This window comes from Variovorax paradoxus, from assembly GCA_016806145.1.
Taxonomy (GTDB): domain Bacteria; phylum Pseudomonadota; class Gammaproteobacteria; order Burkholderiales; family Burkholderiaceae_C; genus Variovorax.
The window spans coordinates 1,816,527-1,931,869 of the sequence record CP063166.1; the positions used below are offsets into that span (position 1 = coordinate 1,816,527).

Sequence of the window (115,343 nt, forward strand, 5' to 3'; positions counted from 1 at the left end):
TCCTCGAGGTCGAGCTTCCACTCGAAGGCGCCGGATTCGATCTCGTCGCGGATCTGCGCCATCCCACGCTCGATCTCGGCGTGGTCCTGCATGCTGATGATCCCCTGCGCGGCCAGCATGCCCGCATGGGCGAGCGAGCCCTGGATGTCGGCCTGCCACAGGCGCTTGTCGAAGAAGACGCTGGCGGTGTAGCGCTTCACGAGGTCGCTCATGGGTTCCGAGAACAGGGCGGACCAGGCTTCGGATTTCTTGTCGAGTTGGTTTTGGGTCATGGGAGCCGTTCGGGAGGCAATAATGGGCTGGTTACCCAATGTATCTGCGAATGCGCAAGCCGGCGATTTTATCGGCCACCCCACATGCCGCGTCCTCCGACCGCACGCGCACGTCCGCGCACGCGCAGGCGGTGCTGTTCGACGCCTGCCAGATCGGCGTGGTGCTGCGCACCGTGGTCTTCGTCGAGGCGGTGGTGGGCGTGGCCGCGATGTTCGTCTCGGGCTCGCCCGGCGAGTGGCTGGTGCAGGCCGCCACGGTCACGGGCGGCGCGCTGCCGGCCACCCTGCTGTGGCTGGTCGCGGCCTGCGGGCTCAAGAAGCCGCTGCGGCGGCTGCCGGTGCCGTGGCAGTACGCGGTGGGCGCGCTGCTGGGCGCCGTCTCGGCGCTCTATGGCTGCGGGCTGCTGCGGCTCACCGGCGTGCTGGGCAGCGCGCCCTGGTTCGCGAGCGCGCTGGCCGGTGCCTTCTTCGCGGGCATGGTGATGGCGGCGATGGTGTTGCGCGCGCGCGGCCAGACGCCGGCGGCCACCACCGCGCGGCTCGAGGAGCTGCAGTCGCGGATCCGGCCGCACTTCCTGTTCAACACGCTCAACAGCGCCATCGCGCTGGTGCGCGAGGAGCCCGCCAAGGCCGAGACCATGCTGGAGGACCTGAGCGAGTTGTTCCGCCAGGCGCTGGCCGATCCCGGCGAATCGGGCACCCTGGCCGACGAGATCGCGCTGGCCGAGCGCTACCTCGCGATCGAGCAGGTGCGCTTCGGCGAGCGGCTGCGCATCCGCTGGGACCTCGATGCCGCGGCCAGCGACGCGCGGCTGCCGCCACTGCTGCTGCAGCCCCTGGTCGAGAATGCGATCAAGCACGGCGTGGAGCCGAGCCCGGACGGTGCCAGGCTGCGCATCCGCACCGAGCGGCGCGGCTCCATGGTGGTGATCGAGGTGGTCAACAGCCTGCCGCCGCTGCGCTGGGCCGACGAACCGCTGCCGCGCGGCCATGGCATCGCGCTGGCGAACGTGAGGGACCGGCTGCGGCTGCTGCACGACATGCGCATGCAGTTCAGCGCCGGCATGGATCAGAAGAGCTACCGGGTGCGCATCGCGATACCCGCCGAATCATGAACGCATGCGATTGCGTGGGGGGACATGAATGAGCCTGAGGACATTGATCGTCGACGATGAAGCGCTGGCCCGCTCGCGGCTGCGCACCCTGCTGCGCGACTGCAGCGCGCCCGCGGCCGAGGTGGTGGCCGAGGCCGCGCAGGGCGCCGAGGCGCAGGCGCAGCTGGCGTCGATGAAGCTCGACGTGGTGCTGCTCGACGTGCACATGCCCGGCATCGACGGCATCGAGGTGGCGCGTGCGCTGCGCGAGCGCGCCGACGCGCCGGCCGTGGTGTTCGTGACCGCGCATGCCGCACATGCGGTCACCGCCTTCGAGCTCGACGCGGTCGACTACCTCACCAAGCCCGTGCGCGCCGAGCGGCTGCAGCAGGCGCTGCAGAAGGCCGAGCGCTATCTCAAGGAGCGCGCCAGCGACAAGGCGGCGCAGGAGAGCGTGCTGATCCAGGACCGCGGCCGCGCCGAGCGCGTGCCGCTGGCGGAGATCGTCTACCTGAAGTCCGAATACAAGTACCTCACGGTGCGCACGGCCGCGCGCAGCCACATCCTCGACGGCTCGCTCAACGATTTCGAGGAGCGCTATCCCGAGCGTTTCCTGCGCGTGCACCGCAACGCGCTGGTGGCGCGCAGCGCGATCCGCGCGCTCGAGCGCTACGACGACGGCGAGGACGCCGAGGGCTGGGCGCTGCGCCTGTCGACCGTGCCCGAGCTGGTCGCGGTGTCGCGCCGGCAGCTGGCGGCGGTGCGCGAAGTCATCAAGGACGCACGATGAACGACAAGGCGCGCGACGACGACGCCCCGCGGCCGCCGGCCGCGCAGCAGGAGGCGCCCGCGCCCGAGCCTGCCCCGCCCGAGGAGGTGGTGGCGGCCGCCTCCGTTCCCGCGCCCGCGCTGCAGCCCGAGCCGCCGCCCGTGCCGAAGTCCGAGGCCGACGCCGAGCGCGACCTGCCGGTGCTGCGCGTGCCGGTCGACGTGCGCAGCTTCTCGCTGGTGGTGCTCGCGGTGCTGGCCAGCGTGTTCGCGCTGCAGTGGGCGCAGTCGGTGTTCATCCCGCTGATGCTGAGCCTGCTGCTGAGCTATGCGCTGTCGCCGCTGGTCGACCGGCTCGAGCGCTGGCGGCTGCCGCGCTGGATCGGCGCCGCCGTCATCCTGCTCGGCCTGTGCGGCGCCATCGGCTGGACCGGCTATTCGCTCTCGGGCAGCGCCTCGTCCCTGCTCGACTCGCTGCCCGCCGCGGCGCAGAAGCTGCGCCAGGCCACGCGCACCGACAAGGGCAGCAGCGGCACGCTCGACAGCGTGCAGCAGGCCGCCTCGCAGCTCGAGCGCGCGGCCGAGGAGAACTCGCGCGCGCTGGCACGCCGCGGCGTCGCGCGCGTGGTGATCGAGCGGCCGCCGTTCAACGTGCGCGACTACCTCTGGACCGGCACCGTCGGCCTGCTCGGCGCGGCCGGGCAGCTCACGCTGGTGGCCTTCCTCACCTACTTCGCGCTGTGTTCGGGCTCCACCTTCCGGCGCAAGCTGATCAAGATCTCGGGCTCGAGCCTCGAGAAGAAGAAGATCACCGTGCACGTGCTCGACGACATCACGCGCAACATCGAGCGCTACCTGCTGGTGCAGATCTTCACCAGCGTGCTCGTGGGCGTGGCCACCGGCCTGGCCTTCTGGGCGCTCGGGCTGCAGAACGCGGCCGTCTGGGGCATCGTGGCCGGCGTCACCAACCTCATTCCCTACATCGGTTCGGTGATCGTGCTCTCGGCCGCAGGGCTGGTGGCCTTCCTGCAGTTCAACACCCTCGAGATGGGCATCGCGGTGGCCGGCACCTCGCTGCTGATCCACACCTTGGTCGGCAACCTGCTGATGCCCTGGCTCACCAGCCGCACCAGCCGCATCAACCCGGTCGCGGTGTTCGTCGGCGTGATCTTCTGGGGCTGGCTCTGGGGCGTCTGGGGGCTGCTGCTGGGCATCCCGATCACCATGGTGATCAAGGCCATCTGCGACCGGGTCGAGGACCTGCAGCCGATCGGCGAGCTGCTGGGCGAATAGGGCCGCTCAGCGCGCCGGCCGGGCCAGCCGCGCGAAGCGCGCGATCATCAGCGGCCCGAGCAGCGCGCCGAGGCCGACCGTGGTCCACGCCGCCACCCAGCCGTGCGTGCTGCCCGTGCCAAAGCGCGCCTGCCCCCAGTCGAGCGCGAGGCCGAACACCCAGGGGCTGATCGCGCCCGCGCCGAAGCCCATCACCGAGCGCACCGAATAGGCCACGCCCAGGCGATGCGGCGCCACCACGTCGGCCAGCGCGGTCGAGTAGACCGAGGAATCGGCGATGGCGAACAGGTTGTAGAGCGCGGCCGCCACCGCCAGCAGCCACAGCGGCCAGCTCCACAGCCAGCCGAAGGCGAAGGACATGCACAGGCTCGCGAGGGTGGCGACCATCATCACGCGCGCGCGGCCCCAGCGGTCGGAAGCGGCGCCGCCCGCGATGCTGCCGAACACGCTGACCAGGTGCGCCAGCGCCGCGAGCGCGATGCCCGCGCCCTTCCACGCCGCGGGCACATCGCCCGACGCGGCCACGAGGTAGGCGGGCAGCCAGGCCCACAGTGCCATCAGCTCCCAGCAGTGGAAGGCATAGGCCCAGTTGCCGGCCATCGCGGGCTTGTCGCGCACCGTCTCGATCAGCGCGCGCAGCGTGCCTTCGCGCGCGGCCGGCGGCGGTGCCGCGGGCAGCCGCATGCGGCGCAGCGCGGGCACGGTGAGCAGCGCGCCCACCGCGGTGCACAGCGCCGCCGCGATCAGGCCGTGGCGCCAGTGCGCGACGCTCGCGAGCGCGGCCACCACCGCGAGCGAGAGCGCATAGCCGAGCGACGAGGCGCCGAGGAACAGCCCCATCGCGCGGCCGCGCACGGCGGGTTCGGCATTGCGCGCGAGCAGCTGCAGCCCCGGCGTGTACGAGGCACCGGCGCACAGCCCCGCGAGCCCGTACAGCAGCAGCGCCGAGCGGTGGCCGCTCGCGAACAGCGCGAAGCCCAGCGCCGCGATCGCGCTGACCGCGCTGCCGAGCAGGAACACGCGGTGCGCGCCGAAGCGGTCCGCGAGCAGGCCGACGGCGAACAGCGAGCTCATGTAGCCCACGTGCCAGGCGCTCTGGATCGAGCCCGCCTGCGCGGCGCTCATCCGCCAGTCGACCAGGGTGAAGGGCAGCACGCCGGCATAGGCCGTGACGATCATGGCCTGCAGCAGCCGGCTCGTGCAGAGCATCGCGAGCCAGCCCGGCGCGGGCAGGGATGGCTGTGCCGCCATCAGGCCAGCGCGCGCTGCATCAGCACGGTGTCGACCCAGCGGCCGAACTTGAAGCCCACGTCGCGCAGCACGCCGACCCGTTCGAAACCCAGGCTCTCGTGCAGCCGCGTCGAGCCCGCGTTGCCGCTGTGTCCGACCACCGCGACCATCTGGCGCAGGCCCCGCGCGGCGCAGCGTTCGATCAGCGCCGCGAGCAGCGCCTTGCCGATGCCGCGGCCGTGCTCGCCCTGCGCGACGTAGATCGAATCCTCGACCGTGTGGCGGTAGGCGGAGCGCGCGCGGTAGGCGCCGGCATAGGCATAGCCGACCACGCGGCCCTCGCGCAGCGCGACCAGGTAGGGCAGGCCGAGGCGCAGCACCTCCAGGCGGCGCGACAGCATCTGCGCCACCGTTGGCACCTGCTCCTCGAAGGAGCAGAGGTCGTGCAGCACGTAGTGGCTGTAGATGGCCTGGATCTCGTCCAGATGCTGGGGCTCGGCGTCGGCGATCGCGAGCGCGGCGAAGGAAGAAGGCAGGTCGGAAGAGGGCATGGCGCGATCTTGACGCGCGGCAATCGATAAATGAAGCTTGGGTCAACTATGCAAGCCATGAGAAAAACTTTGGACAAGCCTGTGCAGCGCTCGCTCAACCTCGACCAGCTGCGCGCCTTCGGCCTGGTGGTCGAGACCGGCAGCTTCTCGGCCGCGGCCGAGCGCCTGGGCCTGACCCAGCCCGCGGTGAGCCTGCAGGTGCGCCAGCTCGAGCGCCGCCTCGCGGTGCGGCTGGTGGAGCGCGTGGGCCGGCGCGCGCGGGCCACGGCGGCCGGCAGCGAGCTGCTGCGGCATGCGCGGCACATCGATGCCGCGGTCGAGAACGCGATCGAGGCGCTGGCCGACCATGCGAGCGCGGTCGCGGGCCGCGTGCGGCTGGGCACCGGCGCCACCGCCTGCCTGCACCTGCTGCCGCCGCTGCTGCGCGCGCTGCGCGAGCAGTACCCGGCGCTCAGCGTGGTGGTGAGCACCGGCAACACCGACGACTGCGTGCGCAAGGTGGAGGAGAACAGCATCGATCTCGCGCTCGTCACCTTGCCGGCGACCGGGCGTTCGCTCGAGGTGACGCCGGTACTCGACGACGAATTCGTGGCCATCGGCCGCGCCGACCTCGCGCCGCTGAAGGCACGCGTGGGACCGGCCGACCTGGCGCCGTTGCCGCTGGTGCTGTTCGAGCCCGCGGCCAACACGCGCCGGCTGGTCGACCGCTGGTTCGCGGCCGAGGGGCTGCAGCCGCAGCCGGTGATGGAGCTCGGCAGCGTCGAGGCGATGAAGGAGATGGTGGCCGCGGGGCTGGGCTACGCCATCGTGCCGGGCATGGCGATGCGCGGGCGCGGCGCCCATCCCGAACTCAAGATCAGCCGGCTGGTGCCGCCCCTGTCGCGCAGCCTGGCGATCGTGCTGCGGCGCGACAAGCCGGTGGGCAAGGGCCTGCGCGTGGTGCTCGATGCGATCGCGCGGGCCGGGGCCGAAAGCAGACGGCCGGGCGCGCCACGCGGGCGCCCCGGCCGTTGAGGGAGAAGCTGGCGCTCAGGCCGCCACGGCGGCGCCGCGCGCGCGGCCCAGCGTGACCACGATCAGCGCCGCGACCAGCACCAGTCCGCCGCTCATCACCATGGTGCTCGAGATGCCCCAGCCGTCGACCACGCGGCCGCCGAGCAGCGCGCCCGAGGCGATCGCCACCTGGAAGCCGCTGACCAGCAGCGCCTGGCCGGCCTCGGGCGCATCGGGCACGGCCTCGAGCATCCAGCCGGTGAGCGCCACCGGGATCAGGCCGAAGGCCACGCCCCAGATCACGACCACCACCGCGCCGGCCACCATGCCGGTGCCGAGCAGCGTCGACAGGATCAGCGCCGTGGCCAGGAGCAGCGCGGCCAGCAGGGTGGTGCCGCGCACGCTGCGCGCCACCATGCTGCCGCCGAGGAAGGTGCCGAAGAAGCCCACGGCGCCGTAGACCAGCAGCAGCGTGGTCACGCCGTTGGGGTCGAGGCCGAAGACCTGCTGCAGCAGCGGCTTGAGGTAGGTGTAGGCGGCGAAGTGGCCGGCGATGAAGAACAGCACCGCGAGCAGCCCGACCTGCGCCATGCGCCGCGTCAGCGGGATCAGCAGGTCGCGCGCGCCGATGGCGCGTGCCGAGGGCAGCGGCGGCAGCAGCCACAGCTGCACCAGCAGCACGGCCCCGGCCAGCGCACCGGTGGCGGCGAAGGAGGCGCGCCAGCCGAAGGTGGTGCCGAGGAAGGCACCGGCCGGCACGCCGAGCACGGTGGCGGCCGACACGCCGGCCAGCACCAGCGACATCGCGCGCGCCTGCTGGGCCGGCGGCACCAGCTGCGTGGCGGCCGGCGGCGCGAAGGTCCAGAAGCCGCCCACGCACAGTCCGAGGATCAGCCGCGCGATCAGCATGGTGGCGAAGTTGGGCGCGAAGGCCGCGAGCAGGTTCGAGGCGATCAGCGCCACGGTGAGGCCGATCAGCAGGGTGCGGCGGTCGAGCCGGCCCGAGGCCACGATCAGGCCCGGTCCCGCGAAGGCCGCGAGGATGCCGGGCATGGTGATCATCAGGCCCGCGGTGCCGTTCGAGACGTTGAGGGTGCTGGCGATGTCGGTGAGCAGGCCGATCGGCATGAACTCGGTCGAGACCATGGCGAAGGAACCGACCGAGAGCGAACCGACCGCGAGCCAGGTCGAGCGCGAGGTCTTCGCGGAATCGGGCGGCAGCGCGTCGATGCAGGGGGCGCCGCTGGGTGCGTTCATCATGAGGAGGAAGTCCGGTGGGCATCGGCCGGCACGGCGGTCGATGCTTGTTGCAAGGGGCTTCGCAGTGTGGTCGCGCGGACGCCCGCGACAAAGGGGGCGCGCGGCAGTTGTCAGTTTCCCCAGGGCGAACAATCGAGGGGTTCGCGTGCTTTCGGCTGCACGCAGGCGCCCGGGAGCGGCACCTTGCCGTCCATCGACGGCAGGGCGCGCTCAGGGCTTGGGCGGCGCGGCCTCGGCGAACGAGGGCAGGTCCTCGCCGCAGGCCATCCACGGCACGTCGTGCGAGCGCCAGATGTGCTGGCTCGGCCGCACGCCGGGATCGTCGTCGAGCGAGCCCACGCGCAGGATCACCTGCGGCTGCGCGACCCATTCCGCCACGAGATGGCTGCCGCAGCGGCGGCAGAAATGGCGCAGCTTGCCGGGCGTCGATTCGAAGGCCGCGAGCGCGTCGTCCTGGCCGCGCAGCCAGCGGAAGTCGGCGCGGTCCACGCGCGCTGTGCTCGCGAAGGCGGCCGCATGCGCCTTGCGGCAGGTCCGGCAATGGCAGTGGCCGATCGGGCCCGCGAGCTTCGCGGCCTCGTAGGCCACGGCGCCGCAGAGACAGGAGCCTTGCATGCGCGCCTCCTCAGCCGGTGTTGCGCAGGCCCGCGGCCACGCCGTTGATCGAGATGTGGATGCCGCGCTGCAGCCGCTCGCCGCCGTCGCCCGCGCGGTAGCGCCGCATCAGCTCGACCTGCAGGTGGTGCAGCGGGTCGATGTAGGGGAAGCGGTGGCGCACCGAGCGCTGCATTTCTGCATTGCCCTCGAGCCGTTGCTTGGCGCCGGTGATCAGCGTGAGCGCGTCCGAGGTGCGGTGCCATTCGGCATCGATCATCGAGAACACCTTCTGGCGCAGCTTGCGGTCGCTCACCAGTTCGGCATAGCGCGAGGCCAGCGCGAGGTCGCTCTTGGCGAGCACCATGTCCATGTTCGACAGCAGCGTGCGGAAGAAGGGCCACTGCGCGTACATGCGCTGCAGCAGCGCCTGGCGCTCCTTGCGGCCCGCGGCATTGCCGGCGGCCGCGAGGAACTGCTCCACGCCCGCGCCGAAGCCGAACCAGCCGGGAATAGTGAGGCGGCACTGGCCCCAGCTGAAGCTCCAGGGCACGGCACGCAGGTCGTCGATCTTGTGGCTCGGGTTGCGCGAGGCGGGGCGCGAGCCGATGTTGAGCTCGGCGATCTCGCGGATCGGCGTGGCGCTGAAGAAGTACTCGCCGAAGCCCGGGGTCTCGTAGACCAGCTTGCGGTAGGCGGCCATGCTCGCGGTGGAGAGCTCGCCGGCCGCCGACAGGAAGGTGGCGGGCGCCGACTTGCCCTGCGGCAGCAGCGTGGCCTCGAGCGTGGCGGCCACCAGGGTTTCGAGGTTGCGCCGGCCGATCTCGCGGTTGGCGTACTTCGAGCCGATGACCTCGCCCTGCTCGGTCAGGCGGATCTGGCCGCGCACCGTGCCGGGCGGCTGCGCGAGGATCGCCTGGTAGCTCGGGCCGCCGCCGCGTCCCACCGTGCCGCCGCGGCCATGGAACATGCGCAGCCGGATGGGGTTGGCCTTCTTCTTGTTGAGCTCGTCGAACAGCGCCACCAGTGCGATGCCGGCGCGGTAGAGCTCCCAGTTGCTGGTGAAGATGCCGCCGTCCTTGTTGCTGTCGCTGTAGCCGAGCATCACGTCCTGCTCGGCGCCCGAGCGCTCGATCAGCGCCTGGATGTTCGGCAGCGCGTAGAAGGCGCGCACGATCGGCGCGGCATTGCGCAGGTCCTCGATGGTCTCGAACAGCGGCACCACGATCAGGTCGCAGGTGGCGTCCTTGTCCATCGCGCCGCGCAGCAGGCCCACTTCCTTCTGCAGCAGCAGCGCCTCGAGCAGGTCGCTCACGGTCTCGGTGTGGCTGATGATGTAGTGGCGGATCGCCGCGTTGCCGTAGCGCGCGCGGGCCACGCGCGCGGCCGCGAAGATCGCGAGCTCGCTCTTCGCGAGCGGCGAATAGGCTGCATCGGGCACGCGCAGCGGGCGCGCGTCGTCGAGCAGCTTGAGCAGCAGCGTCTGCTTGGCTTCCTCGGCCAGCGAAGCGTAGGCGGGCTCGATGCGCGCGGTGGCCAGCAGCTCGGCGATCACGGCCTCGTGCTTGTCGGAGCTCTGGCGCAGGTCGACCGTGGCGAGGTGGAAGCCGAACACCTCGACCGCGCGGATCAGCGGCTTGAGGCGCGGCGCGGCCAGCAGGCTGCCGTGCTTCTCGCCGAGCGAGTCCTCGATGGTGCGCAGGTCGGCGAGGAACTCCTCGGCCGTGGCGTAGGGGTTCTGCGGCGCCACCGCGTGGCGCGCGGCCTCGCCGCCCGTGAGCTCGCGCAGCGTGGCCGCGAGCCGCGAATAGACGCCGGTCAGCGCGCGGCGATAGGGCTCGTCCTTGCGGTGCTCGCTGGTGTCGGGCGAGCGCTCGGCCAGCGCCTGCATCTCGACCGACACGTCGATCAGGGTGGCCGACAGCGAGAGCTCGCCGCCCAGGTAGTGCACCTCGGTGAGGTAGTGGCGCAGCGCCAGTTCGGCCTGCCGGCGCAGCGCGTACTCGAGGGTCTCGGCCGTGACGTTGGGGTTGCCGTCGCGGTCGCCGCCGATCCACTGGCCCATGCGCAGGAAGGTCGCGACCGAGGGCGTCTGGCCGCCCTGCGCCAGCGCCTTCTCGAGGTCGGCATAGACGCGCGGGATCTCGCGCAGGAAGGTGGCCTCGTAGTAGCTCAGCGCGTTCTCGATCTCGTCGGCCACGGTGAGCTTGGAGAAGCGCAGCAGGCGCGTCTGCCACAGCTGCGTGACGCGGATGCGGATCTGCGCCTCGTTGTCGGCGAATTCGAGCGGCGATAGCGCGTCGGTGCCGCCGGCATAGGCCTGCTGGCGCAGGCGGATCTCGTCGCGCGTGGTCAGCAGCAGCGCGATCGCGCGCTCGGCGTCGAGGATGCTCTTGCGCTGCACCTCGGTCGGGTGCGCGGTGAGCACCGGCGACAGGTAGCTGTGGGCCAGCGTGGCCACGATCTCGTCGGGCTTCACGCCGGCCTTGCGGATGCGCGCCAGCGCGGTCTGCAGGTCGCCGTCGGCGCTCTCGCCGGCGCGCTCGGCCTCGGTGCGGCGGCGGATCAGGTGGCGGTCTTCGGCCAGGTTGGCCAGGTGGCTGAAGTAGCTGAAGGCGCGGATCACGCGCACCGTCTCGGCCGCGGTCAGGCTCTTGAGCAGGTTCTTCAGCGCGCGGTCGGCGGTCTGGTCGGCATCGCGGCGGAAAGCCACCGACAGCGTGCGGATCTTCTCCACCAGTTCATAGCTCTCCTTGCCCTCCTGCTCCCGGATCACGTCGCCGAGGATGCGGCCCAGCAGGCGGATGTCGTCGATCAGCGGCTGGTCTTCGGCTTGCCTGCGCTTCGGTGGGGCGACAGGGGTCTTGCTGGCTTTCATTCGATGGTGTTCCTGGAGACTTGGAGTGCTGTTGGAATGGAGCGTCGCCGCCGTTGCTGCGGCGCAACATGCTAGCATCCCGCCGGTTTCTGTTCATGTACTTTTCGGGGGCGGTTTTGAGCAATATCGTGATTGCCACGCGCGAAAGCCGGCTGGCCTTGTGGCAAGCCGAGCACGTGCAAGCGCTGTTGCAAGACAAGGGCCACACGGTCCGCCTGCTGGGCATGACCACGCGTGGCGACCAGATCCTCGATCGCACCCTGAGCAAGGTCGGCGGCAAGGGCCTGTTCGTGAAGGAGCTCGAGCTCGCGCTCGAGGAAGGGCGCGCCGACATCGCGGTCCACTCGCTCAAGGACGTGCCGATGGAGCTGCCCGAGGGCTTCGTGCTGGCCTGCGTGCTCGAGCGCGAAGACCCGCGCGACGCGCTGGTGTCGCCGCGCTACGCCTCGCTCGACGAACTGCCGCAGGGTGCCGTGGTCGGCACCTCGAGCCTGCGCCGCGTGATGCTGTTGCGCGCGCGCCGGCCCGACCTGCGCATCGAACCGCTGCGCGGCAACCTCGACACCCGGCTGCGCAAGCTCGACGAGGGCCAGTACGACGCCATCGTGCTGGCCGCCGCGGGCCTCAAGCGCCTGGGCCTCGGGGACCGCATCCGCATCGCCTTCGAACCCGAGACCATGCTGCCGGCCGCGGGCCAGGGCGCATTGGGCATCGAGGTGCGCGCCGACCGCGCCGACCTGATCGCATTGCTGGCACCGCTGTCGCACCGCGGCGACTGGCTCGCCACCGCCGCCGAGCGCGCCGTGAGCCGCGCGATGGGCGGCAGCTGCTCGATGCCGCTGGCCGCGCATGCGCGCTGGCAGCCCGACGGCAGCCTGCGCATCGACGCCGCCTGGGGCGACCCCGAGGGCGCCGAGCCGATGCTGCAGGTGAGCGCGCGCGCCGAGGCCGGCGATCACGCGCAGGCCGATGCGCTCGGGTTGCACGCGGCCTCGCTGCTGCGCGACGCGGGCGCCCACTGAAACGCGTGGGGACCGTGGCGACGACCGCAGCGCCGACCGTCCTCGTGACGCGACCGGCGCGCGAGGCGCCGCCGTGGATCGATGCACTGCGTGACGCGGGCTTCGATGCGCGCGCGTTGCCCTTGATCGAGATCGCGCCGGTCGCCGATGCCGCGCCGCTGCGCGCGGCCTGGAACGAACACCACGCGGCGCGGATGTTCGTGAGCGCCGCCGCGGTCGACCGCTTCTTCGAAGCCAACGCCGGCACCGCGCTGCAAGCAGGTTGCCGCTTCTGGGCCACCGGCCCCGGCACCGCGCGCGCGCTGCAACGCAACGGCGTTCCGCCCGAGGCCATCGACACGCCAGCCGCCGACGAAGGCCGCTTCGATTCCGAAGCCCTGTGGGCGATCGTGGGGCTGCGGGTCGTGCCCGGACTGCGCGTGCTGATCGTGCGCGGCGGCGATGCGCAGGGCCAGCCCGCGGGCCGCGACTGGCTCGCGCAGGCGCTCGACGATGCGGGCGCGCGGCGCGAGACCGTGGTGGCCTACCGCCGGCTCGCGCCCGTGCTCGATGACGCGCAGCGCCGGCTGGCAGAGGAGGGCGCCGCGGGCCGCGCGCTCTGGCTCTTCAGCAGTTCGGAGGCGATCGCCAACCTGCGCGCCGCGCTGCCGGCCATCGATTGGCGGGCCGCGCGCGCCATCGCCACCCACCCGCGCATCGCGCAAGCCGCGCGTGGCGCGGGTTTCGGCACGGTGCGCGAGAGCGCGCCGCTGCTGGAAGCGCTGGTCGCGTCGATAGAATCCCTCGCATGAGCGCCGTGCCTCCGTCCGACGAGTCTTCTTCCGCCTCCGCCGCACCCCAGGCACCCGTGCCGGCTCCGCTGACGACTTCTTCCCAATCTCCCGCCGCCCTCGCCGCGGCCGCCACCACCCTGACGCGCATCGGTCTCGGCCTGCTGGCGCTGGTCTCGCTGGGCGCGCTGCTGACGTCGATCGCGCTGTGGCAGAAGGTCGGCAACATGAAGGAACAGCTCGCGCGCCAGAGCAGCGAGGCGCTGATGCAGTCGCTCGAGGCGCGCACGCTGGCGCGCGAGGCCAAGGACACGGTGCGCGACACCGCCGCGCGCGTGGCGCTCACCGAGACCCGCGTCGCCGAGGTCGCGCTGCAGCGCTCGCAGCTCGAGGAACTGATGCAGAGCCTCTCGCGTTCGCGCGACGAGAACCTGGTGGTCGACATCGAATCCACGCTGCGGCTCGCGCTGCAGCAGGCGCAGGTCACGGGCAGCGTCGAGCCGCTGCTGGCCGCGCTGAAGGCCGGCGACCTGCGCATCGCGCGCGCCGCCCAGCCGCGGCTGGCGCCGCTGCAGCGCGCGATGCAGCGCGACGCCGACCGGCTGCGCAGCACCGCCAGCGCCGACGGTGGCGAGGCGCTGCAGAAGCTCGACGAACTGATGCGCGGCGTGGACGACCTGCCGCCGCTCAACGCGGTCGCGATGCGCGGCACCGGCCTCAATGCCTGGCAGGCCGACCCGGTGCCGGCCGACGCGCCCTGGTGGGAGCGCGCGCTGCTCACGGTGCGCAACGAGGCGCGCTCGCTGGTGCGCGTGGGCCGCATCGAGCGGCCCGAGGCGATCCTGCTGGCGCCCGACCAGACCTACTTCCTGCGCGAGAACCTCAAGCTCAAGCTGCTCAACGCGCGCCTGTCGCTGCTGTCGCGCCAGGTCGACGTCACGCGCACCGAGCTCGCCAACGTGGCGGCCTCGCTCAACCGCTATTTCGATCCCGCGTCGCGCCGCACGCAGACGGCCGCAACGCAGTTGCAGCAGCTGCAGGCGCTGGTGAAGACCACCGAGCCGCCGCGCATCGACGACACGCTCGCCGCCCTGGCCACCGCCGCGGCCGGCCGCTGAGAAGGCAGGGCTCTTCATGCGCGCCGCACTCTGGCTCCTCGCGCTGTTCGCCGTCGCCGCGGCGGTCGCGCTGTTCGCCGGCAACAACCAGGGCACGATCACCGTGTTCTGGCCGCCGTGGCGGGTCGACCTCTCGCTCAACCTCGTGCTGGTGATCCTGCTGACGCTGTTCGTGCTGCTGCACGCGGCGCTGCGTGCGCTGGCCGCGCTGTTCTCGCTGCCGACCCAGGCGCGCCAGTGGCGCATGCAGCAGAAGGAACGCATGCTGCATTCGGCGCTGCTCGATGCGATGGTGCAGCTGATCTCGGGCCGCTTCTCGCGCGCGCGCAAGGCCGCGCAGGCCGCGCTCACGCAGGAGAAGACCCTGGCCGCGCTCGGCGCCAGCCTGCCGCAGGCGCAGCAGGTGCGCGTGCTGTCGCACCTGCTCGCGGCCGAGAGCGCGCAGGCGCTGCAGGACCGCCCGGCGCGCGACGCCCATCTGCAGCAGGCGCTCAACGAGAGCGCCGACCGCAACCTGCTGGCCAGTCCCGAGACCCGCGAGGGCGTGCAGCTGCGCGCCGCGCGCTGGGCGCTCGAGGACCGCGATCCGGCGGCAGCGCTGGCGCGGTTGGAGGAACTGCCGCAGGGCGCGCAGCGCCGCACGCTGGCCCTGCGGCTGCGGCTGAAGGCCGCGCGCCAGGACCGCCGCACGCTCGAGGCGCTCGAGACCGCGCGGCTGCTGGCCAAGCACCGCGCCTTCTCGGAGGCCGCCGCGCAGAGCATCGTGCGCGGGCTCGCGACCGAGCTGCTGTCGGGCGCGCACGATCCGGCGCAGCTGCTGCGCGCCTGGTCCGAACTCGAGACGGCCGAGCGCGAGATGCCCGAGGTCGCGATCCACGCCGCGCAGCGCATGGTGCTGCTCAAGGGCGACCTGCCGGTGGCGCGCGGCTGGCTGCTGCCGGCCTGGGAGCGCATGGTGTCGGTGCCGCGCGGCCTCGGCGACGCGCTGCGCGTCAAGCTCGCGCTGGCGCTCGAGGCCGGGCTCGATTCGGTCGATGCCGACTGGCTCGCGCGCATCGAGAGCGCGCAGCGCAACAACCCGCGCGATGCCAACCTGCAGTACCTCGCGGGCATGGCCTGCATGAAGCGCCAGCTCTGGGGCAAGGCGCAGCAGCTGCTGTCGCAGGCCGGCATGGGGCTGCAGGACCCCGAGCTCTACCGCCGCGCCTGGCTCGCGCTCGCGCAGCTGGCCGAGGACCGCGGCGATGCCGAGCAGGCCGCGGTGGCCTGGCGCAACGCGGCGCAGATCGAGAACCACCCGGTCTCGCTGCGCTAGCTCAGGGGCGAGAGGCGCAAGCGACCGGGGGCCGCCTGCCCCCGCCGTGGAAGGCCAGCGCGCTCAGTGCCGCGAGCACCCACACGCCGAGCGCGCCGTAGAGCATCACCCCGCCGAAGCCCTGCAGCAGCGCGCCGTGGGCGATCGCACCCGAGGGATCGAGCGCGGCGAGCGCCGGGAACTCCCGGTGCAGCGTCGCGAGATGGCCGGCCGCGATCCGCTCGGCGAGCGCGGGCAGCGACGGCGCCAGTTCCGGCAGCGCGCCGCGCAGCGCGGCGACGATGCCCGCGAGCAGCAGGAAGCCCATCAGCGCGATGTTGATCGCCAGCGTGATGAGCCGCGCGCTCATGTCGATGCCCGAGGCCATGCCGGCGCGGCTCGCGGGCACCGAGCCGGTGGTGGTGTTGGTCACCGGCGTGTTGATCACGCCCAGGCCGAGGCCCGCCAGCAGGCAGCCCGGCAGCAGCGTGAGCCAGCTCGCCTCGGCGACGCCGCTGCCCCAGCGCATCAGCAAAAAGCCCGCGCCGATGGCGAACAGGCCCGCCGGGATCACGGCGCCGGCGCGAAAGCGCGCAGCGAGCCGCTCGCCCAGCGGCGGCGCGAGCAGGGTCGGCAGCGTGTAGGCCAGCAGCGCCGTGCCGGCCTGCACCGCGTCGTAGCCCAGGCCGGCCTGGAAGTAGATCGGCAGGTAGATCATGAAGGGCCAGAAGCTGAAATTCATGCCGACCGAGCCGAGGATCGCGCCCGAGAACGCGCGGATGCGGAACACCGAGAAGTCGAACATCGGATGGGCGCGGCTGCGCTCGATCGCCACGAAGGCCGCGAAGCTCGCGGCCGCGGCGCCGATGAGGCCCAGTCCCGCCGCGCTCGCGAAGCCGAGCCCGGGCCCCTGCGTGATGTAGCCCGTGAGGCCGAGCACCGCGAGCGACAGCGTGACGATGCCCGCGAGGTCGAGCCGCTTCGCCTCGGGGTCGCGCGACTCGCCGATGCTCGCGGCCGCCAGCAGCCAGGCGATGGCGGCCAGCGGTGCATGGACCAGGAACACCCATTCCCAGCGCCACAGCGCGGCGATCGCGCCGCCGACGATCGGCCCGAAGCCCAGGCCGACGCCGAACACCACGCCCCAGATCGCGAAGGCCCGGCTGCGTTCGCGGCCTTCCTGGAATTGATGCGACAGGATGGCGATCTGGCAGATCAGCATGGTGCCGCCGCTCAGGCCCTGCAGGAAGCGCGCGCCGATCAGCAGCGGCGCGCTCGGCGCCAGGCCGCAGGCCAGCGAGGTGAGGCCGAACAGCAGCAGGCTGATCGCCAGCACGCGCTTGCGGCCATAGCGGTCGGCCAGCGTGCCGGCCGCCATCAGCACCGTGGTGCAGGCGATGGTGTAGGCGTTCATGATCCATTGCATGGCCTCGAAGTCGGCGTGCAGCGTCTTCTCGAGCGTGGGCAGGATCACGGGAATGCTGGAGATCTCGAGGCCGAACATCGCGGCGACGAGGCAGAGGGCGACCAGCGCGAGCCGGTTGCGTGCGGTGGATGAAAGGGTCATGGGGCGTCCGGTTGAAGCGGCGCGGCGAGCAGGCCGGCCGTGAGGAGCGCGATTCTGGGCAAAGGGTCTTCATGAGGGAAATGATTTAATTTCGTGAGATTCATTAATCTCCATCACTACTCAAACGACCCGCCCACCTCCGCCATGGACTTCGATCCCACCCTGCTGCGCGCCTTCGTCGCCGTGAAGGAGACCGGCAGCTTCACGCGCGCCGCGCAGCGCCTGCACCTGACGCAATCGGCCATCAGCCACCAGATCCGCCGGCTCGAGGAGCAGGTGGGCCGCGCGCTGCTGCACCGGACGACGCGCCGCCTCACGGTGACCGAGGACGGCGAGGATTTCCTGCGCTATGCCGAGCAGATCCTGACGACGCTCGACGCCATGACGCAGCGCTTCCAGCCCTCGCCGATCTCGGGCGTGGTGCGCTTCGGCGCGCCCGACAACTTCCTGGGCGAGCGCCTGGCGCCGCTGCTGTCGCAGTTCGCGCGCGCTTTCCCGTCGGTGCGCCTGGAGGTCTGCGTGAGCATGCATGTCGACCTGCGCGCGGCGATCAGGGCGGGCGAGCTCGACCTCGCGGTCGTGATGTCGCCGCCCGAGGTGGAGGAGGGCACGCGGCTGCGGCGCACGCAACTGGTCTGGGCTGCGGCCGAGACCTTCGAGCCGCCCCGGGGCGGCTCGCTGCCGCTGGCCTTCTTTCCGAAGCCCTGCGTCTACCGGCAGGTGGCCGGCTCGGCGCTCGACCTCGCGCCGATCGACTGGCACGTGGTGTTCACCTCGGCCAGCCCGCAGGGCATTCGCGCGGCGGTGCTCGCGGGGCTCGCTGCGACGGTGATCACGCGCGATGACGTGGAGCCGGGCATGAAGATCGTCGACGGCCGCTATGGGCTGCGGCCCTTGCCGAGCGTGGACTTCTCGCTGATCTGGAGCGAGAACGGCCGCACGCCCTGTGCCTGCCGCTTCGGGGAGCTGATCCTCGAGATGCCGGCCCCATGAAAAACGGCGCCCGAGGGCGCCGTCTTCATTGCAGTCGAGCGGATGCTGAGAGCGTGCGCTGCTCCGGCTGCGCCTCGCCAGCCGGTTGCTCGAACGGCAGCGTCATCGCGGCCAGTTCGCGGCGGGTTTCGACCAGCACCAGCGGGCCTTCGTCGAGCACGATCACCGGCGGGCGTTCGCGCGGCACGTGGACCGGCTTCGGCTCGGCGGCGATCGCGGCGCGCGCCTGCGCGATGCGTTCGGCGTCGGAGTTGACCCACTGCAGGCCCGAGCTCTGCGCGATCTGCGCGAGCTCGTCGAGCGGCAGCTCGAAGGACTGGACCTTCGGCAGCGCACGGCCGTTGGCGGCCGGCTGGGGCGCGCTCGCGCGTTCGACCACGATCGGGGCCACGGGCGCCGCGGGTTGCTGCGGCTGCTCGAAGCGCGCCTGCGGCGCGGGCTCGCGCACCTGCGGCGCGGCGGCCGGTGCTTCGGCGACGACCGCGACGCTGTCGGCGGCTTCGGCGACCGGGGCCACCGCTTGCTCCGCGAACGGCTGCGGCTGGCGCGCGACGGGTGCGTCCTGCAGGTTCTGCGCTTCGGCGGGCGCACCGTCGAAGGCGGCCACGGGTTGCGCTTCGCCTTCTTCGCGCGGTGCGCGTTCGCGGCGGTCACGGCCGTAGCGGTCGCGCGAACGGCCGCGGCGCTCTTCGCCGTCGCGGCGCGGTGCCTGCTCGGCGCCGTCCTGCGGTGCGGCTTCGCGGCCGGCTTCGGCGTCGGCCGATGCAGTGGTGGCGGCTTCGCCTTCCTCGTTGAAACGCGGCTGGCCGTCGTTGCGGCGCTCGCGGCGGCCGTCGTTGCGTTCGCCACGCGGGCCACGCTCCTCGCGGCCGTTGCGCGGTGCACGCTCGGTGCGTTCGCCCTGCGCGGCGTTGCCGTCCTCGCCGGCGGCGGCTTCGCCGCGCGGCGCGTCGCCGTTCAGGTTGCGTTCGCCGCGTTCGCCGTTGCGCTCGCCACGCTCACCGCGCTCGCCGCGTTCACCCCGTTCGCGGCGGGCGCGCGTTGCGCGTTCGCCGCCGGCCGTGCCTTCCTCGCCCGGCACCGCGTTCGGTGCGAGCTGCTGGGCTTCGAGGCTGACGCCTTCGAGCGCTTCGGCCGGCACGTTGCGGCCTTCGCCCTCGCGGCGTTCGCCACGGCCACGGCGCTGGTCGCCTTCGCGCGGCGGACGGCCTTCGCGGTTGTTCTCGCGCGGCTGGCCATCGGCGCGCAGCTCGGCGCTGCGGTTGTCGCGGCCTTCGCGACCTTCACGGCCCTCGCGGCCGCCTTCGCGGCGCTCGCCATTGCGGCCGCCGCCACGGCGTTCGCCGTCGCGGTTGCCCGAACGGGCGCCGTTCTCGCCACGGCCTTCGGCATTGCGGCCTTCGCCGCCGCGGCCGCCACGGCGTTGTTCGCCGTCGCGTCCACCGCGCGATTCGCCATCGCGGCCCGGACGGCCGTCACGGCCTTCGCGGCGCGTCGGCTTCGGCGGCTCGACCGGAATCGCCGAGGGTGCGGGTGCCGGCGCGGCCGCCGGCGTACCGCCGCCGAACCAGCTCTTGATGCGGGCGAAGAAGCCCAGCTCGGCCGGCGCGGGCGCCACCGCCACGGGCGGCGCGACCGGCGCGGGTGCGGCGACGGGCGCGCGCACCGGCTCGGGCTTGACCGGCACCACGGGCGCCGGCGCGTCGGGCAGCACGCCCTTGATGACCGGCGTCTGCTTGTTGGTGGGCTCCTGCGAACGGCGCGTGACCGAGGTCGGGTCCTCGATCTCGTCGGCCATCTTGTAGCTGGCCTCGATGTGGTCGAGGCGCGGGTCGTCGTGCTTCAGGCGTTCGAGCTTGTAGTTGGGCGTCTCGAGCGTCTTGTTCGGCACCATCAGCACGCTCACGCGCTGCTTGAGCTCGATCTTGGCGATCTCGGTGCGCTTCTCGTTGAGCAGGAACGAAGCGACTTCCACCGGCACCTGCACGTGCACGGCGGCGGTGTTGTCCTTCATCGACTCTTCCTGAATGATGCGCAGGATCTGCAGCGCGCTCGATTCGGTGTCGCGGATGTGGCCCGAGCCGCCGCAACGGGGGCAGGGGATCGACGAGCCTTCGCTCAGCGCCGGCTTCAGGCGCTGGCGGCTCATTTCCATCAGGCCGAACTTGCTGATCGAACCGAACTGCACGCGCGCGCGGTCCTGGCGCAGCGCGTCGCGCAGGCGGCTCTCGACCTCGCGGCGGTTCTTCGACTCGTCCATGTCGATGAAGTCGATGACGATCAGGCCGCCGAGGTCGCGCAGGCGCATCTGGCGCGCCACTTCGTCGGCGGCTTCGAGGTTGGTGCGGGTCGCGGTTTCCTCGATGTCGCCGCCCTTGATGGCGCGGGCCGAGTTCACGTCGACCGAGACCAGCGCCTCGGTGTGGTCGATCACGATGGCGCCGCCCGAGGGCAGCTGCACGGTGCGGGCGTAGGCCGATTCGATCTGGTGCTCGATCTGGAAGCGGCTGAACAGGGCGGCGTCGTCGCGGTAGCGCTTCACGCGGGCGGCATGCTCGGGCATGACGTGCGCCATGAACTGCTGCGCCTGGTCGTAGATGTCGTCGGTGTCGATCAGGATGTCGCCGATGTCGTGATTGAAGTAATCACGGATCGCGCGGATCACGAGCGAGGATTCCTGGTAGATCAGGAAGGCGCCCTTGCCGCCCTTGGCCGCGCCGTCGATGGCGGTCCAGAGCTTGAGCAGATAGTTCAGGTCCCACTGGAGTTCGGGCGCCGAGCGGCCGATGCCGGCGGTGCGCGCGATGATGCTCATGCCCTTCGGGTACTCGAGCTGGTCCATCGCCTCCTTGAGCTCGGCGCGGTCGTCGCCCTCGATGCGGCGCGAGACGCCACCGCCACGCGGGTTGTTCGGCATCAGCACGACGTAGCGGCCGGCCAGCGAGATGAAGGTGGTGAGGGCCGCGCCCTTGTTGCCGCGCTCTTCCTTCTCGACCTGGACGACCAGTTCCTGGCCTTCCTTGATCACGTCCTGGATCCGGGCCTGGCTGGCCGAGACGCCTTCGGCGAAGTATTGCTTGGAGATTTCCTTGAACGGCAGGAAGCCGTGGCGGTCCTCGCCGTAGTCGACGAAACAGGCCTCGAGGCTGGGCTCGACGCGGGTCACGACGGCCTTGTAGATGTTGCCCTTGCGCTGTTCGCGTCCCTCGATCTCGATTTCGTAGTCGAGGAGCTTCTGCCCGTCGACGATGGCCAGGCGGCGTTCTTCGGCCTGCGTGGCATTGATCAGCATCCGCTTCATGATGCGTTGTCCTTATATGTATCGTTCTACCGGCCCTGGAGGGCCAACGATGCACGGACGACGCCCGCGAAACTTGGGGAATTGCCGCTTGGCTCCGGATGCTGGGTGCCGCGGCGCGCGAGCGCGAGCGGCCGTCTCGAGCGTCAGCTCGGTGACGACAGCCGGAGTGGGGGCGCGTGGATGGGGGCGAGCCCTTCGTGGTGCTGAGAAGCTGTCTGTTCGACAACTCGTTGCGCAAGGGTGGCGCGCGGTTCTGGCGATTCGATGCCCGAGGCCGCTGGTCGGGACCAGGTCAGCCAGCGCAGGCACATTTGAATCAGCAGCATCAGCACAAAGGGACTCGCTTCGATCCGCCGGCAGCTGAAGGCTGCAGGCTGGTATTCCGTATCGGTGTTTCGTGGGTGTCGGCTTGACTTGGACGTCTGGCCTGCCACTTTGCGCAGTTGCGCGGGGTTTGCAGGCTCGTCGCCAAAGCGGCATCGACCTCGCAGCGCCGCCGGGGTGTTTGACAGCAGTGCTCTAAACTTCTGTCTAATCAAGCACTTACACGACCGCGCTGGTGAAAAACATTATAGGTGCGAAGCAAGCCCCCGCGGCTAAGGAGTTTGCCGGAGGGCCGGCGGCCATCCGCTTCCTCACGATCGACGCCGAGTCGGCCGGGCAGCGCCTCGACAACTTCCTCTTCCGCCATCTGAAAGGCGTGCCGAAGACCCACGTCTACCGGATCATCCGGTCGGGCGAGGTGCGCATCAACAAGGGGCGGGCGCAGGCCGAGACCCGCGTCGAGACCGGCGACGTGGTGCGCCTGCCGCCGATCCGCGTGGCCGAACGCGCCGAGGAGGCCGCGAGCGCCGCGCCGGCGCGCGAATTCCCGCTGCTGCTCGAGGACGAGGCCGTGCTGGCCGTCGACAAGCCCGCCGGCGTGGCGGTGCATGGCGGCAGCGGCGTGAGCTTCGGCGTGATCGAGCAGTTGCGCACGGCGCGCCCGGGCGCGAAGTTTCTCGAGCTGGTGCACCGGCTCGACCGCGAGACCTCGGGCATCCTGCTGGTCGCCAAGAAGCGCAGCGCGCTGGTGGCGCTGCAGGAGCAGTTCAGGGAACGCGAGACCGGCAAGACCTATCTGGCGCTGGTCGAGGGCGCCTGGCCCGCCAACAAGAAGGTGCTCGACGCGCCGCTCGCCAAGTACCTGCTGCCCGACGGCGGCGCCGGTGCCGGCGAACGCCGCGTGCGCGTGGTCGCCAAGGACCATCCCGACGCGATGCGCGCCGTGACGCTGGTGCGTCCGCTCGCCACGCTGTCGCTGCCCGGCGATGGCACGCCGATGTCATTGCTGGCCGTCACCATCAAGACCGGCCGCACGCACCAGATCCGCGTCCACCTGGCGTCGGCCGGCCATCCGATCGCCGGCGACGACAAGTACGGCGAATCCGAGCGCCGGCGCGCGCTGCAGAAGCTGGGCCTCAAGCGCATGTTCCTCCACGCCTGGCGACTGCAGTTCAACCATCCCGCCACCGGCGAACGCGTCGCGCTGCAGGCCGAGCTGCCGCCAGAATTGCGCTCGCTGATGCCGCCCGCCGCGCTCAACGCGATGGCGCTACACCCCACGCCCACCACCCATGACTGACTCTGCAGACACCGCCCGCCCCCCGCGCTTCGACCTGATCGCCTTCGACTGGGACGGCACCCTCTACGACTCCACGCGGCTGATCGTGCGCTGCATCCAGGCGGCGGTGGTCGACGTCGGTGGTGCCAAGCCCAGCGAGGACGATGCCGCCTGGGTCATCGGCCTGGGGCTGGCCGAGGCGCTGGCGCGCGCCGCGCCCGACGTGCCGAAGGAGAAGTACCCCGAGCTCGGCGCCCGCTACCGCTACCACTACCTGCAGCACCAGGACGACATCGTGCTGTTCGACGGCGTGCTGCCGATGCTCGATGCGCTGCGCGCGCGCGGCCACAAGCTGGCGGTGGCCACCGGCAAGTCGCGACGCGGCCTCAACGAGGCGCTCAAGACGGTGGCGCTGCGCGACCGCTTCGACGCCTCGCGCACCGCCGACGAGACCTTCGGCAAGCCGCATCCGCGCATGCTGCTCGAGCTGATGGAGGAGCTCGAGGTGGCCCCCGAGCGCACGCTGATGATCGGCGACACCACGCACGACCTGCAGCTGGCGACGAACGCGGGCTGCGCCAGCGTCGGCGTGAGCTACGGCGCGCACGAGCCCGACAGCTTCGCCGAGTTCAAGCCGCTGCACATCGCGCATTCGATCGCCGACCTCGAGGCCTGGCTCCTCGGCAACGCCTGAAACGACAATCGCCTGCCATGAGCGACGACAGCATTCCCCTGTGCAATGCGGCCGACCTCGCCGAGGGCGGCCGGGCCGTGTCCTTCGACGTGGTCTACGGCGGCGAGACCTGCCGCGCCTTCGCGGTGCGCTTCGAGGGCCAGCCGCATGCCTACCTCAACCGCTGCAGCCACGTGGCGATGGAAATGGACTTCCAGCCCGACCGCTTCTTCGACGACACCGGCCAATGGCTGCTGTGCGCCACCCACGGCGCCGTGTACCGGCCCGACACCGGCGAATGCGCGGGCGGGCCGTGCCGTGGCGGCCTCGTGAAGATCGCGCTGAGCGAGCGCGACGGCGTGGTGCACTGGCATACTGCCTGGAACCTCCAACCCTTCAATTTCTAGCAGCGCCGCGCTTCGCGACTGCCTGTTCGCCCGCCGCTCCCATGAACGACCAGAACCGCACCGACCCCCGGGGTTTCGAGCCTTTCGAGCCGACCCCGCCCTCGCTTTCGTCTTCGACCGATCCCCAACGCACCATGTCCAACGATCCCACTCAGCGTCCCGGCTGGGAACGCGCCACGCTCGAGAAGCTGGCCTTCGCGGCCCTCAACGAGCAGAAGGCCACGCGGCGCTGGAAGACCTTCACCCGGCTGGCCTGGCTGGCCTTCTTCATCTTCCTGGCCTGGTTCGCGCTGTCGCGCGGCGCGCCGAGCACCGCCAAGACCACGGCCCACACCGCGGTGGTCGAGATCAAGGGCGAGATCGCCAACGGTGGCGACGCCAGCGCCGAGTTCGTCGTGGCGGCCATGAAATCCGCCTTCGAGGACGAGGGTGCCAAGGGCGTGGTGCTGCTGATCAACTCGCCGGGCGGCAGCCCGGTGCAGGCCGGCATCATCAACGACGAGATCAAGCGCCTGAAGGCCAAGTACAAGAAGCCGGTCTACGCCGTGGTCGAGGAAACCTGTGCCTCGGCGGCTTACTACATCGCCGCCGGCGCCGACAAGATCTACGTCGACAAGGCCAGCATCGTGGGCAGCATCGGCGTGCTGATGGACGGCTTCGGCTTCACCGGCGTGATGGAAAAGGTCGGCGTCGAGCGCCGCCTGCTGACCTCGGGCGAGAACAAGGGCTTCCTCGACCCCTTCAGCCCGATGAACGACGCCCAGCGCGAACATGCGCAGAAGATGCTCGACCAGATCCACGAGCAGTTCATCAACGTGGTGAAGGCCGGCCGCGGCGACCGCCTCAAGCTCGACACCCCGGGCCTGTTCAGCGGCCTGTTCTGGAGCGGCGAGCAGGCCGTGAGCTACGGCCTGGCCGACCAGCTCGGCAACGTCGACTACGTGGCGCGCGAGGTGATCAAGGCCGAGGAAGTCATCGACTACACCCGCCGCGACAACGTGGCCGAGAAGCTGGCCAAGAAGTTCGGCGCCGCCATGGGCGACGCCTCGATCCGTTCGCTAAAGTCGGTGCCGGCGCTGCGCTGAGGCCCGGACCTCAGCCGGCCGGCCGGTCGGCCGCCGCGTAGCGCGCCGAGGCCGCCAGCGCGACCGCGAACACCACCACCACGTAGAGCGCCGCAGTCAGCGAGGTGGCGCGCGCGATCAGCCCGATGACCGCCGGGCCGGCCATGAACCCCAGGTACGCGATCGCCGAGACGGCCGCGATGCCGCGTGCCGGCTCCACGCCCGGCACCTTGGCCGAGGCCGCGAACAGGATCGGCACCACGTTCGCGAAGCCCACGCCCACGCCCGCGAAACCCACCAGCGCGAGCCAGGGCCAGTCGGTGAGCAGCGCCAGCGTCATCGCCGCCGCGGCCAGCAGGCCGCTGCCGCGCAGCAGCACGGCGGGCGCGAAACGCGCGCGCAGGGCATCGCCGCCGAAGCGCGCCGCCGCCATGGCGGCCGAGAAGCTGGCATAGGCGAGGGCGGCCTGCTTCTGCGGGCTGCCCAGCTCCTGCTGCAGGTAGAGCACGCTCCAGTCGTAGATGGCGCCTTCGGCGATCAGCCCCAGCGCCGCCAGCACGCCCAGCACCGCGAGCGCGCCGCGCGGCAGGCGGAAGCCGTGATCGGCCTCGGCCGCGCCGGGCGTCGCGGGCGGCTTCGGCAGCATGCGCGTGGCCGACAGCGCGACCAGCGCCACCATCGCCGCCGACACCAGCAGCAGATGGTTCTGCGGGGCGAGCCCGGCCGCGAGCGCCGCGCTGCCGCTGGCCGCGCCGGCCATGCCGCCGAGGCTGAACATGCCGTGCATGCCGCTCATCAGCGGCTTGCCGTCGCGCAGCTCGAGCTGCGCGGCCTCGGTGTTGATCGCCACGTCGAACACGCTCGTGACCAGGCCGAACACCGCCAGCAGGCCCAGCAGCGCGGCATAGCCCGGCATCGCGACCAGGCCGCAGAGCAGCAGCGCGTAGACGCAGCCGCACAGCGCGGCCATGCGGCGCGGCCCGTGGCGGCCGATCCAGCGGCCGGCGCTGGTCAGGCCGTACATCGCGCCGGCGCCGGCCGCGAGCATCGCGAGGCCGAGCTGGGCCTCGTCGATGCCGTAGTGCCCCTTGACCGTGGGCACGTGCACGCCCCAGGTCGCGAAGATGAAGCCCGAGGCGAAGAATTGCGCGCGCGAGGCCCAGCGCGTGGCCGCGGTCACGGCCATCGTCAGCGCCCGATCGCGAACACCGCGGGCAGGCGTTCGTCGACGCCGGCCGGCGGCTTGTTGGCGCGCCAGCCCTTGATGGTCTCGCTGCGCAGGTTCGCCTCGGCCAGCGTGAGGCCGCGCGCGACCGCCAGCCGCGTGTTGTGCTGCAGCGTCTGCACCAGGGCCTGCAGCAGGGCGGCGTTGCGGTAGGGCGTCTCGATGAACAACTGGGTCTGTCCGGTCTTGAGGGCCAGTGCCTCGAGTTCGCGGATGCGGCGCTGGCGCTCGTCGGCGTCCTGCGGCAGGTAGCCGACGAAGGCGAAGTTCTGGCCGTTGAGGCCGCTGGCGGCCAGCGCCAGCAGCAGCGAGACCGGGCCGATCAGCGGCACCACCGTGATGCCCAGGTCGTGCGCCGCGCGTGCCACCGACGAGCCCGGGTCGGCCACGGCCGGCATGCCGGCTTCGCTGAGCAGGCCGATGTCGTGGCCCTCGAGCGCCGCCGCCAGCAGCGGGCGGGCGTCGAACTGGCCGGCGTGGTCGCCTTTCTTGTGTACTTCGCGCGGCAGTTCCTGGATCGCCTGCGCCTGCAGCGGTGCCGCCAGCGGGGCCACCGCGTCGATGCGCTTGAGATAGGCGCGCGCGGACTTAGCGTTCTCGCAGATCCAGTGCGTGATGCCGGCGGCGGTCTGCAGCGTGCCGAGCGGCAGCGCGTCCTGCAGCGGGGCCTGGCTGTCGCAGCCGAAATCGAGCGGCGCCGGCACGAGGTAGAGCTTTCCGCGGCTCACAGCAGGTCGATCCCGGCGGCGCGCAGCATGCGGGCGGTGCGGATCAGCGGCAGGCCCACCAGCGCGCTGGGGTCGTCGCTGTCGATGGCCTCGAGCAACGCGATGCCCAGGCCCTCGCTCTTGGCGCTGCCCGCGCAGTCATAGGGCTGCTCGGCCAGCAGGTACTGCTCGATCGCGGCGTCGCTGAGCTCGCGGAACACCACGCGCACGGGCGCCAGGTCGCGCTCGACGAAGCCGGTCGCCTGGCAGACGACCGCCACCGCGGTCTGGAAGACCAGCGTCTGGCCGCGCATGCGCCGCAGTTGGGCGGTGGCGCGCGCGTGGTCGCCGGGCTTGCCGAGCGATTCGCCGGCCAGGTCGGCCACCTGGTCGGAGCCGATCACCACGGCGTCGGGGAAGCGGGTGGCCACGGCGTTGGCTTTCTCGAGCGCGAGCCGCTGGGCCAGGGCCTGCGGGGTTTCGCCGGCCCGCGGCGTTTCGTCGACTTCGGGCGCATGCACCTCGAAGGGCAGGCGCAGGCGGGTGAGCAACTCGCGGCGGTAGCGCGAGGTGGAGGCGAGGATCACGGTGCGTTGCATGCGTCGATTGTGAGGGAGGCGTCGCAACCCTTTCGGGGTCGGCCCGGCGGGCAAGCCGGCGTCGGCGCGCTAGACTGGGGCGGATGAAGAGAGAATTTGCCCCCGGCCGGCTCGATGTCGCCGGCTTTGCCGCCGCGGCGGCCACCCTGTCCGCCGACGATCCGGTGCGCAACTACACCCGGCTGGTCGACGAGATGGCGGCCGAGGCTGCTTCCGATGCCGTGGTGCACTGGGAAGCCGATGGCGAGCAGCGCGTCGGCGCCGACGGCCGCGAAGAGCCCTGGCTGCACCTGACGGCCGAGGCCACGGTGCCGCTGGTCTGCCAGCGCTGCCTGTCGCCGGTCGACACGCCGGTGCAGGTCGACCGCTGGTTCCGCTTCGTGGCCGATGAAGAGACTGCCGCGGTTCAGGACGAGGAGTCCGAGGAGGACCTGCTGGTCGCCAGCCGCGATTTCGACCTGCACGCGCTGATCGAGGACGAGCTGCTGATGGAAATTCCGGTCATGCCGGTGCACGACGTGTGCCCGGCGCCGGTCCAGCTCTCGGCCGTCGACCCGGATTTCGAGTCGCCCGACAAGGCGCGCGAAAACCCCTTCGCCGTGCTGGGTGCGTTGCGTTCGCGCAAGCCCGGGCAGGGCGACTAGCCCCATCCGGGCAGTCTGGGCTATAATCATGGGCTTCGCGCGCGCCGCCGTACGCAGCAGTGCAGATTTCGGAAAAGACTTTCGGAGCTTTCGGAATCTGGGCATGTCCTTCATGCCGCCTCACTGCTTCAGCCTGAGCCCGCATCCTCTCACCCACCTTACCGTCCAGGAGCCATCATGGCCGTCCAGCAAAACAAGAAGTCGCCTTCCAAGCGCGGCATGCACCGTTCCCACAATGCCCTGGGCGTGCCCGGCATCGCCGTCGAGCCGACCACCGGCGAAACGCACCTGCGTCACCACATCAGCCCCAACGGTTTCTACCGTGGCCGTCAGGTGCTCAAGAACAAGTCCGAAGCCTGATTTCGCACTCCAAGGCCAAGGCCCGAAGCTACTTTTTTTGTAGCATCGGGCCTTTGTTTTGATGGCTACGCCTTCTTCTTCCCCGGCTTCCACTGCTGCGCCTTCGGCAATCACGCTCGCCGTCGATTGCATGGGGGGCGACCATGGCCCGCGCGTCACGCTCGCGGCCTGCCGTGCCTTTCTCGAGCGCCATTCCGAGGCCTCGCTGTTGCTGGTCGGCGCGCCCGATGCGCTGGCTGGCTTTGCCGCGCATCCTCGCGCCCGGATCGTTCCGGCCAGCGAAGTGGTCGGCATGGACGATCCGATCGAGATCGCGCTGCGCAAGAAGAAAGACTCGTCGATGCGGGTCGCGATCCAGCAGGTGAAGGACGGCGCGGCCCAGGCTGCGATTTCCGCCGGCAACACCGGCGCGCTGATGGCGATCGCGCGCTACCTGCTCAAGACGCTCGACGGCATCGATCGGCCCGCCATCGCGCCCCAGTTGCCCAACGTGAAGGGCGGTGCCACCACGGTGCTTGACCTTGGCGCCAACGTGGATTGCGATGCCGAGGACCTGCTTCAGTTCGCCGTGCTCGGCTCGGCGCTGGTGTCGGCGCTGACGGGCAACGAGTCGCCCTCGGTGGGCTTGCTCAACGTCGGCGAGGAAGCAATCAAGGGCAGCGAAACGATCAAGAAAGCCAGTCAACTGCTGCGTACGGCTGCCAACTCCAAGGATCTGAACTTCTACGGCAACGTGGAAGGCAACGATATCTTCAAGGGCACGACCGACATCGTGGTCTGTGACGGCTTCGTCGGCAACGTGGCCTTGAAGGCCAGCGAAGGCGTGGCTTCGATGATCGGCGAATTCATTCGCGTCGAATTCTCGCGGAGCATCTTCACGAAGATTGCTGCCATCGTTGCTTATCCGGTTCTAAAAGCCTTCAAAAGCAGGTTGGATCACCGTCGCTACAACGGCGCGGCCCTGTTGGGCCTGCGCGGGCTGGTGTTCAAGAGCCATGGCTCGGCCGACGAGACGGCTTTCGGCCATGCGCTGGATCGCGCTTATGATGCCGCTCGCAACAACCTGCTCGACCGCGTTCGGGCCCGCATCGCCCATGCCGCGCCTTTGCTCGCACGGCAGGAATCGGCGGCGACGGCCGACGCGGTCTAGCTTCACGTTTTGATGAGCCCATATTCACGCATCACCGGCACCGGCAGCTATCTGCCGCCGCGCCGGGTGACCAACGACGATCTCGCCAAGGAACTGGCGGCGCGCGGCATCGAGACCTCCGATCAATGGATCGTCGAGCGCACCGGCATCCATGCGCGCCATTTCGCGGCGCCCGACGTGGGCAGCAGCGACCTCGGCCTGCATGCCGCCCGCCACGCCCTCGAGGCGGCCGGACGCAAGGCGACCGATGTCGACCTGATCATCGTCGCCACCTCGACCCCCGACATGGTGTTCCCCTCGTCGGCGGCCATCCTCCAGAACAAGCTCGGCATCGCCGGCTGCCCTGCTTTCGACGTGCAGGCCGTGTGCAGCGGCTTCGTCTATGCGCTGACCGTGGCCGACGCCATGATCCGCACCGGCAGCGCGCGCTGCGCGCTGGTGATCGGCGCCGAGGTGTTCTCGCGCATCCTCGATTTCAACGACCGCACCACCTGCGTGCTGTTCGGCGACGGCGCCGGCGCGGTGGTGCTGGAGGCCAGCGACGAGCCCGGCATCCTGGCGACCGATCTGCATGCCGATGGCAAGCACGTCGGCATTCTTTGCGTGCCCGGCCACGTGTCGGGCGGCAACGTGCTGGGCACGCCGCTGCTGCACATGGACGGCCAGGCGGTCTTCAAGCTCGCGGTGCGCGTGCTCGAGGAAGCCGCGCGTGCCACCCTGACCAAGGCCGGCAAGACCGAGGCGGACATCGACTGGCTGATCCCGCACCAGGCCAACATCCGCATCATGGAAGGCACGGCCAAGAAGCTGAAGCTGCCGCGCGAGCGGCTGGTCGTCACGGTCAACGAGCACGGCAACACGTCCGCGGCCTCGATTCCGCTGGCGCTCGACGAAGCGGTGCGTTCCGGCAAGGTGAAGAAGGGCGAAACCCTCATGCTCGAAGGCGTGGGTGGCGGTTTCACCTGGGGCGCGGTGCTGCTGAATCTGTAGTAATTAGTGGGCGAGACAGCCGGTCCTGCCTAGGCGGGCCGCGCGATGCAACGCATACAACAATGAAATCCTTTGCTTTTGTCTTTCCGGGTCAGGGTTCGCAGGCGGTCGGCATGCTCGACGCCTGGGGCGATCACCCGGCCGTGGCCGAAACGCTGCGCGAAGCCTCCGAGGCGCTCGGCGAAGACATCGCCGCGCTGATTAAGACCGGCCCCAAGGAAGCGCTGGCGCTGACCACCAACACCCAGCCCGTGATGCTGGTGGCCGGCGTCGCCGCCTGGCGCGCCTGGCTGGCCGAAGGCGGCGCCACGCCGTCGGTGGTGGCCGGCCATTCGCTCGGCGAATATTCGGCGCTGGTGGCGTCGGGCGTGCTGACGCTCGCGCAGGCGGCGCCGCTGGTGCGTTTCCGCGCCCAGGCGATGCAGCAGGCCGTGCCGGTCGGCACCGGCGCCATGGCCGCCATCCTCGGGATGGAGGCTGCCAAGGTCATCGCCAACTGCCAGGAAGTCACCGCCTCGTTCGGTGCCGGCAGTGTCGAGGTGGTGGAGGCCGTGAATTTCAACGATCCGATGCAGACCGTGATCGCGGGCAGCAAGGCGGCGGTCGAGAAGGCCTGCGAGACGCTGAAGGCCAACGGCGCCAAGCGCGCGCTGCCGCTGCCGGTGTCGGCGCCGTTCCACTCGAGCCTGATGAAGCCCGCGGCCGAGGCGCTGCGCGAGAAGCTGGCCTCGGTGCCGCTGGCCGCGCCGCAGATTCCGGTGCTCAACAACATCGACGTGGCGGTCGAGACCGATGCCGACCGCATCCGCGACGCGCTCGTGCGCCAGGCCGCCGGCCCGGTTCGCTGGGTCGAAAGCGTCCAGGCCTTGAAACTGCGCGGTGTAGCCGCCATCATCGAGTGCGGCCCGGGCAAGGTTCTGGCCGGCATGGCCAAGCGCATCGCTCCCGAGCTCGAAGCCGCGTCGGTGTACGACCCGGCCACGCTCGCCGACGTTCGACAATCGCTCGCCGGCTGACCGGTGCCAGGCCCCAAGACCTCCTTCTTCCTATGAGCATTCCCAAATTCGAAGGGCAAGTCGCCCTGGTCACCGGCGCATCGCGCGGCATCGGCGCGGCCATCGCCCTGGAGCTCGCGCAGCGCGGCCTCAAGGTGGTCGGCACCGGCACCACGGAAGAGGGCGCGTCCAAGATCACCGCCATGCTCAGCGCCTACGACGGCCGCGGCCGCGCGCTGAACGTGAACGACGGCGCGGCCGTCGAGGCGCTGATCGACGAGATCGTGAAGGCCTACGGCGCGATCCACGTGCTGGTCAACAACGCCGGCATCACGCGCGACACGCTCGCGATGCGCATGAAGGACGACGACTGGGACGCGGTGCTCGACACCAACCTGAAGGCCGTCTTCGGCCTGTCGCGCGCCGTGATCCGTCCGATGATGAAGCAGCGCTATGGCCGCATCATCAGCATCACCAGCGTGGTCGGCGCCTCCGGCAATGCCGGTCAGGCCAACTACGCGGCCGCCAAGGCCGGCGTGGCCGGCATGACGCGCGCACTGGCGCGCGAGCTCGGCAGCCGCAACATCACGGTCAACTGCGTCGCCCCCGGTTTCATCGAGACCGATATGACGGCCAGCCTGCCCGAAGCGCAGCAGCAGGCGCTGCTGCAGCAAATCCCGCTGGGCCATCTGGGCAAGCCCGCCGACATCGCGCATGCGGTGGCGTACCTCGCATCTCCCCAGGCCGCCTACGTGACGGGGCAGGAACTGCACGTCAACGGCGGCATGCACATGTAGCCGCAAGGCGCAAGCTTTTCGTCGTGCCGGGCCTGCGGGGAAGCTCGCAATCCGCCCGGCTAAAATCCACCGGTTACCTACAACCCTCAGAGGGAATCAAATGAGCGATATCGAAGCACGTGTCAAGAAAATCATCGCCGAGCAGCTCGGCGTGGAAGAGTCCCAAGTGACGAACGAAAAGGCTTTCGTGGCCGACCTCGGCGCTGACTCGCTCGACACGGTCGAACTCGTGATGGCACTCGAAGACGAATTCGGCATCGAGATCCCCGACGAAGACGCCGAGAAGATCACCACGGTGCAAAACGCCGTCGACTACGCCACCAAGAATCAAAAGGCCTGATCGGCCCCAACTGACGACACTGCGGCGGCCGGCGGTCTTCTTCCAGAACCGCATGCGCCGAGCGCACGTCGTCCAGCGCTTCCAGAAAGGTTTGCCGGCATGACCAAACGCCGCGTCGTCGTGACCGGACTCGGTTGCATCGCTCCCGTCGGAAACACGGTGGCCGATTCCTGGGCCAACCTGTTGGCGGGAAATTCGGGCATCGCGAACATCACCGCGTTCGATGCGAGCGCCTTCGCCTGCAAGTTCGCGGGCGAGGTGAAGGGTTTCGACATCGCCCAATACATCTCCGAGAAGGAAGCGCGCCACATGGACCGCTTCATCCATCTCGGGATGGCCGCCGCGATCCAGGCGGTGCAGGACAGCGGGCTCAAGACCGGCGAAGAACTCCCGTACGAGGAAGCGGTCCGCATCGGCTGCAACATCGGCTCGGGCATCGGCGGCCTGCCGATGATCGAGGCCACGCACGGCGAGCTGGTGAACCGCGGCCCGCGCCGCGTGTCGCCGTTCTTCGTGCCGGCGTCGATCATCAACATGATCTCGGGCCACGTGTCGATCAAGTACGGCTTCAAGGGCCCGAACATCGCCGTGGTCACCGCCTGCACCACCGGCCTGCATGCCATCGGCACCTCGGCGCGCATGATCGAGTACGGCGACGCCGACGTGATGATCGCGGGCGGCGCCGAGTCGACGATCTCGCCGCTCGGCATCGGTGGCTTCACCGCGCCGCGCGCGCTCAGCACGCGCAACGACGATCCCGCCACGGCCTCGCGCCCGTGGGACAAGGATCGCGACGGCTTCGTGCTCGGCGAGGGTGCGGGCGTGGTCGTGCTCGAGGAATACGAGCATGCCAAGGCACGCGGTGCCAAGATCTACGCGGAAGTCGCGGGCTTCGGCCTGACGGGCGATGCGTACCACATGACGGCGCCCGACGTCGATGGCCCGCGCCGCTCGATGGTCATGGCGCTCGCCAATGCGGGCGTCAACCCCGACCAGGTGCAGTACCTCAACGCGCACGGCACCTCGACGCAGCTCGGCGACCTCAACGAGACGAACGCGATCAAGAACGCCTTCGGCGACCATGCGAAGAAGCTGGTCGTCAATTCGACCAAGTCCATGACCGGCCACCTGCTGGGCGGCGCGGGCGGGATCGAATCGGTGTTCACGGTGCTGGCGCTGCATCACCAGAAGAGCCCGCCGACGATCAACATCTTCAACCAGGATCCGGAGTGCGATCTCGACTACTGCGCCAACGAGGCGCGCGATCTGAAGATCGATGTCGCGGTCAAGAACAACTTCGGCTTCGGCGGCACCAACGGCACGCTGGTGTTCAAGCGCGCTTGAGTCTTCATCTCCCATGCACGGCGCACCGTCGGTGACCTACCCGGTGGGGCGCTCGCGTGGCGCGGCCCGCCTGCTGACCGTGGTCTGGGCCCTCGGCGCGCTCTGCGCGGGGGCGTCCTGCTACTTTTTCGATAGTGTCGGCTGGCGCCATGCGCTGCTGCTGCTCAGCGTGCTGTTCGCCGGAGCGGCCGCCGGCATCGGCCTGCGCCGCGACGGTGCCGGCTTTCTTCATTTCGACGGCCGCCTCTGGTCGCTGGCGACCGCGGCCTCCGACGCTTCGGATCCGGCGCGATCGGTGCTGGCCGCGCGTGCTTTCGTCGCGCTCGACCTGCAATCGCTGCTGCTGCTGCGCCTGAGCGAACCGGGTCGGCCGAATCGCTGGCTCTGGGTCGAGCGGCAGGCGATGCCTGAGCGCTGGCGCGATCTGCGCCGTGCGGTATATTCGCGCCCCCCCGCTGCCGAGACCGGCGGCGATGTCTGGCGCGCGACCGCACCCGCCGACGCACCCTGAAATCCCCCTCTCGATGACCACGTCCCCGCCGCCCGTGCCGCCGGATTCCGGCCTGACCGACGCCGCGGCGGCGCCGCGTCCGGGCGAGATCGACTTCCAGCTCGTGCAGCGCACGGTGGCGGGCGACCAGAAGGCCTTCGAACTGCTGGTCATGAAGTACCAGCGCCGCATCGAGCGCCTGATCGGCCGCATGGTGCGCGACGTCGACCTGGTCGAGGACATCGCGCAGGAAACCTTCATCCGCGCCTATCGTGCACTGCACCAATTCCGCGGCGAGGCGCAGTTCTACACCTGGCTCTACCGGATCGCGGTGAACACCGCGAAGAAGGCGCTGGTCGACATGAAGCGCGACCCGACGATCTCCGAAAGCGCCCTGAGGCCGTCTTCCGAGGACGACGATGAAACTTACCGTCCGGGAAACGAACCAACCACCGACGAAACCCCCGAATCCGTCATGGCGGCCAACGAAATCGCGGCCGCGGTCGAGTCCGCCATGGAAGCGCTCCCCGCGGAGTTGCGCCAGGCGGTCACGCTGCGCGAGATCGAGGGCATGAGTTACGAAGAGATTGCCGAAGTCATGGATTGCCCTATCGGCACCGTGCGGTCCCGGATCTTCCGTGCGCGCGAGGCCATTTCGGCCAGGGTCAAACCGCTGCTCGACAACCAGTCGGGCAAGCGTTGGTAAGCACAATCAGGTGAACGAAATGAATCAGACGATGACGGTTCGAGAACAGGTGTCGGCGCTCGCGGATGGTCATTTGCAGGGCGACGAGTTCGCGCAGGCCATCGACAAGGTCTGCGGCGACGAGGAATACCGCGCGGCGTGGCAGGCCTACCATGTGGTGGGCGACGTGCTGCGCTCGAACTCCAACGTGGCGTGCAGCGACGGCAGCGCTTTCCTGGCCCGCTTCCAGCAGCGGCTGGCGGCCGAGCCGGTGACGATCCGGCCGGTGGCGGCCGTGCCCGAAGCGCAGGTGGTGCCGCTCCAGCGTCGTGCCGACGCGGCCAACGAGCCGGTCTTCCGCTGGAAGCTGGTGGCCGGTGCCGCCTCGCTGGTGGCCGTGGCCGCCATCAGCTGGAGCTGGGTCGGCAGCGGTGTCGTCAACGGCCAGGCTGGCGCCCAGCTCGCGCAGCAACAACCCGTGTCGGGCCCGGTGCTCGCATCGGCGGCGCCCACTGGCGTGCAGCAGGCCTCGACGCTCACGCCCACGCGCGTGATCGTGGGCAACGGCAAGCCGCAGGTGATGCTGCGCGACCCGCGCCTGGACCAGTTGCTCGAGGCACACCAGCAGGCGGGCGGCGCCTCGCAGATGCCTTCCGGTTTCCTGCGCAACGCCACCTTCGAAGGACCCACGCGCTGAGCGCGCGACACCGCCGCCTTCCCTGCCAATGACCGTTCAGATGCCGATCTCCGCACGCGCGTTCGTGCTCGTGCTTGCCGCCTTTTGCCTTGCGCAGATCGCGTCCGCGCAGACCCGTTCCAGCGCGGCGAACACCCGGGGCCCGGCATCGGCCCAGACGGCGGGCGAAGCGCCCGTCATGACCGTGACCGAGTGGCTGCAGCGCATGCACGCGGGTGCGCGCCAGCGCAACTATGTCGGCACCTTCGTGGTGTCCGCGCCCGGTGGCGACCTGTCGAGCGCGCGCATCTGGCATGTGCGCGACGGCGAGCAGCAGATCGAGCGCATCGAGGCGCTGAGCGGCCCGCAGCGCTCGACCTTCCGCCGCAACCAGAGCGTGATGACCTTCCTGCCCGAAGCCAAGGTGGTGAAGGTCGAGAAGCGCGAGAACCTGGACCTCTTTCCCAACCTGCCCGACAAGCAGGATTCGTCGATCGGCGAGTTCTACGACGTGCGCTCCATCGGCAAGGACCGCGTGGCCGGCTTCGACGCCGACGTGGTGCAGCTGACCCCGCACGACGGCCTGCGCTTCGGCTACCGCATCTGGAGCGAGCGCCGCACCGGCCTGGTCGTCAAGCTGCAGACGCTCGACGACCAGTCGCGCGTGGTCGAGCAATCGGCGTTCTCCGAGCTGCAGCTCGACGTGCCCGTGAAAGCGCAGGCGCTGGCGCAGATGATGGCCAACACCGCGGGCTACCGCATCGAGAAGCTGGAGCTCGAACGCACCAGCGCGCAGGACGAGGGCTGGACCCTGAGCGCGCCGGTGGCGGGCTTCAAGCCGCGCAGCTTCTTCCGTCGGCCAGCCGCGGGTGGCGACAAGAATGCCGCGATGCAGGACCGCACCGTGCAGTGGATCTTCTCCGATGGCCTCGCCTCGGTGTCCCTCTTCATCGAGCGCTACGACGCCAAGCGCGCCCCGCGCGATGGCGTGCTGACGATCGGCGCGACCAATGCGATCCGCAGGCGCCTGCCCGAACCGGCCAACGACTGGTGGCTGACCGCCGTCGGCGAAGTGCCGCAATCGACGCTCGACGCCTTCGCCCAGAGCCTTGCACGCACGCGCTGATCGGCCTTCGAGGGTGGATGGACGCGAATTGCATGGAACCAAGTCCGTGGTTCGACTCATAGTCAATGTTGTTGGATCTGCTCTTTGATCTTTTGAAAGAAAACCCATGATGTTCAAAGTCGAGGGACACAAGCTCCGTTCCTGCCTCTTCGCATTCGGCCTGGCGTGTTCGGTCGCCGTGGGGTTCCTGCCGGCCGCGCCGGCCGTCGCGCAGACGCGCGGGCTGCCCGACTTCGCCGACCTGGTGGAGCAGGTCGGGCCCGCGGTGGTCGGGATCCGCACCGTCGAGAAGGTGTCGACGCGCGGCAGCGGCGAGATGGACGAGGAGATGCAGGACTTCTTCCGTCGCTTCTTCGGCCAGCCACTGCCCGGCAACCCGCGTCCGGGTCCGCGCCAGAACCGTCCGCAACAGCAGCCCCAGGAAGAAGAGCGCCCGCGCGGCGTGGGCTCGGGCTTCATCCTGACGGCCGACGGCTATGTCATGACCAATGCGCACGTCATCGAGGACGCATCGGAGATCATCGTCACGCTGACCGACAAGCGCGAGTTCAAGGCCAAGCTCGTCGGCGCCGACAAGCGCAGCGACGTCGCGGTCGTGAAGATCGAGGCCACGAGCCTGCCGGTGGTGAAGATCGGCGACATCTCGAAGCTGCGCGTGGGCGAGTGGGTGATGGCCATCGGTTCGCCGTTCGGCCTCGAGAACACCGTGACCGCGGGCATCGTGAGTGCCAAGCAGCGCGACACCGGCGAGCTGGTGCCGCTGATCCAGACCGACGTCGCGATCAACCCGGGCAACTCGGGCGGCCCGCTGATCAACCTGCGCGGCGAGGTGATCGGCATCAACAGCCAGATCTACTCGCGCTCGGGCGGCTACATGGGCATCTCGTTCTCGATCCCGATCGACGAGGCGATCCGCGTCAGCGACCAGTTGCGTACCACCGGGCGCGTGTCGCGCGGCCTGATCGGCGTGTCCATCGGTTCGGTCTCGAAGGACGTGGCCGAGTCCATCGGCCTGGGCAAGGCACGCGGCGCGCTCGTGAGCGCCGTGGTGCCGGGTTCGGCGGCCGAGAAGGCCGGCGTGCGCGAGGGCGACATCATCACCAAGTACGGCGACAAGGTCATCGAGACGCCGAGCGACCTGTCGCGCTCGGTGGCCAGCACCAAGCCGGGCGTGAAGAGCACGTTGACCGTGTTCCGCAACGGCGCCTCGCGCGAGCTCTCCATCACCGTGGCCGAGGGCGATGCCGAGGCCAAGCCCGCGAAGAAGCCCGCCGATCGTGAAGAGCCGCAGGCGAAGCCGTCGGCGGCGGGCAAGTCGCTCGGCCTCGCGGTCAGCGACCTGACCGAGGCGCAGAAGAAGGAGCTCAAGGTCCGCGGCGTGCGCATCGACGCGGCCAGCGAAGCGGCCGCCAAGGCTGGCCTGCGCGAGGGCGACGTGATCCTGTCGATCGCCAACACCGAGGTGGGCAGCGTCAAGGAATTCGAGGCCGCCGTTTCCAAGGCCGACAAGAGCAAGCCGGTCAGCGTGCTGTTCCGCCGTGGCGAATGGGCGCAGTACGCGCTCATCCGGCCCGCACGCTGATCCCGGCGGTGCCGTCAAGTGGCCCCACCCGTCAGTCGGGTTTGGGGCCATTTTTTTGAGCTGTTTGCGACGCTTCGGTGCGCGGCTCTAAAAAAATCTGCATCGGCTCGGAGCCGGCGATTTGTTGGCGTTCACTAACTTAAAGAAGGGCTAAGGACCGTTTTCGGTAGAATAGCGGCCTCTCGGCGGCGAGTCGGCGCATAAGCGGGACAGTCTCCTCCACCATGCGAGATGTCAGGTGACAGTCCACCGACGCTCCACAGATCGCCCACAAGTTGTTCAGAGAGTGCTCCACCAAGCCTGTTGATAAGTTGTTTATAAGTTGCTTGTTGTTGACCCGCAACGACCCGTTTGAACCCTGTTCCCGGATGTACGCGCTTCCCTTTTTGCCTACAATGAAGTTCCAACTACTGCAGTTGCCATTGCTTGTTGGTTCAGGGCGCGTCTCCAGGAGACGCGCCCTTTTTTCTTGCCTGTTGCCCTCTGTGCACGAGCCAATTCAAGTACTTAAGCGTTCCCGTTGATGAATCACATCAGAAATTTTTCGATCATTGCGCACATCGACCATGGCAAGTCGACGCTCGCAGACCGTTTGATCCAGCGCTGCGGCGGCCTCGCGGAACGCGAGATGGAAGCGCAGGTGCTCGACTCGATGGACATCGAGAAGGAGCGTGGGATAACCATCAAGGCACAGACCGCGGCACTGCACTACAAGGCACGCGATGGACAGGTCTACAACCTCAATCTGATCGACACGCCGGGCCACGTTGACTTCTCTTATGAAGTGAGTCGCTCGCTGTCGGCATGCGAAGGCGCGCTGCTCGTCGTCGATGCATCGCAAGGCGTGGAAGCGCAGACGGTGGCCAACTGCTACACCGCGCTCGACCTCGGTGTCGAAGTGGTGCCCGTGCTCAACAAGATGGATCTGCCGAACGCCGATCCCGACAACGCGCGCACCGAGATCGAGGACGTGATCGGCATCGATGCGACCGATGCGATTCCGTGCTCGGCAAAGACCGGCCTGGGCATCGACGACATCCTCGAGGCGATCGTGCACAAGATGCCGGCGCCGCGCGGCAATCCCGACGCCGCGCTGCGCGCGATGATCGTCGACAGCTGGTTCGATCCGTACGTCGGCGTCGTGATGCTGGTGCGCGTGGTCGACGGTCGGCTCGCGAAGGGCGACCGCATCAAGATGATGGCCTCGGGCGCCAGCTACAACGCCGACAACGTCGGTGTCTTCACGCCGGCCAACGAGCCGCGCGCTTCGCTCGAGGCGGGCGAGGTGGGCTACATCATCGCGGGCATCAAGGAGTTGCAGGCCGCGAAGGTCGGCGACACCGTCACGCTGATCAAGCCGGGCACCGGCGGCGCGGCCGCCACCGCGACCGAAGCGCTGCCGGGCTTCAAGGAAATCCAGCCGCAGGTGTTCGCCGGTCTCTATCCGACCGAGGCCAGCGAGTACGACTCGCTGCGCGACGCGCTCGAGAAGCTCAAGCTCAACGACTCCTCGCTGCGCTACGAGCCCGAGGTGAGCCAGGCGCTGGGCTTCGGCTTCCGCTGCGGCTTCCTCGGCCTGCTCCACATGGAGATCGTGCAGGAGCGCCTCGAGCGCGAGTTCGACCAGGACCTGATCACGACCGCGCCGAGCGTGGTCTACCAGGTGGTGCGCAGCGACGGCGAGGTCATCATGGTCGAGAACCCGTCCAAGATGCCCGACGTCGGCAAGATGAGCGAGATCCGCGAGCCGATCGTGACCGTGCATCTGTACATGCCGCAGGAATACGTCGGCGCCGTCATGACGCTCGCCAACCAGAAGCGCGGCGTGCAGATGAACATGGCCTATCACGGCCGCCAGGTCATGCTGACCTACGAGATGCCGCTCGGCGAGATCGTGCTCGACTTCTTCGACAAGCTGAAGTCGGTCAGCCGCGGCTATGCCTCCATGGACTACGAGTTCAAGGAGTACCGCGCCTCCGACGTGGTCAAGGTCGACATCCTGCTCAACGGCGAGAAGGTCGACGCGCTCTCGATCATCGTGCACCGCACCCAGTCGCAGTACCGCGGCCGCGCGGTGGTGTCGAAGATGCGCGAGATCATCTCGCGCCAGATGTTCGACGTGGCGATCCAGGCCGCCATCGGGGTCAACATCATTGCGCGTGAGACAATCAAGGCGCTGCGCAAGAACGTGCTGGCCAAGTGCTACGGCGGCGACATCACCCGCAAGAAGAAGCTGCTCGAGAAGCAGAAGGCGGGCAAGAAAAGAATGAAGCAGATCGGCTCGGTCGAGGTCCCGCAAGAGGCCTTCCTCGCGATCCTGCAAGTCGAAGACTGATCAACATGGCATTCATCACCTCCCTCATCCTCGCGGCATTCGCCGGCTACATCGGCGCCTGGTACTTCGGAGCGATCGAGGGCAACTTCGCCTTGCTGTTGTTCCTGGCCACGGTGGTCACCGGCCTCTACTGGCTGGCCGAGCGCTTCTACTTCCTGCCGCGACGCGAGCGCGCGGCCGCCGCGCTCGAGAGCTCGCTGGCCGAGCGCAATGCGCGGCTGGCCGGCCAGGGCATCAAGCAGGTCGACACCGCCGACGCCAAGGCCAGCGAGCGGCTGCTGATGCAGCCCTGGTGGCTCGACTGGACCGCCGGGCTGTTCCCCGTGATCCTGGTCGTGTTCCTGCTGCGCTCCTTCCTCTACGAGCCGTTCAAGATTCCCTCGGGTTCGATGATGCCCACGCTGCTCACCGGCGACCTGATCCTGGTCAACAAGTTCACCTACGGCCTGCGGCTGCCGGTGATCAACACCAAGATCACCGACGGCACGCCGCTGGCGCGCGGCGACGTGGTGGTGTTCCGCTACCCGCCCAAGCCGAGCCAGGACTACATCAAGCGCGTGGTCGGCATTCCCGGCGACGAGGTGGCCTACCTGAACAAGAAGCTGACCATCAACGGCCAGCCGGTTTCGAAGGAGGCCGCGCCCGACTACCTCGACGGCGAGTCGATGCGCCTGCTCAAGCAGTTCGACGAGAACCTCGCGGGCAGGCAGCACAAGATCCTCAACGACGACGCCGGCCCGGCCTTCGTGCCCGGCGCCAGCGACTTTCCGTTCCGCGAGAACTGCCGCTACTCGGTCGAAGGCGTCACCTGCAAGGTGCCGGCCGGCAACTACTTCATGATGGGCGACAACCGCGATAATTCGGCCGACTCCCGTTTCTGGGGCTTCGTGCCGGACAAGAACATCGTGGGCAGGGCCTTCTTCGTCTGGATGAACTTCGGCGACCTGGGACGCATCGGTCCATTCCAATAAGTCAGCAAATCGTTCGAGGGGTATGAGGGTATGAGAGCTGTTCGGTCGATCCGGCACAGTGCGGCGCGCCAGCGCGGCATCTCGTTCATCGGGCTGGTGTTCGTGGCCGTCGTGCTGGCCTGCGTGGGCGTCGTCGTCGCCCAGGTCATCCCGACGCTGATCGAGTACCAGGCGATCTACAAGGCCGCCAACAAGGCCAAGGAGGGCAGCACCGTGCCCGAGATCCGCGCCATCTTCGACCGCGCCCAGGCCATCGACGACTTCACGTCGGTCACGGGCAAGGACCTCGACATCAAGAAGGTCAACGACAAGGTCGTGGTGGCCTTCTCGTACGAGCGCGAGATTCCGTTGTTCGGCCCCGCCTACCTCGTGCTCAAGTACAAGGGCGAGACCAACTGAACGCCCAGGGAAGCAAGGTGGATGGCGGCCTCACGGCGCTCCAGTCGCGCCTGAAGTACACGTTCGCCGACCCGCGGCTGCTGCAGCTCGCGCTCACGCACCGCAGTTTCTCCGCCGACCACAACGAGCGCCTCGAGTTTCTCGGCGACTCGGTGCTGAACCTGGCGGTCTCGCACCTGCTCTACACCCGCCTCGCGGCCCTGCCCGAAGGCGACCTGTCGCGCGTGCGCGCCAACCTCGTGAAGCAGGACACGCTGCACCGGCTGGCCGTGGGCCTCGCGCTCTCGCCGCTGCTGCGGCTGGGCGAGGGCGAAGCCCGCTCGGGCGGCCCGAACCGGCCGTCGATCCTGGCCGACGCGCTCGAGGCGCTGATCGGCGCGGTCTATCTCGATGCCGGCTTCACGGCCGCGCAGGCGCTGGTGCACCGGCTCTACGAAGCGGTCGAGATCAATCCGCGCATGGAAGCGGTGGGCAAGGACCCGAAGACCGAATTGCAGGAATGGCTGCAGGGTCACAAAATGAAGCTGCCCGTCTACCGCGTCGCGGGGACACTGGGGGCAGCGCACAAGCAGACCTTCGACGTCGAGTGCGAAGTGCCCGAGCTGGGCCTTCGCGAACGCGGCATCGGCGGTTCGCGCCGCGCCGGCGAGCAGGCGGCAGCCGCCGCCATGTTGATCCGCCTCAAGGCACGCGGCGGCGCGTGACACACGAAATGAACGACGCTATCAAATCAGCAGCACAACCCCAGGACCCGGCGGGCGAATCCAAACCATCGGAAGCCACGGGCCCGCAGCACTGCGGTCTGGTGGCCATCGTCGGCAAGCCCAACGTGGGCAAGTCCACGCTGCTCAACGCGCTGGTCGGCCAGAAGATCAGCATCACCTCGCGCAAGGCGCAGACCACGCGCCACCGCATCACCGGCATGCGCACGCTCGGCGCCACGCAGTTCGTGTTCGTCGACACGCCGGGTTTCCAGACCCTGCATGGCAACGCGCTGAACAAGTCGCTCAACAAGACCGTGCAGGGCGCGGTCGGCGACGTCGACCTGATCCTGTTCGTGGTCGAGGCCGGCAGCTTCACGCCGGCCGACGAGCGCGTGCTCAAGCTGCTCGGCAAGGGCATCCCGACGATCCTGCTGGCCAACAAGCTCGACAACGTCGGGCGCCGCGGCGACATCGCGCCCTGGCTGCAGCAGATGCAGGCCAAGCACGAGTTCGCCGAGTTCGTGCCGATGTCGGCCAAGAACGCGAAGGACGTCGAGCGCCTGTTCGGCATCTGCGAGAAGTACCTGCCCGAGCAGCCCTGGTTCTACGACGAGGACGAACTCACCGACCGCAGCGAGAAGTTCCTCGCCAGCGAGCTGGTGCGCGAGAAGCTGTTCCGCCTCACCGGCGACGAGCTGCCCTACACCTCGACCGTCGTCATCGACAAGTTCGAGGAGGAAGCGCCGCAGAAGAAGGGCCACAAGCGCCTGCTGCGCATCGCCGCCACCATCGTGGTGGAGCGCGACAGCCACAAGGCGATGGTGATCGGCGACAAGGGCGAGCGCATCAAGCGCATCGGCATGGAAACCCGCGTCGAGCTCGAGAAGCTGGCCGACGCCAAGGTGTTCCTCGAACTCTGGGTCAAGGTGCGTTCGGGCTGGGCCGACGACGAGGCCCGCGTGCGCTCGTTCGGCTACGAATGAAGTGGCCGCCGCCCACCGCGTTTCGCACGAACCGGCCTATGTGCTCCATCGCTACGACTGGAGCGAGTCGAGCCTGATCCTCGAGGTCTTCACCCGCCACCACGGGCGCATCGCGCTCGTGGCCAAGGGGGCGAAGCGGCCGAGCTCCAACTTCCGCCCGGTGCTGCTGCCGCTGCAGCCGCTGGAGATCAACTACGGCGGCGACGCCGAGATCCGCACCCTGAAGGGCGCCGAGTGGATGGGCGGCCACGTCATGCCCACCGGCGACGCGCTGCTGTCGGGCTACTACCTCAACGAGCTGCTGCTGCGCCTCTTGGCGCGCGACGACGCGCACGAGGCCCTGTTCGATGCCTACGGCGGCGTGGTGCAGGTGCTGGCCGGCGACCACGGCGGTGCCCAGGCCGCCACCCAGGCCGCCGCGCTGCGCGCCTTCGAGTTGCTGCTGCTGCGCGAGGTCGGCCTGCTGCCGCAGCTCGACGTGCAGACCCTCACGCTCGAGGCGCTCGAGGCCGGCACCCGCTACGCCCTGGTTGCCGAGGCCGGCCTGCGCGCCGCGGCCGACGACGAGGCCGCGCTGGCCGGCACCGACTGGCAGCGGCTGCAGGCCGCGCTCGACGACCGCGCGCCGTTCACGGCCACGCTGCGGCTGGTCGCGACCCTGAGCAACGGCAGCAACAGCGCGCTGCGCAACCAGCTGCGCGTGCTGCTCAACTACCATTGCGGCGTGTCCACGCTGCGCACGCGGCAGTTGATGAGAGATATCCAAGCACTATGAGCACTTCCTCTGCCTCGGCCGGCACCACCGCGCTGTCGGTCAATCTCAACAAGGTCGCGTTGGTGCGCAACACGCGCCACCTCGGCATCCCGAGCGTGACGCGGGCCGCCACCCTGTGCCTGCAGGCCGGCGCCCAGGGCATCACCGTGCATCCGCGCCCCGACGCGCGCCACATCCGCGCGCACGACGTGCACGACCTGTCGGCGCTGCTGGCGAAAGACTGGCCGGGCATCGAGTTCAACATCGAGGGCAATCCGTTCCAGAACCTGATGGACTTCGTGCGCGAGCTGCGTCCCCACCAGGCCACCTTCGTGCCCGACAGCGAAACCCAGTCGACCAGCGACCATGGCTGGACCTTCCCCGACGACGCCGAGCGCCTGCGCCCGCTGATCGCGGAAGCCCGTGCGCTGGGCGTGCGCGTCAGCCTGTTCATGGACCCGATCCCCGAGATGATGGCCGCGGCCAAGGCCGTCGGCGCCGACCGCGTCGAGCTCTACACCGAATCCTTCGCGGCCTCGCGCGGCACGCCCGACGAGCAGGCCGTGCTCGAGCGCTACGCGGCCACGGCGCGCGCCGCGCTCGCCGCCGGCCTGGGCCTGAACGCCGGCCACGACCTGAGCCGCGACAACCTCACGCCCTTCCTGAAGGCGGTGCCCGGCGTGCAGGAGGTCTCGATCGGCCATGCCTTCGTGGCCGACGCGCTCGAGCTCGGCTACGAGGCCGCCACGCGCGACTACCTGCGCTGCATCGCCGAGGCCCACGCCGCCGCATGATCTACGGCATCGGCACCGACATCTGCGACGTCCGCCGCATCGCCGCGACCTTCGAGCGCCAGGGCGAGCGCTTCGCGCGCCGGGTGCTCAGCGACGCCGAATTCGCGGTCTGGAAGGCGCGCAGCGAGCGCTGGCCCAAGCGCGGTCTCAGCTACCTCGCCACCCGCTTCTCGGCCAAGGAGGCCTTCAGCAAGGCCATCGGCATGGGCATGCGCATGCCGATGAGCTGGCGGCTGTGCGAGATCGCCAACCTGCGCAGCGGCAAGCCGGTGATCGTGCTGCACGGCGAGCTCAAGACCTGGTTCGAGGCGCAGAACCTCACGGCCCACGTCACCGTCACCGACGAAACCGAATACGCCGCGAGCTTCGTGGTGGTCGAACGCAAGGATGGGCCCGCGCCATGAGTGCGAAGACCGAGGAACTGCTTCTGTCGCCGCTGGTCGTCGATGTGGCCGGCACGGCGCTGACCGACGACGACCGCCGCCGCCTCGTGCATCCGCGCGTGGGCGGCGTGATCCATTTCGCGCGCAACTGGGAAAGCCGTGCGCAGATGACCGCGCTCAATGCCGAGATCAAGGCGATCCGGCCCGACCTGCTGATCTGCGTCGACCACGAGGGCGGGCGGGTGCAGCGCTTTCGCAGCGACGGCTTCACCCACCTGCCGACGATGCAGTCGCTGGGCGAGCTCTGGATGCGCGACGCGATGCAGGCCACCCAGGTCGCCACCGCGGCGGGCCAGGTGCTGGCCGGCGAGCTGCGCGCCTGCGGCGTCGACTTCAGCTTCGCTCCGGTGCTCGACCTCGACCATGGCCGCAGCACCGTGATCGGCACGCGCAGCTTCCACCGCGATCCGCGCGTGGTCGCGCTGCTGGCCAAGAGCCTGATGCACGGCATGCTGCTCGCGGGCATGCGCAACTGCGGCAAGCACTTTCCGGGACACGGCTGGGTCAATGCCGATTCGCATGTCGAGATCCCGGTCGACAGGCGCAGCCTCAAGGCCATCCTGGCCGACGACGCGCGGCCCTACGACTGGCTCGGCGGCGCGCTGGCGGCGGTCATGCCGGCGCACGTGATCTATCCGAAGGTCGACAGCCGGCCCGCGGGCTTCTCGCCGCGCTGGCTGCGCGAGATCCTGCGCGGCCGCTTCGGCTTCGACGGCGCCATCTTCAGCGACGACCTCAGCATGGAGGCCGGCCGCTACATCGACGGCGAACTGCTGAGCTTCGCCGACGCGGCGCTGGCTGCGCTCGGCGCCGGCTGCGATCTCGCACTGCTGTGCAACCAGAGCATCGGCGAGGGCCGGCCACTCGACGAATTCCTCGACGGCTTCGAGGCCGCCGAACGCGCCGGCCGCTGGCAGCCCGGTGCCGAGGCGCGCGCCAGCGAGGCACGGCGCCGCGGCCTGCTGCCGCAGGGCGAGGCCATCGATTGGCAAGCGCTCACGAGCTCGCGCGGGTATCTCGATGCGCGCCGCCTGCTCGACAGCTAGCGCCACGTCCTCGGCGCCCACGGCGGTCCGTCGCCCGGAGTGACCCATGCCCCTGTGCCTCAGCCTGTTCCAGCACGCGGACGAGGCGGTGCTGCGCAACCACGCGCACTACTGCCGCCTGTTCGGCTATCCGCACCAGTGGGCCGACACCGAGCGCATCGCCCATCCGGCGCTGCGCGCGAGCGCCCGGTACAGCCAGATCCTGCGCCACCTGCGCACGCTGGCCGAGGGTGACTGGCTGCTGTTCCTCGACGGCGACTCGGTGGTGTTCCATCCGGTCGCGGTCGAGGCGCTGATGCAGGGGCGCGATCTCGTCGTGCTCGAGGGGCCATCGACCGGCGACCGCGCCGGTCCGGCCATGACCAACATGCTGGTGTTGCGCAACACGCCGGCCAACCGCGCGCTGCTGCACCAGCTGATCGTCGACGCGGGCCACGTGGTGGCGCTCGAATCGCCGCGGCTCGACGAGACCGCGCGCCTGGCGCCGGCGGGCCTGCTGCCCTGCAACAGCGTGCTGGCCGAGGCCTACGTCAACGTCTCGTGGCGCGTCTCGCAGTGGCACGAGGCGCGGGTCTTCGTGGTGAACCTCGCCGCGCTGCCGGTGCCATTGCCCGTTGGCGGCTGGCGCGACGAGATCCTGCACGACCTGAACCTGCAGGCGCTGCTGGTGCGCGAGGTCAACGGCGCCCTGATGCAGGGCCGGCCGGTGCTGCAGCCGCCCGCCTATCCGGCGCTGTCCGACGAGGCGTGCACCAGCATCAACCCGCAGGCGCGCATCGCCTTCGTCACCCTCTACACCCACCACATCGCCACCTACGCGCGCGTGTCGGAGCACAACGTGCGCCGCTACTGCGAGCGCCACGGTCATGCGTACCACGTGTACCGCGCGCTGCCCGAGGCGATCGGGCCCGGCATCAACGGCTCGTGGGTGCGCACCTGGCTGCTGCAACAGCACCTGCAACAGCACGACTGGGTGATCTGGATCGATGCCGACGTGATCTTCCGTAATCAGGCACGCCCGTTCGAGCCGCTGCTGCAGGGCCGCGAGCTGCTGCTGGCCAAGGACGTCGGCGCCTGGCAGTTCAATTCGGGCGTCATGGGTTTTCGCAACACGCCGGCCAACCTCGCGCTGCTGCAGCGCATCTGGGCGCGCATCGGCGAGGTGGCCGACAAGTCCCAGGTCTACAGCAGCCTCGGCGACCAGCACTACACCAACGAGGTGCTGAAGGAGGAGGGCCTGCTCGGCGAGCACAGCGTGCTCGACAACCTGAGCCTCAACACGCCGCCGCCGCTGGCCGACGAGGACACGCTGCTGGTCCATTTCGTGAGCCTGTCCGAGCCCTACCGCTCGGTGTACATGGCGGCCATGGACGCCGCCTCGCAGAAGAGCCGCTAGCCGCGGGCCGTGGGCCGCGGGCGATCAAAGCCCGCGCAACCGTGCAGTACCTGACAGCGCGGCGCCCGCCTCGCAAGGGGGGCTCCTGTACAGTCGTACGCCCCGGAACAGCAGCGAGCAGAAGCAGCGCCATGGCCGAAGCGAACAAGATCTCCCTGCGCGACCTCGACCTCGTCGTGTCGTACCGCGAGGCCAGCGAGGAGCGGCGCGAGAACCTCTACACCGTGCTCGCGCACCTGCGGCACACCTACACCGACTACCGGCTGTGGCTGCTCGAGGCCGCGGCCACGCCGAGCTTCGACTGGCGCCGGCTCGGCGATCCGAACATCCGGCATGTCTTCGTTCCGCACGACGGCCCGTTCCCCAAGTCGATGCTCTACAACACCGGCGTGCGGCTCGCGCGCAGCCCGGTGATCTGCTTCCACGATGCCGACTCGATCGCCCAGCCGCAGTCGCTGCGGGCCTGCGTCGACGCGCTGATGGAAGGGCAGGACAGCGATGCGCTGTGCCCCTACTGGTCGGTGATCAACGTCGCCGGCGCGCTCAAGCAGGGCTTCATGGCCGACCCCGACTATGGCCGCCTGGCCGCGATCGATCCGCAGCAGCTGCCCGAGGACGCGATCGTGCTCTACCCCAATGCCAATGGCGGCATCGTGCTGTTCAAGCGCGACGAGTACATCCGCGTGGGCGGCTACAACGCGCGTCTCGAGGGCTGGGGCGGCGAGGACGACGAACTGCTGCGCCGCGCCTCGCGGCTCGGTGTGCGCTGGCACTCGATGAACGTGCCGATGTTCCACCTGCACCACGACTCGGCCTCGCGCGGCGAGCACGTCGAGCGCATCCGCGGCACCGAGAACGCGCGCGCGCCGGAGGCGATCGCCGACATGTCGCAGCAGGAGGTCGAAGCGCTGGCCGCCGAGCTGTCGGCCTTCTTTCGCTGAGCGAGGCGCCGCCGGTCAGGTCGCGGCGGTTTCCCACAGGCGCGCACCGCCCGCGTCGATGTGCGTCAGGTACAGCCGCAGGTCGAACTCCAGCTGGTGGTAGTCCGGCTCCATGTGCGTGCACAGCGCATAGAAGGCCTTGTCGTGATCGCGCTCCTTCATGTGCGCGAGCTCGTGCACGACGATCATGCGCAGCCACGGGGCAGGCACGGCCTTGAACAGGTTCGCGACGCGGATCTCCTGCTTGGTCTTGAGCTTGCTGCCCTGCACGCGCGACACGGTGGTGTGGGTGCCCAGCGCATGGCGGATCACGTGCAGTTTGCTGTCGAAGACCACCTTCGACAGCGGCCCGGCCTTGCGCATGAACTCGTTCTTGAGGCCGGTCGTGTAGAGGTAGAGCGCCTGGTCGGTCTGCACGGCATGCGCGCCCTCGGGATAGCGTTCGCGCAGCCAGGCGCCCAGGCGCTCCTCGTCGAGCAGCCGGCGCACCTGCGCCTGCAGCGTCGTCGGATAGGCCGAGAGGTACTTCATGCGCGATGGCGCGATCGATGGCGCGACCGATGACGTGGAGGGCCCCGCGCTCAGCGCGCCGCGAAGGCCAGCCCCGAGGCCACGCCGCCGAACAGGTCGCCCTCGACCAGCGGCACGCCCGCGAAGCTCTTGCGCAGCGCCTGCTGGAAGGGCCGCAGCGCCGACGAGCCGCCGGTGAGATAGATCGCGTCGAGCTCGTTGCTGCGCAGGCCGGCGCGCTTGACGCAGGCATGGGCGCAGGCGATCACCGCCTCGAACTGCGCCGCGAGCTGCTGCGCCATGTCGGCGGGCGACAGGCTGGCCGTGAGGCCGGGCTCGGCGCAGTCGAGGTCGATGACGGCGGGTGCGTCGCTGACCGAGGCGTCGATCTTGGCCTGCTCCACCGCGCCGAGCACGCGGTGGCCATGGCGCTCGTCGAGCACCGCCATGAGCCGGTCGTGCAGCCGGGTGTCGGCATAGCTGGTGCGCAGCTCGCGCGCCTGCCGGGTGGCCTTGGCGAGGTACAGCCAGTTGATCAGGTGCCACGACGAGAGGTCGAAGAACACCTTGCTCGGCACCTCGCGGCCCTGCGGCCCGTGGTGGCCGAAGCCCAGCAGCGGCATCACGCGGTCGAGGTTGAGCCGCTGGTCGTAGTCGGTGCCGCCGATGTGCACGCCGGTGGTGGCCAGCACGTCGTCGCCACGCTCCTCGCGCGCGGCGCGCTCGGGGCCCAGGCGCACCACGGTGAAGTCGGAGGTGCCGCCGCCGATGTCGACGATCAGCACCAGCGATTCCTTGCGCACGCGCTGCTCGTAGTCGAAGGCGGCCGCGATCGGCTCGAGCTGGAAGGCGATGTCGCGGAAGCCCGCGGCGCGCGCGGCGGCGCGCAGGCTCTGCTCGGCACGCTCGTCGCGCTTGCTGTCGTCGTCGACGAAGTGCACCGGCCGGCCGATCACCACGCGCTCGGGCAGGCGGCCCATCTCGCGCGCGGCACGCTCGGCCATCTCGCGCAGGAAGCGCGCGATGATGTCCTCGAAGCTAACGAGGCCGTCGAAGATCGCGGTCTTCTCCTGCATCAGCGGGCTGCCCAGCAGGCTCTTGAGCGAGCGCATCAGCCGGCCTTCGACACCGGCCAGGTAGAGCGCGATCGCGTCGCGGCCGAAGTGCGTGCTGCGGTCTTCGGCGTTGTAGAAGATCGCGGTGGGCAGGGTGGTGGCCGCGCCTTCGATCGGCAGCAGCCGGGTGGCGCCCGCGATGCGGCAGGCGACGGCCGAATTCGAGGTTCCGAAGTCGATGCCGATCGCGGTGGCGTTCGCGGTCGCGGTGCTCAAGATTCCCTGCGCAGCGCGGGGAACAGGATCACGTCGCGGATGCTCGGCGAGTCGGTCAGCAGCATCATCAGGCGGTCGATGCCGATGCCGCAGCCGCCGGTGGGCGGCATGCCGTACTCGAGCGCGCGCACGAAATCGTGGTCGTAGTACATGGCCTCGTCGTCGCCGCCGTCCTTGGCCGCCACCTGCGCGTTGAAGCGCGCGGCCTGGTCCTCGGCGTCGTTGAGCTCGCTGAAGCCGTTGCCGAACTCGCGGCCCGTGATGTAGAGCTCGAAGCGCTCGGTGACCTCGGGGCGCTCGTCGTTGGCACGCGCCAGCGGCGAGATCTCGGTCGGGTGCTCCATGATGAAGGTCGGCTGCCAGAGCTTCTCTTCGACCGTCTCCTCGAAGTACATCACCTGCAGGCTGGCCAGGCTGCGCTGCGAGAGCTTGTCCTTCTCCTCGCTCAGGCCGAGTTTGCGCAGGGCGTTGACGAGCCAGGCGCTGTCGTCGACGCCGTCGCCCGCATCGGTGTGCTTGAGGATCGCCTCGCGGATCGTCAGGCGCTCGAAGGGTTGCGTCAGGTCGACGGGCTTGCCCTGGTAGGTGAGTTGCTGCGTGCCCACGGCCTTGTCGGCGATGGTGCGGATCAGCGTCTCGGTGAAATCCATCAGGTCGCGGTAGTTCCAGTAGGCCGCGTAGAACTCCATCATCGTGAACTCGGGGTTGTGCCGCACCGAGATGCCCTCGTTGCGGTAGCTCCGGTTGATCTCGAACACGCGCTCGAAGCCGCCGACGATCAGGCGCTTGAGGTAGAGCTCGGGCGCGATGCGCAGGAACATCTCCTGGTCGAGCGCGTTGTGGTGCGTCTTGAAGGGCTTGGCGTTGGCGCCGCCCGGAATGGGGTGCAGCATCGGCGTCTCGACCTCGAGGAAGTCGTTGGCCACCATGAATTCGCGCAGCGCGCTCACGGCCTTGCTGCGCGCGGTGAAGCGCACGCGCGCCGACTCGTCGGTGATCAGGTCGACGTAGCGCTGGCGGTACTTCTGTTCCTGGTCGGCCATGCCGTGGAACTTGTCGGGCAGCGGGCGCAGGCTCTTGGTGAGCAGGCGCAGCGTCGTGACCTTGATCGACAGCTCGCCGGTCTTGGTCTTCATCAGCGTGCCTTCGGCGCCGAGGATGTCGCCGAGGTCCCAGCGCTTGAATTCGGCATAGACCTCTTCGCCGACCGCGTCGCGCGTGACGTAGAGCTGGATGCGGCCGGTGGCGTCCTGCAGGGTCGCGAAGCTGGCCTTGCCCATCACGCGCTTGAGCATCATGCGGCCGCCCACGCTCACGGCGACGTTCTGCGCCTCGAGCGCTTCGGCTTCGACGGCGCCATGCGCCTCGACGAGCGCGGCGGCGCGGTGGCCCGGCTTGAAGTCGTTGGGGAACGCGACGCCCTTGCCTTCGGTCTGCGCGGTGCGCAGCAGCTTGAGCTTCTCGCGGCGTTCGGCGATGAGCTGGTTGTCGTCGACGGCGGGCGTGGTCGCGGCCGGAGCAGGGGTGGGCGGCTGTTGTTCGGACATGGGGAGGCGGTGGGGGAGGCGCGCGCAGGGAAATTCGGCGCGAAAGGCGGGATTTTAGCCCAGGCGATGGCGCGCGAATTCCGGCGAACCCGTCGCCCGCCTTGCGCCATCAGCTATCAAATTCGAAGCGCGAAACGAAGCGGGGCGGGCGCTGTGGCCCTGCGCCCGTCGTTCAGGCGATGCCCGTGCGCGCCAGCAGATCGCCGACCAACTCGAGCCGCATCAGCGGGCTCTCGAGCTCCATCAGCCGCTGCCGCAGCTCGAGCTGCATCGGCACCAGCTCGCACCAGCGGTTGGCGACCCAGCCGCAGTCGTCGTAGCGGTAGGGCGCGCCGATCGGCAGGCGCACCGGCGGCGAGCCGGTGGCGTCCTGCGCGCGCTTGCGTTCCTCGAGCGTGTCGACCAGGCGGCGCAGCGCGGTGGCGGTGTGCCGCAGGTCCTCGGGGATCTCGAGCGCGACGTCGTCGGCGAGGATCGCGACGTCGGCGATCCACAGGCCGTGCTTCTGCAGTTCGCTGTGGCGCACGCGAAAGCGCTGCGTGCCCACGCACTCGATCTGCAGCAGGCCGCTCTGCGGCGATTCGAATTCGCGGATCACGGCCAGCGTGCCGACCTCGGCGAAGCGCTCGGCCTGCGCGCCGGCCTTGCGCACCTCGGTGCCGCTCGTGAGGTTCACCACGCCGAAGGGCACGCCGCCCTTGCGGCACTTGCCGATCATGTCGAGGTAGCGCACCTCGAAGATGCGCAGCGGCAGCAGGCCGCCGGGGAAGAGGACCGTGCCGAGCGGGAACAAAGGCAGGGAGTTCAGAAGGGGTTGTGTCGTCATCGAAGAGCCTTGCGTGGCTATCATCGCACTCCGCTCCACCTCGCGCGCCATGCTCTATCAGATCCCATCGTTCCTCCTCGACGTGATCGTCGGCCTGCTCGGCGGCGCCTGCCTGCTGCGGCTCTACATGCAGTACCACCGCGTGCCCTTCGGCAATCCGCTGGGCCGCTTCATCTTCGCCATCACCGACTGGATCGTGCTGCCGCTGCGGCGCCTGCTGCCGGCCGTCAAGAAGTGGGACCTCGCGAGCGCCGTGGCCGCCTGGCTGCTGGTGATCGCCAAGTTCCTCGTGCTGTGGCTCTTGATCGGCAACCTCGGGCGCATCGGCGCGCTGCCGCTGGTGTCGTTCATCGGCCTGCTGCAGCTCGCCGTGTCGGGCCTGACCGCGCTGCTGGTGGTGTACGCGGTGCTCTCGTGGGTGCCGGGCGCCTCGCCGATGCTGCTCGACCTGATCTCGCGCCTGGCCGAGCCGCTGGTGCGGCCGTTCCGCCGCGTCATTCCGCTGCTCGGCGGCGTCGACCTGTCGCCGCTGGCCGCGATCGTCGTGCTGCAGGTGATCGCGATCGTGCTCAACAACCTGCTGGTGCTGGCCTACCGGCTCTGACCGTTCGCGGGCCCCATGAAAAAAGCGCCCGGAACCGCGAGGTTCCGGGCGCTTCGTCTTTCGGGAAGCCGGGACTTCAGCTCACCGCATCCGCGGGCTGGCGCAGCAGCATCGCGAGCGTGCTGGCAATGGTCTTGCGCAGTTCGCGGCGATCGCTGATGAAGTCGATCGCGCCCTTGGTCTGCAGGAACTCGGCGCGCTGGAAGCCTTCGGGCAGGGTCACGCGCACGGTCGATTCGATCACGCGCGGGCCGGCGAAGCCGATCAGCGCCTTGGGCTCGGCGATCACCACGTCGCCCATGAAGGCGAAGCCCGCCGACACGCCACCCATGGTCGGGTCGGTCAGCACGCTGATGTAGGGCAGGCCCTTCTTCGCGAGGCGCGTGAGCGCGGCGTTGGTCTTGGCCATCTGCATCAGCGACAGCAGGCCTTCCTGCATGCGCGCGCCGCCGGTGGCGGTGAAGCAGATGAACGGCACCTTCTGCTCGATCGCGGTCTCGACGCCGCGCACGAAGCGCTCGCCGACCACGCTGCCCATGCTGCCGCCCATGAATTCGAACTCGAAGCAGGCGACCACCACGCTGATGCTGTGGACCGAGCCGCCCATGACGACCAGCGCGTCGGTCTCGCCGGTGTTCTCCAGCGCTTCCTTGAGGCGCTCGGGGTACTTGCGGCTGTCCTTGAACTTGAGCGCGTCGACCGGCAGCACTTCCTGGCCGATCTCGTAGCGGCCCTCGGCATCGAGAAACGCGTCGAGGCGCGGACGCGCGCCGATGCGGTGGTGGTGGCTGCAGCTCGGGCAGACGTTCTGGTTGTGCTCGAGATCGGTCTTGTAGAGCACCGTCTCGCAGGCCGGGCACTTGATCCACAGGCCCTCGGGCACCTGGCGGCGCTCGGCGGGGTCGGTCTGGGCGATCTTGGCGGGTAGCAGTTTTTCAAGCCAGCTCATGGGCATTCCTAGGTTCGCGCGAAGGCGGGAGAGCCTTCGGGGCCGTCAGTGCCCCTTTCGTGCTTTTCGCATGACGAAAGGGGCCTGACGAGGGCAGCGGCGATTATCGGCCAGCCGCATTCTTCGCGGTAGCCGCCGGCAAGGCATCGAGCGCTTCGCGGATGCCCGCGAGGAATTCATGCACCGCGGGCACCACCTTCTCGCGCGGCTGGCCGTCGATCAGCTGGATGATCTTGGTGCCGATCACGACCGCGTCGGCCGCCGAGCCCACCGCCTGCGCGGTGCCTGCGTCGCGGATGCCGAAGCCCACGCCGACCGGGATGCCCACGTGCTGGCGGATGCGCGGGAGCATGCGGCCGACCGCCTCGGTGTCGAGGTGGCCGGCGCCGGTCACGCCCTTGAGCGACACGTAGTAGACGTAGCCGCTCGCGATGCGCGCGACCTGCGCCATGCGCTCGTCGGTGCTGGTGGGCGCCAGCAGGAAGATCAGGTCGATGCCGGCTTCGCGCAGATCGGCGGCGAACTGCTCGCACTCCTCGGGCGGGTAGTCGACCACCAGCAGGCCGTCGACGCCGGCCGCGGCCGCATCGCGGATGAAGGCGTGCTTGCCGTGCACGAGGTCGTAGCGCTCGACCGGGTTGGCATAGCCCATCAGCACCACGGGCGTGTTCGTGTCCTTCGCGCGGAAGGCCGCGACCATCGCCAGCACCTGCTTCATGCCGATGCCCAGTGCGAGCGCGGCTTCGCCGGCCTGCTGGATCACCGGGCCGTCGGCCATCGGGTCGGAGAAGGGCACGCCGAGCTCGATCACGTCGGCACCGGCCGAGACCATGCCGTGCATGAGCTCGGGCGTGATGTCGGCGAAGGGGAAGCCGGCCGTGACGTAAGGAATGAGCGCGCGGCGCCCGTCCTTCTTCAGCGCTTCGAAGGTGGCTGCGATGCGGCTCATCACTTGCCTCCCTTCACGCTCAGGCCGCGCATCGACGGCCGGTCGTAGAAGTCGACGCCCGCGAGGTCGGCGACGGTGCCGATGTCCTTGTCGCCACGGCCCGAGAGGTTGACCAGGATCGACTGGTCGGGGCGCATGGTCTTCGCGAGCTTCAGCGCGTGGGCCACGGCGTGGCTGGATTCGAGCGCGGGAATGATGCCCTCCGTGCGGCACAGGTAGTGGAAGGCCTCGAGGGCTTCGGTGTCGGTGACGCCCACGTACTCGGCGCGGCCGATGTCGGCCAGGTGCGCATGCTCGGGGCCCACGCCGGGGTAGTCGAGGCCGGCGCTGACGCTGTGCGTCTCGGTGATCTGGCCGTCCTCGTTCTGCAGCAGGTAGGTGCGGTTGCCGTGCAGCACGCCCGGGCTGCCACGCAGGATCGAGGCGGCGTGCTTGCCGCTGTCCAGGCCCTCGCCCGCGGCCTCGACGCCGATCAGCCGCGTGCCCGCGAACGGGATGTAGGGATGGAAGATGCCGATCGCATTGCTGCCGCCGCCCACGCAGGCGACCACCGCATCGGGCTGCCTGCCCTCGGCCTCGCCGGTGATGCCGTCGGCCGCCAGCATCGCGGGCATCTGCTCGATGCACTCGGTGCCGATCACGCTCTGGAAGTCGCGCACCATCATCGGGTAGGGGTGCGGGCCGGCGACGGTACCGATGATGTAGAAGGTGTTCTCCACGTTGGTGACCCAGTCGCGCATCGCCTCGTTGAGCGCGTCCTTCAGCGTCTTGCTGCCCGATTCCACCGGCACCACCGTGGCGCCCAGCAGGTTCATGCGGTAGACGTTGGGGCTCTGGCGCTTCACGTCCTGGCTGCCCATGTAGACCACGCATTCGAGGCCGTAGCGCGCGCAGATGGTGGCCGTGGCCACGCCGTGCTGGCCGGCGCCGGTCTCGGCGATCACGCGCGGCTTGCCCATGCGGCGCGCGAGCATCGCCTGGCCGATCACGTTGTTGATCTTGTGGGCGCCGGTGTGGTTGAGGTCCTCGCGCTTGAGGTAGATCTGCGCGCCGCCCATCTCGCGGCTGGTGCGCGCGGCGTGGTAGATCGGCGAGGGCCGGCCGACGAAGTGCTTGAGCTCGTAGTGGAATTCGGCCAGGAAGGCCGGGTCTTCCTTGTACTTCGCGTACGCGTCGCGCAGTTCGTTGATCGCGTGGGTGAGCGTCTCGCTCGCGAAGGTGCCGCCGTAGTTGCCGAAATGGCCGGTGGCGTCGGGTTGCTGGTAGGTGCTTTGCATGGTTCTCGATCGTTGGGCCGCGGCCCGGTCGACAACCGGGTGCGGCGGCTAACTGGAGAAGGACGAGGCGTCGGCCGCTCTCACGGCGGCGACGAATTGCCGGATCTTGCCGGCGTCCTTCAGGCCCTTGTTCCCGGGACCGTCGATCTCGACGCCCGAGCTCACATCAACGGACAGCGTCTTGCAGCGTGTCCGCAGCGTGCGAATGCCATCGCCCACGTTTGCAGGTGTGAGTCCACCACTCAAGACGAGGTGAGCGTCGACGGCGGGTGGAAGAAGTGACCAATCGAATGCCTTGCCGCCACCGCCATAACCGTCGACATGGGCGTCGAGCAGGATGGCCTGGGCGTTTGAGAAATCGGATGCGTATTTTACGAGGTCGAAGCGGGCGCCGGCCTCGCCGAGGGGAATGCGGGCCGCGCGCATGAAGCGGAAGCGGCCGTTTCCGCTCGCCGCGAGGCAGTCGGCGGGCGTTTCATCGCCATGGAACTGGGCGATGGCACCCGGCACCCGGGCCAGGGCGGCGATGGCCTCGGCGGGTTGCGCATCGACGAACAGCAGCACCGGCGTGACGAAGGGCGGCAGGCGCGCGGCCAGCACGGCCGCGCGTTCGGGCGCGATGGCGCGCGGGCTCTTCGGGTAGAGCACGAAGCCGACGGCATCGGCGCCGGCTTCCACGGCGGCATCGAGGTCGGCTTCGCGCGTGAGGCCGCAGATCTTGATGCGGGTGCGCGGCGGGAGAAGGCTCATGGCGGGCCATCATAGGCCGCGCGGTCGGCCTCGAAGGTGGCCTCGGCCGGCAGACCCCACTTGGCGTCGTACAACGGGCCGAGGAAGTACAGCCCGTCGGGCGAGAAGGTCGGTGCCGCCGCGTCGCGGCTGCGTGCCGCGAGCACCTCGCTGATCCACGCGGGCGACTCGGCGCCCCGGCCCACGCGCACCAGGCAGCCCATGAGGTTGCGGATCATGTGGTGCAGGAAGGCATCGGCCTCGAACTCGAAGTGCCAGCGGCAGCGCTCGCCCTCGCCGTGGCGCGTGATCTCGATGCGCCGCAGGTTCTTGACCGGCGAGCGCGCCTGGCAGGCCGAGGCGCGGAACGAGCTGAAATCGTGTTCGCCGATCAGCAGCGCGGCCGCGGCGCGCATCGCGTCGCCATCGAGCAGGTTCATCGACCAGCCGACCCGGCCCGCATCGAGGCTGGGACGCACCGGCGATTGCGAGAGCACGTAGACGTAGCGCCGCGCGAGGGCGCTGGCGCGGCAGTGGAATTCGGCCGGCACCGGGTGCGCCCACTGCACCGCGATGTCGTCGGGCAGGTAGCGGTTGGTGCCGCGCATCCAGGAGAAGGGTTCGCGCTGCACCTCGGTGTCGAAGTGGATCACCTGCATCAGCGCATGCACGCCGGTGTCGGTGCGACCGGCGCACAGCGTGGAGATGCGCTGCGCGGCGAACTGGGACAGGGCCTTCTCGAGCTTGTCCTGCACCGTGCGGCCCGAGGACTGGCTCTGCCAGCCCTCGTAGGCCTGGCCGTTGTAGCGGATGCCGAGCGCCAGCCTCACGAAACCAGATGCAGGAGGCCGGCGCCGCGCGCTCAGCGCAGCTCGGCGAGCAGTTGCCGGGCCTGCGACTTGAGTTCGCCGGCGCTTTCGGCTTCGACTTCCTCGACCAGCGAGCGCGCGCCTTCGACGTCGCCGATGGCCTGCAGCTCGCGCGCCAGCGACAGCTTGACGGCATGCGGGCTCTCGTCGTCTTCATCGGCCGAGGCCGACGGCGCGGCATGGTCGGTGCCGTTGCCCGCGCGGGCCGGCAGGCCGGCCAGGGCGCTCATGTCGAACTCGATGAAGCCCGAGTCGGCGGGCAGGCCGGCACCGCCGCGCAGCACGGCCGGGCGGGTGTTGTCGGCGTCGTTGAGCGAGCCGGGCAGGGTGTCGAGCTGCAGCGCGCCGGGGGCGGTGTCGAAATCGTTCTCGAGATCGACCGTCGGTTGCGCGCCGACGCTGGCCGACGGCGGTGTCGTCGGTTGCGCGGCCGGGGCGGGCGCGTAGGCCGACTTCGGCAGGCTGGCGCCGACCGGTGCGAGCGGCGGCGGTGCGGGCGGCTGGCTCAGGTCCAGGTCGAAATCGAGCGGTGCCACCGAGGGCACGAAGGCCGGAGCGGCCGACACCGGGGCCGGGGCTGGCGCGGGCTTGGCGGCGGCCGGCGGGCGGGCCGATGCGGCCGCCAGCGCGGTGGCCAGGGCGGCGCTCTCGGCGGGCGTGGCACTGCGCGGCGTGCCCGATTCGTACAGCGGGTTGCCCGGATCGAGTTCCTTGCCCATGTCGACCACGCGGGTCCAGTCGGCGCCGTTGCCGCCGGTCAGCTTGTGCACCTCGGTGGCCAGGCCCTCGTAGGCGCGCAGGTCGCGGCGCTTGGCGTGGATCTCGAGCAGTTTCAGGTGGATCGCGGTGCGGTCGGGGTTCACGCGCAGCGCTTCGCGCAGGATTTCCTCGGCCTGCAGGTCGCGGCCATAGGCCAGGTAGACGTCGGCCTCGGCCACCGGGTCGACGTCGCCGGCGTCGAGCTGGCTCGGCGAGTACGACAGCGACGAGACGGTGGAGTCGCCGCGGTTCTTGGTGTCGACCGATTCGCCACCGCTGGCGCCGAAGAAGGAGTCCTTGGGAATGCGGCTCTCGAGGAACACGCTCTCGCTCATTTCCTCGCGCCGGCGGCCCAGCACGCGGTAGAGCAGGAAGCCGATCAGCAGCGCGATCAGCGCGATGCCGCCCAGCATCAGCGGGTTGTCGAGCAGTTCGTCGAGGAAGCTGCGCTCGGGCGGCGGAGGTGGCGGTGCCACGACCTTCTTGGGGGCTGGCTTGGGCGCGGTCGCCGCGGCGCTGGCGGCGGGGCTCGGGGTGGGAGCACCGGTGGCTGCAGCGCCTTCGGCGGGGGTGGCGGCCGCGGCGGCAGGGGCAGGCGCAGTGGCTGGCGCGGCTTCGGCGGCGGGCGCCGTTGCGGCCGGTGCCGGCGTGACCGGCGGCGTGGCTGCCGCGGCGGGTGCCGGCGCAGGTGCTGCGGCGGGTGCGGGGCTCGGGCCGCGGGCGCCACGGTGGCGGCCGGGCCGGCGACCGGCACCGGGATGCCAGGCGTCGCGGCGGGGGCAGCGGGAGCGGCAGCCGGTGCGGCCGTGGGCGCTGCCGACGGCGCCGCGGCGGTCGAGCCGCCGGCGGCCTTGAGCTTGTTGAGCTCCTCGATGTTCTTCGACAGTTCGGCGACGCGGTTGCTGCGATCCTGCGCCTGCCGGGTTTGCGCGACCTTTTCCTCGGCGGCGCGCGCGGTGGCGCCGCCTTGCGAGATGGTGAGCTTGTCGGGCGCGGTGGCCGTGGCGTTGCGGTCCTCGACATTGGCCTGTACCCGGCCGCCGGCGCGGCGGCTCGCGGCGGCCACGTTCGAGGTCGGGGCGTTCTCGGCCAGCCGCTGGCGGTAGGCGCCGAAGTCGCGGCTTTGGGCCGTGACCGTGCGGCGGGCTTCCGCGGCCGGCACGGCGCCGGCCTCGGCGGCGCTCGGCAGGTCGAGCACGGCGCCGGCCCGGATGCGGTTGACGTTGCCGCCGATGAAGGCATCGGGGTTGGCCATCAGCAGCGCGACCAGCATCTGGTCGAGCGAGATGTCGGCTGGCTTGTTGGCCGCCGCGATCTTGCCGGCGGTGTCGCCGCGCTGCACCGTGACCTGTTCGCCGCTGCCCGCGGGGCGGGGCGAGGACGCGGCGGGGGCGGTGGGCGCCGCAGGTGCCGCGGAGGTGGCCGCGGACGGCGCCGGAGCAGCGGTGACAGGTGCGGGCGCGGTGGCCGGTGCGCGGCGCGTGCGCGCGACGACCGGGGCGGAGCGTTCGACGGGCGCCGCGACGCGCGGCGACACGGGGGCGATCGGCGTGCCGGCATCGGCCGCGGGACGCGCGGCCGGCGGATCGAGCAGCACGGTGTAGTCGCGCACGATGCGGCCGGTGCTGCCGTTGGCCTCGAGCAGCAGGTCGATGAAGGGATCGTTGAGCGGACGATTGCCGTTGAGGCGCACCACGTACTGGCCACCGGCGCGGCGCTGCAGCGTGGCACGCACGTCGCTCAGTGCCGGGTTGTAGGGCACGCCGGCCGTCTTGAAGGCTTCGGCGGTCGCCACGTTGATCTTGAGGCTCTCGGCCTCGGCCGCCGTGATCTCGGTGACGTCGATCTCTGCCCGCAGTGGCTCGCCCAGCGCCGACTGCACCTTGAGCGGACCCAGCGCCAGCGCGCTGGCATCGGTGCTGGCCAGACCCATCGCCACGGCCACCGCCGCACTCAGGACGGACAGACGGACGCCGTTCAGGGGAAGGGAGGGGCGAGCGGCCGATGGGCGGGCCGCGGGCAACAGATGTCTTGTCATGCTGATAGGGGGCGGCTCAGGCCCAGAAATTGTAAGAGGACGTTAGCATCATCACCCCCTACTGACAAGGCAATGCGCCCGTTCTACCCAGTGCGCGCATACTTACGATCACATCTTCTGTCGCCTTTCGGCAACAAGGGGGTAGGCAACGGGCGCGAACTCCCCCCATCAGGCTTCCAGCAGGATGCGCAGCATGCGGCGCAGCGGTTCGGCGGCGCCCCAGAGGAGCTGGTCGCCGATGGTGAAGGCGCCGACGTACTCCGGGCCCATCGCCAGCTTGCGGATGCGGCCGACCGGGATGCCCATGGTGCCGGTCACGGCCACGGGCGTCAGGTCCTGCAGCGTGGCTTCGCGGGTGTTCGGCACCACCTTCACCCAGGCGTTGTCGGCGGCGATCATGGCTTCGATGTCGGCCACGGGCACGTCCTTCTTGAGCTTGAAGGTCAGCGCCTGGCTGTGGCAGCGCATGGCGCCGATGCGCACGCAGAAGCCGTCGACCGGCACGGCCGCGGTGCCGAAGCCCGCGCCCTGGCCGAGGATCTTGTTGGTCTCGGCGCCGCCCTTCCACTCTTCCTTCGACATGCCGTCGCCCAGGTCCTTGTCGATCCAGGGGATCAGCGAGCCGCCCAGCGGCGCGCCGAAGTTGGCGGTCTCGGCCGCGCTCAGGTTCTGCTGCTTGTGCAGCACCTTGCGGTCGATCTCGAGGATGGCGGACTTGGGGTCGTCGAGCAGCGAGCGGACCTCGGCGTTGAGCGTGCCGAACTGCGTCAGCAGCTCGCGCATGTGCTGCGCGCCGCCGCCCGAGGCGGCCTGGTAGGTCATGCTGGTCATCCACTCGACCAGGCCGGCCTTATAGAGCGCGCCCACGCCCATCAGCATGCAGCTCACGGTGCAGTTGCCGCCGATCCAGTTCTTGCCGCCGTTGGTGAGCGCGTTCTGGATCACGGGCAGGTTGACCGGGTCGAGCACGATGACCGCGTCGTCCTTCATGCGCAGCGTGGAGGCGGCGTCGATCCAGTGGCCGTTCCAGCCGGCGGCGCGCAGCTTGGGGAACACCTCGGTCGTGTAGTCGCCACCCTGGCAGGTGATGACGATGTCGCACTTCTTCAGGGCCTCGATGTCGTGCGCGTCCTTGAGGGCGGTTTCGTTCTTGGCCATCGCCGGGGCCTTGCCGCCGGCGTTGGAGGTCGAGAAGAAGACCGGCTCGATGAGGCCGAAGTCGTTTTCGGCCTGCATGCGGTCCATCAGGACCGAGCCGACCATGCCGCGCCAGCCCACGAGGCCGACCAGAGGTTGAGATGCGTTCGCCATTTGAGTGTGCCCTTTAAGAAAAAAGAAAGTCGCTGGTTTCTCTTTGCGCCCGACTCGTCAGGAGCCGGGTGGGCGTGACGAAGCGGGCTGCGGTTAGCCGGTAATCGTCTTTTTGGTGATCGAGGCCGAGAGTGCCGCCACCACGGCGTCGCCCATCTCGATGGTGCCGACCTTGCGGGTGCCCTCCGACCAGATGTCCCCCGTGCGCAGGCCCGAGGCCAGCACATGCTTGACCGCCGACTCGATCCGGTCGGCAGCTTCGGCTTGGTTGAGGGAGAAACGGAGCATCATGGCAGCGGACAGTATTGTAGCGAGGGGATTGGCAACCCCTTTGCCCGCAATGTCGGGCGCGCTGCCGTGGCTGGGCTCGTACAGGCCCTGGTTGCTGGCATTGAGCGAGGCCGAGGGCAGCATGCCGATCGAGCCGGTGAGCATCGCGGCCTCGTCCGAGAGGATGTCGCCGAACATGTTGCCGGTGACCACCACGTCGAACTTCTTGGGCGCCTTCACGAGCTGCATCGCGGCGTTGTCGACGTACATGTGGTCGAGCTCGACGTCCGGATAGTCCTTGCCGACTTCGGTCACCACGTCCTTCCAGAACTGGAAGGTCTCGAGCACGTTGGCCTTGTCGACGCTGGTCACGCGCTTGCTGCGCTTGCGGGCGGCCTCGAAGGCCACGCGCGCGATGCGCTCGATCTCGGGGCGCGAGTAGCGCATCGTGTCGAAGGCTTCCTCGGCGCCGGGGAAGTGCCCGTCGGCCGCGGTGCGGCGGCCGCGCGGCTGGCCGAAGTAGATGTCGCCGGTCAGCTCGCGGATGATGAGGATGTCCAGGCCCGCGATCAGCTCGGGCTTGAGGCTCGAGGCGTCCACCAGCTGCTCGTAGCAGATGGCCGGGCGGAAGTTGGCGAACAGGCCGAGGTTCTTGCGCAGGCCCAGGATGGCCTGCTCGGGGCGAAGCGGCCGGTCGAGCTTGTCGTACTTCCAGTCGCCCACCGCGCCGAACAGCACCGCGTCGGACTCCTTGGCGAGCTTGAGCGTCGACTCGGGCAGCGGATGGCCGTGGGCCTCGTAGGCGGCGCCGCCGACCAGGGCGGTCTCCAGCTCGAACTTCAGGTCGAGCGCCTGGAGCACCTTGACGGCTTCCGCCACGATTTCGGTGCCGATGCCGTCACCAGGGAGAACTGCGATTTTCATTGGGTGGTTGTCGAAGGAAGTGAAACGGGAAACGCTCAGGCGTTGGCGAGCATCGTGTGCGCGAGCCAGGGCTTCTGCGCCAGCCGCTCGGCCTCGAAGGCCTTGATCTTGTCCTTGTGGCGCAGCGTGAGGCCGATGTCGTCCAGGCCGTTGATCAGGCAGTACTTGCGGAAGGCCTGCACGTCGAAGGCGAGCTCCTGGCCGTCGGGCTTCACCACCACCTGGCGCTCGAGGTCGATGGTCAGCGAGTAGCCCGGGAAGGCGAAGGTCTCGTCGAACAGCTGGGCCACCTGCGCCTCGGGCAGCACGATCGGCAGCAGGCCGTTCTTGAAGCTGTTGTTGAAGAAGATGTCGGCGTAGCTCGGCGCGATGATGGCGCGAAAGCCGTACTGGTCGAGTGCCCACGGCGCATGCTCGCGCGACGAGCCGCAGCCGAAGTTCTTGCGCGCCAGCAGCACCGAGGCGCCCGCGTAGCGCGGCTGGTTCAGCACGAAGTCGGGGTTCGGCTTGCGGCTGGCCGGGTCCTGGCCGGGCTCGCCCGGGTCGAGGTAGCGCCATTCGTCGAACAGGTTCACGCCGAAGCCGGTGCGCTTGATCGACTTGAGGAACTGCTTCGGAATGATCGCGTCGGTGTCGACGTTCTCGCGGTCCATCGGGGCCACGAGACCCTTGTGCACGGTGAATTTCTGCATGTCTTGTCTCCTGGTCAGGCGAAGGTGCGCACGTCGACGAAATGGCCGTGCACGGCGGCCGCGGCGGCCATGGCCGGGCTCACGAGGTGGGTGCGGCCGCCCGCGCCCTGGCGGCCTTCGAAGTTGCGGTTGCTGGTCGAGGCGCAGCGCTCGCCGGGCTCGAGCCGGTCGGCGTTCATCGCCAGGCACATCGAGCAGCCGGGCTCGCGCCATTCGAAGCCCGCGGCCTTGAAGATCTGGTCGAGCCCTTCGCGCTCGGCCTGTTCCTTCACCACGCCCGAGCCGGGCACCACCAGCGCCAGCTTCACGTTCTTCGCGACCTTCTGGCCGAGCTTCTTCACCACGGCCGCGGCCTCGCGCATGTCCTCGATGCGGCTGTTGGTGCACGAGCCGATGAACACCTTGTCGATGAAGATGTCGTTCATCTGCTTGTTCGGCTCCAGGCCCATGTAGACCAGCGCGCGCTCGATGGCGCCGCGCTTGCTGCTGTCCTTTTCCTTGTCGGGATCGGGCACGCGGCCGTCGATCGCCACCACCATCTCGGGCGAGGTGCCCCAGGTGACCTGCGGCTTGATCTGCGTCGCGTCGAGCTCGACCACGGTGTCGAACTTCGCGCCGGGGTCGGACTGCAGCGTGCGCCAGTAGGCCGCGGCCTGGTCCCATTCGACGCCGCTGGGCGCCATCGGGCGCCCCTTGATGTAGGCGATGGTCTTCTCGTCGACCGCCACCAGGCCCGCGCGCGCGCCGGCCTCGATCGCCATGTTGCACACCGTCATGCGGCCTTCCATGCTGAGGTCGCGGATGGCCGAGCCGGCGAACTCGATCGTGTAGCCGGTGCCGCCGGCGGTGCCGATCTTGCCGATGATGGCCAGCACGATGTCCTTGGCCGTGCAGCCCAGGGGCAGCTTGCCCTCGACCTTCACGAGCATGTTCTTCGCCTTCTTGCCCAGCAGCGTCTGCGTGGCCATCACGTGCTCGACCTCGCTGGTGCCGATGCCGTGCGCGAGCGCGCCGAACGCGCCGTGGGTGGAGGTGTGCGAATCGCCGCAGACCACCGTCATGCCCGGCAGCGTGGCGCCGGTCTCGGGGCCGATCACGTGCACGATGCCCTGGCGCTTGCTCAGGAACGGGAAGAACGCGGCGGCGCCGAACTCGGCGATGTTGTGGTCGAGCGTGGTGACCTGTTCCTTGCTGGTCGGGTCGGCGATGCCTTCGTAGCCGCGCTCCCAGCCGGTGGTCGGCGTGTTGTGGTCGGCCGTGGCCACCACCGAGCTGATGCGCCACAGCTTGCGGTCGGCTTCGCGCAGCCCTTCGAAGGCCTGCGGGCTGGTGACCTCGTGCACCAGGTGGCGGTCGATGTAGAGGATCGCGGTACCGTCGTCCTCGGTGTGGACGACGTGTTCGTCCCAGATCTTGTCGTAGAGCGTGCGTGCCATGTCGGTCTCTTCTCTTTCGTGGGGAAATGGATTGTCTTGGGTTTCAGGCCGCGAGCCGGTCGGCTTCGGCCTCGGCGGCGGCTGCATGCAGGTGGTTCACCAGCGTGCGGGCCGCCACCGGCAGCGTGGAGAAATCGCGCGCCACCAGCCGGATCTCGCGCGCGGCCCAGGCGTCGGACAGCGCCACGCTGACCAGCCCGCGGCCGATGCCGTCCTGCATCAGCTCGAAGGCGCGCTGCGGCATCACGCCGATGCCCAGGCCGTTCTGGATCATCCGGCACATCGCATCGAGGCCGGTGACGTGGATGCGCAGCTTGACGCTGCGGCCCGCGAGCAGCGCGGCCTCGTGCATCGCCACGTAGATCGAGCTGTTGGTGTGCAGGCCCACGTGGTCGTAGTCGAGCGCGGCGATGAACTCGATCGCACCCTGGTCGGCCAGCGCGTGGCCCGCGGGCACGATCAGCGCGAGGCGGTCGTGCCGGTAGGGCAGGCTCTGCAACTCGCCCGCGCCGCCGGCCACGTGGCACACGCCGAGGTCGGCCGCGCCTTCCTGCACCGCGCGGATCACCTCGGTGCTCAGGTGTTCCTCGAGGTCGATCTTGATCGCCTCGTGGGCGCGCGTGAACACGCCCAGGTCTTCCGGCAGGAACTGCACGATGGCCGAGATGTTGGCGTGCACCCGCACGTGGCCGCGCACGCCGTCGGCGTACTCGCTGAGCTCGCCCTGCATCTTCTCGAGGCTGTAGAGCACCGAGCGGGCGTGGTGCAGCAGGCTCTCGCCGGCCGGCGTCAGGTCGACGCCGCGCGCATGGCGGTAGAGCAGGGTGGTGCCGAGCGTGGCCTCGAGGTCCGACAGCCGCTTGCTGATCGCCGAGGCGGCGATGAATTCGCGCTCCGCGGCGCGGCCGATGCTGCCCAGTTCGCACACGGCCACGAACAGCTGCAGCGACGTGAGGTCGATGCGGCGGGCGAAGTTGCGTTCGGACGTGCTCATGGGGGGCTTGGGCATCGCATCTGGCGATGAGTCGGCTATTTTCTCCTTATTTTTTCGCCATGGTCATCGTGATGAGAGATGGCTTCATTGCCCGGAAGCGACGGGTGCCGTTCGCAAATGCGTGGTCTGGCATACCATCAATTGTTAGTAAGTGTTGCAAGGACACAGGGGCATGACCCACTCCGCTGCCGACGACAAGCCGCCGCCTCGTGCCGATCGCAGGATGCTTCCGGCCGATCCGACATCGGAGGAGGCCCGCCTGCGCTACGAGATGCCGCCGGCAGGTCCGCGCGTGCAGCATGTGCGGCGCCATCTTCCGCCCACGCTGCTGGCCGAGCCGCGCGTGATCAAGGCCGTGCGCCGCATCGAGCAGGACCTTCCGCACGACCACCAGCTGGCCGAACTCGCGCGCGCCAATGGTTTGAGTCCTTTCCATTTCCACCGCCTGTTCGCCGAGGTGATGGGGGAGGCCATGAGCGGCTTCATCCGGCGCCAGCGCCTCGACGCCGCGGCGATCCGGCTCGCGGCCAGCGAACTCTCGATGCTCGAGATCGGCACCGTGGCGGGCTACGGCAGCCTCGCGGCGTTCTCGCGCGCGTTCCAGCGCCAGTTCGGCGTCGCCCCGACCGTCTACCGGCCCGCCGCGCGTGCGGCGGTGCGGCCGCCGGTGCCCGAGCAACTGGCGATGGCCGACCGCGTGCGGCTCGAGCGCTGGGAGATCCGGCCGCTGGTCGGTCTGCGCTTCCACGGCGGCTATGACCAGGCGGAGTGCTATTGGGCGCGCTTCGCCGACGAGGTGCGGCTGCGGCTGGGGCTCGACCCCGACACGCTCGAGTGCTACGCGCTGATCCGTGACAACCCCTTGATCACGCCGCAGGGGCTGATCCGCTACGACTGCTGCTTCGCCGACCCGGGCTTGCCCGAGGAATTGCCCGCGCCGTTCGCGCGTCTGCCGCCGATGCAGATCAGCCGCTGTGCCACGCTGCTGCTCGAAGCACCGTACCGCAAGGTGTTCGCGGCCTATCGCGCGATCGCGAATGTCTGGACCGCGCGCCACGGCGAGCATTTCGCCGAGGCGCCAGCGATGGAGCGCTACCACGCCCCGCCGTGGCGGCGCATGGGACAGGTCCAGTCGTTCTCGATCATGGTGATGCTGATCTGAGTCGCAGCCACGGATTTCCGTCGTTTTTCCCCGACGACCGCAAGCGCGATCAAATCCGCACGCGCACTCGTTCCCACACTTCCGGCGTGCGGATCGTCCGGATCCGCACGCACCAGAAGCACAGGGAGCGAGGGCATGAACAACATCCATTGCAGCGTCTGGAACGCTGCGCTCGGCGCGTGGGTCGCCGTTTCCGAACTGTCGCGGCGACGCGGTCGGCGCCCTTCGGCGACACGGGTTGCGGCCGGCCTGCTGACGTTCGTGGGCCTGCTGGCCGATCCCGGCGGGGCGTGGGGGCAGCCGGCCGGCGGCAACGCGCCCGCCGTCAGCGGCGGTACCGGCGGGCGTGGCGGTCCTGGCAATGGCGGCGGCGCCGGAGGCGGCAACGTCGGCGAATATCCGACCAGCAACGGTCAGGCGTCGGCGACCGGACATGGCGGTGCCGGCGGCAACGGCGCGGCGGGCGCCGGTGGCGCCGGCGGGTCGGTCGGCGCCACCGCAGTGACGGCCGGTGCGACGAGCGGGGGCCATGGCGGCAACGGGCTGTCCGATCCCGATCCCTTCTATGGCGGTGGCGGCGGTGGCGGCGGCGGCGCGGCGGTCTACTACACGACCGCCGGTGCCCTCACGGTGACTGGCGCGACCACCCTGCTCGGCGGCAATGGCGGCGATGGTGCGCCGGCCCGCCTCAGCGGCGGTGGTGGCGGCGGCGGCGCGGGACTGCAGGCCACGGCCGCGGGGCTCGTGCTGGACAACCTGGGCGGCCGCATCGCCGGCGGCAACGGCGGTGCGGGCGCCAACGGGCAGTGGGCCGGCGGCGGAGGTGGTGGCGGCGATGCCATCGTGCTGCAGGGCGGCGGCGCGACGGTTCGCAATGGCGGCATCGCCACCGGTGGCGCTGGCGGCGCCGCCCTTTGGGGCGGCTTCGGCATCGCGGCCGCGGGCGGCGAGGGCGGTGCCGGCCTGGCGCTCGAATCGAACGGCAACACCCTGAGCAATACCGGCACCCTGGCCGGCGGCGCGGGCGGTGCCTCGAATGGGCAGAACGGGATCGGCGGCGCGGGGCTGCGCATCCGGGGCGACGGCAATGCCGTCGTCAACAGCGGCAGCCTGCTCGGCGGTCTCGCGGGCGACCGCGTCACGCGCGGCGATGCGGTGCGCATCAGCGGCAACGACAACACGCTCGAACTGCGCGCCGGCTCCGCGATCGCCGGCACACTGGTGGCGAACGGCAGCGGCAACCTGCTGCGCCTGGCCGGCGACGCGACCGACGCCACGACCTCGCTGGCCGCCGCGAGCTACCGCGGCTTCGCCGGCTACGAGAAGACCGGTGCCGGCACCTGGACACTGGTCGGCGGCACGGGCGAGCGCACGCCCTGGCGGGTGCTGGGCGGCGCGCTCTCGATCGCCGACGACGCCGCCCTCGGCAGCGCCGATGGCGCGCTCACGCTCGACGGCGGAACGCTGCGCGTGACCGGCGACACGGCGGGCACGCGCGGCGTCACGCTCGGCAAGGCCGGCGGCGTGTTCGACGTCGATCGGGGCCGCACGCTGGGCCTGAACGGTGCCGTGATCGGCGCGGGCGGCCTGCGCAAGAGCGGCGCGGGCACCTTGCAGTTGGGCGCGGCCAACGGCTACGCGGGCGGTACCGACGTCGCGGCGGGTTCGCTGCGGGCACTGGTCACGGGCGCGCTGGGCACGGGGCCGGTGTCGGTCGCGGGCAATGCCTCGCTGGCCTTCACCGACAAGGCCGACGCGGGCAAGCTCGCGATCACCGTGGCCGCGCGCGGCGGTGCGCCGACCGACAACGGCGGCTTCCTCGCGTTCAGCGACAGCAGCTCGGCCGGCAATGCGACCATCACGGCGAACAAGGACGCCGCGGTCGAGTTCCGCGACAGCTCGAGCGCGGGCAATGCGGTGATCGAGAACCGTGGCGGCATCACCACCCTGTGGTTCAACGCGAACGCAGGCAAGGCGCAGATCACCAACTTCGATGGCGGACAGATCAACCTGCTCGACGATGCGAGCGCCGGACAGGCGCGCTTCGTCAACGAGAGTGGCGGCCTGATCGACCTGTTCGACCGCGTCAGCGCGGACCAGGCGACGGTGGTGAACAACGCGGGCGGGCGGCTGCGTATCGGCAACCTGACGAACGCGGGGGTGGGCATTGGCTCGCTCGAAGGCGCGGGCAGCGTGCTGTTGGGCGCGAAGGCGCTGACCACGGGCGGGTTGAACACCAGCACGACGGTGTCGGGCACGATCAGTGGTGCGGGCGGTTCGCTCGTCAAGGTGGGCAGCGGCACGCTGACGCTCACGGGCGCGAACACCTACACCGGCGGTACCACCGTCGGTGCGGGCACGCTGAGCGTGAACAACAAGAGCGGCAGTGCGACGGGTACGGGTGCCGTGCAGGTGCAAGCGGGCGCGACGCTCGCTGGCAGCGGCAGCATCGCGGGCGCGGTCACCATCGACAAGGGCGGCATCCTCGCGGCGGGCAACAGCCCTGGCACGCTGACGCTCGGTGCGCTCACGCTCGCGGGTGGCTCCACGCTGAACTACGAACTCGGTCAAGCCGGTGTTCCAGGCGGCGCGCTCAACGACCTGATCAATGTCACGGGCAATCTGCAACTCGATGGCACCTTGAACATCGCGCAATCCGCTGGCGGCAGCTTCGGCCCGGGCTTGTATCGCTTGATGAGCTACGGCGGCAGCTTCACCGACAACGGCCTGGACATCGGCACGGTGCCGGGCTCGGCCAAGGTGGCCGACCTGCAGGTGCAGACCTCGGTGGCGAACCAGGTCAATCTGGTGAACCGCGCGGGCCTGTCGCTGAACTTCTGGGATGGCGGCGACAGCACGAAGTACAACGATGGCCAGATCGCCGGCGGCAGCGGCACCTGGCGCGTGGGCAATCCGCAGCCCTCGATGGATGCCTGGGCCGACATGGACGGCAAGGTCAACGCCAACTGGGCGCAGAACCAGTTCGCGGTGTTCGGCGGCAAGGCTGGCACCGTGACGGTGGATGCGGCCGGCGGCGCGGTGCGCATCGCGGGTGCGCAGTTCGCCACCGATGGCTATGTGGTGCAGGGCGATGGCATCGTGGTGGACAACGCCAACTCGGTGATCCGCGTGGGGGATGGCACTGCTGCAGGTGCGACCATGACCGCGACCCTCAATGTTGCGCTCAGCGGCACGGGCGGTATCTCGAAGGAGGATGCCGGCCGGTTGATCCTCGGTGGCACGAACACCTACACGGGCGGCACGACGGTGAAGGGTGGCGTGCTGCAGGGCAGTGCGACGAGCCTGCAGGGCAATATCGTCAACAACGCGGAAGTCGCGTTCGACCAGGGCAAGACGGCTGGCACCTATGCGGGCACGATGAGCGGCACGGGCAAGCTGCGCAAGATCGGCACCGGGACGCTGACGCTGGCCAGTGCCAACAGCTACAGCGGCGGCACGCTGGTCGATGCGGGCACGCTCGCCACCGAGGTGACAGGCGCACTCGGCAGCGGCGCGGCAAGCGTTGCATCGGGCGCCACGCTGCAGTTCGGCGGCAAGGCCGACGCGGGCAAGCTCGCTATCGCCAATGCAGGCACCTTGCGTCTGCAAGACACTGCGAGCGCTGCAGGCGCCACGGTGACCAATGCAGCGGGTGGCCAGGTGCGCATCGACCTGACGACCACTGGGACGAGCATCGGCTCGCTTGGTGGTGCAGGCGATGTGGTGCTCGGCACCAAGGCGCTGACCACCGGTGCGCTCGGCACTGACAACACGATCTCTGGCGCTATCACCGGCACGACGGGCTCGCTCGTCAAGGTTGGCGCAGGCACGCTCACACTCGCAGGCTCTGCAACGTACGCAGGCGAGACCCGCGTGACCGGCGGCACTCTTAAGGCAGGCGCCACCAACGCCTTCAGCGCCGCATCGAGCGCTGTGGTCGCCAGCGGCGCCACGCTCGACCTCGGTGGCTTCAGCCAGAAGATGGCCGGCCTGACCAACGCGGGCACGGTCTCCTTGCTCGGCACGGTCCCGGGCACCACGCTCACCTTGACTGGTCCCTACGTTGGCAACAACGGCGTGCTGCGCCTCGGCGCGAAGCTCGACAACCCGGGCATCGCAGACCGCTTGGTACTCGACGGCGCATCCGCCAGCGCCAGCGGCAAGACGACAGTGCAAGTCACCAACCTCGGCGGCCTGGGCGCCCGCACCAGCGGCGCGGGCATCGAGCTGATCAGCGCCAGGAACGGCGCCACCACCACCGCGCAGACCAGCAAGGACGCCTTCGTGCTCTCGGGCGGTCGCGTTGACGCCGGTGCCTACGAGTACCGTCTGTACGCGGGCGATGCGGGCGGCGAGGGCGAGAACTGGTACCTGCGCACTGAAGCAGAACCCGGTACCTCGCTGCCGACCTACCGCGCTGAGGCCTCCCTCTTCGCGGCACTTCCCAACCAACTGCGCCAAAGCAACCTCGGCATGCTCGCCAGCCTGAGCCAGCGCATCGGCGACGACGACGTGCGCGGCAGCGGCGGTGCAAGCACCACGAGCGTGGACGGCAGCAACCGCCGAGCCTGGGGCCGTCTGATCTCCACCGACATGGACATCCGCCAGGGCGGCACCGTCTCGCCGCATGCCGAGGGCCGCGTGAGCGGGCTGCAGGCCGGTACCGACCTGTGGGCCAATGCGAACTGGCGCGCGGGCATCTACGTGGGCCAGCTCGAGGGCGACACGCGTGTCAGCGGCTTCAGCAGCGGTCTCCTGAACGGCGCTGCAGGCCGCAACGACCTGCGCAGCCAGTACCTGGGCCTGTACGGCACCTTCACGAGCGACGATGGCTTCTATGCGGACACGGTGCTGCAGGCCGGCCGCCATCGCTACACGGTGCAGCCGCAACTGAGCGCCGGTGTCACAGGCAAGGGCAACAGCTTCCTGGCCTCGATCGAGGTGGGCAAGGCCTTCGCGCTGGGCACGGGCGGCTGGTCGGTGGAGCCGCAACTGCAGCTGATCCACCAGCGCCTGCGCCTGGACGACGTGGCGATCCCCGGTGCGCTGGTGCAGCAGGACGCCGACAGCAGCTGGACCGCACGCGCTGGTGTGCGCATCAAGGGCAGCTTCGCGACGGGCGCTGGCACGCTGCAGCCGTATGCGCGCCTGAACGTCTACCGCAGCTCGAAGGGCAACGACATCGCGCGCTTCGTGAACCCGGCGGCGATCACGCCGGTGGGCGCGCCGATCGGCGGCACGAGCACCGAACTGGCCGCGGGCTTCACGCTGGCATTGAGCCAGCGCAAGAGCCTGTATGGCGAGCTGGGCAAGCAGTGGGCTTCAGGTGGCGTGGCGCGCGTCGGCAGCTCGATCAATGCAGGGGTGGGTGTGCGCGTGAAGTGGTAACGGACCGCGCCAAAAGAAATGCCGCCCGGCTTGCGCCAGAGCGGCATCGGTCCGCCCGGAGGCGGCATTCAGTCGAAGCGGATCAGCGGGCCGAGATCGGCTTCACGTCGCGCTTGGGCGAGCCTTCGAACAGCTGGCGCGGGCGGCCGATCTTGTACTCGGGGTCGCCGATCATTTCGTTGAGCTGGGCGATCCAGCCGACGGTGCGGGCCAGCGCGAAGATCGCGGTGAACAGCGGCACCGGGATGCCGATCGCGCGCTGCACGATGCCCGAGTAGAAGTCGACGTTCGGGTAGAGCTTGCGCGACACGAAGTACTCGTCCTCGAGCGCGATCTTTTCCAGTTCCTTGGCGAGCTTGAACAGCGGGTCGTTTTCCAGGCCCAGCTCGGTCAGCACTTCGTTGCAGGTTTCCTGCATCAGCTTGGCGCGCGGGTCGTAGTTCTTGTACACGCGGTGGCCGAAGCCCATCAGCTTGACGTTCGAGTTCTTGTCCTTGACCTTCTTGATGAACTCGCCGATCTTCTCCACGCCACCTTCCTTCTGGATGTCGTAGAGCATGTTGAGCGCCGCTTCGTTGGCGCCGCCGTGGGCCGGGCCCCAGAGGCAGGCCACGCCGGCCGCGATGGCCGCGAAGGGGTTGGTGCCCGACGAGCCGCACAGGCGCACGGTCGAGGTCGAGGCGTTCTGCTCGTGGTCGGCGTGCAGGATGAAGATGCGGTCGAGCGCGCGCTCGAGCACCGGGTTCACCTTGTATTCCTCGCAGGGCGTCGCGAACATCATGTGCAGGAAGTTGCCCGCATAGCTGAGTTCGTTCTTCGGGTACATGTACGGCTGGCCGATCGTGTACTTGTAGGCCATGGCCACGAGCGTGGGCATCTTCGCGATCAGGCGGATCGCGGCGATCTCGCGGTGCTCGGGATTGTTGATGTCCGTGCTGTCGTGATAGAAGGCCGACAGCGCGCCCACCAGGCCGGTCATGATGGCCATCGGATGCGCGTCGCGGCGGAAGCCGCGCAGGAAGAACTGCATCTGCTCGTTGACCATCGTGTGGTTGGTCACGAGCTTGGTGAAGTTGGCCTTCTTGGCCGTATCCGGCAGTTCACCGTACAGCAGCAGGTGGCAGGTCTCGAGGAAGTCGCAGTTGGTCGCGAGCTGCTCGATGGGATAGCCGCGATACAGCAGCTCGCCCTTGTCGCCGTCGATGTAGGTGATGGCCGATTGGCAGGCCGCGGTGGACATGAAACCCGGGTCATAGGTGAACATGCCGGTCTGCGCGTACAGCTTGCGGATGTCGATCACGTCGGGACCGACGGTGCCCTTGTAGATCGGCAGTTCGACCTTGTCGGCGCCGTTGCTGAACGATAGCGTGGCCTTGGTATCGGAGGCTTTCATTTCGGGTTTCTTTCAGAGGATTGTTCGAGAGGGCGAGGAGGAAGAGGTCGTGGAGGCTGCGGGCCGCTGCGCACCGTCGGCGCGCATCAGCTGCAGAAGCTCGACCACCTCGGCCCCGGCCCATGCGGGCTCGGGCTCCTTTCTACGAAGGAGAAGATCGAGCAAATCGTTGTCCGAGAGGTCCATCAGAACCTCCATCGCGCCGGCCTGGCCGACGGTGATGCGAGATTCGTGCCGCTCGAAGAAGCGGGCGATGAACAGATCGTTTTCGAGCAGGCCGCGCCGGCAGCGCCACTTGAGCTTGCTGAGCGCTCGTTCTCCGAGCGGCTCGGCCGCCGCGCTTCCCGAAGAAAGCGCCGAGGGCGATGGGGTGCCGGGCAAAGCAGCCATGTCGGGTCAGATGGCGCGACGCACCATCAGTTCCTTGATCTTGCCGATGGCCATGGTGGGGTTCAGGCTCTTCGGGCACACGTCGACGCAGTTCATGATCGTGTGGCAGCGGAACAGGCGGTACGGGTCCTCGAGGTTGTCGAGGCGCTCGGCGGTGGCTTCGTCGCGGCTGTCGGCGATGAAGCGGTAAGCCTGCAGCAGGCCGGCCGGGCCCACGAACTTGTCGGGGTTCCACCAGAAGCTCGGGCAGCTCGTCGAGCAGCTCGCGCACAGGATGCACTCGTACAGGCCGTTGAGCTCCTCGCGCTCTTCGGGCGACTGCAGGCGTTCCTTCTCGGGCGGCACGGTGTCGTTCTGCAGGTACGGCTTGATCGAGTTGTACTGCTTGAAGAACTGGGTCATGTCGACGATCAGGTCGCGGATCACCGGCAGGCCGGGCAGCGGCTTGAGCACGACGGTGCCCTTGAGCGTGTTCATGTTGGTCAGGCAGGCCAGACCGTTCTTGCCGTTGATGTTCATCGCGTCGGAACCGCAGACGCCTTCGCGGCACGAGCGGCGGAACGACAGCGTCGGATCCTGCGCCTTGAGCTTCATCAGGGCGTCGAGCAGCATGCGTTCGTGGCCGTCGAGTTCGATCTCGATGGTCTGCATGTAGGGCTTCGCGTCCTTGTCCGGGTCGTAGCGGTAGATCTGGAATGTGCGCTTCATCGTTGTGACCTTGTGAATGCTTTTACGTGGCTGATCATTGGCTGGCGCTTAGAAGGTGCGAACCTTCGGCGGAACCGAGGCGACCGTGAGCGGCTGCAGCTTGACGGGCTTGTAGGAGAGGCGGTTGTCGGCGCTGTACCAGAGCGTGTGCTTCATCCAGTTGGCATCGTCGCGGCCCAGCGGTGCGACCGGATCGTCGGCCGGGCGCTCGTAGTCCTCGACGGTGTGGGCACCGCGGCATTCCTTGCGGGCCGCGGCCGAGACCATGGTGGCCTGCGCCACTTCGATCAGGTTGTCGACTTCCAGCGCTTCGATGCGCGCGGTGTTGAACACCTTGGACTTGTCCTTCAGGCCGATGGCCTTCACGCGCTCGCGCACTTCGGCGATCTTGACCACGCCTTCGTCCATCGAGGCCTGCTTGCGGAACACCGCGGCGTGCTGCTGCATGGTGACGCGGATCTGGTTGGCCACGTCCTGCGCGTATTCGCCGCCGGTGGAGTTCTGCAGTTCGTTGAGGCGCTCGAGCGTGCGGTCGGCGGCATTGGCCGGCAGCGGCTTGTGTTCCTTCAGCTTGTCGTTGAACTCGACGATGTGGTTGCCGGCCGCGCGGCCGAACACCAAGAGGTCGAGCAGCGAGTTGGTGCCCAGGCGGTTGGCGCCGTGCACGCTCACGCACGAGCATTCGCCCACGGCGTACAGGCCGTTGACGACGGCGCTGTTGTCCTCGCCCTTCTGGATCACGACCTGGCCGTTGATGTTGGTCGGGATGCCGCCCATCTGGTAGTGGATGGTCGGCACCACGGGGATCGGTTCCTTGGTGATGTCGACGTTGGCGAAGTTGACGCCGATCTCGTACACCGAAGGCAGGCGCTTGTGGATGGTCTCGGCACCGAGGTGGTCGAGCTTCAGCAGCACGTAGTCCTTGTTGGGACCGCAGCCGCGGCCTTCCTTGATCTCCTGGTCCATCGAGCGCGAGACGAAGTCGCGCGGTGCCAGGTCCTTCAGCGTGGGCGCGTAGCGCTCCATGAAGCGTTCGCCGTTGCTGTTGAGCAGGATCGCGCCTTCGCCGCGGCAGCCTTCGGTCAGCAGCACGCCCGCGCCGGCCACGCCGGTCGGGTGGAACTGCCAGAACTCCATGTCCTGCAGCGGGATGCCCGAGCGCGCGGCCATGCCGAGGCCGTCGCCGGTGTTGATGAAGGCGTTGGTCGAGGCCTGGAAGATGCGGCCCGCGCCGCCGGTGGCCAGCAGCACGGTCTTGGCCTGCAGGATGTGCAGGTCGCCGGTTTCCATCTCGAGCGCGGTCACGCCGACCACGTCGCCTTCGTCGTCGCGGATCAGGTCCAGCGCCATCCATTCGACGAAGAACTGGGTGCGGGCCTCGACGTTCTTCTGGTAGAGCGTATGCAGCATCGCGTGGCCGGTGCGGTCGGCCGCGGCGCAGGCGCGCTGCACGGGCTTCTCGCCGTAGTTGGCCGTGTGGCCGCCGAACGGACGCTGGTAGATCGTGCCGTCGGGGTTGCGGTCGAAGGGCATGCCGAAGTGCTCGAGCTCGTACACGACCTTCGGTGCTTCGCGGCACATGAACTCGATCGCGTCCTGGTCGCCGAGCCAGTCGGAACCCTTGATCGTGTCGTAGAAGTGGTAGTGCCAGTTGTCCTCGCTCATGTTGCCGAGCGAGGCGCCCACGCCACCTTGCGCGGCGACGGTGTGCGAACGGGTGGGGAACACCTTGGAGAGCACGGCCACGTTGAGGCCCGCGCGCGCCAGTTGCAGCGAGGCGCGCATGCCGGAACCGCCGGCACCGACGATCACGACGTCGAACTTGCGCTTGGTGATTTGTTCTTTTGTGTAGGTCATGGTGGGGAGGAGGTCGTCAGATTTTCCAAAGCACTTGAATGGCCCAACCCGCACAACCGACCAGCCAGACGATGGTGAAGATCTGGAGCACGAGGCGGATCGCGACGGGCTGGACGTAGTCCATCCAGATGTCGCGCATGCCGACCCACACGTGATAGAGCAGCGACACGATGACGCAGAAGGTCAGGACCTTCATCCACTGGGCGGCGAAGATGCCGGCCCACAGGTCGTAGCCGATCGGGCCGCGCGTGAAGATCAGCTGCGCCAGCAGGATGATCGTGAAGAGCGCCATCAGGGCGCCCGTGACGCGCTGGCTGAGCCAGTCGCGCAGACCGTAGTGCGCGCCGACGACGATGCGCTTGGAGCCGTAGTTCACAGACATTTCAGGCTCCTTCTCAGTACAGGCCGAACAGCTTGGCGCCAAGCACGATGGTCAGCAGGACGCTCGCGGCCAGCGTGAAGATGGCCGAGCTCTTGCCGAACTCCTTGGTCACGGCCTTGTGGCTCACGTCCATCCAGAGGTGGCGCACGCCGGCGATGAAGTGGTGCAGGTAGGCCCAGATCAGCGCGAGCACGACGAGCTTGAAAAACCAGCCCGGAACGAAGCCAAGGCCGCTGTTGAAGGCGGCCTTGAACTTGGCGAACGAATAGTCGGACGAGAGCGAGGTGTCGAACATCCAGATGATGAACGGCAGCAGCAGGAACATCAGCGCGCCGCTGACGCGGTGCAGGATCGACACGATGCCCGCGGGAGGCAGACGGTAGGTCGTGAGATCGGTGAAGGCGTTGATGTTGCGGAATTCGCGACGCCGTGGTGTGGAGGAGGATGCAAGCTCTGTCATGGAGGGGCTTTCGTGGCTTGTTGATTGACTTGTTCTGAGAGCGAACGCTTTTGTTTTCTCTTCGGGAAATGCAAACAACGCAAAATTCTATTGCAATGCACCATCGCGCATCGGTCGCGCTCGCGTCGACGCACCGCGGCAGTCGGATGCTCTTGACTTCATAGCATCTTGCGCGCGCCGCGCGGCGGCTCGAAGCGTATTCGTTACGTGGTCCATCGTGAGGCGCATTCAGCCTAGCTGGTTGCGATAGTGGTGCGTGTCGGTGCGATAGAGGCCGCGGCGCAGCTCCATCGGCATGTCGTGGTAGGTGTGGGCGACGCGTTCGACGCTCAGCAGCGGCATCTGCAGCGAGACGTCGAGCAGTTGCGCCTGCTCGGCATCGGGCAGCACCGCGCGGATTTTTTCCTCGGCGCGCACCATGCGCACGCCGAACTCGGTTTCGAACAGCGCGTACATCGGACCGGGCCAGGCGCGCAGCCGCTCGGCCGTGAGGCCCTTGAACGGCGTGCCCGGCAGCCACAGGTCCTCGAGGATGGTCGGCACACCGCCGTAGGCGAGCACGCGCCGCACCTGCAGCACGGCGTCGCCGGTGCGCAGGCCCAGCGCGCGTGCCACGTCGGCCGAGGCGCGCAGGCGCTTGCAGTCGACGATGGTGCGCTCGGCCGGGCCCTCGGCATTCGGATGGCCGGTGTCGGGCACCAGCTTCAGGAAGCGGTACTGCACATGCTGCTCGGCATGCGTGGCGACGAAGGTGCCCTTGCCCTGGCGCCGCACCACGAGGTTCTCGGCCGCGAGCTCGTCGATCGCCTTGCGCACCGTACCCTGGCTGACGCGGAAGCGCACGGCCAGGTCCATCTCGCTGGGGATCGGCTCGCCCGGCTTCCACTCGCCCGCCTGCAGGCTCTGCAGGATCAGGGTCTTGATCTGCTGGTAGAGCGGGCTGAACGAGGGCGTCGTGGGCTCGTCGAGGGTGGTGGTGGGGCTGTTCATGGCAGGGCGTGGGTAAGCGCCGTGGCGGAACCCGGAGGATATCTTATATAAGACATAAGACGGGCCTCATCGAATCGGCTTAAAATGCCCGCCGTTCCCGCGCCGCGGCCGTCCGGCCCTTTTCGGACCTCCCGACCGCCCCGCGAGACTTCCGCCGCCGCGTTTCGCGCGTGCGCCGACACCGTCACATCACTTCTGGAGTCTTCCCATGAGCAAAAAGCCCGTCCGCGTTGCCGTCACCGGTGCCGCCGGTCAAATCGGTTATGCCCTGTTGTTCCGTATCGCGTCCGGCGAAATGCTCGGCAAGGACCAGCCGGTCATCCTGCAATTGCTCGAAATCCCCGACGAGAAGGCCCAGAAGGCGCTCAAGGGCGTGATCATGGAGCTCGAGGACTGCGCCTTCCCGCTGCTGGCCGGCGTGATCCCCAGCGGCGATCCGCTGGTGGCCTTCAAGGACGCCGACTACGCGCTGCTCGTGGGTGCCCGTCCGCGCGGCCCCGGCATGGAGCGCGCCGACCTGCTGGCCGCCAACGCGCAGATCTTCACGGCCCAGGGCAAGGCGCTCAACGCCGTCGCCAGCCGCGACGTCAAGGTGTTGGTGGTCGGCAACCCCGCCAACACCAACGCCTACATTGCGATGAAGAGCGCGCCGGACCTGCCGCGCAAGAACTTCACCGCCATGCTGCGCCTGGACCACAACCGCGCCGCCAGCCAGATCGCCGCCAAGACCGGCACGGCAGTGGGCGACATCGAGAAGCTCACCGTCTGGGGCAACCACTCGCCCACGATGTACGCCGACTACCGCTTCGCCACCGTCGGCGGCAAGAGCGTCAAGGACCTGATCAACGACCAGGTCTGGAATGCCGACACCTTCCTGCCCACCGTCGGCAAGCGCGGCGCCGCGATCATCGAAGCGCGCGGCCTGTCGTCGGCCGCCTCGGCCGCCAACGCCGCCATCGACCACATGCGCGACTGGGCCCTGGGCTCGAACGGCAAGTGGGTCACGATGGGCATCCCGTCGGACGGCCAGTACGGCATTCCGAAGGACGTGATCTTCGGCTTCCCGGTCACCACCGAAAACGGCGAGTACAAGCTGGTCGAAGGCCTGGCCATCGACGAATTCAGCCAGGAACGCATCAACAAGACGCTGAAGGAACTGCAGGACGAGCAGGCCGGCGTCGCCCACCTGCTGTAAGCCAGGCACCGGCATGCTCGACTGGAACCCCGCGCTCTACCGTCGCTACGAGGACGAGCGCACCCGCCCCGCGCAGGAACTCCTGGCGCGGGTGCCTCTGGCGGAGGCGACCCGCGTGGTCGACCTCGGCTGCGGTCCGGGCAACTCCACCGAGCTGCTGGTCCACCGGTTCCCGAAGGCCCAGGCCCTCGGCACCGACAACTCCGAAGCCATGCTGGTCAGCGCGCGCGAGCGCCTGCCCGGCGCGCGCTTCGAGTTGAGCGACATCGCGACCTGGGCGCCTTCCGCGGAAGCGGCGCCCGACCTCATCTATGCGAATGCGTCGCTGCAATGGGTGCCCGATCACGAAACGCTGATCCCGCGCCTGTTCGACGCGCTCGCCCCCGGCGGCGTGCTGGCCATCCAGATGCCCGACAACCGCCAGGAACCCACGCACCGCCTGATGCGCGCGCTCGCGGCCGAAGCGCCCTGGGCCGAGCCCATTGGCGATGCCGACCGGCTGCGCACCAGGCTGCTGCCGCTGGACGGCTATTACGACCTGCTGGCGCCGCGCGCGGTCAACGTCGATGTCTGGCACACGATCTACCAGCACCGCATGGCCGATGCCGCCTCCATCGTCGAATGGGTGCGCGGCACGGGCCTGAAGCCCTTCGTCGATCGGCTGCCGCCCGACCTGCAGGCCAGCTACCTGGCCGAATACGAGCGCCGCGTGAACGAGGCCTACCCGGCACGCACCGACGGCAAGCGGCTGCTGGCCTTCCCGCGCATGTTCATCGTGGCGCAGAAGAAGGCGTGAGCACCGTGAGCGAACGCACCCCCGCCCATCCCGCCGCCGTGCTGCTCGGCGCGCAGGCCGGCGCCGTCAGCCTGCCGGTGTGCGACCACTACAGCGGCGTCGAGGCGCGCATGAAGAAGAGCCTCGCGCTCCAGGCCGAGATGGCCGAGGAGTTCGGCGCCTGCGTGTTCGACGTCACCCTCGACTGCGAGGACGGCGCCCCGGTGGGCGGCGAGGCCGAGCATGCGGCGCTGGTCACCGAGCTCGCGCTGGCGGCCAGGCCCGGCATGCGCGTCGGCGTGCGCGTGCACCCGGTCGACCACCCGGCCTTCGCGGGCGACGTGATCACCATCGCGGGCCGCGCCGGCCAGCGGCTCAGTCACCTGATGGTGCCGAAGGTCGAGTCGGTGGCCGATGTCGAGCAGGCCGTGGCCGCGCTCGACGCCGCCGATGCCGAGACGCTGCCGCTGCATGTGCTGATCGAATCGCCGTTCGCGGTGCACAACGCCTTCGACATCGCGGCCCATCCGCGCGTGCAGTCGCTGAGCTTCGGCCTGATGGACTTCGTCTCGGCCCACGCCGGCGCCATCCCCGCCGAAGGCATGGGCGCCGCGGGCCAGTTCACCCATCCGCTGGTGGTGCGCGCCAAGCTGGCGATCGCCTCGGCCGCGCATGCGCACGGCAAGGTGCCCTCGCACTGCGTGGTGACCGAGTTCAACGACCTGGACGCCATGCGCACCGCAGCCCGCAAGGCGGCCCGCGAATTCGGCTACACGCGCATGTGGAGCATCCATCCGAACCAGATCCGGCCGATCCTCGAGGCCTTTGCGCCCGACGAGGCGCAGATTCAAATTGCCACAAATATCCTGGTCAAGGCGGCGGCCGCGGATTGGGCGCCGACACAAATTGATGGCACATTGCACGACCGCGCGAGCTACCGTCATTTCTGGCAGGTACTGACGCGTGCCCACGCAACAGGGCGCGCGTTGCCGCCAGAGGCCAAGGCCTGGCTGACGCCCGCGGTCTCCTGAAACCTCCGAATCAGCCTCAAGGAAACCCTCACATGAAGAAAATCGCCCTGATCGCCGCAGTGGCCCTGGCTCTGCCGTTCGGTGCCCTGGCCCAGAGCAGCAGCACGCCCGCCAAGCCGGCCGCTGCCAAGCCCGCCGCCAAGTCCACCGAAGCCAAGAAGGCCCCGCCCAAGCGCCAGGTCACCCGCAAGGCCGCCAAGGCCGTCGAGGAGGTCACGCCGATCAGCGACGACACCAACGTCGTGCTCACCGAGTCCGACCTCGAGGTCGCCAAGCGCGTGTCGACCGGCAAGGCCCAGTGCGAGCTCGGCGCCGACGTGACCGTGACCGAGGACGAGAAGAAGCCCGGCTTCTTCACCGTGACCACCAAGGGCCTGCGCTATCGCATGCACCCGGTCGAAAGCCGCACCGGCGCCATCCGCCTCGAAGACCCCCGCGCTGGCGCCATGTGGCTGCAGCTGGGCAACAAGTCGATGCTGATGAACCAGAAGGCTGGCCTGCGCATCGCCGACGAATGCCAGACCCCGGCCCAGATCGCCTTTGCCGAAGAGATGAAGAAAAACCCGCCGAAGAGCCTTTTCGAAGGCGCTGACGGCGACAAGAAGTAAGTCGACCCCACGAGGGGCGGCGCGGCTCTTGCTTGCCGACCGGCGAAAGCCGGACGGCGGGTCGAACACCGCGCCGCATGCCCTCCAGCCCCAAGTTTCCGGAGAAAAGAAGATGTTGCAAGCCTACGTTGACCATGTCGCCGAGCGCGCCGCGCTCGGTATCCCGCCGCTGCCCCTGAGCGCGAAGCAGACCTCTGAAGCGATCGAGCTCCTCAAGAGCGCGAACGACAAGGACGGTGCCTTCCTGCTCGACCTGCTGACCCACCGCGTGCCCGCGGGCGTGGACGACGCCGCCAAGGTCAAGGCCAGCTATCTCGCGGCCGTGGCGCATGGCACCGAGAAGAGCGCGTTCATCACGCGCGCCCGTGCCACCGAACTGCTCGGCACGATGCTCGGCGGCTACAACATCAGCCCCATGATCGACCTGCTGGACGACGCCGAAGTCGGCGCCGTGGCGGCCGAGGGCCTCAAGAAGACGCTGCTGATGTTCGACCAGTTCCACGACGTCAAGGAAAAGGCCGACAAGGGCAACGCCAATGCCAAGGGCGTGCTGCAGAGCTGGGCCGATGCCGAGTGGTTCACCAGCCGCCCCGAAGTGCCCCAGAGCATCACCGTCAGCATCTTCAAGGTGGCTGGCGAAATCAACACCGACGACCTGTCGCCCGCGCCCGACGCGACCACCCGTCCCGACATCCCGATGCACGCCCTGGCGATGCACAAGAACGCGCGCCCCGGCATCGTTCCGGAAGAAGACGGCAAGCGCGGCCCGGTGAAGTTCATCGAGGACCTGCGCGCGCGCGGCCACCTCGTGGCCTACGCCGGCGACGTGGTCGGCACGGGTTCGTCGCGCAAGAGCGCCACCAACTCGGTGCTGTGGTTCACCGGCGAAGACATCCCGTTCGTGCCCAACAAGCGTTTCGGCGGCGTCTGCCTCGGCGGCAAGATCGCGCCGATCTTCTACAACACCATGGAAGACTCGGGCGCGCTGCCGATCGAGTTGGACGTGGCGCAGATGAACATGGGCGACGTGGTCGAGCTGCGTCCCTACGAAGGCAAGGCCCTGAAGGATGGCCAGGTCATCGCCGAATTCCAGGTCAAGAGCGACGTGCTGTTCGACGAAGTGCGCGCCGGCGGCCGCATTCCGCTGATCATCGGCCGCGGTCTCACGGCCAAGGCGCGCGAAGCGCTGGGCCTACCGGTCTCCACGCTGTTCCGCCTGCCGCAAAGCCCGGTCGACACCAAGAAGGGCTTCTCGCTCGCGCAGAAGATGGTCGGCCGCGCCTGCGGCCTGCCCGAAGGCCAGGGCGTGCGCCCGGGTACCTACTGCGAACCCAAGATGACCTCGGTCGGCTCGCAGGACACCACCGGCCCGATGACGCGCGACGAGCTGAAGGACCTGGCCTGCCTGGGCTTCTCGGCCGATCTCGTGATGCAGTCGTTCTGCCACACGGCGGCGTACCCGAAGAAGGTCGACGTCAAGATGCACCACGAACTCCCCGAGTTCATGGCCAACCGCGGCGGCGTTTCGCTGCGCCCGGGCGACGGCGTGATCCACAGCTGGCTCAACCGCCTGCTGACCCCCGACACCGTGGGCACGGGCGGCGACAGCCACACGCGCTTCCCGATCGGCATCAGCTTCCCCGCGGGCTCCGGCCTCGTGGCCTTCGCGGCCGCCACCGGCGTGATGCCGCTGGACATGCCCGAGTCGGTGCTGGTGCGCTTCAAGGGCAAGATGCAGCCCGGCGTCACGCTGCGTGACCTGGTCAACGCGATCCCGCTGTACGCCATCAAGAGCGGCCTGCTGACGGTCGAGAAGAAGGGCAAGAAGAACATCTTCTCGGGCCGCATCCTCGAGATCGAGGGCCTGCCCGACCTCAAGGTGGAACAAGCCTTCGAACTGAGCGACGCCTCGGCCGAACGCTCGGCCGCCGGCTGCACGGTGCACCTGAACAAGGAACCGATCCAGGAGTACATCAACAGCAACATCACGCTGATGAAGTGGATGATTGCCGAGGGCTATGCCGACGCGCGCACGCTGCAGCGCCGCATCGCCGCGCAGGAAGCCTGGCTCAAGGATCCGCAACTGCTCAAGGGCGACGACGACGCCGAGTACGCGGCGGTCATCGAGATCGACCTGGCCGACATCCACGAACCCATCGTGGCCTGCCCGAACGACCCCGACGACGTGAAGACGCTGTCGGACGTGGCCGGCGCCAAGATCGACGAAGTGTTCATCGGCTCGTGCATGACCAACATCGGCCACTTCCGCGCCGCGTCGAAGCTGCTCGAAGGCAAGCGCGACATCCCGGTCAAGCTGTGGATCGCACCGCCGACCAAGATGGACGCGCAGCAGCTGACCGAGGAAGGCCACTACGGCGTGTTCGGCAATGCCGGTGCCCGCACCGAAATGCCGGGCTGCTCGCTGTGCATGGGCAACCAGGCCCAGGTGCGCGAAGGCGCCACGGTCATGTCGACCAGCACTCGCAACTTCCCGAACCGCCTGGGCAAGAACACCAACGTGTACCTGGGCTCGGCCGAACTGGCCGCCATCTGCTCGCGCCTCGGCCGCATCCCGACCCGGGAAGAGTACATGGCCAGCACCGGCGTGCTCGATGCGTCCAGCGCGCAGATCTACCAGTACCTGAACTTCGACAAGATCGAGGACTACAAGGGCGTGGCGGATTCGGTCACGGCCTGAGCCCGATTGACGGCCGGACCGTTTCGGCCGGCATCGACGAAGCCCCGCACCCGCGGGGCTTTTTTCATGGCGCGTGCGCCAGGGCGGTCAGGTCAGGTCAGGGCAGGGCAGGGCAGGGCGCTCAGAGCGCCGGCGGGCGGTTCGGGCTCAGGTACTGCGTGCCCCTGAGTTCCATCGCCGCGCCCGCGGGACCACCCACCGCATTCGGCAGCGAGGTCATGAGCGAGGTCGCGAAGTCGCCGCGATAGAGCTTCGCGCCCTGATGCGTGAGGTTGGAGTTGGCGTCGATGTGGATCGCCTCGCCCAGGCCCGACCAGAGGCGGCAGAAGCCGTAGTCCTCCGAGAGGTAGCGGCGCGTCACGGGGTCGACCATCACGTCGAAGAAACGGTAGTGCAGGCCGAGGTCGGCCTCGCCGATGCTGTCGGGCACGTAGCTGAGCTCGGGGTAGCTTGCCATCAGCCGCTCGAACACGCCGCGCTTGATCGCCATGAAGCCCGTGGGCGCCTCGGTCATCTTCATGAAGCCGTCGGGCTGGACCTCGAGCTCGACCTTGCCGCTGGCTTCCGAGGCGCCCGCGTTGACGGTGTAGCGCGTGAAGGTGGCGTCGAACTGCGCGCGCGTGGTGCCGGCCGCGACGCCTTCTTGCGGCCAGTCCTCGCGCTTGAGCGGATAGACGCCGGCCGCGATGTCGTGGTCCGAGAGCAGCAGCCGGAACGCCGCTTGCGCCGAGAAGCCGATGTCGGCGTCGATCCAGAACAGGTGGGTCCATTCCGGGTTGGCGAGGAACTGTGCCACGCAGTTGTTGCGCGCCCGGGTCACGAGGCTTTCGCCCTGGTGGAACAGCACCTGCATCCGCATGCCGGCGCGCTCGGCCTCGATCGCGAAGTTCATCATCGACATCACGTAGTTCTGGAAGAACTTGCCGTCGTGGCTCGGCGTGACGACCACGGGGAAGAAGCGTTGGAGAGCTGAGGGTTCGAGCATGGCGGCTCCGGTTATCGGGCGGGGCGCTGCATCAGGCCGAGCAGCAACGTGTTGTACACCTCGGTGGCGGCCGCGCTGCCGGGCAGGTAGCGCGCGATGAGGCCGCGCTGGCGCTCGCGGTAGGCGAGCGACTGCGCATCGTGCGCGTCGATCGCCTCGAGCACGCGCGCGCTGCCCGCGGCCACGTCGTTGTCCGGGTAGTAATAGCCGAGGTCCGCGCAGAGATGGGCGTTGTGCACCAGCGGATAGCCCTGCCAGCAGGTCTCGAGGTAGAAGTAGTTGAGCGGGTTCTCCCACTGGTGCGAGATCACGATGTCGGTGTTCTGCGCCAGGAAGGTCGGCGTGTCGTGCCGGCCCAGGAACACGGCCTTGTGCTCGCGCACCAGGTCGAGCTGGTTCATCAGCGTGATGAACTCCATGTTCTCGCGCGCCATCTTCTCGGCGTTGGCCACCTGCAGCAGCGCGATCGCCTCGGGCCGCGCGCGGTGGGCCAGTTCGGCGACCAGGATCGGGTAGAGGCAGAACTTCACCACGTTGATGTTCGGCTCCATCACGCTGAGGCGCCGCGGGCCGACGCGCGGCTGGTAGAGGCCGTCCTCGGGCAGCCCGCGCGTGCGTTCCTCGAGGAACACCGGACTCCAGACGAAGGGCACGGCGCGCGCCTCGATCCGGCGCAGCACCTCGAAGTAGGGCTGGCTGATGCGCGCCACCTGCGGAACCATCCAGATGTCGTCGTAGCGCTGGTTGACGAACAGGTTGCGGCCCCACAGCGGCTTGTCGAACAGCATCGACTCCATCGCATGCACGTACTCGAAGCCGCAGCAGTACGACACCAGCCGCGCGCCGCGCTGCTTGAGGTAGTCGGTCTGCAGCGCGTCGATCTGGCCGCCGAGCTCGATCAGCACGTCGACCTCGTCCTTGGCGCCCTCGAAGTTGGTCGTGGGCCAGCGCGCCTGGTCCCAGGGCAGGGCCGGCGTGATCGGCGTGGCCGTGGTGTTGACCAGCACCACCGAGGCCACGCCCGGGCAGTGCTTGAGCGCCTCGGCCAGGAACACGGCGTTCTGCTTGATGCCGTTGTTCCAGAGGGTTTCGGCTTCGTGGTGAAGACCGATGGTGATGCCGATGCGCAGGGAGCTGTTTGAATTCACTTTTGTTATTTAATTGTTAACTGACGCCATGCCCGGCTTGGGTCGAGAAATAGATCACGGATGAATAAATTGATCCGTGAACAAGTTCCATCTTTGGGGCGTATCGAGCGCGCTTTTCACCCACTGCCCGCTACCAGTCTTCATGCCATTCAATGTGAATAAATTCCGCATCGTCGAGGAAAAAGTCTTTGTAAAACAAGGGCTTGTGTTGAGGCGAAAGACTTCTCCAAGGGCTGGCGAGATTCTATGTTTTCGGCGCTTCTGCCACCTTTGGGAGACAATTGTTAATCAATGTGGATGCTAATTTTTGCGTGTTTTTTGTGAACTAAATCATCGAAGCTTTTTGAGTGATTTAGTGCACTTCGTTCTGAATGTAAACAAGTATGTACATTCCACCGCTCTTGTGAACAGCGCGGTGATTGGGATCTCGACGACGAGTGCCAAGCACGACCCTTCCCATTTTTCCAAGGACCTCGCGCGCCGGTCCTGAGATTCCACACGCAGTTGGCAGTCAATGAATAAGTCATACAGAAGTATCTGGAACGAGTCACTTGGCGCCTGGGTGGCCGCTTCGGAAATCACTTCCGCCCGGGGCAAGCGCAGCAGCTCGGCTGCGGTGATCTCGGGTGCCGTGCTGAGCGTCGCCCTCGCGTCCTTCGGCTTGATGGGGAGCGCGAACGCCTACATCGTCGGACCGCCGAACGGCGCCTGCAACACGGGCGCGAACACCGGTCCCGACGGCAAGGCCTACCCGGCGACGGTCGACCCGGTCGACGGTTCCGGCGTGTACTCGACCGTGGTCGGCGGCTGCTCGGCCAACGGCGGCGGCTTCCTGGGCGTCACGATGTTCGGGTCGTTCACGACCGCGCGCGGCAAGGGCTCCAGCATGTTCGGCATGGGATCGACGGCCGGGCAGTACGCCTCGGCCTTCGGCCTCCAGGCCAACGCCTTCGGCATCGCCAGCATCGCGATGGGCCAGAACGCCCTTGCGGCGAGCAACAACAACATCGCGATCGGCGCGGGCGCGAACGCGGCGGCGATCAGCGCGGGCACGGCCATCGCGATCGGTGCCAACGCCGTCGCCTCGTCCAGCACCACGGTCGGGGATTCGCTGGCCATCGGCACCGGCGCCAAGGCCACGGCGCAGGACGCGGTGGCGATCGGCGGCCAGGCCAACGCGAGCGGCACCAACGCCCTGGCCATCGGTGGCAACGACGGTGGCGCGAGCGGCACCAATTCGTCGGCCATCGGCGTGGGCTCCAACGCAACCAGCAACTACGCGACGGCGGTGGGCGCCGGCGCGACCGCGAGCGGCACCGGCGCGACGGCCATCGGCGCCAGCAGCACCGCCGCGGCGCGCGCGCTGGGCAACAACTCGGTGGCGATCGGGGGCCAGGCCGTCGTCGGCAGCGCGGCCGATGCGGGCATCGCGATCGGCCTCAATGCCAATGCGCAGTCGAATGCCACCCTGGCCCTGGGAAGCGGTGCCAGCGTGGGAGCCGGCGCGGATTCGGGCATCGCCATCGGCGCGAATGCGAGCGCGACCAACAAGACGAACAACCTGGCGGTCGGTGCCGGCGCCAAGGCGAACGGCGGCGGCGCGACGGCCATCGGCGCCGGCGCCAATGCCGCCTTCGGCAACGACATGGCCTTCGGCACGAACGCGATGGCCCGCGGCGATGCGAGTTCGCTGGCGCCTTCCACGGCCTTCGGCAACAACGCCAACGCCTGGGGCGGCAGTTCCACGGCGTTTGGCGTGTTCGCACAGGCCTGGGGCAAGACTTCGGTGGCCTTCGGCTATTCCTCGAACGCCGGCGCGGAGAACGCCCTGGCGGTCGGCACCCTGGCGAACGCCTACGGCAATCGCAGCACCGCCATCGGCGCGGGGGCCACGGCCACCGGCGATTTCTCCTCGGCCCTGGGCCGCACGGCGAGCGCTACCGCCGCCGGCGCCCTGGCACTCGGAACGAATTCCGTCGGCGGCGCATCTGCCGCCGCAGCCGATGCGATCGCCATCGGCGGCCAGTCCAGCGTCGTCGCGGCGGCAACCTCGGGCATCGCGCTCGGTCGCGGCGCGATCGTCAACGGTGCCTTCGGCATTGCCCAGGGCGATGGCGTCGTCAGTGGCGCCACGGGGCAGAACGTCGCCATCGGTGCGTCGGGCACGACCGCGAACGCCGGCACGGCCGCGGGTGGCGCGGTGGCCATCGGTCGCGGCCAGAAGGCCACGGGCGACGGCGCGGTCGCCATCGGCGATCCCAATGTCTCGAACGGCACCGGCGCCGTGACGATGGGTGCCAACAACACCGCCGCCGGCAGCCTGGACGGCGCGACCGCGGCGAGCGGCGTGGTGGCCATCGGCAATGCCAACAATGCGATCGGGCAGGGTTCGGTCGCGCTGGGCAACAAGTCCAGCGCCAGCGCCGCCGGCACGCTCGCCGTCGGCGACGCGGCCAGCGCATCGGCCGCCAATGCCATCGGTGTCGGCACCGGCGCGAACGCCGCGGCCGCGGCCGCCGTCGCCATCGGGCAAAGCGCGCTGGCCTCGGGCAACGCCAGCGTCGCGCTGGGCTCGGGTGCGCGCTCGATCGCCGACGGCGCCATCGCGATCGGCAAGAACGCCGCCATCGGCTCGAACACCGACGTCAACGCCATCGCGATCGGCACCAACGCGAACAGCTGGGGCGGCAGCATCGCTCTGGGCACCGGTGCGTCCGCCGATCAGATCGGCACCTCGGCCCAGAACGCCTCGATCGCGATCGGCGGCAATGCCACGACCGATGACCGCACGACCCGCAGCATCGCGATCGGCAACGGCGCCGTCGTCAAGTCGGCCGACCTGTCGGTCACCGACGCCGCCATCGCCTTCGGCGCCAACGCCGTGGCGCTGGGCTCGAACGCCGTGTCGATGGGCACGGGTGCCAACGCCGCCTACGCCAGCAGCGTCGCGCTGGGCGCGGGCAGCGTGACGGGCGCCAAGGGTCCGACCGGCACCGGCTTCCTGACGGGCACCGCCGCCCCCGCCTCCGAAGTCTCGGTGGGCTCGTCGTCCGCCCTGCGGCGCATCACCAATGTCGCCGACGGCGCGGCGCTGCAGGACGCCGTGACGGTGGCGCAGCTGAGCACGGGCATGAGCACGACGGCCAGCAGCATCGGCAGCCTGTCGACGTCGACCTCGACGGGGTTGAGCACGGCCACGAGCAGCATCGGAAGCCTCTCCTCGGGGCTGAGCACGACGAACAGCCGGGTGTCGAGCTTGTCGACGTCGACCTCGACGGGGCTGAGCACGGCGGCCAGCAGCATCGGCAGCTTGTCCACGTCGACCTCTACGGGGCTGAGCACAGCAACCAGCTCGATCGGTAGTCTCTCCACGTCGACGTCCACGGGATTGAGCACGGCCACGAGCAGCATCGGCAGCCTGTCGTCGGGCTTGAGCACGACGAACAGCAGCGTTTCGAGCTTGTCGACCTCGACGTCGACGGGGCTGAGCACAGCCACCAGTTCGATCGGCAGCCTCTCCACCTCGACTTCCACGGGTTTGAGCACGACGAACAGCAGCGTGTCGAGCCTGTCCACGTCGACGTCGACGGGGTTGAGCACCGCGACCAGTTCCATCGGTAGCCTCTCGACTTCGACTTCGACCGGCTTGAGCACCGCCACGAGCAGCATCGGTAGTCTGTCGACGTCGACCTCCACTGGCTTGAGCACGGCAAACAGCCGCATCGATGGCCTGTCGACCGGACTGAGCACCACGACCAGCAGCATAGGCAGTCTGTCATCGGGCTTGAGTACGACGAACAGCAGTGTGTCGAGCTTGTCGACCTCCAGTTCCACCGGGTTAAGCACGGCCACGAGTTCGATCGGCAGCCTGTCGACCTCCACGTCCACGGGCTTGAGCACCGCCACGAGCAGCATCGGTAGCTTGTCCACCTCGACCTCGACAGGTCTGAGCACCGCAACCAGCTCGATCGGCAGCCTCTCGACTTCGACGTCCACGGGTCTGAGTACCGCGACGAGCAGTATCGGTAGCTTGTCCACGTCGACCTCGACAGGCCTCAGCACCGCAACGAGTTCCATCGGCAGCTTGTCGACCTCCGCGTCGACGGGGCTGAGCACCGCAACCAGCTCGATTGGCAGCTTGTCTTCGGGTCTGAGCACGACGAACAGCAGTGTGTCGAGCCTGTCGACGTCGACCTCCACGGGTCTGAGCACGGCTACGAGCAGCATCGGCAGCCTGTCCACATCGACGTCGACCGGCTTGAGCACGGCGACCAGCAGCATCGGCAGCCTCTCGACTTCGACGTCGACTGGCCTGAGCACGGCAACGAGTTCGATCGGCAGCTTGTCGACCTCGACCTCGACGGGCCTGAGCACTGCGACCAGCTCGATCGGCAGCCTTTCGACCTCGACCTCCACGGGTCTGAGCACGGCGAACAGCCGCATCGATGGCCTGTCGACCGGACTGAGCACCACAACGAGCAGCATCGGCAGTCTGTCGTCGGGCCTGAGCACGACGAACAGCAGCGTGTCGAGCTTGTCGACTTCCAGCTCCACCGGCTTGAGCACTGCAACGAGCTCCATCGGCAGCCTCTCGACGTCGACGTCCACGGGCTTGAGCACTGCGACCAGCAGCATCGGCAGCCTGTCGACCTCCACCTCGACGGGTCTGAGCACCGCCACCAGCTCGATCGACAGCCTTTCGACATCGACTTCGACGGGCCTGAGCACGGCAACGAGCAGCATTGGCAGCCTCTCGACCTCGACGTCGACTGGCTTGAGCACGGCCACGAGTTCCATCAGCAGCCTGTCGACTTCGACCTCCACGGGTCTGAGCACCGCGACGAGCAGTATCGGCAGCTTGTCCACGTCGACCTCGACAGGCCTGAGCACTGCGACCAGCTCGATCGGCAGTCTGTCGACCTCGACGTCCACGGGTCTCAGCACCGCAGCGAGTTCCATCGGCAGCCTCTCGACCTCCACCTCGACCGGTCTGAGCACTGCAACGAGTTCCATCGTTAGCTTGTCCACCTCGACCTCCACGGGCCTGAGCACCGCGACCAGCAGCATCGACAGCCTTTCGACCTCGACATCGACCGGGCTGAGCACTGCGACGAGTTCGATTGGCAGCCTGTCCACGTCGACTTCGACGGGTTTGAGCACGGCGACCAGCAGCATCGACAGTCTCTCGACTTCCACGTCGACCGGCCTGAGCACCGCGACGAGCTCCATTGGCAGCTTGTCCACGTCGACCTCCACGGGTCTGAGCACGGCGACCAGCAGCATCGGTAGCTTGTCGACCTCGACATCGACCGGGTTGAGCACGGCAACGAGCTCGATCGGCAGTCTGTCTACGTCCACTTCGACGGGTCTGAGTACGGCGACCAGCAGCATCGGCAGCCTCTCGACTTCGACGTCCACCGGCTTGAGCACGGCAACGAGCTCCATCGGCAGCTTGTCGACCTCGACCTCCACGGGTTTGAGCACTGCCACCAGCAGCATTGGCAGCCTTTCGACCTCGGCGTCCACCGGCTTGAGCACAGCAACGAGCTCTATTGACAGTCTGTCGACTTCCACCTCGACCGGGTTGAGCACGGCGACAAGCTCGATCGGCAGCTTGTCGACGTCGACCTCGACGGGCCTGAGCACGGCAACGAGTTCGATCGGCAGCCTGTCCACCTCGACCTCTACGGGTCTGAGCACCGCGACGAGCAGCATCGACAGCTTGTCGACCTCGACGTCGACTGGTCTGAGTACGGCAACGAGCTCGATTGGCAGCCTGTCTACATCGACGTCGACCGGCTTGAGCACGGCGACCAGCAGCATCGACAGCCTGTCGACTTCGACGTCGACCGGTCTGAGCACTGCGACGAGCTCCATCGGTAGCCTGTCCACCTCCACCTCCACGGGCCTGAGCACGGCGACCAGCAGTATCGACAGCCTGTCGACCTCGACCTCCACTGGCTTGAGCACCGCGACGAGTTCGATCGGCAGCCTCTCGACCTCCACGTCGACTGGTCTGAGCACGGCAACGAGCTCTATCGACAGCCTGTCGACTTCGACCTCCACGGGTTTGAGCACCGCGACCAGTTCGATCAGTAGCCTGTCCACGTCCACGTCGACCGGTCTGAGCACGGCGACCAGCAGCATCGGTAGCTTGTCGACCTCCACGTCGACCGGATTGAGCACGGCGACAAGCTCCATCGGCAGCTTGTCGACGTCGACCTCGACGGGCTTGAGCACGGCCACGAGTTCCATCGGTAGCCTGTCCACCTCGACCTCCACGGGTCTGAGCACCGCGACCAGCAGTATCGACAGCTTGTCGACCTCGACGTCGACCGGCTTGAGCACGGCGACGAGTTCGATCGGTAGCCTGTCCACGTCGACTTCGACGGGTCTGAGCACCGCGACGAGCAGCATCTATAGCCTGTCGACCTCCACGTCGACCGGCTTGAGCACGGCAACGAGTTCGATCGGCAGCCTGTCCACATCGACGTCGACCGGCTTGAGCACCGCGACGAGCAGCATCGATAGCCTGTCGACCTCGACGTCGACTGGCTTGAGCACGGCAACGAGTTCGATCGGCAGCCTGTCTACATCGACGTCGACCGGCTTGAGCACGGCGACGAGCAGCATCGGCAGTTTGTCGACCTCCACGTCGACGGGGCTTAGCACTGCGACAAGCTCCATCGGTAGCCTGTCCACCTCGACCTCCACGGGCCTGAGCACCGCGACCAGCAGTATCGACAGCTTGTCGACCTCGACGTCGACTGGCCTCAGCACTGCAACGAGCTCCATTGGCAGCCTGTCGACGTCGACCTCGACAGGTCTGAGCACCGCGACCAGCAGCATCGACAGCTTGTCAACATCGACTTCGACTGGCCTCAGCACGGCAACTAGCTCGATCGGCAGCCTGTCGACCTCCACGTCGACGGGTCTAAGCACCGCGACGAGCAGCATCGGCAGCCTGTCCACTTCGACGTCAACTGGCCTCAGTACGGCCGCGAGCAGCATTGGCAGCCTCTCGACCTCTACGTCCACTGGCTTGAGCACGGCGACGAGTTCGATCGGCAGCCTCTCGACCTCCACGTCGACTGGACTGAGTACGGCAACGAGCTCTATCGACAGCCTGTCGACTTCGACCTCCACGGGGTTGAGCACGGCAACGAGCTCGATCGGCAGCCTGTCGACTTCCACGTCGACCGGTCTGAGCACCGCGACGAGCAGCATCGATAGCCTGTCGACTTCGACGTCGACTGGCTTGAGCACGGCAACGAGCTCCATCGGTAGCCTCTCGACGTCGACCTCGACAGGTCTGAGCACGGCAACAAGCTCCATCGGCAGCCTGTCGACCTCCACGTCGACGGGTCTGAGCACCGCCACGAGCAGCATTGGCAGCCTGTCGACGTCTACGTCGACCGGTTTGAGCACAGCAACGAGTTCGATCGGCAGCCTATCCACGTCGACCTCGACGGGCCTGAGCACCGCAACCAGCAGCATCGATAGCCTGTCGACGTCCACGTCGACCGGTTTGAGCACGGCAACGAGCTCGATCGGCAGCCTGTCCACCTCGACTTCGACGGGCCTGAGCACCGCGACCAGCAGCATCGACAGCCTGTCAACTTCGACCTCGACTGGCTTGAGCACGGCCACCAGCGGCATCGACAGCCTGTCGACCTCGACATCGACGGGCCTGAGCACCGCCACGAGCTCGATTGGCAGCCTGTCCACATCGACGTCGACCGGCTTGAGCACGGCGACCAGCAGCATCGACAGCCTCTCGACTTCGACGTCGACCGGCCTGAGCACGGCAACGAGCTCGATCGGTAGCCTGTCCACATCGACATCGACCGGCCTGAGCACCGCCACCAGCGCTATCGGTAGCCTGTCGACTTCGACCTCAACGGGCTTGAGCACTGCGACGAGTTCTATCGGCAGCCTCTCGACCTCGACGTCTACCGGCCTCAGCACGGCGACGAGTTCGATCGGTAGCTTGTCCACCTCGACCTCGACAGGCCTGAGCACCGCCACGAGCAGCATCGATAGCCTGTCCACGTCCACTTCGACGGGCCTGAGCACAGCGACCAGCAGCATCGGCAGCCTCTCGACCTCGACGTCCACCGGCTTGAGTACGGCCACGAGCTCCATCGGCAGCTTGTCGACTTCGACCTCCACGGGTCTGAGCACCGCGACCAGCAGCATCGGCAGCCTCTCGACCTCCACCTCGACCGGTTTGAGCACAGCGACAAGCTCCATAGGTAGTTTGTCCACCTCAACCTCCACGGGTCTGAGCACTGCAACGAGCAGCATCGACAGTCTCTCGACCTCGACGTCTACTGGCCTCAGCACGGCAACGAGCTCCATCGGCAGCTTGTCGACCTCGACGTCGACTGGCCTGAGCACTGCGACAAGTTCGATTGGCAGCCTGTCCACATCAACCTCGACCGGTCTGAGCACGGCTACGAGCAGCATCGGCAGCCTCTCGACCTCGACGTCGACCGGCCTCAGCACGGCGACGAGTTCGATCGGCAGCTTGTCCACGTCTACCTCGACGGGCCTGAGCACCGCCACGAGCAGCATCGGCAGCCTTTCGACTTCCACGTCGACTGGCTTGAGCACGGCCACGAGCTCCATTGGTAGCTTGTCGACTTCGACCTCCACGGGCCTGAGCACCGCGACCAGCAGCATCGGCAGCCTGTCAACCTCGACCTCCACGGGTCTGAGCACCGCGACGAGCAACATCGACAGCCTCTCGACCTCGACCTCGACCGGCCTGAGCACGGCGACCAGCTCCATCGGCAGCCTGTCCGTCGGCCTGAGCACCGTGAGCAGCGGCATCGGCAGCCTGTCGATCGGCCTGAGCACGACGAACAGCACCGTGAGCAGCCTGTCGACATCCACCTCGAGCGGGCTGAGCACGGCGACGAGCAGCATCAACAGCCTGTCGACATCCACCTCGAGCGGCCTGAGCACGGCAACGAGCAGCATCAACAGCCTGTCGACGTCCACCTCGAGCGGCCTTAGCACGGCAACGAGCAGCATCAACAGCCTGTCGACATCCACGTCGAGCGGGCTGAGCACGGCGACCAGCAGCATCAACAGCCTGTCGACCTCCACCTCGACCGGTCTGAGCACGGCCACGAGCAGCATCGGCAGCCTGTCGACCGGCCTGAGCACCGCGACCAGCAATATCGGCAGCCTGTCGTCGGGCCTGAGCACGACGAACAGCAACGTCTCCAGCCTGTCGACCTCGACCTCGACCGGCCTGAGTACCGTCACCAGCGGCCTCGGCAGCCTGTCGAGCGGGCTGAGCACGACGAACAGCAACCTCAGCAGCCTGTCGACGAGCATCAGCGGGTCGGTCAGCGGCATCGGCAGCCTGTCGACGGGGTTGAGCACCACCAACAGCACCGTCACCAACATCTACAACAACGGCACGAAGTACTTCCACGCCAATTCGACGGCAGGCGACTCGCAGGCCATCGGCCAGGAGTCGGTGGCGATCGGACCGCAATCGGTCGCGAGCGGCGCGAACTCCTTCGCCGCGGGCAACGGCGCGAAGGCGACGGCCGACGGCGCGGTGGCGGTGGGCTTCGGGGCGCAGGCCACGGGCACCAACGCGATCGCGATCGGTACCGGGGCACTGGCCACCGGCTCGCAGGCGATCGGTGCGGACTCGCGCGCCGGCAACGGCGGCGTGGCCCTGGGCGACAGGGCGGATGCGGGCGGCACGGTGGCGAGCCAGGTGCCGAACGTCTCCAAGGGCACGGCCATCGGCTTCGGCGCGGTGGTCCAGCAGACCGGCGGCGTGGCCCTGGGCTCGGGCTCGAAGTCGACCACGGGCGCGGGCGTGGCCGGCTACGTGCCAGGCAGCGCCAACGCGGCGCAGGAGGCGGCGATCAAGGCCACCACCAGCACGCAGGGCGCGGTGTCGGTGGGCGATGCGGCCAATGGCCAGTTCCGCCAGATCACCGGCGTGGCCGCGGGCTCGGCCGACAGCGACGCCACCAACGTGGCGCAGCTCAAGGCGGCGTCGGCGGCATCGAAGGCCAGCAGCGTGCAGTACGACACCAACCCCGACGGGTCGGTCAACTACAACCAGATCACGCTGGGCGCCGGCCAGGCGCCGGGCGGCACGCGCATCGGCAACGTGGCGCCGGGCATCCTGCCGGGCGACGCGGTCAACGTGCAGCAGTTGAACGACGTGCGCAACCAGATCGGCGACGTGGCGCGCGTCGCCTACTCGGGCACGGCGATGGCGTTCGCGATGTCGGGCACCTACCTGCCGACGCTCTACCCGGGCGAGAAGACCGTGGGCGTGGGCCTGGGCAGCTACAAGGGCTACAGCGCGGTGGCGCTGACCTTCAAGGCGCTGTCGGACGACGGCAAGATGTCGTGGGGCGCGGGCCTCTCGACCACGGGCAAGGAATGGGGCATCAACGCCGGCATCGGCTGGAAGTGGAAGTAGGCCACAGGGAGAGAAAAAAGCCCCATGGGAAGGCTCCCGCGCCAGGGGTGCGGGAGCCCCCTTTTTTGAGGGACACTCATCGTCCATGCGCATCGGTATCTCGGTCCTCACCCACGCCGGCCAGAACATCTGGGAGAACGGCATGGGGCAGAACGTGCTGTTCCTGGCCCGGCTGCTGCAGCAGATCCCCTTCGTCGAATCGGTCACGCTGATCGACGCGGGCGACCAGTCGGCGATGCCGCCGCAGGTCGACCTCGCGGCGCGCGGGCTCGCGATCGGCCGGGCGCGCGAGCTCACCGATGCGCTCGACGTGGTGTTCGAGATGGCGGGCGCGCTCGAGGTCTCGTGGCTGTCGTACTTCCGCGCGCGCGGCGGGCGCGTGGTGTTCCATTGCGTGGGCCAGCCCTTCGTGTCGCTGGCCGAGCCGATCGTGTTCTCCGACAAGGGCCACTTCAGCCGGCCCGACCGCTGCGACGAGGTCTGGCTGCTGCCCAAGGACGAAACCTTCGCGCCGATGATGCGCGTGTACAACCGCTGCCCGGTGAACGTGGTGCCCTACCTCTGGTCCCCCGAGTTCCTCGCGCAGCGCGTGGCCGAGGTCGAGGCGGCGGGTTTCCGCTTCGGCTACGCGCCGCGCACGGCCGAGCAGCCGGGCTTGCGGGTCGCGATCTTCGAGCCCAACATCTCGGTGGTGAAGGCCGGCACCCTGCCGATGCTGATCTGCGACGGCGCCTACCGCGCCGACCCGAAGGCGGTGAACTGGATGCATGCGCTCAACACGCTGCACATGAAGGACCACCCGACCATGCTCTATCTCGCGAACTCGCTCGACATCGTGCGCGAGCACAAGGCGATCTTCCATGGCCGGAACGACTTCGCGGGCTTCATGGTGCAGCATGCCGACGCGGTGGTCTCGCACCAGTGGCAGAACGACCAGAACTACAGCTACCTCGACGCGCTCTACGGCAACTACCCGCTGGTGCACAACTCGCCCTGGCTGCGCGACGCGGGCTACTACTACCCGGGCTTCGAGGTCGGCGCGGGCGTCGAGCAGCTGCTGAACGCGGCGCGCCATCACGATGGGCAACTCGACGACTACAGGGCGCGCTCGCAACGCGTGTTCGACGCGCTCGATCCGCTGGCGCGCGCCAATGTCGAGGGCTATGCGCAGCGGCTGCTGCAGCTCGTGGGCGGCGACGCGAGCTTCCGCGTCGGAGGTGCCGCGCGATGAACGCCATGCCCGACAAGCTGCGCGTCGGCGTCTCGATCTTCATCCGCAAGGGCGAGCAGAGCCTGTGGGAGAACGGCGTCTACCAGAACTGCCTGTTCCTCGTGATGCTGCTGCTGCGCTCGCCGCGCGTGGCCAGCACGGTGCTCGTGGCCGGCGGCGGCGACGGCGCGCCGGCCGATGCGGCCGGCTTCCTGGCCGATTCGCCGGTGCCGATCGTCGACATGGCGACCGCCGCGCAGGAACTCGACGTGATGATCGAGATGAGCGCCCAGCTCGGGCGCGACTGGGCCGTGGCCTTCCGCGAACGCGGCGGCAAGATCGTGTCGATGCGCGTGGGCAACGACTACGTGATCGACATCGAGCGCATGATCTTCGACAAGCCGCATGGCCTGCTGCTGACGCTCGCGCCCTACCACGAGGTCTGGACGCTGCCCGAGTACGAGGCCACCTGCAAACCCTATTTCGAGGCCGCGTTCCGCACGCCGGTGCGCCTGATGCCGCACCTGTGGAGCCCGATGGTGCTCGAGCGCGCCCTGGCGCGCAGCGGCGGCGGCAAGCCCTTCGCCTACGAGCCCGGACGCCGGCACTGGCGCGTGGCGATCTTCGAGCCCAACATCTGCATGGTGAAGACCAGCTTCATCCCGATGCTGGGCTGCGAGGCGGCGCACCGCGCGCAGCCCGACCTGATCGAGCGCCTGTGGGTCTACAACAGCTTCCACCTGCGCGAGAAGCCGCAGTTCGTCGGCTTCGCCCAGAGCCTGGACCTGGTGCAGCACGGGCTGGCCTCGTTCGAGGGGCGCTTCCCGGTCTACCAGGTGGTGCCGCCCAACGTCGACTGCGTGTTCGCGCACCACTGGGAGAACGGCCAGAACTACCTCTACTACGAGGCGCTGTACGGCGGCTATCCGCTGGTGCACAACTCGCACCTGATCGGCGACTGCGGCTACCGCTACCAGGGCTTCGACTGCGAGGAGGGCGGCCGCGCGCTGCGGCGCGCCTTCGCCGAGCACGACGCCGACCTGCCCGGCTACCGCGAGCGCGCGCGGGCGCTGCTCGAGCGGCTCGATCCCGAGGGCGAGGAGAACGTGCGCATCTACACCGCCGCGATCGAGGCGCTCTACGCCTGAACGCGGCCGACTTCGGAACGACCCCCATGACCCCGACATCGCTTCTCCTTCGTCTGCTGCCGTGCGCCGCGGCCTGCACCCTGACGGCCACCGCCTTCGCGCAGGGCGTGCTCGTGCCCCAGGCACCGCCCGCGCCGCCGCAGGACGTGCTGACGCGCGCGGCCACCAGCGTGGGCGTGAAGCGCTGCCTGCCGGCGATCACGCGGCTGTCCTCGCTGACCGTGCAGGGCAGTCGCAGCCACGACGTGTTGCTCGACTGGGACCGCAAGCGCCCCGACAGCGGCCCGGTGTTCTCGCTGATCGGCATCGAGTTCCCGAATGCGGGCGTGGCGGGCTCGATCACCGCGATCCCCGACGACAGCGGCGCCTGCACCGTGGCGGCCGAACGCATCTCGGTGGCACCCTTCACCTGCGCGAGCATCGCCCAGCAGGAGCTGCCGAACTACCGCGCGACCAGGCTGCTGCCGGTCTACACGGTCTACACCGACGACAAGGAGCCGACCTCGTCGGTGTCGCTGATCGATTCGCCGCCGGGCTGCCTCGTGATCCGGCGCTATGTCGAATACGGCTGGCGCGAGCCGACTGCCGCGGCAGCGGCCCCGGCGGCCGCGCCCGCACCGGCCGCGCAGCAGGCACCGAAGCGGCGCTGAGCCGCGCGGCGCCGGGCGCGCCGGCAATGCAAGCCCGTCTCCGACACGCGCGGTCGTCCTCGGCCGGCCGTCCCCGGGCCCCTGCGGCCGCACCATGGCTGAGCGCCGCGCGCCTGCCTCGCGGCGAAGGAGACACGCATGCCGCTGGCCTCGTTGATCGGCCGCTGGGCCATGAAGCCTTTCTCGAAGGCGCTGCCGCCGCTGGGCGACACCGAACGCGCCGCGCTCGAGGCGGGCACCGTCGGTTTCGAAGGCCAGTTGTTCGCCGGCCGCCCCGATTTCGACGCGCTTGCGGCCTTCGGGCCCAACCGTCTGACCGAGCGCGAACAGGACTTCATCGACCGCGAGGTGCGCACGCTGTGCGCGATGCTCGACGACCATGCGATCGACGAAGCGAAGGACCTGCCGCCCGAGGTGTGGCGCCACCTGCGCGAAAAGCGCTTCTTCGGGATGATCATTCCCGAGGAGTTCGGCGGCCTCGGCTTCGGCCACCACGCCCATGCGACGGTGGTGGCGCGCATCGCCACCGTCAACGTCGCTACCGCGGTCACGGTGATGGTGCCCAACTCGCTCGGCCCGGCCGAGCTGCTGCTGCGCTACGGCACCGACGATCAAAAGCACCACTACCTGCCGCGCCTGGCCGATGGCCGCGAGCTGCCGTGCTTCGGCCTGACCTCGCCCTACGCGGGCTCCGATGCCGCCTCGATCCCCGACCGCGGCGTGCTGGTGGAGCGCGAGTTCGAGGGCCGGCCAACGCGCGGCTTCCTGGTCGACTTCGACAAGCGCTACATCACGCTGGCGCCCGTGGCCACCGTGGTCGGCCTCGCTTTCCACGCGGTCGACGAGAGCCGGCCCGAGGGCCAGCGCGATCTCGGCATCACCTGCGCGCTGATCCCGGTGCCGCACGCGGGCATGGAGATCGGCCGGCGCCATCGTCCGATGGACAGCGCCTTCATGAACGGCCCGATCCACGGCCGCCAGGTCTTCGTGCCGATGGACTGGGTGATCGGCGGCGAGCCGCAGGTCGGCCAGGGCTGGCGCATGCTGATGGAGTGCCTGGCCGCGGGCCGCGCCATCTCGCTGCCCGCGCTCGGCTCGGCGATGCAGCAGACCGCGCTGTTCGTGAGCAACGGCTATGGCCGCATCCGCGAGCAGTTCGGCCTGCCGGTGGGCAAGTTCCACGCGGTGGCGGGGCTGGTGGCGCAGATGGCGGCTGAGCTCTATGCGAGCGATGCCGCGCGCCGCTTCACCGCCTGCGCGCTCGACGCCGGCGAACGGCCCAGCGTGGCAAGCGCGATCCTCAAGGTGCAGCTGACCGAGGCCGGCCGGCGCGCGGTCAACCACGGCATGGACATCCTCGGCGGCAAGGGCATCATCTCCGGCCCCTCGAACCTGCTGGGCGTGGCCTACCGGCAGGCGCCGATCGCGATCACGGTGGAAGGCGCCAACATCCTCACACGCGCGCTGATCGTGTTCGGCCAGGGCGCGGTGCGCTGCCATCCGCACGTGCTCGACGAGATGGCCGCGGTGCAGGCGAACGACGAGACCGCGCTCGGCAAGGCGCTGATGGCGCATGGCGGGCACGTGGCGCGCAACCTCTGGCACAGCCTGTTCGGCGCGCCGGTGCTGGGCCGCCCGCCCGAGGCGCTGGCGCCCGAGGCCCGGCTGATCGCGCGCATGAGCGCCAAGTACGCGCTCACCGCCGACCTCGCCATGGGCATGCTCGGCGGCAAGCTCAAGCGCATGGAACTGCTGTCGGCGCGGCTCGGCGACGTGCTGGCCCATCTGTACCTGGCGAGCGCCTGCGTCTGGCGCTACGGCGTGGAGGCGGCGCCCGAGATGCTGCCCTTCGCGCAGGCCGCGATCCGCGTGCAGCTCGACCAGGCGGCGGCGATCCTGCACGACCTCTATGCCAACCTGCCCACGCCGGGCCGGCGCTTCATCGGCGCGCTGGTGCTGCGGCGCACCGCGCACCTGGCGCCGCTGCGCGACGTGCAGCTGCTGGCGCTGGCCGAGACGCTGCGCACCCGGCCCGACGTGGTCGCTCGGCTGGTGCCCGATCTCAGCGAACCCGCGGCCGGCGGCCTGCGCGACCTGATGAGCGCGCTGGAACTCGGCGACCGGCTCGGCGACGAAACCGCGGCGCTCAACAAGGTGCTGCGGCGCACGAACTCGCTCGAGGCCGCGGCCCGCACGGCGGCCGATCCGGCGCTCGCGCTGGCCTATCTGCGCGCGGCCGACAAGGTGATCCAGGTCGACGACGTGCCGGGGCCGAAGGCGCGCGACGAGGAAGAGGCGGGGGCAGGCGCGCTCAGCCCGCCGCGCCAGCCTGCGCCTTCGCCTGCGCAACCAGGGCCGGCAGCGCCGCCGCCGTCTGCGCATCGGCCGGAAAGAACGACTCCACCGCGAGTTCCTGCAACGTGATGTCGACCGGCGTGCCGAAGATGGTGGTGGTGCTGATGAAGCTCAGCACGCCGTTGGGCGTCACGAGCTGGAACGGCACCACCACGCCCGACAGCTCGCCGCCCGCGGGCGGGGTGTCGTGGCCGACGTGGGGCACGGGGTAGGCCGCGAGTTCGTCGTGCAGTTCGACCAGCACGCGGTCGCCGGTGGCGGCGATCTGCTGCTGCAGCCGTTCGAGCAGGTGGGTGCGCCACTGCGCGAGGTTGGCGATGCGCGAGGCCAGCCCGTCGGGCCGCAGGCTCAGGCGCAGCACATTGACCGGCGGCTTCAGCAGGTCGGCCGAGGCGCCTTGCATCAACAGCGGCACCAGCGCGTTGTAGGCCACGAGGTTCCAGTGGCGGTCCACCGCCAGCGCGGGAAAGGGCTCGTGCCCCTTGAGCACCAGGTCGACCGCGCGGCGCGCCGAGGCCATGGCCGGGTCGTCGAGCGAGCGCTGGCGGTACATCGGCGCGAAGCCCGCGGCCACCAGCAGCGCGTTGCGCTCGCGCAGCGGCACGTCCAGCCGCTCGGCCAGCCGCAGCACCATCTCGCGGCTCGGCGCGGCGCGGCCGGTTTCCACGTAGCTCAGGTGCCGGGTCGAGACCTCGGCCTCCTGCGCCAGGTCGAGCTGGCTCAGGCGGCGGTGGGTGCGCCAGTGCCGCAGGTGCACGCCGAAGGGGTCGCGCGCGCCCGGCTGGCCGGGCTTCGTGGGGTGGGGGCGGGGGGTGTTCATGGGGCCGCATTCTGGCGCGCGGGCCGCGCATCGCCATGACCTGGCAGGTCATGGACGCTGTGCGCCGGTCCCGGAATCATCGACCCCAACGCAGCGAGATCCTCTTGCGGCGTACCACCCGAACCGAAGGAGAAACCTCATGACCGCACGTTCCACGCTCTTCGCCTCGCCGCGTTTCCTGCCCCGCGTGATGTGGGCCGACGCCGCCTCCTGCGCCGGCACCGGCGCGCTGCAGGTCGCTGTCACCGACACCCTGGCGCGCCTCACCGGCCTGCCGGCCGCGCTGCTGCTGGGCAGCGGCGTGTTCCTGCTGGCCTATGCCGCCGCGGCCGCCCTCATGGCCAGCCGTGCGACCCCGCCGCGCACGCTGATCGGCGTGGTCATGCTCGGCAACCTGGGCTGGGCCGTGGGCTGCGCCGCGCTGCTGGCCGGCGGCCTGTTCCCGGTGACCGCGCTGGGCGTGGCCTGGGTGCTGGCGCAGGCGGTGTGCGTGCTGGTGCTGGCCGAGCTGCTATGGAGCGGGCTGCGCGCGAGCCGGCCGGCGGCGCGGATGGCGCTGGCCTGAACGCCTTCCGCCCTCAGGCCGTCGAGGCGCCCCGCGAGGGCGCCTTTTTCATGGCCGCGCGAGGGGGCTTTTCGTCCCTGGCCGCCATGGCCTTCCGCCCCCGCCGATGCGATGCCTGACTACAGCAATTGACATTCATCCCTGCTAACCTTTGAGGCGCTTCACGAACACATTCCCAAGGAGTTCCACACATGGCCAAAGCACCGGCTCACGCCTTTGCGTCCACCCTCAAGACCTTCAAGACCGCATCGGGCAAGTCCGGCAAGTACTGGTCCCTCAAGGAACTGGCCAAGCAGCATCCGAGCGTCGATCGGCTGCCGGTGTCGATCCGCATCGTGCTCGAGTCGGTGCTGCGCAACTGCGACGGCCAGAAGGTGTCGGCCAAGCACGTCGAGGAACTGGCCCACTGGGCGCCGAACGCCGAGCGCACCGACGAGATCCCCTTCGTCGTGACCCGCGTGGTGCTGCAGGACTTCACCGGCGTGCCGCTGCTGGCCGACCTGGCCGCCATGCGCAGCGTGGCCGCCAAGCTCGGCAAGTCGCCCAAGACCATCGAGCCGCTGGTGCCGGTCGACCTGGTGGTCGACCACTCGGTGATGGTCGACTACTACGGCACGCCCAAGGCGCTCGACCTCAACATGAAGCTCGAGTTCCAGCGCAACAACGAGCGCTACCAGTTCATGAAGTGGGGCATGCAGGCCTTCGACACCTTCCGCGTCGTGCCGCCGGGCTTCGGCATCGTGCACCAGGTCAACCTCGAGTACTTCGCGCGCGGCGTCTATTCGAACCCGAACGACAAGGGCGACGTCCCGGTCTACTACCCCGACTCGCTGGTCGGCACCGACAGCCACACCACCATGATCAACGGCGTGGGCGTGGTCGGCTGGGGCGTGGGCGGCATCGAGGCCGAGGCCGCGATGCTGGGCCAGCCGGTCTACATGCTCACGCCCGACGTGGTGGGCTTCGAGCTCACCGGCAAGCTGCGCGAGGGCGTGACCGCCACCGACCTGGTGCTGTTCGTCACCGCGATCCTGCGCGCCGAGAAGGTGGTGGGCAAGTTCGTCGAGTTCTTCGGTCCGGGCGCCGCCTCGATCGCCGTGCCCGACCGCGCCACCATCGGCAACATGGCGCCCGAGTACGGCGCCACCATGGGCTTCTTCCCGGTCGACGAGATGACCGTCGCCTACTTCGAGGGCACGGGCCGCACCAAGGAGGAGGTCGAGCGCTTCGAGGCCTACTACAAGGCGCAGGGCCTGTTCGGCATGCCCAACCCCGGCGACATCGACTACACCAAGGTCGTGCGCCTGGACCTCGGCACCGTCTCGCCGAGCCTGGCCGGCCCGAAGCGGCCGCAGGACCGCATCGACCTGGGCCACCTGTCGACCAAGTTCTCGGAGCTCTACAGCAAGCCCAACGACGCCAACGGCTTCAACCAGCCGGCCGACAAGCTCAAGCTGCGCTACCCGCTCGCGCCGGCCGGCGCCGGCAACGACGAGGAAACCGCCGCGCCCGCGCCGGGCGCGCCGCGCGACCTGGTCGAGATGGTGGCCAACCGCACGACCAAGGCGGCCGCGCACGTGAGCGCCACCGCGCCGGCGGCGCCGTCCAAATCGAAGGGCGAGGTGACCATCGGCAACGGCGACGTGCTGATCGCCGCCATCACCTCGTGCACCAACACCTCGAACCCGAGCGTGATGCTGGCCGCGGGCCTGTTGGCCAAGAAGGCGGTGGAAGCCGGCCTCTCGGTCAAGCCGCACGTCAAGACCTCGCTGGCGCCCGGCTCGCGCATCGTGACCGAGTACCTCGAGAAGGCCGGCCTGCTGCCCTACCTCGAGAAGCTGGGCTTCTACCTCGCGGGCTACGGCTGCACCACCTGCATCGGCAACGCGGGCGACCTCACGCCCGAGATCAACGAGATCATCACCAAGAACGACCTGATCGGCGCGGCCGTGCTCTCGGGCAACCGCAACTTCGAGGCGCGCATCCATCCGAACCTCAAGGCCAACTTCCTGGCCTCGCCGCCGCTGGTGGTGGCCTTCGCGATCGCGGGCAACGTGATGGTCGACCTGATGACCCAGCCGGTGGGCAAGGGCAAGGGCGGCAAGGACGTCTACCTCGGCGACATCTGGCCCACGCCGAAGGAGATCGACCAGAACCTGCGCTTCGCGATGAACGCCAAGTCGTTCCGCGCCAATTACGACAAGGTCAAGACCGACCCGGGCAAGTTCTGGAGCAGCATCAAGGGCACGACGGGCCAGGTCTACGACTGGCCCACCTCGACCTACATCGCCGAGCCGCCGTTCTTCGAGGGCTTCAAGATGAAGCCGCACGCCTCGGACGCGGGCTTCAAGGGCGCGCGCATCATGGCGCTGTTCGGCGACTCGATCACCACCGACCACATCTCGCCGGCCGGCTCGATCAAGGAAAGCTCGCCCGCGGGCATCTGGCTCAAGGCGCATGGCGTGCCCAAGGCCGACTTCAACAGCTACGGCTCGCGCCGCGGCAACCACGACGTGATGATGCGCGGCACCTTCGCCAACGTGCGCATCAAGAACCTGATGATTCCGCCGGACGCCAACGGCACGCAGGAGGAGGGCGGCGTCACGCTGTTCCAGCCCGGCAACGAGAAGATGTTCATCTACGACGCGGCCATGAAGTACATCGCCCAGGGCACGCCCACGGTGGTGTTCGGCGGCGAGGAGTACGGCACCGGCTCGTCGCGCGACTGGGCCGCCAAGGGCACGCAGCTGCTGGGCATCAAGGCCGTGGTGGCGCGCAGCTTCGAGCGCATCCACCGTGCCAACCTGGTCGGCATGGGCGTGCTGCCGCTGCAGTTCCGCGGCGCCGATTCCTGGCAGACGCTGGGCCTCACGGGCGACGAGCAGATCGACGTGGTGATCGGCGGCGAGCTCAAGCCGCAGATGGACGTGAAGCTGGTCGTGCACCGCCCCGACGGCACGCACCAGGAGGTGACGGTGCGCCTGCGCATCGACACGCCGATCGAGGTCGACTACTACAAGCACGGCGGCATCCTGCCGTTCGTGCTGCGGCAGCTGCTGGCCGCCTGATCCGGTGACGCGCGTCGGACTGATCTCCGACACCCACGGCCTGCTGCGCCCGCAGGCCGTGGCGGCGCTGCAGGGCTGCGACTTCATCGTGCATGGCGGCGACATCGGCAGTCCCGCCATCCTTGAAGCCCTGCGCGCGATCGCGCCGCTGACCGTGGTGCGCGGCAACAACGACCGCGAGGCCTGGGCCGAGGGCATTGCCGAGACCGAAACCATGGACGTCGGCGGCGTGCAGCTTTATGCCATCCACGATCTCGCGCAGCTGGCCATCGACCCGGCCGCGGCCGGCGTGCGCGTGGTGGTCTCGGGCCATTCGCACAAACCGAAGATCGAGGAACGCGGCGGCGTGCTCTACGTGAACCCGGGCAGCGCGGGGCCGCGGCGCTTCAGCCTGCCGATCGCCGTTGCCGAACTTCGGATGGAGGGCGGCGCGGTCGACGCGCGCATCGTCGAATTGGCGGTCTGAGCCCGCCTGTCGCAGGGTTTTCATTACCATTTGGTAAGAAAAGCCCATCAAATGAGAATGGTTCTTGTTTGATGGGTTATCCTCGTCCGCTCCTCCGTGGAGCCGACATGCAGCGCCGCTGATCGCGCCGGTTCCGGAGGGCTCCTCTCGCCCTGATTTCCGAAGCCGATGCTCATCCCCTTTCTCATCATGCTGCGCGAAGGCATCGAAGCCGCGCTGATCGTCGGCATCGTCGCCAGTTACCTGAAGCAGAGCGGGCGCGGCGCGCTGATGCCCGCGGTGTGGGTCGGCGTGCTGCTGGCCACCGCGCTGTCGCTGTTCGCTGGCGCCGGGCTGCAATTGCTCGCGGCCGAATTCCCGCAGAAGCAGCAGGAGCTGTTCGAGGGCGTGGTCGGGCTGATCGCGGTGGTGATGCTGACCTCGATGGTGTTCTGGATGCGCAAGGCCGCGCGCTCGATCAAGGGCGAGCTGCAGGCCTCGATCGACCAGGCGCTCGCCAAGGGCTCGGACGGCCAGGGCTGGGCGCTGATCGGCATGGTGTTCCTCGCGGTCGCACGCGAAGGCCTGGAGTCGGTGTTCTTCCTGCTCGCGATCTTCCAGCAGAGCAGCGGCTGGGAAGCGCCCGTGGGCGCGCTCGCCGGCATCGCGGTGTCGGTGGTGGTCGGCTACGGCCTCTATTCGGGCGGCGTGCGGCTCGACCTGCGGCGCTTCTTCCGCTTCACCGGCCTGTTCATCCTGCTGGTGGCCGCGGGCCTGCTGGCCGGCGTGCTGCGCAAGCTGCACGAGGGCGGCGTCTGGAACCACCTGCAGACGGTGGTCTTCGACATGAGCGAGACCCTGCCGATGGACAGCCCGCTGGGCGCCGTGCTGTCGGGCCTGCTCGGCTACCAGGCCGCGCCCGTGGTGGGCGAGGTCGTCGTCTACCTGGCCTTCCTGGCCGTCGCCCTGTTCTTCTTCCTGCGTCCGGCCGTGCCGGCGCCGCGCGCGGCTGCGGCCGGCTGAAACCCCTCGATGTCCTCTTCCTCTCCCGAACCCAAGGCACCTTCCTCCCACCTGATGCGCGCGGCGGTCGCCGCGTCGGCCCTGCTGGCGCTCGCCGGCCTCGCGGCCTTCTGGTATGCCTCCAACCACGCGCGCCAGGCGCCGCCGAAGGCCGCCGACAACGCGGTCACCGTCACGATCCGCGGCAATGTGTGCGAGCCCAACGAGATCACCGTGCCGGCCGGGCGCACCACCTTCACCATCGTCAACCAGTCGAACCGCGCGCTCGAGTGGGAGATCCTCGACGGCGTGATGGTGGTGGAGGAGCGCGAGAACATCGCGCCGGGCTTCTCGCAGACCATGACGGTGAAGCTGCAGCCCGGCGATTTCGCCATCACCTGCGGCCTGCTGAGCAACCCGCGCGGCAAGCTGCGCGTGACGCCCTCGGCCGCTTCCGAGGCCGAGGCGGCGCGGCCCTCACTGGTCAACTACGTGGGCGCGCTGGCCGAGTACCAGACCTTCCTGCGCCTGGAGGCCGGCACGCTCGAGGACGCGGTGCGCGCGCTGGCCGACGCGGTCCAGGCCGGCGACCTGCGGCAGGCGAGGGCGCTCTATGCGCCCGCGCACCAGGCCTACAAGCGCATCGAGCCGATGGCCGAGCTGTTCGCCGATCTCGACACGCGCATCAATGCGCGCGCCGACTACTTCGAGAAGCGCGAGGCCGATGCCGGCTTCACGGGCTTCCACCGCATCGAGTACGCGCTGTACGGCCAGAACGACCTGAAGCCCCTGGCCCCCGTGGTGGCGCAGCTGATCGCCGACATCGGCGTGCTCAAGGAACGGCTGCGCGGCCTGAACATGCCGCCCGAGCGGCTCGCGAGCTCGGCCTCGAAGCTGCTGCGCCGCGTGGCCGACAACCTGCCCGCGGGCGGCGAGGACCACTACGGCCATGCCGAACTCGCGAACCTGCAGGGCAGCTACGAAGGCACGAAGAAGGTCGCCGACCTGCTGCAGCCGCTGCTGGTGAAGGCCGCGCCCGCGCTGCAGAAGAGCGTGGACGAACGCTTCGCCGCCTTCGACGCCGCGCTCGCGCCGTACCGCGAGGGCGAGGGCTTCAAGCCCGCGCCGCTCGACGAGGCGCAGCGCAAGGCCCTGGCCGAACCCGTGCGCGCGCTGGCCGAGGAACTGGCCAAGGTGAATGCCGCGCTCGGCCTGGAATGAGGCTGTTGCCGACCGACCTCCCATGACCACGAAGAACGAATCCCTCCCCATCGACGGGCCACCCGCCTCCCCGCACCGCCGCCGCATGCTCGGCGCGGCCGGGGCCGCCTTCGCCGGACTGGCCGCGGCCGCGCATGCCGCCGCGCCCTCGGGCCCGCCCAACGGGCCCGATGCCGGCGCCCAGGTCACCGACGCACCCCAGAGCACGCACACGCAGGACCGCGTGCCCTTCCGCGGCCGGCACCAGGCCGGCATCGTCACGCCGCGGCCGACGGCCGGCATGATCGCCTCCTTCTTCGTGCTGGCCGAGAACCGCGCCGACCTCGAGCGCCTGTTCCGCACGCTGACCGAGCGCATCGCCTTCCTCACGCAGGGCGGCCCGCAGACCGATCCCGATCCCAAGCTGCCGCCCGCGGGCTCGGGCATCCTCGGGCCGGTGGTGCAGCCCGACGGGCTCACCGTCACCGTCTCGGTCGGCACGTCGCTCTTCGACGAGCGCTTCGGCCTCGCGTCGAAGAAGCCGAAGCGGCTGAACCAGATGCAGCGCCATCCGAACGACGCGCTCGATGCCGCGCTGTGCCATGGCGACCTGTCGATCCAGTTCTGCGCCAACACGCCCGACACCAACATCCACGCGCTGCGCGACATCATCAAGAACACGCCCGACCTGCTGGTGCTGCACTGGAAGCAGGAAGGCACGGTGCCGCCGATCCCGGCCGTGCCCGGCAAGCCGGCCGAGAGCGCGCGCAACTTCCTCGGTTTTCGCGATGGCTCGGCCAATCCCGATTCGGCCGACGACACGCTGATGGACCGCATCGTCTGGGTGCCATCTGGCGGCGACGAGCCGGCCTGGGCCGTGGGCGGCAGCTACCAGGCGGTGCGCATCATCCGCAACTTCGTCGAGCGCTGGGACCGCACGCCGCTGCAGGAGCAGGAGGCCATCATGGGCCGGCTCAAGCCCACGGGCGCGCCGATGGACGGCGGCAGGACCGAGCACGACGTGCCCGACTACGCGAAGGACCCCGAGGGCAAGACCACGCCGCTCGACGCGCACATCCGGCTGGCCAACCCGCGCACCAGGGCTTCGGACAAGAACCTCATGCTGCGGCGGCCCTTCAACTATTCGAACGGCGTCACCAAGTCGGGCCAGCTCGAGATGGGCCTCTTGTTCATCTGCTACCAGGCCAACCTCGAGGACGGCTTCATCGCGGTGCAGACGCGCCTCGACGGCGAGCCGCTCGAGGAATACATCAAGCCCATCGGCGGCGGCTTCTTCTTCACGCTGCCGGGCGTGCGCGACGAGGCCGACTGGCTCGGGCGCGGCCTGCTGGCGGCCTGAGCGCGCCGCGCATCACCCAGTTCTTTCACCACCGTCATAACCCAAGGAGATCCATGACCGTGCAGTTTCGCCGTCGCTTCCTCGCCACCTTCCTCGCGGGCATCGCCGGCCTCTACGCCGCCGGCGCGCAGGCCGCCGTGTCGCCGCTCGGGCTGGTCGGCCCGATCTCCGACTACAAGATCTACGTCGCCGAGAACGTGCGCAAGCTGGCCGCGGACACCCGTGCCTTCACCGCCGCGGTGAAGGCCGGCGACATCGAGAAGGCGAAGAAGCTGTACGCGCCGACGCGCACGAGCTACGAGCGCATCGAGCCGGTGGCCGAGCTGTTCAACGACCTCGACAAGTCGATCGACTCGCGCGCCGACGACCACGAGAAGGCCGAGAAGGACCCGGCCTTCGGCGGCTTCCACCGCATCGAGTACGGCCTGTGGGTGCAGAAGAGCACGAAGGAACTGAACCCCGTGGCCGACAAGCTGCTGGCCGACGTGCTCGAGCTGCAGAAGCGCCTGGGCGCGCTGATCTTCCCGCCCGAGAAGGTGGTGGGCGGCGCCGCCGTGCTGATGGAGGAGGTCGCGGCCACCAAGATATCGGGCGAGGAGAACCGCTACAGCCACACCGACCTGTGGGACTTCCAGTCGAACTTCGAGGGCGCCTTCAAGATCGTCGAGCTGCTGCGCCCGCTGGTGGTGAAGGAGAACAAGGCCTTCTCGGACAAGACCGACGCCAACTTCAAGGTGGTGTTCGACACGCTCGCGAAGTACCGCACGCCCGACGGCGGCTTCGAGACCTATTCGAAGCTCAGCGAGCGCGACCGCAAGCTGCTGGCCGGGCGGGTCAACACGCTGGCCGAGGACCTGTCGAAGCTGCGCGGCATGCTCGGCCTGAACTGATCCGGGCTGCGCCGGGGCGGGCGAAACGGCCCGGCGCCCGGCGCGGTCGGCGCGTTTGTGGGGTCTTGGTCAGGTTTTCGCGATTGAGAATTGATAGCATCCTGGTTTTGCTAACTGGCGCTCCCGGGGTTCCGAGCGCACTCCCACCGTGCAAACCAACAACATCGCCGCCCAGGCGGCCACTGCGGCGGCCGCCGCGGGCCTGCGTCTCGACCAGCTTCCCGATCACCAGTGGGCCACCGTGCTCGACGTCGCCCGCCCCGAGGGCGCGGAGGATCGCGAGCTGGTGCTGCGCCTGACCGAGATCGGCTTCGTGCCGGGCGAGTCGGTGCGCATCGTCGCCAGCGGCATGCCGGGCCGCGAGCCGATCGCGGTGCGGCTGGGCCACACCACCTTCGCACTGCGCCGCCACGAGGCCGCGCTGATCCACGTGGCGCCGGGCGCCGAGGTGGCCGGAGGTGCGCGCCATGGTTGAAGCCGTGATCCAGGGCCCGGGCGGTTTCGCCGCCACCGGCCAGCCCAACCGCATCGCGCTGCTGGGCAATCCCAACTGCGGCAAGACCGCGCTGTTCAACCTGCTGACCGGCAGCCGCCAGAAGGTCGCCAACTACGCGGGCGTGACCGTCGAGCGCAAGGAAGGCAGCCTGCGCACGCCCGCGGGCCGGCGCGTGTTCGTGCTCGACCTGCCCGGTGCCTACAGCCTCAACGCGCTGTCGGCCGACGAGGCCGTCACGCGCGATGTCGTCACCGGCCAGAGCCAGGAGGCGCTGCCCGACCTGCTGGTCTGCGTGACCGACGCCACCAACCTGCGCCTGAACCTGCGCCTAGTGCTCGACGCCAAGAAGCTCGGCCTGCCGATGGTGGTGGCGCTCAACATGACCGACATGGCGCGCAAGCAGGGCATCGCGGTAGACACGGCCGTGCTGTCGCGCGAACTCGGCCTGCCGGTGATCGAGACCGTCGGCGTGCAGTCCGGCGGCGCCAAGGAATTGCTGGCCGTGCTCGACACCCCGGTGGCCGCGGCCACGCCCCAGCCCTGGCATGCGCCCGGCCTCGACGACGTGCTCGCCACCCAGCGCGAGGTGCGCCGCATCCTCGGCCTGGCGGTGAAGGAGCCCGCGAGCAGCCTGGTCACCAGCGACCGCATCGACCGCATCGTGATGCACCCGGTCTGGGGCATGCTGGTGCTCGCGGTCACCATGTTCCTGATGTTCCAGGCCGTGTTCAGCTGGGCCAACGTGCCGATGGACGCCATCAAGGCCGCCACCGAGGGCCTGGGCGAGCTGCTCAAGGCCCACATGCCCGAGGGCATGCTGCAGAGCCTGCTGGTCGACGGCGTGATCGCGGGCGTGGGCGGCGTGATCGTCTTCCTGCCGCAGATCCTGATCCTGTTCCTGTTCATCCTGGCGCTGGAGGATTCCGGCTACCTGCCGCGCGCGGCCTTCCTGCTCGACCGCGTGATGGGCACCGTGGGGCTGTCGGGCCGCTCGTTCATTCCGCTGCTGTCGAGCTTCGCCTGCGCCATTCCGGGCGTGATGGCCACGCGCACCATCAGCAACTGGCGCGACCGCATCACCACCATCATGATCGCGCCGCTGATGACCTGCTCGGCGCGGCTGCCGGTCTATGCGCTGCTGATCGCGGCCTTCATCCCGGCGCGCACCGTGGCCGGCGTGTTCAACCTGCAGGGCGTGGTGCTGTTCGCGCTCTACGTCTTCGGCATCGTCTCGGCGATGCTGGTGGCCTGGGTCATGAAGCG

The 115,343-nt window shown here is 69.0% G+C and carries 95 protein-coding genes and 3 pseudogenes (2 of these 98 cut by a window edge); 60 read left to right on the top strand and 38 right to left on the bottom strand.

Features of this window, described 5'->3' with window-relative positions:
- Positions 1-272, bottom strand: partial view of an argininosuccinate lyase gene (gene argH, locus INQ48_08280; protein ID QRF59209.1) — the 5' portion only. The gene continues 1,126 nt to the left of window position 1, outside the view; 272 of the gene's 1,398 nt are visible here — the first part of the coding sequence; its start codon is at positions 270-272; its stop codon lies off the left edge, out of view.
- 50 nt (positions 273-322) lie between these two features.
- On the opposite strand from argH, the gene INQ48_08285 reads away from it, so the two are divergent.
- Genes INQ48_08285 through INQ48_08295 form a run of 3 tightly spaced genes read left to right on the top strand, consistent with a single transcriptional unit; the run spans position 323 to position 3,427 of the window.
- Positions 323-1,387 (top strand): histidine kinase, encoded by a 1,065-nt coding sequence (locus INQ48_08285; GenBank protein QRF59210.1) that lies wholly within the window; start codon positions 323-325, stop codon positions 1,385-1,387.
- 28 nt (positions 1,388-1,415) lie between these two features.
- Positions 1,416-2,156, top strand: coding sequence for a response regulator transcription factor (locus INQ48_08290; protein QRF59211.1), 741 nt, complete (start codon positions 1,416-1,418; stop codon positions 2,154-2,156).
- A complete protein-coding gene (locus INQ48_08295; protein ID QRF59212.1) occupies positions 2,153-3,427 on the top strand; it encodes an AI-2E family transporter in 1,275 nt (424 codons plus the stop codon). Before INQ48_08290 ends, INQ48_08295 begins: the two co-directional genes overlap by 4 nt.
- Before the next feature lie 6 nt (positions 3,428-3,433).
- Here INQ48_08295 and INQ48_08300 read toward each other — a convergent pair whose 3' ends face one another.
- Positions 3,434-4,681 (bottom strand): MFS transporter, encoded by a 1,248-nt coding sequence (locus tag INQ48_08300; GenBank protein ID QRF60661.1) that lies wholly within the window; start codon positions 4,679-4,681, stop codon positions 3,434-3,436.
- Positions 4,678-5,208, bottom strand: coding sequence for an N-acetyltransferase (locus INQ48_08305; GenBank protein ID QRF59213.1), 531 nt, complete (start codon positions 5,206-5,208; stop codon positions 4,678-4,680). The genes INQ48_08300 and INQ48_08305 overlap by 4 nt, the downstream gene beginning before the upstream one ends.
- Positions 5,209-5,256: 48 nt before the next feature.
- Between INQ48_08305 and INQ48_08310 the strand changes: the two genes are divergently transcribed.
- Complete coding sequence (locus INQ48_08310; GenBank protein QRF59214.1) at positions 5,257-6,222, top strand: LysR family transcriptional regulator; 966 nt, start codon at positions 5,257-5,259, stop codon at positions 6,220-6,222.
- Between the two features lie 15 nt (positions 6,223-6,237).
- Here INQ48_08310 and INQ48_08315 read toward each other — a convergent pair whose 3' ends face one another.
- The 3 genes from INQ48_08315 to ppc all read right to left on the bottom strand — a co-directional run bounded on the left by INQ48_08315 (position 6,238) and on the right by ppc (position 10,933).
- Positions 6,238-7,461 (bottom strand): MFS transporter, encoded by a 1,224-nt coding sequence (locus INQ48_08315; GenBank protein QRF59215.1) that lies wholly within the window; start codon positions 7,459-7,461, stop codon positions 6,238-6,240.
- Between the two features lie 210 nt (positions 7,462-7,671).
- A complete protein-coding gene (locus INQ48_08320) occupies positions 7,672-8,076 on the bottom strand; it encodes a GFA family protein (protein ID QRF59216.1) in 405 nt (134 codons plus the stop codon).
- A gap of 10 nt (positions 8,077-8,086) precedes the next feature.
- Positions 8,087-10,933 carry a phosphoenolpyruvate carboxylase gene (ppc, locus tag INQ48_08325; protein ID QRF59217.1) on the bottom strand — a complete coding sequence of 949 codons (2,847 nt, stop codon included), beginning with the start codon at positions 10,931-10,933 and terminating at the stop codon, positions 8,087-8,089.
- A gap of 95 nt (positions 10,934-11,028) precedes the next feature.
- On the opposite strand from ppc, the gene hemC reads away from it, so the two are divergent.
- Genes hemC through INQ48_08345 form a run of 4 tightly spaced genes read left to right on the top strand, consistent with a single transcriptional unit; the run spans position 11,029 to position 15,158 of the window.
- A complete protein-coding gene (gene hemC / locus INQ48_08330; GenBank protein ID QRF59218.1) occupies positions 11,029-11,955 on the top strand; it encodes a hydroxymethylbilane synthase in 927 nt (308 codons plus the stop codon).
- Between the two features lie 14 nt (positions 11,956-11,969).
- On the top strand, positions 11,970-12,746 hold the full coding sequence (locus INQ48_08335) for a uroporphyrinogen-III synthase (protein QRF59219.1): 777 nt from the start codon (positions 11,970-11,972) through the stop codon (positions 12,744-12,746).
- On the top strand, positions 12,743-13,843 hold the full coding sequence (locus INQ48_08340) for a uroporphyrinogen-III C-methyltransferase (protein ID QRF59220.1): 1,101 nt from the start codon (positions 12,743-12,745) through the stop codon (positions 13,841-13,843). The genes INQ48_08335 and INQ48_08340 overlap by 4 nt, the downstream gene beginning before the upstream one ends.
- A gap of 16 nt (positions 13,844-13,859) precedes the next feature.
- Positions 13,860-15,158, top strand: a complete 1,299-nt coding sequence (locus tag INQ48_08345; GenBank protein ID QRF59221.1) for a heme biosynthesis protein HemY — start codon at positions 13,860-13,862, stop codon at positions 15,156-15,158.
- Between the two features lies 1 nt (position 15,159).
- Here the strand turns inward: INQ48_08345 and INQ48_08350 are convergent, their stop codons facing one another.
- On the bottom strand, positions 15,160-16,704 hold the full coding sequence (locus INQ48_08350; protein ID QRF59222.1) for an MFS transporter: 1,545 nt from the start codon (positions 16,702-16,704) through the stop codon (positions 15,160-15,162).
- Positions 16,705-16,848: 144 nt separating this feature from the next.
- On the opposite strand from INQ48_08350, the gene INQ48_08355 reads away from it, so the two are divergent.
- Entirely contained in the window at positions 16,849-17,697 is an 849-nt protein-coding gene (locus INQ48_08355; GenBank protein ID QRF59223.1) for a LysR family transcriptional regulator, read from the top strand.
- A gap of 25 nt (positions 17,698-17,722) precedes the next feature.
- On the opposite strand, the gene INQ48_08360 is transcribed toward INQ48_08355, so the two are convergent.
- Positions 17,723-20,998, bottom strand: coding sequence for an Rne/Rng family ribonuclease (locus tag INQ48_08360; GenBank protein ID QRF59224.1), 3,276 nt, complete (start codon positions 20,996-20,998; stop codon positions 17,723-17,725).
- A 559-nt stretch (positions 20,999-21,557) separates the two neighbouring features.
- Between INQ48_08360 and INQ48_08365 the strand changes: the two genes are divergently transcribed.
- The 4 genes from INQ48_08365 to INQ48_08380 are packed head-to-tail and all read left to right on the top strand — an operon-like array spanning position 21,558 to position 24,766.
- Positions 21,558-22,622: an RluA family pseudouridine synthase gene (locus tag INQ48_08365; protein QRF59225.1), complete on the top strand. Its 1,065-nt coding sequence runs from the start codon at positions 21,558-21,560 to the stop codon at positions 22,620-22,622.
- Positions 22,615-23,295 (top strand): HAD-IIIA family hydrolase, encoded by a 681-nt coding sequence (locus INQ48_08370; GenBank protein QRF59226.1) that lies wholly within the window; start codon positions 22,615-22,617, stop codon positions 23,293-23,295. The genes INQ48_08365 and INQ48_08370 overlap by 8 nt, the downstream gene beginning before the upstream one ends.
- A gap of 17 nt (positions 23,296-23,312) precedes the next feature.
- Positions 23,313-23,681, top strand: a complete 369-nt coding sequence (locus tag INQ48_08375; protein QRF59227.1) for a Rieske 2Fe-2S domain-containing protein — start codon at positions 23,313-23,315, stop codon at positions 23,679-23,681.
- A 41-nt stretch (positions 23,682-23,722) separates the two neighbouring features.
- Positions 23,723-24,766: a S49 family peptidase gene (locus tag INQ48_08380; protein QRF59228.1), complete on the top strand. Its 1,044-nt coding sequence runs from the start codon at positions 23,723-23,725 to the stop codon at positions 24,764-24,766.
- Between the two features lie 10 nt (positions 24,767-24,776).
- On the opposite strand, the gene INQ48_08385 is transcribed toward INQ48_08380, so the two are convergent.
- From INQ48_08385 to maf, 3 genes are read right to left on the bottom strand one after another with little or no spacing between them, the layout of a single operon-like run.
- Positions 24,777-25,931, bottom strand: a complete 1,155-nt coding sequence (locus INQ48_08385) for an MFS transporter (GenBank protein QRF59229.1) — start codon at positions 25,929-25,931, stop codon at positions 24,777-24,779.
- 2 nt (positions 25,932-25,933) lie between these two features.
- Positions 25,934-26,698 (bottom strand): SAM-dependent methyltransferase, encoded by a 765-nt coding sequence (locus INQ48_08390; protein QRF59230.1) that lies wholly within the window; start codon positions 26,696-26,698, stop codon positions 25,934-25,936.
- The gene (gene maf, locus INQ48_08395) at positions 26,695-27,276 is read right to left on the bottom strand and encodes a septum formation inhibitor Maf (GenBank protein QRF59231.1); all 582 of its coding nucleotides are present in this window, start codon (positions 27,274-27,276) and stop codon (positions 26,695-26,697) included. The genes INQ48_08390 and maf overlap by 4 nt, the downstream gene beginning before the upstream one ends.
- Positions 27,277-27,359: 83 nt before the next feature.
- On the opposite strand from maf, the gene INQ48_08400 reads away from it, so the two are divergent.
- The 24 genes from INQ48_08400 to INQ48_08515 all read left to right on the top strand — a co-directional run bounded on the left by INQ48_08400 (position 27,360) and on the right by INQ48_08515 (position 49,221).
- Complete coding sequence (locus INQ48_08400) at positions 27,360-27,920, top strand: DUF177 domain-containing protein (protein QRF59232.1); 561 nt, start codon at positions 27,360-27,362, stop codon at positions 27,918-27,920.
- A 177-nt stretch (positions 27,921-28,097) separates the two neighbouring features.
- Positions 28,098-28,280 (top strand): 50S ribosomal protein L32, encoded by a 183-nt coding sequence (gene rpmF, locus INQ48_08405; GenBank protein ID QRF59233.1) that lies wholly within the window; start codon positions 28,098-28,100, stop codon positions 28,278-28,280.
- A gap of 61 nt (positions 28,281-28,341) precedes the next feature.
- Positions 28,342-29,430 (top strand): phosphate acyltransferase PlsX, encoded by a 1,089-nt coding sequence (plsX, locus tag INQ48_08410; GenBank protein ID QRF59234.1) that lies wholly within the window; start codon positions 28,342-28,344, stop codon positions 29,428-29,430.
- 12 nt (positions 29,431-29,442) lie between these two features.
- On the top strand, positions 29,443-30,420 hold the full coding sequence (locus tag INQ48_08415) for a ketoacyl-ACP synthase III (GenBank protein ID QRF59235.1): 978 nt from the start codon (positions 29,443-29,445) through the stop codon (positions 30,418-30,420).
- A 62-nt stretch (positions 30,421-30,482) separates the two neighbouring features.
- The gene (gene fabD / locus INQ48_08420; protein QRF59236.1) at positions 30,483-31,436 is read left to right on the top strand and encodes an ACP S-malonyltransferase; all 954 of its coding nucleotides are present in this window, start codon (positions 30,483-30,485) and stop codon (positions 31,434-31,436) included.
- Positions 31,437-31,468: 32 nt separating this feature from the next.
- Positions 31,469-32,212 carry a 3-oxoacyl-ACP reductase FabG gene (fabG, locus tag INQ48_08425; protein QRF59237.1) on the top strand — a complete coding sequence of 248 codons (744 nt, stop codon included), beginning with the start codon at positions 31,469-31,471 and terminating at the stop codon, positions 32,210-32,212.
- Positions 32,213-32,312: 100 nt separating this feature from the next.
- Complete coding sequence (acpP, locus tag INQ48_08430; GenBank protein ID QRF59238.1) at positions 32,313-32,552, top strand: acyl carrier protein; 240 nt, start codon at positions 32,313-32,315, stop codon at positions 32,550-32,552.
- Positions 32,553-32,651: 99 nt separating this feature from the next.
- Positions 32,652-33,896: a beta-ketoacyl-ACP synthase II gene (gene fabF / locus INQ48_08435; GenBank protein ID QRF59239.1), complete on the top strand. Its 1,245-nt coding sequence runs from the start codon at positions 32,652-32,654 to the stop codon at positions 33,894-33,896.
- Positions 33,897-33,909: 13 nt separating this feature from the next.
- Positions 33,910-34,407 (top strand): hypothetical protein, encoded by a 498-nt coding sequence (locus INQ48_08440; GenBank protein ID QRF59240.1) that lies wholly within the window; start codon positions 33,910-33,912, stop codon positions 34,405-34,407.
- Between the two features lie 88 nt (positions 34,408-34,495).
- Positions 34,496-35,092, top strand: coding sequence for an RNA polymerase sigma factor RpoE (gene rpoE / locus INQ48_08445; GenBank protein ID QRF60662.1), 597 nt, complete (start codon positions 34,496-34,498; stop codon positions 35,090-35,092).
- A 19-nt stretch (positions 35,093-35,111) separates the two neighbouring features.
- The gene (locus INQ48_08450) at positions 35,112-35,768 is read left to right on the top strand and encodes a sigma-E factor negative regulatory protein (GenBank protein ID QRF59241.1); all 657 of its coding nucleotides are present in this window, start codon (positions 35,112-35,114) and stop codon (positions 35,766-35,768) included.
- A gap of 28 nt (positions 35,769-35,796) precedes the next feature.
- Entirely contained in the window at positions 35,797-36,873 is a 1,077-nt protein-coding gene (locus INQ48_08455) for a MucB/RseB C-terminal domain-containing protein (GenBank protein ID QRF59242.1), read from the top strand.
- A 106-nt stretch (positions 36,874-36,979) separates the two neighbouring features.
- Positions 36,980-38,455 carry a DegQ family serine endoprotease gene (locus INQ48_08460; protein QRF59243.1) on the top strand — a complete coding sequence of 492 codons (1,476 nt, stop codon included), beginning with the start codon at positions 36,980-36,982 and terminating at the stop codon, positions 38,453-38,455.
- 523 nt (positions 38,456-38,978) lie between these two features.
- Entirely contained in the window at positions 38,979-40,790 is a 1,812-nt protein-coding gene (gene lepA, locus INQ48_08465) for an elongation factor 4 (GenBank protein QRF59244.1), read from the top strand.
- Positions 40,791-40,795: 5 nt separating this feature from the next.
- Positions 40,796-41,761 carry a signal peptidase I gene (gene lepB / locus INQ48_08470; protein QRF59245.1) on the top strand — a complete coding sequence of 322 codons (966 nt, stop codon included), beginning with the start codon at positions 40,796-40,798 and terminating at the stop codon, positions 41,759-41,761.
- Positions 41,762-41,791: 30 nt separating this feature from the next.
- The gene (locus INQ48_08475) at positions 41,792-42,160 is read left to right on the top strand and encodes a DUF4845 domain-containing protein (protein ID QRF59246.1); all 369 of its coding nucleotides are present in this window, start codon (positions 41,792-41,794) and stop codon (positions 42,158-42,160) included.
- Between the two features lie 17 nt (positions 42,161-42,177).
- The gene (gene rnc / locus INQ48_08480; protein QRF59247.1) at positions 42,178-42,864 is read left to right on the top strand and encodes a ribonuclease III; all 687 of its coding nucleotides are present in this window, start codon (positions 42,178-42,180) and stop codon (positions 42,862-42,864) included.
- A gap of 8 nt (positions 42,865-42,872) precedes the next feature.
- Positions 42,873-43,847, top strand: coding sequence for a GTPase Era (gene era / locus INQ48_08485; protein ID QRF59248.1), 975 nt, complete (start codon positions 42,873-42,875; stop codon positions 43,845-43,847).
- A gap of 1 nt (position 43,848) precedes the next feature.
- The gene (gene recO / locus INQ48_08490; GenBank protein ID QRF59249.1) at positions 43,849-44,622 is read left to right on the top strand and encodes a DNA repair protein RecO; all 774 of its coding nucleotides are present in this window, start codon (positions 43,849-43,851) and stop codon (positions 44,620-44,622) included.
- Complete coding sequence (locus tag INQ48_08495) at positions 44,619-45,395, top strand: pyridoxine 5'-phosphate synthase (GenBank protein QRF59250.1); 777 nt, start codon at positions 44,619-44,621, stop codon at positions 45,393-45,395. Before recO ends, INQ48_08495 begins: the two co-directional genes overlap by 4 nt.
- Positions 45,392-45,799 (top strand): holo-ACP synthase, encoded by a 408-nt coding sequence (locus INQ48_08500; GenBank protein QRF59251.1) that lies wholly within the window; start codon positions 45,392-45,394, stop codon positions 45,797-45,799. Before INQ48_08495 ends, INQ48_08500 begins: the two co-directional genes overlap by 4 nt.
- A complete protein-coding gene (nagZ, locus tag INQ48_08505) occupies positions 45,796-46,884 on the top strand; it encodes a beta-N-acetylhexosaminidase (protein QRF59252.1) in 1,089 nt (362 codons plus the stop codon). The genes INQ48_08500 and nagZ overlap by 4 nt, the downstream gene beginning before the upstream one ends.
- 46 nt (positions 46,885-46,930) lie before the next feature.
- Positions 46,931-48,280, top strand: coding sequence for a galactosyl transferase GMA12/MNN10 family protein (locus INQ48_08510; protein QRF59253.1), 1,350 nt, complete (start codon positions 46,931-46,933; stop codon positions 48,278-48,280).
- 131 nt (positions 48,281-48,411) lie between these two features.
- The gene (locus INQ48_08515; GenBank protein ID QRF59254.1) at positions 48,412-49,221 is read left to right on the top strand and encodes a hypothetical protein; all 810 of its coding nucleotides are present in this window, start codon (positions 48,412-48,414) and stop codon (positions 49,219-49,221) included.
- A gap of 15 nt (positions 49,222-49,236) precedes the next feature.
- Here the strand turns inward: INQ48_08515 and INQ48_08520 are convergent, their stop codons facing one another.
- The 4 genes from INQ48_08520 to INQ48_08535 all read right to left on the bottom strand — a co-directional run bounded on the left by INQ48_08520 (position 49,237) and on the right by INQ48_08535 (position 53,459).
- A complete protein-coding gene (locus tag INQ48_08520) occupies positions 49,237-49,752 on the bottom strand; it encodes a M48 family metallopeptidase (protein QRF59255.1) in 516 nt (171 codons plus the stop codon).
- 50 nt (positions 49,753-49,802) lie between these two features.
- On the bottom strand, positions 49,803-51,062 hold the full coding sequence (locus tag INQ48_08525) for an Hsp70 family protein (GenBank protein QRF59256.1): 1,260 nt from the start codon (positions 51,060-51,062) through the stop codon (positions 49,803-49,805).
- Positions 51,059-52,609, bottom strand: coding sequence for a lysine--tRNA ligase (gene lysS, locus INQ48_08530; protein ID QRF59257.1), 1,551 nt, complete (start codon positions 52,607-52,609; stop codon positions 51,059-51,061). The genes INQ48_08525 and lysS overlap by 4 nt, the downstream gene beginning before the upstream one ends.
- Positions 52,610-52,781: 172 nt before the next feature.
- The gene (locus tag INQ48_08535) at positions 52,782-53,459 is read right to left on the bottom strand and encodes an LON peptidase substrate-binding domain-containing protein (protein ID QRF59258.1); all 678 of its coding nucleotides are present in this window, start codon (positions 53,457-53,459) and stop codon (positions 52,782-52,784) included.
- A gap of 25 nt (positions 53,460-53,484) precedes the next feature.
- Here INQ48_08535 and INQ48_08540 point away from each other — a divergent pair, with 25 nt between their 5' ends.
- Positions 53,485-54,039: a YggT family protein gene (locus INQ48_08540; protein ID QRF59259.1), complete on the top strand. Its 555-nt coding sequence runs from the start codon at positions 53,485-53,487 to the stop codon at positions 54,037-54,039.
- A 76-nt stretch (positions 54,040-54,115) separates the two neighbouring features.
- On the opposite strand, the gene INQ48_08545 is transcribed toward INQ48_08540, so the two are convergent.
- The 11 genes and pseudogenes from INQ48_08545 to INQ48_08595 form a co-directional block, all read right to left on the bottom strand.
- Positions 54,116-54,988: an acetyl-CoA carboxylase carboxyltransferase subunit beta gene (locus INQ48_08545; GenBank protein QRF59260.1), complete on the bottom strand. Its 873-nt coding sequence runs from the start codon at positions 54,986-54,988 to the stop codon at positions 54,116-54,118.
- Between the two features lie 103 nt (positions 54,989-55,091).
- Positions 55,092-55,937 (bottom strand): tryptophan synthase subunit alpha, encoded by an 846-nt coding sequence (locus INQ48_08550; protein QRF59261.1) that lies wholly within the window; start codon positions 55,935-55,937, stop codon positions 55,092-55,094.
- Positions 55,937-57,214, bottom strand: a complete 1,278-nt coding sequence (gene trpB / locus INQ48_08555; protein ID QRF59262.1) for a tryptophan synthase subunit beta — start codon at positions 57,212-57,214, stop codon at positions 55,937-55,939. The genes INQ48_08550 and trpB overlap by 1 nt, the downstream gene beginning before the upstream one ends.
- Positions 57,215-57,262: 48 nt before the next feature.
- Positions 57,263-57,964, bottom strand: a complete 702-nt coding sequence (locus tag INQ48_08560) for a phosphoribosylanthranilate isomerase (GenBank protein ID QRF59263.1) — start codon at positions 57,962-57,964, stop codon at positions 57,263-57,265.
- The gene (truA, locus tag INQ48_08565; protein ID QRF59264.1) at positions 57,961-58,773 is read right to left on the bottom strand and encodes a tRNA pseudouridine(38-40) synthase TruA; all 813 of its coding nucleotides are present in this window, start codon (positions 58,771-58,773) and stop codon (positions 57,961-57,963) included. The genes INQ48_08560 and truA overlap by 4 nt, the downstream gene beginning before the upstream one ends.
- A 32-nt stretch (positions 58,774-58,805) precedes the next feature.
- A pseudogene (locus INQ48_08570) lies at positions 58,806-61,609 on the bottom strand (hypothetical protein).
- A 168-nt stretch (positions 61,610-61,777) separates the two neighbouring features.
- A complete protein-coding gene (asd, locus tag INQ48_08575; protein ID QRF59265.1) occupies positions 61,778-62,920 on the bottom strand; it encodes an aspartate-semialdehyde dehydrogenase in 1,143 nt (380 codons plus the stop codon).
- A gap of 93 nt (positions 62,921-63,013) precedes the next feature.
- The gene (leuB, locus tag INQ48_08580; GenBank protein ID QRF59266.1) at positions 63,014-64,114 is read right to left on the bottom strand and encodes a 3-isopropylmalate dehydrogenase; all 1,101 of its coding nucleotides are present in this window, start codon (positions 64,112-64,114) and stop codon (positions 63,014-63,016) included.
- Positions 64,115-64,149: 35 nt separating this feature from the next.
- Entirely contained in the window at positions 64,150-64,806 is a 657-nt protein-coding gene (gene leuD, locus INQ48_08585) for a 3-isopropylmalate dehydratase small subunit (protein QRF59267.1), read from the bottom strand.
- A 14-nt stretch (positions 64,807-64,820) separates the two neighbouring features.
- A complete protein-coding gene (gene leuC / locus INQ48_08590; protein QRF59268.1) occupies positions 64,821-66,242 on the bottom strand; it encodes a 3-isopropylmalate dehydratase large subunit in 1,422 nt (473 codons plus the stop codon).
- A 43-nt stretch (positions 66,243-66,285) separates the two neighbouring features.
- Positions 66,286-67,236: a LysR family transcriptional regulator gene (locus INQ48_08595; GenBank protein QRF59269.1), complete on the bottom strand. Its 951-nt coding sequence runs from the start codon at positions 67,234-67,236 to the stop codon at positions 66,286-66,288.
- Between the two features lie 172 nt (positions 67,237-67,408).
- Here INQ48_08595 and INQ48_08600 point away from each other — a divergent pair, with 172 nt between their 5' ends.
- Together INQ48_08600 and INQ48_08605 are read left to right on the top strand one after the other, a co-directional pair.
- A complete protein-coding gene (locus INQ48_08600; protein ID QRF59270.1) occupies positions 67,409-68,398 on the top strand; it encodes an AraC family transcriptional regulator in 990 nt (329 codons plus the stop codon).
- A gap of 144 nt (positions 68,399-68,542) precedes the next feature.
- A complete protein-coding gene (locus tag INQ48_08605) occupies positions 68,543-73,786 on the top strand; it encodes an autotransporter outer membrane beta-barrel domain-containing protein (GenBank protein QRF60663.1) in 5,244 nt (1,747 codons plus the stop codon).
- An 82-nt stretch (positions 73,787-73,868) separates the two neighbouring features.
- On the opposite strand, the gene gltA is transcribed toward INQ48_08605, so the two are convergent.
- From gltA to INQ48_08640, 7 genes are all read right to left on the bottom strand, one after another.
- Positions 73,869-75,179: a citrate (Si)-synthase gene (gene gltA / locus INQ48_08610; protein ID QRF59271.1), complete on the bottom strand. Its 1,311-nt coding sequence runs from the start codon at positions 75,177-75,179 to the stop codon at positions 73,869-73,871.
- 12 nt (positions 75,180-75,191) lie between these two features.
- On the bottom strand, positions 75,192-75,569 hold the full coding sequence (locus INQ48_08615) for a succinate dehydrogenase assembly factor 2 (protein ID QRF59272.1): 378 nt from the start codon (positions 75,567-75,569) through the stop codon (positions 75,192-75,194).
- Between the two features lie 6 nt (positions 75,570-75,575).
- The gene (locus INQ48_08620; GenBank protein QRF59273.1) at positions 75,576-76,277 is read right to left on the bottom strand and encodes a succinate dehydrogenase iron-sulfur subunit; all 702 of its coding nucleotides are present in this window, start codon (positions 76,275-76,277) and stop codon (positions 75,576-75,578) included.
- 48 nt (positions 76,278-76,325) lie between these two features.
- Positions 76,326-78,134, bottom strand: a complete 1,809-nt coding sequence (locus INQ48_08625; protein ID QRF59274.1) for a succinate dehydrogenase flavoprotein subunit — start codon at positions 78,132-78,134, stop codon at positions 76,326-76,328.
- A 16-nt stretch (positions 78,135-78,150) separates the two neighbouring features.
- A complete protein-coding gene (sdhD, locus tag INQ48_08630; protein ID QRF59275.1) occupies positions 78,151-78,516 on the bottom strand; it encodes a succinate dehydrogenase, hydrophobic membrane anchor protein in 366 nt (121 codons plus the stop codon).
- 13 nt (positions 78,517-78,529) lie between these two features.
- Positions 78,530-78,976: a succinate dehydrogenase, cytochrome b556 subunit gene (gene sdhC, locus INQ48_08635; GenBank protein QRF59276.1), complete on the bottom strand. Its 447-nt coding sequence runs from the start codon at positions 78,974-78,976 to the stop codon at positions 78,530-78,532.
- A 228-nt stretch (positions 78,977-79,204) separates the two neighbouring features.
- Positions 79,205-79,966: a GntR family transcriptional regulator gene (locus INQ48_08640; protein QRF59277.1), complete on the bottom strand. Its 762-nt coding sequence runs from the start codon at positions 79,964-79,966 to the stop codon at positions 79,205-79,207.
- 208 nt (positions 79,967-80,174) lie between these two features.
- Between INQ48_08640 and INQ48_08645 the strand changes: the two genes are divergently transcribed.
- The 5 genes from INQ48_08645 (at position 80,175) to INQ48_08665 (ending at position 86,273) form a co-directional block, all read left to right on the top strand.
- Complete coding sequence (locus INQ48_08645) at positions 80,175-81,161, top strand: malate dehydrogenase (protein QRF59278.1); 987 nt, start codon at positions 80,175-80,177, stop codon at positions 81,159-81,161.
- A 13-nt stretch (positions 81,162-81,174) separates the two neighbouring features.
- Positions 81,175-81,957, top strand: coding sequence for a trans-aconitate 2-methyltransferase (gene tam, locus INQ48_08650; protein QRF59279.1), 783 nt, complete (start codon positions 81,175-81,177; stop codon positions 81,955-81,957).
- Positions 81,954-82,967 (top strand): CoA ester lyase, encoded by a 1,014-nt coding sequence (locus tag INQ48_08655; GenBank protein ID QRF59280.1) that lies wholly within the window; start codon positions 81,954-81,956, stop codon positions 82,965-82,967. The genes tam and INQ48_08655 overlap by 4 nt, the downstream gene beginning before the upstream one ends.
- 32 nt (positions 82,968-82,999) lie before the next feature.
- A complete protein-coding gene (locus INQ48_08660; GenBank protein QRF59281.1) occupies positions 83,000-83,575 on the top strand; it encodes a hypothetical protein in 576 nt (191 codons plus the stop codon).
- A gap of 112 nt (positions 83,576-83,687) precedes the next feature.
- Positions 83,688-86,273 carry a bifunctional aconitate hydratase 2/2-methylisocitrate dehydratase gene (locus INQ48_08665; GenBank protein ID QRF59282.1) on the top strand — a complete coding sequence of 862 codons (2,586 nt, stop codon included), beginning with the start codon at positions 83,688-83,690 and terminating at the stop codon, positions 86,271-86,273.
- Positions 86,274-86,394: 121 nt separating this feature from the next.
- Here INQ48_08665 and INQ48_08670 read toward each other — a convergent pair whose 3' ends face one another.
- Positions 86,395-87,258, bottom strand: coding sequence for a hypothetical protein (locus INQ48_08670; protein ID QRF59283.1), 864 nt, complete (start codon positions 87,256-87,258; stop codon positions 86,395-86,397).
- Between the two features lie 11 nt (positions 87,259-87,269).
- Positions 87,270-88,406 carry a DUF2827 domain-containing protein gene (locus INQ48_08675; GenBank protein QRF59284.1) on the bottom strand — a complete coding sequence of 379 codons (1,137 nt, stop codon included), beginning with the start codon at positions 88,404-88,406 and terminating at the stop codon, positions 87,270-87,272.
- A gap of 514 nt (positions 88,407-88,920) precedes the next feature.
- On the opposite strand from INQ48_08675, the pseudogene INQ48_08680 reads away from it, so the two are divergent.
- Positions 88,921-88,989 (top strand): annotated as a pseudogene (locus INQ48_08680) (hypothetical protein).
- A gap of 164 nt (positions 88,990-89,153) precedes the next feature.
- On the opposite strand, the gene INQ48_08685 reads toward INQ48_08680, so the two are convergent.
- Together INQ48_08685 and INQ48_08690 are read right to left on the bottom strand one after the other, a co-directional pair.
- A complete protein-coding gene (locus tag INQ48_08685; GenBank protein QRF59285.1) occupies positions 89,154-89,654 on the bottom strand; it encodes a hypothetical protein in 501 nt (166 codons plus the stop codon).
- 27 nt (positions 89,655-89,681) lie between these two features.
- Complete coding sequence (locus INQ48_08690) at positions 89,682-90,152, bottom strand: hypothetical protein (protein ID QRF59286.1); 471 nt, start codon at positions 90,150-90,152, stop codon at positions 89,682-89,684.
- On the opposite strand from INQ48_08690, the gene INQ48_08695 reads away from it, so the two are divergent.
- The 5 genes and pseudogenes from INQ48_08695 to INQ48_08715 all read left to right on the top strand — a co-directional run bounded on the left by INQ48_08695 (position 90,073) and on the right by INQ48_08715 (position 104,303).
- Positions 90,073-98,871 (top strand): hemagglutinin, encoded by an 8,799-nt coding sequence (locus INQ48_08695; GenBank protein QRF60664.1) that lies wholly within the window; start codon positions 90,073-90,075, stop codon positions 98,869-98,871. The genes INQ48_08690 and INQ48_08695 overlap by 80 nt on opposite strands.
- A gap of 85 nt (positions 98,872-98,956) precedes the next feature.
- Positions 98,957-100,102 (top strand): DUF2827 domain-containing protein, encoded by a 1,146-nt coding sequence (locus INQ48_08700; protein ID QRF59287.1) that lies wholly within the window; start codon positions 98,957-98,959, stop codon positions 100,100-100,102.
- Entirely contained in the window at positions 100,099-101,229 is a 1,131-nt protein-coding gene (locus tag INQ48_08705; protein ID QRF59288.1) for a DUF2827 domain-containing protein, read from the top strand. The genes INQ48_08700 and INQ48_08705 overlap by 4 nt, the downstream gene beginning before the upstream one ends.
- 92 nt (positions 101,230-101,321) lie before the next feature.
- Positions 101,322-101,879 (top strand): annotated as a pseudogene (locus tag INQ48_08710) (hypothetical protein).
- A 138-nt stretch (positions 101,880-102,017) separates the two neighbouring features.
- The gene (locus tag INQ48_08715; GenBank protein QRF59289.1) at positions 102,018-104,303 is read left to right on the top strand and encodes an acyl-CoA dehydrogenase; all 2,286 of its coding nucleotides are present in this window, start codon (positions 102,018-102,020) and stop codon (positions 104,301-104,303) included.
- Here the strand turns inward: INQ48_08715 and INQ48_08720 are convergent.
- Positions 104,191-105,054 carry a helix-turn-helix transcriptional regulator gene (locus tag INQ48_08720; GenBank protein ID QRF59290.1) on the bottom strand — a complete coding sequence of 288 codons (864 nt, stop codon included), beginning with the start codon at positions 105,052-105,054 and terminating at the stop codon, positions 104,191-104,193. The genes INQ48_08715 and INQ48_08720 overlap by 113 nt on opposite strands.
- 139 nt (positions 105,055-105,193) lie before the next feature.
- Here INQ48_08720 and INQ48_08725 point away from each other — a divergent pair, with 139 nt between their 5' ends.
- The 9 genes from INQ48_08725 to INQ48_08765 all read left to right on the top strand — a co-directional run.
- Positions 105,194-105,619 (top strand): hypothetical protein, encoded by a 426-nt coding sequence (locus tag INQ48_08725; protein QRF59291.1) that lies wholly within the window; start codon positions 105,194-105,196, stop codon positions 105,617-105,619.
- A gap of 191 nt (positions 105,620-105,810) precedes the next feature.
- Positions 105,811-108,687, top strand: coding sequence for an aconitate hydratase (locus INQ48_08730; GenBank protein QRF59292.1), 2,877 nt, complete (start codon positions 105,811-105,813; stop codon positions 108,685-108,687).
- A 4-nt stretch (positions 108,688-108,691) separates the two neighbouring features.
- Positions 108,692-109,153, top strand: a complete 462-nt coding sequence (locus INQ48_08735) for a metallophosphoesterase family protein (GenBank protein ID QRF59293.1) — start codon at positions 108,692-108,694, stop codon at positions 109,151-109,153.
- 168 nt (positions 109,154-109,321) lie between these two features.
- On the top strand, positions 109,322-110,155 hold the full coding sequence (locus tag INQ48_08740; GenBank protein ID QRF59294.1) for an FTR1 family protein: 834 nt from the start codon (positions 109,322-109,324) through the stop codon (positions 110,153-110,155).
- Positions 110,156-110,164: 9 nt separating this feature from the next.
- Positions 110,165-111,355, top strand: coding sequence for an iron uptake system protein EfeO (gene efeO, locus INQ48_08745; protein QRF59295.1), 1,191 nt, complete (start codon positions 110,165-110,167; stop codon positions 111,353-111,355).
- Positions 111,356-111,377: 22 nt separating this feature from the next.
- Entirely contained in the window at positions 111,378-112,694 is a 1,317-nt protein-coding gene (gene efeB, locus INQ48_08750) for a deferrochelatase/peroxidase EfeB (GenBank protein QRF59296.1), read from the top strand.
- 101 nt (positions 112,695-112,795) lie between these two features.
- Complete coding sequence (gene efeO / locus INQ48_08755) at positions 112,796-113,584, top strand: iron uptake system protein EfeO (protein ID QRF60665.1); 789 nt, start codon at positions 112,796-112,798, stop codon at positions 113,582-113,584.
- A gap of 148 nt (positions 113,585-113,732) precedes the next feature.
- Positions 113,733-114,059: a ferrous iron transport protein A gene (locus INQ48_08760; protein ID QRF59297.1), complete on the top strand. Its 327-nt coding sequence runs from the start codon at positions 113,733-113,735 to the stop codon at positions 114,057-114,059.
- On the top strand, positions 114,052-115,343 hold the 5' portion of the coding sequence (locus tag INQ48_08765) for a ferrous iron transporter B (GenBank protein QRF59298.1). Its footprint extends 604 nt past the window's final position; only the first 1,292 of its 1,896 coding nucleotides appear in the window; the start codon lies at positions 114,052-114,054; its stop codon lies beyond the right edge, outside the window. The genes INQ48_08760 and INQ48_08765 overlap by 8 nt, the downstream gene beginning before the upstream one ends.

Excerpts from the sequence above, each read along its gene's own strand:
- INQ48_08715 (QRF59289.1), top strand. The coding sequence starts at position 102,018 with ATGCCGCTGGCCTCGTTGATCGGCCGCTGGGCCATGAAGCCTTTCTCG.
- lysS (QRF59257.1), bottom strand. The coding sequence starts at position 52,609 with ATGTCCGAACAACAGCCGCCCACCCCTGCTCCGGCCGCGACCACGCCC.
- INQ48_08305 (QRF59213.1), bottom strand. The coding sequence starts at position 5,208 with ATGCCCTCTTCCGACCTGCCTTCTTCCTTCGCCGCGCTCGCGATCGCC.
- sdhC (QRF59276.1), bottom strand. The coding sequence starts at position 78,976 with ATGACAGAGCTTGCATCCTCCTCCACACCACGGCGTCGCGAATTCCGC.
- asd (QRF59265.1), bottom strand. The coding sequence starts at position 62,920 with ATGGCGAACGCATCTCAACCTCTGGTCGGCCTCGTGGGCTGGCGCGGC.
- INQ48_08370 (QRF59226.1), top strand. The coding sequence starts at position 22,615 with ATGACTGACTCTGCAGACACCGCCCGCCCCCCGCGCTTCGACCTGATC.
- leuC (QRF59268.1), bottom strand. The coding sequence starts at position 66,242 with ATGGCACGCACGCTCTACGACAAGATCTGGGACGAACACGTCGTCCAC.
- INQ48_08550 (QRF59261.1), bottom strand. The coding sequence starts at position 55,937 with ATGAGCCGCATCGCAGCCACCTTCGAAGCGCTGAAGAAGGACGGGCGC.
- INQ48_08640 (QRF59277.1), bottom strand. The coding sequence starts at position 79,966 with ATGAACAGCCCCACCACCACCCTCGACGAGCCCACGACGCCCTCGTTC.
- maf (QRF59231.1), bottom strand. The coding sequence starts at position 27,276 with ATGCAACGCACCGTGATCCTCGCCTCCACCTCGCGCTACCGCCGCGAG.
- INQ48_08385 (QRF59229.1), bottom strand. The coding sequence starts at position 25,931 with ATGGCCGTGACCGCGGCCACGCGCTGGGCCTCGCGCGCGCAATTCTTC.
- INQ48_08320 (QRF59216.1), bottom strand. The coding sequence starts at position 8,076 with ATGCAAGGCTCCTGTCTCTGCGGCGCCGTGGCCTACGAGGCCGCGAAG.
- INQ48_08310 (QRF59214.1), top strand. The coding sequence starts at position 5,257 with ATGCAAGCCATGAGAAAAACTTTGGACAAGCCTGTGCAGCGCTCGCTC.
- INQ48_08400 (QRF59232.1), top strand. The coding sequence starts at position 27,360 with ATGAAGAGAGAATTTGCCCCCGGCCGGCTCGATGTCGCCGGCTTTGCC.
- INQ48_08355 (QRF59223.1), top strand. The coding sequence starts at position 16,849 with ATGGACTTCGATCCCACCCTGCTGCGCGCCTTCGTCGCCGTGAAGGAG.
- INQ48_08535 (QRF59258.1), bottom strand. The coding sequence starts at position 53,459 with ATGATAGCCACGCAAGGCTCTTCGATGACGACACAACCCCTTCTGAAC.
- fabD (QRF59236.1), top strand. The coding sequence starts at position 30,483 with ATGAAATCCTTTGCTTTTGTCTTTCCGGGTCAGGGTTCGCAGGCGGTC.
- INQ48_08440 (QRF59240.1), top strand. The coding sequence starts at position 33,910 with ATGCACGGCGCACCGTCGGTGACCTACCCGGTGGGGCGCTCGCGTGGC.
- INQ48_08615 (QRF59272.1), bottom strand. The coding sequence starts at position 75,569 with ATGGCTGCTTTGCCCGGCACCCCATCGCCCTCGGCGCTTTCTTCGGGA.
- ppc (QRF59217.1), bottom strand. The coding sequence starts at position 10,933 with ATGAAAGCCAGCAAGACCCCTGTCGCCCCACCGAAGCGCAGGCAAGCC.
- lepB (QRF59245.1), top strand. The coding sequence starts at position 40,796 with ATGGCATTCATCACCTCCCTCATCCTCGCGGCATTCGCCGGCTACATC.
- INQ48_08725 (QRF59291.1), top strand. The coding sequence starts at position 105,194 with ATGACCGCACGTTCCACGCTCTTCGCCTCGCCGCGTTTCCTGCCCCGC.
- INQ48_08665 (QRF59282.1), top strand. The coding sequence starts at position 83,688 with ATGTTGCAAGCCTACGTTGACCATGTCGCCGAGCGCGCCGCGCTCGGT.
- INQ48_08340 (QRF59220.1), top strand. The coding sequence starts at position 12,743 with ATGAGCGCCGTGCCTCCGTCCGACGAGTCTTCTTCCGCCTCCGCCGCA.
- INQ48_08495 (QRF59250.1), top strand. The coding sequence starts at position 44,619 with ATGAGCACTTCCTCTGCCTCGGCCGGCACCACCGCGCTGTCGGTCAAT.
- INQ48_08695 (QRF60664.1), top strand. The coding sequence starts at position 90,073 with ATGGCCCGCGGCGATGCGAGTTCGCTGGCGCCTTCCACGGCCTTCGGC.
- era (QRF59248.1), top strand. The coding sequence starts at position 42,873 with ATGAACGACGCTATCAAATCAGCAGCACAACCCCAGGACCCGGCGGGC.
- efeO (QRF59295.1), top strand. The coding sequence starts at position 110,165 with ATGTCCTCTTCCTCTCCCGAACCCAAGGCACCTTCCTCCCACCTGATG.
- INQ48_08315 (QRF59215.1), bottom strand. The coding sequence starts at position 7,461 with ATGATGAACGCACCCAGCGGCGCCCCCTGCATCGACGCGCTGCCGCCC.
- INQ48_08545 (QRF59260.1), bottom strand. The coding sequence starts at position 54,988 with ATGAGCTGGCTTGAAAAACTGCTACCCGCCAAGATCGCCCAGACCGAC.
- INQ48_08670 (QRF59283.1), bottom strand. The coding sequence starts at position 87,258 with ATGCTCGAACCCTCAGCTCTCCAACGCTTCTTCCCCGTGGTCGTCACG.
- INQ48_08295 (QRF59212.1), top strand. The coding sequence starts at position 2,153 with ATGAACGACAAGGCGCGCGACGACGACGCCCCGCGGCCGCCGGCCGCG.
- INQ48_08520 (QRF59255.1), bottom strand. The coding sequence starts at position 49,752 with ATGAAGTACCTCTCGGCCTATCCGACGACGCTGCAGGCGCAGGTGCGC.
- INQ48_08415 (QRF59235.1), top strand. The coding sequence starts at position 29,443 with ATGAGCCCATATTCACGCATCACCGGCACCGGCAGCTATCTGCCGCCG.
- INQ48_08360 (QRF59224.1), bottom strand. The coding sequence starts at position 20,998 with ATGAAGCGGATGCTGATCAATGCCACGCAGGCCGAAGAACGCCGCCTG.
- INQ48_08460 (QRF59243.1), top strand. The coding sequence starts at position 36,980 with ATGATGTTCAAAGTCGAGGGACACAAGCTCCGTTCCTGCCTCTTCGCA.
- INQ48_08510 (QRF59253.1), top strand. The coding sequence starts at position 46,931 with ATGCCCCTGTGCCTCAGCCTGTTCCAGCACGCGGACGAGGCGGTGCTG.
- INQ48_08700 (QRF59287.1), top strand. The coding sequence starts at position 98,957 with ATGCGCATCGGTATCTCGGTCCTCACCCACGCCGGCCAGAACATCTGG.
- INQ48_08290 (QRF59211.1), top strand. The coding sequence starts at position 1,416 with ATGAGCCTGAGGACATTGATCGTCGACGATGAAGCGCTGGCCCGCTCG.
- fabG (QRF59237.1), top strand. The coding sequence starts at position 31,469 with ATGAGCATTCCCAAATTCGAAGGGCAAGTCGCCCTGGTCACCGGCGCA.
- rpmF (QRF59233.1), top strand. The coding sequence starts at position 28,098 with ATGGCCGTCCAGCAAAACAAGAAGTCGCCTTCCAAGCGCGGCATGCAC.
- efeB (QRF59296.1), top strand. The coding sequence starts at position 111,378 with ATGACCACGAAGAACGAATCCCTCCCCATCGACGGGCCACCCGCCTCC.
- INQ48_08450 (QRF59241.1), top strand. The coding sequence starts at position 35,112 with ATGAATCAGACGATGACGGTTCGAGAACAGGTGTCGGCGCTCGCGGAT.
- INQ48_08475 (QRF59246.1), top strand. The coding sequence starts at position 41,792 with ATGAGAGCTGTTCGGTCGATCCGGCACAGTGCGGCGCGCCAGCGCGGC.
- sdhD (QRF59275.1), bottom strand. The coding sequence starts at position 78,516 with ATGTCTGTGAACTACGGCTCCAAGCGCATCGTCGTCGGCGCGCACTAC.
- trpB (QRF59262.1), bottom strand. The coding sequence starts at position 57,214 with ATGCAAAGCACCTACCAGCAACCCGACGCCACCGGCCATTTCGGCAAC.
- INQ48_08500 (QRF59251.1), top strand. The coding sequence starts at position 45,392 with ATGATCTACGGCATCGGCACCGACATCTGCGACGTCCGCCGCATCGCC.
- INQ48_08560 (QRF59263.1), bottom strand. The coding sequence starts at position 57,964 with ATGAGCCTTCTCCCGCCGCGCACCCGCATCAAGATCTGCGGCCTCACG.
- nagZ (QRF59252.1), top strand. The coding sequence starts at position 45,796 with ATGAGTGCGAAGACCGAGGAACTGCTTCTGTCGCCGCTGGTCGTCGAT.
- INQ48_08685 (QRF59285.1), bottom strand. The coding sequence starts at position 89,654 with ATGGCCGACGAATTGGTGCCGCTCGCGCCACCGTCGTTGCCACCGATG.
- INQ48_08730 (QRF59292.1), top strand. The coding sequence starts at position 105,811 with ATGGCCAAAGCACCGGCTCACGCCTTTGCGTCCACCCTCAAGACCTTC.
- INQ48_08660 (QRF59281.1), top strand. The coding sequence starts at position 83,000 with ATGAAGAAAATCGCCCTGATCGCCGCAGTGGCCCTGGCTCTGCCGTTC.
- hemC (QRF59218.1), top strand. The coding sequence starts at position 11,029 with ATGTACTTTTCGGGGGCGGTTTTGAGCAATATCGTGATTGCCACGCGC.
- INQ48_08740 (QRF59294.1), top strand. The coding sequence starts at position 109,322 with ATGCTCATCCCCTTTCTCATCATGCTGCGCGAAGGCATCGAAGCCGCG.
- INQ48_08720 (QRF59290.1), bottom strand. The coding sequence starts at position 105,054 with ATGAACACCCCCCGCCCCCACCCCACGAAGCCCGGCCAGCCGGGCGCG.
- plsX (QRF59234.1), top strand. The coding sequence starts at position 28,342 with ATGGCTACGCCTTCTTCTTCCCCGGCTTCCACTGCTGCGCCTTCGGCA.
- INQ48_08515 (QRF59254.1), top strand. The coding sequence starts at position 48,412 with ATGGCCGAAGCGAACAAGATCTCCCTGCGCGACCTCGACCTCGTCGTG.
- INQ48_08540 (QRF59259.1), top strand. The coding sequence starts at position 53,485 with ATGCTCTATCAGATCCCATCGTTCCTCCTCGACGTGATCGTCGGCCTG.
- INQ48_08705 (QRF59288.1), top strand. The coding sequence starts at position 100,099 with ATGAACGCCATGCCCGACAAGCTGCGCGTCGGCGTCTCGATCTTCATC.
- INQ48_08345 (QRF59221.1), top strand. The coding sequence starts at position 13,860 with ATGCGCGCCGCACTCTGGCTCCTCGCGCTGTTCGCCGTCGCCGCGGCG.
- INQ48_08285 (QRF59210.1), top strand. The coding sequence starts at position 323 with ATGCGCAAGCCGGCGATTTTATCGGCCACCCCACATGCCGCGTCCTCC.
- INQ48_08645 (QRF59278.1), top strand. The coding sequence starts at position 80,175 with ATGAGCAAAAAGCCCGTCCGCGTTGCCGTCACCGGTGCCGCCGGTCAA.
- INQ48_08625 (QRF59274.1), bottom strand. The coding sequence starts at position 78,134 with ATGACCTACACAAAAGAACAAATCACCAAGCGCAAGTTCGACGTCGTG.
- lepA (QRF59244.1), top strand. The coding sequence starts at position 38,979 with ATGAATCACATCAGAAATTTTTCGATCATTGCGCACATCGACCATGGC.
- INQ48_08350 (QRF59222.1), bottom strand. The coding sequence starts at position 16,704 with ATGACCCTTTCATCCACCGCACGCAACCGGCTCGCGCTGGTCGCCCTC.
- leuD (QRF59267.1), bottom strand. The coding sequence starts at position 64,806 with ATGCAGAAATTCACCGTGCACAAGGGTCTCGTGGCCCCGATGGACCGC.
- INQ48_08595 (QRF59269.1), bottom strand. The coding sequence starts at position 67,236 with ATGAGCACGTCCGAACGCAACTTCGCCCGCCGCATCGACCTCACGTCG.
- INQ48_08600 (QRF59270.1), top strand. The coding sequence starts at position 67,409 with ATGACCCACTCCGCTGCCGACGACAAGCCGCCGCCTCGTGCCGATCGC.
- INQ48_08455 (QRF59242.1), top strand. The coding sequence starts at position 35,797 with ATGACCGTTCAGATGCCGATCTCCGCACGCGCGTTCGTGCTCGTGCTT.
- INQ48_08620 (QRF59273.1), bottom strand. The coding sequence starts at position 76,277 with ATGAAGCGCACATTCCAGATCTACCGCTACGACCCGGACAAGGACGCG.
- INQ48_08380 (QRF59228.1), top strand. The coding sequence starts at position 23,723 with ATGAACGACCAGAACCGCACCGACCCCCGGGGTTTCGAGCCTTTCGAG.
- leuB (QRF59266.1), bottom strand. The coding sequence starts at position 64,114 with ATGAAAATCGCAGTTCTCCCTGGTGACGGCATCGGCACCGAAATCGTG.
- tam (QRF59279.1), top strand. The coding sequence starts at position 81,175 with ATGCTCGACTGGAACCCCGCGCTCTACCGTCGCTACGAGGACGAGCGC.
- acpP (QRF59238.1), top strand. The coding sequence starts at position 32,313 with ATGAGCGATATCGAAGCACGTGTCAAGAAAATCATCGCCGAGCAGCTC.
- fabF (QRF59239.1), top strand. The coding sequence starts at position 32,652 with ATGACCAAACGCCGCGTCGTCGTGACCGGACTCGGTTGCATCGCTCCC.
- gltA (QRF59271.1), bottom strand. The coding sequence starts at position 75,179 with ATGAAAGCCTCCGATACCAAGGCCACGCTATCGTTCAGCAACGGCGCC.
- INQ48_08375 (QRF59227.1), top strand. The coding sequence starts at position 23,313 with ATGAGCGACGACAGCATTCCCCTGTGCAATGCGGCCGACCTCGCCGAG.